Origin of the sequence: Allobosea sp. CCNWLY174 (assembly GCF_037120455.1) — a bacterium.
GTDB lineage: Bacteria > Pseudomonadota > Alphaproteobacteria > Rhizobiales > Beijerinckiaceae > Allobosea > Allobosea lupini.
Window position 1 is genome coordinate 390,205 of sequence record NZ_JBBBBQ010000001.1, and the last position, 112,865, is coordinate 503,069.

Annotated in this window: 109 protein-coding genes (2 of these 109 only partly in view); 47 read left to right on the forward strand and 62 right to left on the reverse strand. The window is 66.7% G+C overall.

The features are described 5' to 3' along the window. Both V7S63_RS01870 and V7S63_RS01875 read left to right on the forward strand, forming a co-directional pair. A protein-coding gene (locus tag V7S63_RS01870) for an MATE family efflux transporter (RefSeq protein WP_336529021.1) crosses the window boundary here: on the forward strand, positions 1-939 show its 3' portion. It extends 444 nt beyond the left edge of the window; 939 of the gene's 1,383 nt are visible here — the last part of the coding sequence; its start codon lies beyond the left edge, outside the window; its stop codon occupies positions 937-939. 105 nt (positions 940-1,044) lie between these two features. Continuing rightward, complete coding sequence (locus tag V7S63_RS01875; protein ID WP_336529022.1) at positions 1,045-2,178, forward strand: glycosyltransferase; 1,134 nt, start codon at positions 1,045-1,047, stop codon at positions 2,176-2,178. Between the two features lie 7 nt (positions 2,179-2,185). On the opposite strand, the gene V7S63_RS01880 is transcribed toward V7S63_RS01875, so the two are convergent. Then, positions 2,186-2,386 (reverse strand): hypothetical protein, encoded by a 201-nt coding sequence (locus tag V7S63_RS01880; RefSeq protein ID WP_091829211.1) that lies wholly within the window; start codon positions 2,384-2,386, stop codon positions 2,186-2,188. 302 nt (positions 2,387-2,688) lie between these two features. Between V7S63_RS01880 and parE the strand changes: the two genes are divergently transcribed. Together parE and V7S63_RS01890 are read left to right on the forward strand one after the other, a co-directional pair. Continuing rightward, complete coding sequence (gene parE, locus V7S63_RS01885) at positions 2,689-4,752, forward strand: DNA topoisomerase IV subunit B (RefSeq protein WP_100960270.1); 2,064 nt, start codon at positions 2,689-2,691, stop codon at positions 4,750-4,752. A gap of 165 nt (positions 4,753-4,917) precedes the next feature. Continuing rightward, positions 4,918-5,832, forward strand: a complete 915-nt coding sequence (locus tag V7S63_RS01890) for a LysR family transcriptional regulator (protein WP_336529023.1) — start codon at positions 4,918-4,920, stop codon at positions 5,830-5,832. A 19-nt stretch (positions 5,833-5,851) separates the two neighbouring features. On the opposite strand, the gene V7S63_RS01895 is transcribed toward V7S63_RS01890, so the two are convergent. Beyond that, positions 5,852-6,997 carry a peptidoglycan-binding domain-containing protein gene (locus V7S63_RS01895; RefSeq protein ID WP_336529024.1) on the reverse strand — a complete coding sequence of 382 codons (1,146 nt, stop codon included), beginning with the start codon at positions 6,995-6,997 and terminating at the stop codon, positions 5,852-5,854. 170 nt (positions 6,998-7,167) lie between these two features. On the opposite strand from V7S63_RS01895, the gene V7S63_RS01900 reads away from it, so the two are divergent. Then, positions 7,168-7,428, forward strand: a complete 261-nt coding sequence (locus tag V7S63_RS01900) for a hypothetical protein (protein WP_100960264.1) — start codon at positions 7,168-7,170, stop codon at positions 7,426-7,428. Between the two features lie 3 nt (positions 7,429-7,431). Here the strand turns inward: V7S63_RS01900 and V7S63_RS01905 are convergent, their stop codons facing one another. After that, complete coding sequence (locus V7S63_RS01905) at positions 7,432-8,148, reverse strand: alpha/beta fold hydrolase (RefSeq protein ID WP_336529025.1); 717 nt, start codon at positions 8,146-8,148, stop codon at positions 7,432-7,434. A gap of 153 nt (positions 8,149-8,301) precedes the next feature. Between V7S63_RS01905 and V7S63_RS01910 the strand changes: the two genes are divergently transcribed. Continuing rightward, complete coding sequence (locus V7S63_RS01910; protein WP_336529026.1) at positions 8,302-9,774, forward strand: DEAD/DEAH box helicase; 1,473 nt, start codon at positions 8,302-8,304, stop codon at positions 9,772-9,774. A gap of 99 nt (positions 9,775-9,873) precedes the next feature. Continuing rightward, entirely contained in the window at positions 9,874-10,932 is a 1,059-nt protein-coding gene (locus V7S63_RS01915) for a GGDEF domain-containing protein (protein WP_091829222.1), read from the forward strand. Here V7S63_RS01915 and V7S63_RS01920 read toward each other — a convergent pair. Both V7S63_RS01920 and V7S63_RS01925 read right to left on the reverse strand, forming a co-directional pair. Further along, positions 10,892-11,266: a TfoX/Sxy family protein gene (locus V7S63_RS01920; protein WP_336529027.1), complete on the reverse strand. Its 375-nt coding sequence runs from the start codon at positions 11,264-11,266 to the stop codon at positions 10,892-10,894. The genes V7S63_RS01915 and V7S63_RS01920 overlap by 41 nt on opposite strands. 6 nt (positions 11,267-11,272) lie before the next feature. Then, positions 11,273-11,668: a HesB/IscA family protein gene (locus tag V7S63_RS01925; RefSeq protein ID WP_336529028.1), complete on the reverse strand. Its 396-nt coding sequence runs from the start codon at positions 11,666-11,668 to the stop codon at positions 11,273-11,275. A gap of 184 nt (positions 11,669-11,852) precedes the next feature. On the opposite strand from V7S63_RS01925, the gene V7S63_RS01930 reads away from it, so the two are divergent. Then, the gene (locus V7S63_RS01930) at positions 11,853-12,923 is read left to right on the forward strand and encodes a malate/lactate/ureidoglycolate dehydrogenase (protein ID WP_336529029.1); all 1,071 of its coding nucleotides are present in this window, start codon (positions 11,853-11,855) and stop codon (positions 12,921-12,923) included. Positions 12,924-12,929: 6 nt separating this feature from the next. Here V7S63_RS01930 and V7S63_RS01935 read toward each other — a convergent pair whose 3' ends face one another. Continuing rightward, a complete protein-coding gene (locus V7S63_RS01935; protein ID WP_336529030.1) occupies positions 12,930-13,331 on the reverse strand; it encodes a GFA family protein in 402 nt (133 codons plus the stop codon). A 70-nt stretch (positions 13,332-13,401) separates the two neighbouring features. After that, positions 13,402-14,910, reverse strand: coding sequence for a winged helix-turn-helix domain-containing tetratricopeptide repeat protein (locus tag V7S63_RS01940; protein ID WP_336529031.1), 1,509 nt, complete (start codon positions 14,908-14,910; stop codon positions 13,402-13,404). Positions 14,911-15,045: 135 nt separating this feature from the next. Between V7S63_RS01940 and V7S63_RS01945 the strand changes: the two genes are divergently transcribed. Beyond that, on the forward strand, positions 15,046-15,243 hold the full coding sequence (locus V7S63_RS01945; protein ID WP_336529032.1) for a DUF1127 domain-containing protein: 198 nt from the start codon (positions 15,046-15,048) through the stop codon (positions 15,241-15,243). Positions 15,244-15,330: 87 nt separating this feature from the next. Next, on the forward strand, positions 15,331-15,690 hold the full coding sequence (locus tag V7S63_RS01950) for an MmcQ/YjbR family DNA-binding protein (RefSeq protein WP_336529033.1): 360 nt from the start codon (positions 15,331-15,333) through the stop codon (positions 15,688-15,690). Positions 15,691-15,811: 121 nt separating this feature from the next. On the opposite strand, the gene V7S63_RS01955 is transcribed toward V7S63_RS01950, so the two are convergent. From V7S63_RS01955 to V7S63_RS01970, 4 genes are all read right to left on the reverse strand, one after another. Beyond that, entirely contained in the window at positions 15,812-16,699 is an 888-nt protein-coding gene (locus V7S63_RS01955; protein ID WP_336529034.1) for a PhzF family phenazine biosynthesis protein, read from the reverse strand. Between the two features lie 156 nt (positions 16,700-16,855). Then, complete coding sequence (gatA, locus tag V7S63_RS01960) at positions 16,856-18,370, reverse strand: Asp-tRNA(Asn)/Glu-tRNA(Gln) amidotransferase subunit GatA (protein WP_336529035.1); 1,515 nt, start codon at positions 18,368-18,370, stop codon at positions 16,856-16,858. Between the two features lie 61 nt (positions 18,371-18,431). Further along, entirely contained in the window at positions 18,432-18,719 is a 288-nt protein-coding gene (gene gatC / locus V7S63_RS01965; RefSeq protein ID WP_091829244.1) for an Asp-tRNA(Asn)/Glu-tRNA(Gln) amidotransferase subunit GatC, read from the reverse strand. 130 nt (positions 18,720-18,849) lie between these two features. Further along, a complete protein-coding gene (locus V7S63_RS01970) occupies positions 18,850-19,548 on the reverse strand; it encodes a metal-dependent hydrolase (protein ID WP_336529036.1) in 699 nt (232 codons plus the stop codon). Between the two features lie 90 nt (positions 19,549-19,638). Here V7S63_RS01970 and ade point away from each other — a divergent pair, with 90 nt between their 5' ends. Then, complete coding sequence (ade, locus tag V7S63_RS01975; RefSeq protein WP_336529037.1) at positions 19,639-21,339, forward strand: adenine deaminase; 1,701 nt, start codon at positions 19,639-19,641, stop codon at positions 21,337-21,339. Between the two features lie 169 nt (positions 21,340-21,508). On the opposite strand, the gene V7S63_RS01980 is transcribed toward ade, so the two are convergent. The 6 genes from V7S63_RS01980 to V7S63_RS02005 form a co-directional block, all read right to left on the reverse strand. Beyond that, positions 21,509-22,474: an Ldh family oxidoreductase gene (locus tag V7S63_RS01980; protein WP_336529038.1), complete on the reverse strand. Its 966-nt coding sequence runs from the start codon at positions 22,472-22,474 to the stop codon at positions 21,509-21,511. After that, positions 22,471-23,400 carry a hydroxyacid dehydrogenase gene (locus V7S63_RS01985; protein WP_336529039.1) on the reverse strand — a complete coding sequence of 310 codons (930 nt, stop codon included), beginning with the start codon at positions 23,398-23,400 and terminating at the stop codon, positions 22,471-22,473. The genes V7S63_RS01980 and V7S63_RS01985 overlap by 4 nt, the downstream gene beginning before the upstream one ends. Before the next feature lie 24 nt (positions 23,401-23,424). Continuing rightward, entirely contained in the window at positions 23,425-24,477 is a 1,053-nt protein-coding gene (locus V7S63_RS01990; RefSeq protein WP_336529040.1) for a YeiH family protein, read from the reverse strand. After that, positions 24,474-25,073: a GNAT family N-acetyltransferase gene (locus V7S63_RS01995; RefSeq protein ID WP_336529041.1), complete on the reverse strand. Its 600-nt coding sequence runs from the start codon at positions 25,071-25,073 to the stop codon at positions 24,474-24,476. The genes V7S63_RS01990 and V7S63_RS01995 overlap by 4 nt, the downstream gene beginning before the upstream one ends. 32 nt (positions 25,074-25,105) lie before the next feature. Next, the gene (locus V7S63_RS02000) at positions 25,106-26,257 is read right to left on the reverse strand and encodes a UxaA family hydrolase (protein ID WP_336529649.1); all 1,152 of its coding nucleotides are present in this window, start codon (positions 26,255-26,257) and stop codon (positions 25,106-25,108) included. A 203-nt stretch (positions 26,258-26,460) separates the two neighbouring features. After that, positions 26,461-26,748: a UxaA family hydrolase gene (locus tag V7S63_RS02005; protein ID WP_091829257.1), complete on the reverse strand. Its 288-nt coding sequence runs from the start codon at positions 26,746-26,748 to the stop codon at positions 26,461-26,463. Between the two features lie 142 nt (positions 26,749-26,890). On the opposite strand from V7S63_RS02005, the gene V7S63_RS02010 reads away from it, so the two are divergent. From V7S63_RS02010 to ruvX, 3 genes are all read left to right on the forward strand, one after another. Further along, entirely contained in the window at positions 26,891-27,607 is a 717-nt protein-coding gene (locus V7S63_RS02010; RefSeq protein ID WP_100960232.1) for a GntR family transcriptional regulator, read from the forward strand. 200 nt (positions 27,608-27,807) lie between these two features. Beyond that, a complete protein-coding gene (locus V7S63_RS02015) occupies positions 27,808-28,785 on the forward strand; it encodes a tripartite tricarboxylate transporter substrate-binding protein (RefSeq protein ID WP_336529042.1) in 978 nt (325 codons plus the stop codon). A 51-nt stretch (positions 28,786-28,836) separates the two neighbouring features. Then, a complete protein-coding gene (ruvX, locus tag V7S63_RS02020; RefSeq protein ID WP_336529043.1) occupies positions 28,837-29,346 on the forward strand; it encodes a Holliday junction resolvase RuvX in 510 nt (169 codons plus the stop codon). Here ruvX and V7S63_RS02025 read toward each other — a convergent pair. Both V7S63_RS02025 and V7S63_RS02030 read right to left on the reverse strand, forming a co-directional pair. Next, positions 29,331-29,693 (reverse strand): hypothetical protein, encoded by a 363-nt coding sequence (locus tag V7S63_RS02025; protein ID WP_336529044.1) that lies wholly within the window; start codon positions 29,691-29,693, stop codon positions 29,331-29,333. The two genes, ruvX and V7S63_RS02025, sit on opposite strands and share 16 nt — an antisense overlap. 160 nt (positions 29,694-29,853) lie before the next feature. Next, a complete protein-coding gene (locus V7S63_RS02030) occupies positions 29,854-30,249 on the reverse strand; it encodes a hypothetical protein (protein WP_336529045.1) in 396 nt (131 codons plus the stop codon). Between the two features lie 240 nt (positions 30,250-30,489). Between V7S63_RS02030 and V7S63_RS02035 the strand changes: the two genes are divergently transcribed. Further along, positions 30,490-30,807, forward strand: a complete 318-nt coding sequence (locus tag V7S63_RS02035) for a hypothetical protein (protein WP_336529046.1) — start codon at positions 30,490-30,492, stop codon at positions 30,805-30,807. A gap of 63 nt (positions 30,808-30,870) precedes the next feature. Next, positions 30,871-31,161, forward strand: coding sequence for a hypothetical protein (locus V7S63_RS02040; protein WP_336529047.1), 291 nt, complete (start codon positions 30,871-30,873; stop codon positions 31,159-31,161). A gap of 17 nt (positions 31,162-31,178) precedes the next feature. On the opposite strand, the gene dprA is transcribed toward V7S63_RS02040, so the two are convergent. The 6 genes from dprA to panB all read right to left on the reverse strand — a co-directional run bounded on the left by dprA (position 31,179) and on the right by panB (position 36,418). Next, on the reverse strand, positions 31,179-32,387 hold the full coding sequence (gene dprA / locus V7S63_RS02045; protein WP_336529048.1) for a DNA-processing protein DprA: 1,209 nt from the start codon (positions 32,385-32,387) through the stop codon (positions 31,179-31,181). Beyond that, complete coding sequence (gene plsY, locus V7S63_RS02050; RefSeq protein ID WP_336529049.1) at positions 32,388-33,011, reverse strand: glycerol-3-phosphate 1-O-acyltransferase PlsY; 624 nt, start codon at positions 33,009-33,011, stop codon at positions 32,388-32,390. 30 nt (positions 33,012-33,041) lie between these two features. After that, on the reverse strand, positions 33,042-34,346 hold the full coding sequence (pyrC, locus tag V7S63_RS02055; RefSeq protein ID WP_336529050.1) for a dihydroorotase: 1,305 nt from the start codon (positions 34,344-34,346) through the stop codon (positions 33,042-33,044). Then, positions 34,339-34,581, reverse strand: coding sequence for a hypothetical protein (locus V7S63_RS02060; protein ID WP_091829279.1), 243 nt, complete (start codon positions 34,579-34,581; stop codon positions 34,339-34,341). Before V7S63_RS02060 ends, pyrC begins: the two co-directional genes overlap by 8 nt. Positions 34,582-34,586: 5 nt before the next feature. Beyond that, positions 34,587-35,531 (reverse strand): aspartate carbamoyltransferase catalytic subunit, encoded by a 945-nt coding sequence (locus tag V7S63_RS02065; protein ID WP_091829281.1) that lies wholly within the window; start codon positions 35,529-35,531, stop codon positions 34,587-34,589. Positions 35,532-35,596: 65 nt separating this feature from the next. Next, positions 35,597-36,418 (reverse strand): 3-methyl-2-oxobutanoate hydroxymethyltransferase, encoded by an 822-nt coding sequence (panB, locus tag V7S63_RS02070; RefSeq protein ID WP_336529051.1) that lies wholly within the window; start codon positions 36,416-36,418, stop codon positions 35,597-35,599. Between the two features lie 212 nt (positions 36,419-36,630). On the opposite strand from panB, the gene topA reads away from it, so the two are divergent. Both topA and V7S63_RS02080 read left to right on the forward strand, forming a co-directional pair. Further along, positions 36,631-39,291: a type I DNA topoisomerase gene (gene topA, locus V7S63_RS02075; RefSeq protein WP_336529052.1), complete on the forward strand. Its 2,661-nt coding sequence runs from the start codon at positions 36,631-36,633 to the stop codon at positions 39,289-39,291. 133 nt (positions 39,292-39,424) lie between these two features. Further along, positions 39,425-41,512, forward strand: coding sequence for a methyl-accepting chemotaxis protein (locus V7S63_RS02080; protein ID WP_336529053.1), 2,088 nt, complete (start codon positions 39,425-39,427; stop codon positions 41,510-41,512). 95 nt (positions 41,513-41,607) lie between these two features. On the opposite strand, the gene V7S63_RS02085 is transcribed toward V7S63_RS02080, so the two are convergent. The 5 genes from V7S63_RS02085 to V7S63_RS02105 all read right to left on the reverse strand — a co-directional run bounded on the left by V7S63_RS02085 (position 41,608) and on the right by V7S63_RS02105 (position 47,127). Next, a complete protein-coding gene (locus V7S63_RS02085) occupies positions 41,608-41,883 on the reverse strand; it encodes a hypothetical protein (RefSeq protein ID WP_442896402.1) in 276 nt (91 codons plus the stop codon). 52 nt (positions 41,884-41,935) lie between these two features. Then, a complete protein-coding gene (locus V7S63_RS02090) occupies positions 41,936-43,072 on the reverse strand; it encodes a DUF2778 domain-containing protein (RefSeq protein ID WP_336529054.1) in 1,137 nt (378 codons plus the stop codon). A gap of 245 nt (positions 43,073-43,317) precedes the next feature. Next, entirely contained in the window at positions 43,318-44,268 is a 951-nt protein-coding gene (locus V7S63_RS02095) for a ring-cleaving dioxygenase (RefSeq protein ID WP_336529055.1), read from the reverse strand. Positions 44,269-44,388: 120 nt separating this feature from the next. Next, positions 44,389-44,700 carry a hypothetical protein gene (locus V7S63_RS02100; RefSeq protein ID WP_336529056.1) on the reverse strand — a complete coding sequence of 104 codons (312 nt, stop codon included), beginning with the start codon at positions 44,698-44,700 and terminating at the stop codon, positions 44,389-44,391. Positions 44,701-44,763: 63 nt separating this feature from the next. Further along, entirely contained in the window at positions 44,764-47,127 is a 2,364-nt protein-coding gene (locus V7S63_RS02105) for a bifunctional salicylyl-CoA 5-hydroxylase/oxidoreductase (RefSeq protein WP_336529057.1), read from the reverse strand. A gap of 229 nt (positions 47,128-47,356) precedes the next feature. Between V7S63_RS02105 and V7S63_RS02110 the strand changes: the two genes are divergently transcribed. From V7S63_RS02110 to V7S63_RS02140, 7 genes are all read left to right on the forward strand, one after another. Then, positions 47,357-48,118 (forward strand): SDR family NAD(P)-dependent oxidoreductase, encoded by a 762-nt coding sequence (locus V7S63_RS02110; protein WP_336529058.1) that lies wholly within the window; start codon positions 47,357-47,359, stop codon positions 48,116-48,118. A gap of 2 nt (positions 48,119-48,120) precedes the next feature. Continuing rightward, a complete protein-coding gene (locus tag V7S63_RS02115) occupies positions 48,121-48,666 on the forward strand; it encodes a MarR family winged helix-turn-helix transcriptional regulator (RefSeq protein ID WP_336529059.1) in 546 nt (181 codons plus the stop codon). Continuing rightward, positions 48,663-49,496: an enoyl-CoA hydratase family protein gene (locus V7S63_RS02120; RefSeq protein ID WP_336529060.1), complete on the forward strand. Its 834-nt coding sequence runs from the start codon at positions 48,663-48,665 to the stop codon at positions 49,494-49,496. The genes V7S63_RS02115 and V7S63_RS02120 overlap by 4 nt, the downstream gene beginning before the upstream one ends. Before the next feature lies 1 nt (position 49,497). Continuing rightward, positions 49,498-50,673: an acyl-CoA dehydrogenase family protein gene (locus tag V7S63_RS02125; protein ID WP_336529061.1), complete on the forward strand. Its 1,176-nt coding sequence runs from the start codon at positions 49,498-49,500 to the stop codon at positions 50,671-50,673. Between the two features lie 76 nt (positions 50,674-50,749). Then, complete coding sequence (locus V7S63_RS02130) at positions 50,750-52,393, forward strand: AMP-binding protein (protein ID WP_336529062.1); 1,644 nt, start codon at positions 50,750-50,752, stop codon at positions 52,391-52,393. Between the two features lie 25 nt (positions 52,394-52,418). Further along, the gene (locus V7S63_RS02135) at positions 52,419-52,850 is read left to right on the forward strand and encodes a RidA family protein (protein WP_091829305.1); all 432 of its coding nucleotides are present in this window, start codon (positions 52,419-52,421) and stop codon (positions 52,848-52,850) included. A 106-nt stretch (positions 52,851-52,956) separates the two neighbouring features. After that, positions 52,957-53,610: an EF-hand domain-containing protein gene (locus V7S63_RS02140; RefSeq protein ID WP_336529063.1), complete on the forward strand. Its 654-nt coding sequence runs from the start codon at positions 52,957-52,959 to the stop codon at positions 53,608-53,610. A 60-nt stretch (positions 53,611-53,670) separates the two neighbouring features. On the opposite strand, the gene cysN is transcribed toward V7S63_RS02140, so the two are convergent. Genes cysN through V7S63_RS02155 form a run of 3 tightly spaced genes read right to left on the reverse strand, consistent with a single transcriptional unit; the run spans position 53,671 to position 56,986 of the window. Next, positions 53,671-55,299 (reverse strand): sulfate adenylyltransferase subunit CysN, encoded by a 1,629-nt coding sequence (cysN, locus tag V7S63_RS02145; protein ID WP_336529064.1) that lies wholly within the window; start codon positions 55,297-55,299, stop codon positions 53,671-53,673. Continuing rightward, positions 55,299-56,201: a sulfate adenylyltransferase subunit CysD gene (gene cysD, locus V7S63_RS02150; RefSeq protein ID WP_091829311.1), complete on the reverse strand. Its 903-nt coding sequence runs from the start codon at positions 56,199-56,201 to the stop codon at positions 55,299-55,301. Before cysD ends, cysN begins: the two co-directional genes overlap by 1 nt. Then, positions 56,198-56,986 (reverse strand): phosphoadenylyl-sulfate reductase, encoded by a 789-nt coding sequence (locus V7S63_RS02155; protein WP_442896403.1) that lies wholly within the window; start codon positions 56,984-56,986, stop codon positions 56,198-56,200. Before V7S63_RS02155 ends, cysD begins: the two co-directional genes overlap by 4 nt. 285 nt (positions 56,987-57,271) lie before the next feature. On the opposite strand from V7S63_RS02155, the gene V7S63_RS02160 reads away from it, so the two are divergent. From V7S63_RS02160 to V7S63_RS02170, 3 genes are all read left to right on the forward strand, one after another. After that, on the forward strand, positions 57,272-57,463 hold the full coding sequence (locus tag V7S63_RS02160; protein ID WP_091829315.1) for a hypothetical protein: 192 nt from the start codon (positions 57,272-57,274) through the stop codon (positions 57,461-57,463). A 55-nt stretch (positions 57,464-57,518) separates the two neighbouring features. Continuing rightward, positions 57,519-57,917, forward strand: a complete 399-nt coding sequence (locus V7S63_RS02165; RefSeq protein WP_336529065.1) for a nuclear transport factor 2 family protein — start codon at positions 57,519-57,521, stop codon at positions 57,915-57,917. A gap of 89 nt (positions 57,918-58,006) precedes the next feature. After that, positions 58,007-58,894: an alpha/beta fold hydrolase gene (locus V7S63_RS02170; RefSeq protein ID WP_336529066.1), complete on the forward strand. Its 888-nt coding sequence runs from the start codon at positions 58,007-58,009 to the stop codon at positions 58,892-58,894. Between the two features lie 128 nt (positions 58,895-59,022). Here the strand turns inward: V7S63_RS02170 and V7S63_RS02175 are convergent, their stop codons facing one another. The 10 genes from V7S63_RS02175 to V7S63_RS02220 all read right to left on the reverse strand — a co-directional run bounded on the left by V7S63_RS02175 (position 59,023) and on the right by V7S63_RS02220 (position 72,104). Then, entirely contained in the window at positions 59,023-60,342 is a 1,320-nt protein-coding gene (locus V7S63_RS02175) for a M23 family metallopeptidase (protein WP_336529067.1), read from the reverse strand. A gap of 188 nt (positions 60,343-60,530) precedes the next feature. Further along, positions 60,531-63,230 carry a type VI secretion system ATPase TssH gene (gene tssH, locus V7S63_RS02180; RefSeq protein WP_336529068.1) on the reverse strand — a complete coding sequence of 900 codons (2,700 nt, stop codon included), beginning with the start codon at positions 63,228-63,230 and terminating at the stop codon, positions 60,531-60,533. 29 nt (positions 63,231-63,259) lie between these two features. Next, the gene (gene tssG, locus V7S63_RS02185) at positions 63,260-64,387 is read right to left on the reverse strand and encodes a type VI secretion system baseplate subunit TssG (RefSeq protein ID WP_336529069.1); all 1,128 of its coding nucleotides are present in this window, start codon (positions 64,385-64,387) and stop codon (positions 63,260-63,262) included. Next, the gene (gene tssF, locus V7S63_RS02190; protein ID WP_336529070.1) at positions 64,384-66,345 is read right to left on the reverse strand and encodes a type VI secretion system baseplate subunit TssF; all 1,962 of its coding nucleotides are present in this window, start codon (positions 66,343-66,345) and stop codon (positions 64,384-64,386) included. Before tssF ends, tssG begins: the two co-directional genes overlap by 4 nt. Before the next feature lie 6 nt (positions 66,346-66,351). After that, entirely contained in the window at positions 66,352-66,909 is a 558-nt protein-coding gene (locus V7S63_RS02195; RefSeq protein ID WP_336529071.1) for a type VI secretion system baseplate subunit TssE, read from the reverse strand. A gap of 162 nt (positions 66,910-67,071) precedes the next feature. Continuing rightward, positions 67,072-67,554, reverse strand: a complete 483-nt coding sequence (locus V7S63_RS02200; RefSeq protein ID WP_091829329.1) for an Hcp family type VI secretion system effector — start codon at positions 67,552-67,554, stop codon at positions 67,072-67,074. Positions 67,555-67,707: 153 nt separating this feature from the next. Next, positions 67,708-69,210 carry a type VI secretion system contractile sheath large subunit gene (gene tssC / locus V7S63_RS02205; RefSeq protein WP_091829331.1) on the reverse strand — a complete coding sequence of 501 codons (1,503 nt, stop codon included), beginning with the start codon at positions 69,208-69,210 and terminating at the stop codon, positions 67,708-67,710. 11 nt (positions 69,211-69,221) lie between these two features. Continuing rightward, entirely contained in the window at positions 69,222-69,755 is a 534-nt protein-coding gene (tssB, locus tag V7S63_RS02210) for a type VI secretion system contractile sheath small subunit (protein WP_091829333.1), read from the reverse strand. A gap of 222 nt (positions 69,756-69,977) precedes the next feature. Further along, on the reverse strand, positions 69,978-71,513 hold the full coding sequence (locus V7S63_RS02215; RefSeq protein ID WP_336529072.1) for a type VI secretion system protein TssA: 1,536 nt from the start codon (positions 71,511-71,513) through the stop codon (positions 69,978-69,980). Positions 71,514-71,558: 45 nt separating this feature from the next. After that, the gene (locus tag V7S63_RS02220; RefSeq protein ID WP_244543657.1) at positions 71,559-72,104 is read right to left on the reverse strand and encodes an OmpA family protein; all 546 of its coding nucleotides are present in this window, start codon (positions 72,102-72,104) and stop codon (positions 71,559-71,561) included. A 116-nt stretch (positions 72,105-72,220) separates the two neighbouring features. Here V7S63_RS02220 and V7S63_RS02225 point away from each other — a divergent pair, with 116 nt between their 5' ends. From V7S63_RS02225 to tagH, 3 genes are read left to right on the forward strand one after another with little or no spacing between them, the layout of a single operon-like run. After that, positions 72,221-74,083 carry a type VI secretion system Vgr family protein gene (locus V7S63_RS02225; protein WP_100960169.1) on the forward strand — a complete coding sequence of 621 codons (1,863 nt, stop codon included), beginning with the start codon at positions 72,221-72,223 and terminating at the stop codon, positions 74,081-74,083. A gap of 17 nt (positions 74,084-74,100) precedes the next feature. Then, the gene (locus tag V7S63_RS02230) at positions 74,101-74,658 is read left to right on the forward strand and encodes a DUF6931 family protein (RefSeq protein ID WP_100960167.1); all 558 of its coding nucleotides are present in this window, start codon (positions 74,101-74,103) and stop codon (positions 74,656-74,658) included. Between the two features lie 60 nt (positions 74,659-74,718). After that, the gene (tagH, locus tag V7S63_RS02235) at positions 74,719-76,104 is read left to right on the forward strand and encodes a type VI secretion system-associated FHA domain protein TagH (RefSeq protein WP_336529073.1); all 1,386 of its coding nucleotides are present in this window, start codon (positions 74,719-74,721) and stop codon (positions 76,102-76,104) included. Between the two features lie 9 nt (positions 76,105-76,113). Here the strand turns inward: tagH and V7S63_RS02240 are convergent, their stop codons facing one another. From V7S63_RS02240 to V7S63_RS02265, 6 genes are all read right to left on the reverse strand, one after another. After that, complete coding sequence (locus tag V7S63_RS02240; protein WP_100960164.1) at positions 76,114-76,803, reverse strand: ABC transporter ATP-binding protein; 690 nt, start codon at positions 76,801-76,803, stop codon at positions 76,114-76,116. Positions 76,804-76,813: 10 nt separating this feature from the next. After that, positions 76,814-78,106: a lipoprotein-releasing ABC transporter permease subunit gene (locus tag V7S63_RS02245; RefSeq protein WP_336529074.1), complete on the reverse strand. Its 1,293-nt coding sequence runs from the start codon at positions 78,104-78,106 to the stop codon at positions 76,814-76,816. 16 nt (positions 78,107-78,122) lie between these two features. After that, a complete protein-coding gene (proS, locus tag V7S63_RS02250; RefSeq protein ID WP_336529075.1) occupies positions 78,123-79,460 on the reverse strand; it encodes a proline--tRNA ligase in 1,338 nt (445 codons plus the stop codon). A 139-nt stretch (positions 79,461-79,599) separates the two neighbouring features. Next, positions 79,600-80,100, reverse strand: a complete 501-nt coding sequence (coaD, locus tag V7S63_RS02255; RefSeq protein WP_091829349.1) for a pantetheine-phosphate adenylyltransferase — start codon at positions 80,098-80,100, stop codon at positions 79,600-79,602. Between the two features lie 124 nt (positions 80,101-80,224). Next, positions 80,225-82,363 carry a methyl-accepting chemotaxis protein gene (locus V7S63_RS02260; protein WP_336529076.1) on the reverse strand — a complete coding sequence of 713 codons (2,139 nt, stop codon included), beginning with the start codon at positions 82,361-82,363 and terminating at the stop codon, positions 80,225-80,227. Positions 82,364-82,455: 92 nt separating this feature from the next. Further along, the gene (locus V7S63_RS02265; protein ID WP_280141462.1) at positions 82,456-82,587 is read right to left on the reverse strand and encodes a hypothetical protein; all 132 of its coding nucleotides are present in this window, start codon (positions 82,585-82,587) and stop codon (positions 82,456-82,458) included. A gap of 189 nt (positions 82,588-82,776) precedes the next feature. On the opposite strand from V7S63_RS02265, the gene abc-f reads away from it, so the two are divergent. Further along, on the forward strand, positions 82,777-84,642 hold the full coding sequence (gene abc-f, locus V7S63_RS02270; protein WP_091829354.1) for a ribosomal protection-like ABC-F family protein: 1,866 nt from the start codon (positions 82,777-82,779) through the stop codon (positions 84,640-84,642). Positions 84,643-84,649: 7 nt separating this feature from the next. Here the strand turns inward: abc-f and V7S63_RS02275 are convergent, their stop codons facing one another. The 4 genes from V7S63_RS02275 to V7S63_RS02290 form a co-directional block, all read right to left on the reverse strand. Next, positions 84,650-85,069, reverse strand: coding sequence for a DUF2314 domain-containing protein (locus tag V7S63_RS02275; protein WP_336529077.1), 420 nt, complete (start codon positions 85,067-85,069; stop codon positions 84,650-84,652). Between the two features lie 177 nt (positions 85,070-85,246). Continuing rightward, positions 85,247-85,657, reverse strand: a complete 411-nt coding sequence (locus tag V7S63_RS02280; RefSeq protein ID WP_248307394.1) for a hypothetical protein — start codon at positions 85,655-85,657, stop codon at positions 85,247-85,249. After that, entirely contained in the window at positions 85,654-86,106 is a 453-nt protein-coding gene (locus tag V7S63_RS02285) for a DNA polymerase III subunit chi (protein ID WP_100960152.1), read from the reverse strand. The genes V7S63_RS02280 and V7S63_RS02285 overlap by 4 nt, the downstream gene beginning before the upstream one ends. Before the next feature lie 48 nt (positions 86,107-86,154). Further along, positions 86,155-87,648 carry a leucyl aminopeptidase gene (locus tag V7S63_RS02290; RefSeq protein WP_336529078.1) on the reverse strand — a complete coding sequence of 498 codons (1,494 nt, stop codon included), beginning with the start codon at positions 87,646-87,648 and terminating at the stop codon, positions 86,155-86,157. Positions 87,649-87,827: 179 nt separating this feature from the next. Here V7S63_RS02290 and lptF point away from each other — a divergent pair, with 179 nt between their 5' ends. From lptF to rsmA, 5 genes are read left to right on the forward strand one after another with little or no spacing between them, the layout of a single operon-like run. Further along, entirely contained in the window at positions 87,828-89,018 is a 1,191-nt protein-coding gene (gene lptF / locus V7S63_RS02295; protein ID WP_091829363.1) for an LPS export ABC transporter permease LptF, read from the forward strand. Continuing rightward, on the forward strand, positions 89,018-90,103 hold the full coding sequence (lptG, locus tag V7S63_RS02300) for an LPS export ABC transporter permease LptG (protein ID WP_091829365.1): 1,086 nt from the start codon (positions 89,018-89,020) through the stop codon (positions 90,101-90,103). Before lptF ends, lptG begins: the two co-directional genes overlap by 1 nt. A 36-nt stretch (positions 90,104-90,139) precedes the next feature. Then, positions 90,140-92,704: an LPS-assembly protein LptD gene (locus V7S63_RS02305; RefSeq protein ID WP_336529079.1), complete on the forward strand. Its 2,565-nt coding sequence runs from the start codon at positions 90,140-90,142 to the stop codon at positions 92,702-92,704. 6 nt (positions 92,705-92,710) lie between these two features. Further along, positions 92,711-93,727: a 4-hydroxythreonine-4-phosphate dehydrogenase PdxA gene (gene pdxA / locus V7S63_RS02310; protein WP_336529080.1), complete on the forward strand. Its 1,017-nt coding sequence runs from the start codon at positions 92,711-92,713 to the stop codon at positions 93,725-93,727. Then, on the forward strand, positions 93,724-94,584 hold the full coding sequence (gene rsmA / locus V7S63_RS02315) for a 16S rRNA (adenine(1518)-N(6)/adenine(1519)-N(6))-dimethyltransferase RsmA (RefSeq protein ID WP_336529081.1): 861 nt from the start codon (positions 93,724-93,726) through the stop codon (positions 94,582-94,584). The genes pdxA and rsmA overlap by 4 nt, the downstream gene beginning before the upstream one ends. Here rsmA and gmk read toward each other — a convergent pair whose 3' ends face one another. The 7 genes from gmk to fabD form a co-directional block, all read right to left on the reverse strand. After that, the gene (gmk, locus tag V7S63_RS02320) at positions 94,585-95,232 is read right to left on the reverse strand and encodes a guanylate kinase (protein WP_336529082.1); all 648 of its coding nucleotides are present in this window, start codon (positions 95,230-95,232) and stop codon (positions 94,585-94,587) included. It abuts the gene before it with no gap. 5 nt (positions 95,233-95,237) lie between these two features. Next, positions 95,238-96,119 carry a YicC/YloC family endoribonuclease gene (locus V7S63_RS02325; RefSeq protein WP_336529083.1) on the reverse strand — a complete coding sequence of 294 codons (882 nt, stop codon included), beginning with the start codon at positions 96,117-96,119 and terminating at the stop codon, positions 95,238-95,240. 141 nt (positions 96,120-96,260) lie between these two features. Next, entirely contained in the window at positions 96,261-97,655 is a 1,395-nt protein-coding gene (gene mltG, locus V7S63_RS02330; RefSeq protein WP_091829377.1) for an endolytic transglycosylase MltG, read from the reverse strand. Positions 97,656-97,788: 133 nt separating this feature from the next. Beyond that, positions 97,789-99,054: a beta-ketoacyl-ACP synthase II gene (gene fabF / locus V7S63_RS02335; RefSeq protein ID WP_091829379.1), complete on the reverse strand. Its 1,266-nt coding sequence runs from the start codon at positions 99,052-99,054 to the stop codon at positions 97,789-97,791. 179 nt (positions 99,055-99,233) lie between these two features. Then, a complete protein-coding gene (locus tag V7S63_RS02340) occupies positions 99,234-99,467 on the reverse strand; it encodes an acyl carrier protein (protein WP_043236751.1) in 234 nt (77 codons plus the stop codon). 370 nt (positions 99,468-99,837) lie between these two features. Next, positions 99,838-100,575, reverse strand: a complete 738-nt coding sequence (fabG, locus tag V7S63_RS02345) for a 3-oxoacyl-[acyl-carrier-protein] reductase (protein WP_091829381.1) — start codon at positions 100,573-100,575, stop codon at positions 99,838-99,840. A 30-nt stretch (positions 100,576-100,605) separates the two neighbouring features. Further along, positions 100,606-101,550, reverse strand: coding sequence for an ACP S-malonyltransferase (gene fabD, locus V7S63_RS02350; RefSeq protein ID WP_336529084.1), 945 nt, complete (start codon positions 101,548-101,550; stop codon positions 100,606-100,608). A gap of 464 nt (positions 101,551-102,014) precedes the next feature. Here fabD and rpsF point away from each other — a divergent pair, with 464 nt between their 5' ends. The 10 genes from rpsF to V7S63_RS02400 all read left to right on the forward strand — a co-directional run bounded on the left by rpsF (position 102,015) and on the right by V7S63_RS02400 (position 112,062). Further along, a complete protein-coding gene (gene rpsF / locus V7S63_RS02355) occupies positions 102,015-102,467 on the forward strand; it encodes a 30S ribosomal protein S6 (RefSeq protein ID WP_091829385.1) in 453 nt (150 codons plus the stop codon). A gap of 2 nt (positions 102,468-102,469) precedes the next feature. After that, positions 102,470-102,715 carry a 30S ribosomal protein S18 gene (gene rpsR, locus V7S63_RS02360; RefSeq protein ID WP_038367644.1) on the forward strand — a complete coding sequence of 82 codons (246 nt, stop codon included), beginning with the start codon at positions 102,470-102,472 and terminating at the stop codon, positions 102,713-102,715. Between the two features lie 151 nt (positions 102,716-102,866). Next, positions 102,867-103,811 (forward strand): DUF2232 domain-containing protein, encoded by a 945-nt coding sequence (locus V7S63_RS02365; protein ID WP_167561494.1) that lies wholly within the window; start codon positions 102,867-102,869, stop codon positions 103,809-103,811. A gap of 37 nt (positions 103,812-103,848) precedes the next feature. Then, the gene (gene rplI, locus V7S63_RS02370) at positions 103,849-104,409 is read left to right on the forward strand and encodes a 50S ribosomal protein L9 (protein WP_091829389.1); all 561 of its coding nucleotides are present in this window, start codon (positions 103,849-103,851) and stop codon (positions 104,407-104,409) included. A gap of 164 nt (positions 104,410-104,573) precedes the next feature. Then, positions 104,574-106,067 (forward strand): replicative DNA helicase, encoded by a 1,494-nt coding sequence (locus V7S63_RS02375; protein WP_091829391.1) that lies wholly within the window; start codon positions 104,574-104,576, stop codon positions 106,065-106,067. Next, positions 106,064-107,194, forward strand: a complete 1,131-nt coding sequence (gene alr, locus V7S63_RS02380) for an alanine racemase (RefSeq protein ID WP_336529085.1) — start codon at positions 106,064-106,066, stop codon at positions 107,192-107,194. The genes V7S63_RS02375 and alr overlap by 4 nt, the downstream gene beginning before the upstream one ends. Positions 107,195-107,356: 162 nt before the next feature. Beyond that, positions 107,357-108,781 (forward strand): DNA repair protein RadA, encoded by a 1,425-nt coding sequence (radA, locus tag V7S63_RS02385; protein WP_336529086.1) that lies wholly within the window; start codon positions 107,357-107,359, stop codon positions 108,779-108,781. 193 nt (positions 108,782-108,974) lie between these two features. Further along, entirely contained in the window at positions 108,975-109,691 is a 717-nt protein-coding gene (locus tag V7S63_RS02390) for a CvpA family protein (protein ID WP_091829397.1), read from the forward strand. 141 nt (positions 109,692-109,832) lie between these two features. After that, a complete protein-coding gene (gene purF / locus V7S63_RS02395; RefSeq protein WP_091829399.1) occupies positions 109,833-111,302 on the forward strand; it encodes an amidophosphoribosyltransferase in 1,470 nt (489 codons plus the stop codon). A gap of 19 nt (positions 111,303-111,321) precedes the next feature. Beyond that, complete coding sequence (locus V7S63_RS02400) at positions 111,322-112,062, forward strand: SDR family NAD(P)-dependent oxidoreductase (RefSeq protein ID WP_336529087.1); 741 nt, start codon at positions 111,322-111,324, stop codon at positions 112,060-112,062. A gap of 111 nt (positions 112,063-112,173) precedes the next feature. Here the strand turns inward: V7S63_RS02400 and V7S63_RS02405 are convergent, their stop codons facing one another. Then, on the reverse strand, positions 112,174-112,581 hold the full coding sequence (locus V7S63_RS02405; RefSeq protein WP_091829403.1) for an NUDIX hydrolase: 408 nt from the start codon (positions 112,579-112,581) through the stop codon (positions 112,174-112,176). Beyond that, on the reverse strand, positions 112,581-112,865 hold the final stretch of the coding sequence (der, locus tag V7S63_RS02410) for a ribosome biogenesis GTPase Der (RefSeq protein WP_100960129.1). Its footprint extends 1,104 nt past the window's final position; only the last 285 of its 1,389 coding nucleotides appear in the window; its start codon lies off the right edge, out of view; its stop codon occupies positions 112,581-112,583. Before der ends, V7S63_RS02405 begins: the two co-directional genes overlap by 1 nt.

Below are 112,865 nucleotides of genomic sequence, written 5' to 3' on the forward strand. Positions count from 1 at the left end.
TATTCTGATGTCGTCTTCGCGGGAAACCTGCTGCTCTGGCTGATGAACGGCCTGGCGAGCGTCATCCGCGGTACCGGGAACATGCTTGTCCCGGCGCTGGTCACCATCGTCGGCGTCGCCCTGCTGATCCCGCTTTCACCACTGCTGATCTTCGGCTGGGGGCCGGTGCCTGCATTGGGCATCGCGGGAGCGGGCACCGCGCTCGTTCTGTTCTATGCGGGCGGAGCGGCCGCACTGGCCTGGTACGTGCTCTCTGGCAGGAACCTCGCGCATTTCCGCTGGGTGCCGCTGCGCTGGCCGCTGTTCTGGTCGATCCTGCGCGTCGGCGCCGTAGGCTCGGTGACGTCGCTGATGACCAATCTGACGATCGCGACCGCCACAGCTCTGGTCGCGGGTGCGGCCGGTGTCGGCGCCGTCGCCGGTTTCGGGACAGGCGCACGGCTCGAATACCTGCTGATCCCGCTCGTCTTCGGGCTCGGCGCCCCGCTCGTCGCGCTGGTCGGCACCAATATCGGCGCGGGCCGCCAGGACCGCGCGCTGCGGATCGCACTGACGGGCGGAGCCATCGCCTTTGCGCTGACGGAAGCGATCGGGCTGGCCGCCGCGGCATGGCCGGCGGCCTGGATCGGGCTTTTCACGACCGATCCTGCCGCGATCGCGACCGGAAGCCTCTATCTGCGGATCGTCGGGCCCGCCTATGGTTTCTTCGGCCTCGGCCTGTCGCTCTATTTCGCCTCGCAGGGTGCCGGCCAGTTGCGTTGGCCGTTGATCGCGGGCGGTGTCCGCATGACCATCGCATTGGGGATCGGCTCGCTGGCACTCGCGTCCGGCGGAGGGCTCACCGGGCTCTTTGCGGCGCTGGCGGCGGCTCTTCTCTGCTTCGGGTGCATCATGCTCGCCGCGGTCGCGAACGGGACCTGGTTCAGGCCGGTGTCCTGATCCAGGCGGCGCCGCGCAATCCCTTGTGCTGGGGGCGGCGCTCAACCGAAGCTTAGCAAAGCGGTGCGAAGGTGGGCCACCCGCCCATGCTGTAGATTGCCGCCGATGCCCGCTGCCCCCGCCCCCTCCGTCGTCATCTTCGGCTCGGCCAAGCCCGTCACCTGCGCGGTGATGGACTACGCCTATCGGCTCGCCGGCGCCGTCAATGCGCTGCGCCCGGGCCTCGTCGCGATCCGGACGATCGAGCCGGAACGTCCGGCCGCCTTCATCGGCGCCATCGCCGAGGAACTGCGCCGCGACCGCGTCGTGCATTTCCAGATGCCGATTGAGGGCTGGGGCAACAGCGTCGTGCCGGGCTCGGCGCTGATGGCGGCGCGGTTGATGACCCGCAAGGGCCGCATCGCCATCACCCTGCACGAATGGGCCTCGCTCAATCGCCTGCGCTATCTCTCGATGGTACCGGACATCCTCGCCTGCGACGGCTTCGTCCTCGTCTCGCCGCAGCAGCGCGAGGGCTTCGTGACGACGCCATTGGTCGGCTCGGCGAAGAAGCAGGCGGCGCCGGTCATCCCGATCGGCCCCAACATCATGCCGGCCCGGATCGATCCCGAGCGGGTCGCGGCTGAACGAGTGAAGCTGCGCGGCAGCGGCGCAAGCGAAGCCGATGTCGTGATCGGCTATTTCGGCGTGCTCTATGCCAGCAAGCGGCCCGATGTCCTCCTGCGCACGACGCAGGCGCTGCACCAGCGCGGCGTCAAGGCGCGCCTGCTGATCTGCGGCGATTTCCTCTGGGACAAACCTGGAGATCGCGAAGCCTTCCTTGCGCTCGCGAGCGAACTCGGCGTCTCCGACTGGCTCGATTTCCGCGGCCGGATCGACGACGAAAGCGAGCTGATGGCGACGCTCTCGGCCGCCGATGTCTTCCTGCTGCCTTTCACCGACGGGATCAGCACGCGGCGCGGCAGCTTCCAGGCGGTCAGCCAGCTCGCGATCCCGCTGGTCTCGACCGAACCGGAGCGGCAGGACGAGTTCGCGCTTGCGCCCGCGCTGAAGGCGAAGATCGACAATCCGGCGACGGTGCTTTGCTCGACAGACGCCACGCCCGAGCGCTTCGCCGAGGCGATCCTCGCCGCCCAGGTCCGCAAGGCGGAGGCGATCGGCGTCGATCTCGCCAAGTTATGGAGTGAGGCCGCCCTCGCCCATATCAGCTTCTATGACGGCTTGAAGGCTCCTGCCTGAAATACGCTCAGCGCAGCGCGACGATCGCCAGACCGATCAGCGCGACGATGGCGGCGCCCCACCAGAGCCGCCGCAGCTGCGCGCTCTCGGCATCGTGCCGAGTCTCTACGCTGGAGAGTTCCTCGTAAGCGAAGGCCTCGCCGGCAAAACGCGCGGCCCGCTCGAGGCCGGCAATACGGATCTTGGGTACAGCGGAACGCGACGCCACGAGACCTTCCCCCCCTCTGGCCAGCTTAGCCGAATGTGCTGTCGGAGCCAGTCCCGATTTGCATCGCGATGATGAAACCGGGGCCCTTAATGGCTGCTGAACCGACAAGTGCCGGCCAAGGTTCCATGGCCGACCGTGTCATCCTTGAATGACGGTTCGGCGACGGTCTCGCTGATCCTGACTTTCGGCGGCGATCCGATCGGTTTATTGCGGGAGAGCGGCGGGTTATAGGGGCTCCGGCAGGCGGTCGGCAGGCCGATGCGCTATCCTGCGATCTGAGCGAATCAGCGAGTGCGGTGACGATGACGGACGATCTCTTCGGCGAAGATGGCGGCAAGGAGATGCGCGAGGAATCGCGTGCGCCCGCCCCTGCGCCGAAGCCGGCCGCGCGCCCTGCTCCGCCCCCGCGCAGCGGCACGCCCTCCGAGGCCGGCTACGACGCGTCCGCGATCGAGGTGCTCGAGGGTCTGGAGCCGGTGCGGCGCCGGCCGGGCATGTATATCGGCGGCACCGATGAGCGGGCGCTGCATCACCTCTTCGCCGAGGTGATCGACAATGCCATGGACGAGGCGGTCGCCGGCCATGCCAGCTTCATCGATGTCGAGCTCTTCGCCGACGGCTCGCTCGCGGTCACCGACAATGGCCGCGGCATGCCGATCGACCCGCATCCGAAATTTCCGGACAAGTCGGCGCTCGAAGTCATCATGACGATCCTGCACGCCGGCGGAAAGTTCGACTCCAAGGTCTACGAGACCTCGGGCGGTCTCCACGGCGTCGGCGTATCCGTCGTCAATGCGCTCTCCGATCTGGTCGAGGTGGAGGTGGCGCGCGGCCAGATGCTCTATCGCCAGAGCTTCTCGCGCGGCATCCCGCTGGGGCCGCTGGAGACCGTCGGCCGGGCGCCGAACCGCCGCGGCACCCGCGTTCGCTTCCATCCGGACGCGCAGATCTTCGGCGAAGGCGCGCATTTCGTCCCGGCGCGGCTGTTCCGCATGGCCCGCTCCAAGGCCTATCTCTTCGGCGGCGTCGAGATCCGCTGGCGCTGCGCGCCGTCGCGCTTGCAGCCGGAAGGCGATGTCGCGGCCGAGGCGGTGTTCAAGTTCCCAGGCGGCTTGCGCGACTATCTCGCCCGCGAGATCGAGGGCAAGGACCTCGTCGCCGAGCCGATCTTCTCGGGCAAGATCACCAAGGAAGGCGGCCACGGCTCGCTCGAATGGGCGGTGGCATGGCTCGCGACCGGTGAGGACGGCTTCTCCTCTTCCTACTGCAACACCATCCCGACGCCGGAGGGCGGCACGCATGAATCCGGCCTGCGCATCGCGCTGCTGCGCGGCCTGCGCGACCATGCCGAGCGCATCGGCCAGTCAAAGCGCATGGCACAGGTCACCGCCGACGACGTGATGGCGACCTGCGCCGCCATGCTCTCGGTCTTCATTCGCGAGCCGGAATTCCAGGGCCAGACCAAGGACAAGCTGGCGACGCTTGAAGCGGCCCGCATCGTCGAGAACGCGATCCGCGATGCTTTCGACCATTGGCTCGCCGCCTCGCCGCAACAGGCGCTGAGGCTGCTCGACTGGTCGGTCGACCGGGCCGAGGAGCGCCAGCGCCGCCGCCTCGAGAAGGAGGTCTCGCGCAAGACCGCGACACGCAAGCTGAGATTGCCCGGCAAACTCGCCGATTGCAGCAATGCCGGCGCCGCAGGCTCCGAGCTGTTCATCGTCGAGGGCGATTCCGCCGGAGGCTCGGCCAAACAGGCGCGCAATCGCGCCAATCAGGCGATCCTGCCCCTGCGCGGCAAGATCCTCAACGTCGCCAATGCGACCCGCGAGAAGCTCAACGCCAACCAGCAGCTTGCCGACCTGATCCTGGCGCTGGGCTGCGGCATCGGCAGCCAGTTCCGCGAGGACGATCTGCGTTACGAGAAGGTCATCGTGATGACCGACGCCGATGTCGACGGCGCCCATATCGCCTCGCTGCTGGTCACGTTCTTCTGGCGCCAGATGCCGCGCCTGATCGAGAAGGGGCATCTCTACTTGTCCGTGCCGCCGCTCTATCGGCTGCGTCACGGCACCAAGTCCGTCTATGCCCGGGACGAGGCCCATAAGGACGAGTTGATCGAGACTGTCTTCAAGGGCAAGAAGCCGGAGATCGGCCGCTTCAAGGGCCTGGGCGAGATGATGCCGGCCGAGCTCAAGGAGACCACGATGGACCCAAGCAAGCGCTCCTTGCTCAAGGTCATGGTCGACCATGAGGCTAAGGAAGAGACCTCGGACACGGTCGAGCGGCTGATGGGCAACAAGCCCGAGGCGCGTTTCCTCTTCATCCAGGAGCGGGCCGCCTTCGCCGGCGAGTTGATCGACCTGTGAGGCGAAGCCTGGCCGGCTCGCGCGCCGGGCTCCCCGGCAAGCCCGCCGGGCTGTCTTGCAACCGACATGCGCGCACTTTGCGCGCATGCCGACCGACCTGCACGATGCCGATCATGATCCCGCCCAGCGCCACGAGTCCGCGCCCTCTTTCCGGCCCTTGAGCGAATGGGCGAGCCTCCTGCCTCTCCATCTCGACGCGATGCCCTGGCTTCGGCCCAGACCTCGCTCTGGGCCGATCTTGAAATCTTCCACGCCATCGCGGCCACGGGCGGCCTCGCTCTGGCAGCGTCTGCGCTCGGACTGAGCGAGACGACGGTTGCGCGGCGCCTCAAAGCGTTCGAGGCGCGTCTCGGCCTGCCCCTGTTCAAGCGCGGCGCCAACCGTCTGATCCCGACGCAGATCGGCCTCTCGCTCGCCGACGATGCGGCAGCGGCGGCCGAGGCCGTCGCGCGCTTCGCGACACGAGCGAACGCCGCCCGCGCCCGCGATGACGCTCCCGTCCGCATCACGGCGACGACCTCGATCAGCCTGTTCCTGACCCAGCACGCCGCCCGGCTCTCGGCAGCCGCGGGCGGCATCGAGATCGTCATCATCAGTACCCGCGAGCGGCTCGATCTGGCACGCGGCGAGGCCGAGATCGCGATCCGCATGCGCAAACCGCCAGGTGACGCCGGCTATTTCGGCCAGAAGGTCGGCAGGCTGGCGCAGGCCTTCTACGTCCACCGCGATGTCGATCCTTCGACCGCACCGGTGATCTCGGTCAGTCGGGACGTCTCCTCACGCATCGAGCAGCACATCCTCGCCTGGGCCGCCGGACGGCCGATCGCCGCGCGCGTCGGCGATTCGGCCGCGCGCTATGAGAGCATCCGCTCATCCGGTGCGGTCTCGATGGCGCCATGCTTCCTGGCGGATGGCGATGCGGGGCTGATCCGGCTGGAGGAACCGCCCGAGGCGACCGCCGACGAGATCTTCCTGGTCTCGCACGAGAGCAGCAGGCAGCGGCCGGCTGTGCTGGCCGCGCTCGACGCCTTGCGTGCACTGTTCCGCGAGCATCGTGGCAGGCTGGAAGGCAAGCGCTGACGGCGCACCGCGTTTTTCGTCACGATGTCTGGATGCCCAGATAGAGGCAGTAGAACGGCATCGTCCAGTTGTGCATGTAGTCGTATTCGCCGTCGGTCTTCAGGCGAAAATTCGCCCATTCATTGCGCCAGCGGCCGACCGGCAGGAAATCCGAGCCGGGCAGCGGCGGCCCCTGCGAGGTCACTCCGCTGCGAAACAGCCGCTTCTTGCCCTTGGAATTCGCCGGCCGAGTCTGCGGTACGGGATCGATGGCGTAGCTGGCGGCAATGTCGAACTGCTTCTCGGCATGTGAGACGAACAGGTTGTGATCGCTGATGCCGCTCGAAAAGGTCATTGTCTCCAGAGTGTCGAACGAGAAGGCGCCGTTAGTCAGGTCGCTCATCTCGGTCAGCACCTGCCGCAGGAAGGCAGCGTCCCTGGCGAAGGGCCCGAGCTCGCCGCCAGCCGCGCCGGAGCGGACGATCTGCATATAGCCGAGATTGCGCTTCTGGGCCGCAAGCGTCTGGGCGCCCCAGCGATTGACGACATGATTCAGCAGCACATAGTCGATCAGCGGCTTCGACAGCGGATTGGTCCAGTTCAGCGCCGCGAGCCTGGCCCGCGTCTTCGGCCCCTGCCCGCCGAAGCCGTGGCTGATGCAGATCAGCAGGCGATCAGGCTTGACCTGCGCCGGCAGCAGCAGGATCACCGCGCGCTCGATCCCGTCCTTGTTGCGGGCGGCGAAGATCGCGAGCCGCCCGGTCGTCAGCGGCATGATCTGGAAGTCGAGCGGCGGGCCGCCCGCTCCCTGCTTGTAGGTCGCGGTCTGGATCACGGCGATCGGCGGGATGACCTGAGTGATGAGGCCGTTCGCCGATGGAAAGGAGCCGAGGATCTCGTCGGTGACTAGCCTCACCGCCGACGGCTTCTTGGGAACCGGCATGGGCGGCGGAACCGGCAAAATATTGTTGAGGTTCTTGAGCAGGTTCTCGAGCAATTGCACCGTCAGCGGGCCGACGACGCCATCCTTCTCGAGCTGATTGTTGCCCTGGAATTCCAGTACCCGGCCGTGGGTCCGCGTGCCGAAGATGCCGTCGACGACGAGCTTGACCAGCCGCGTCGGCAGCATGTTGAGCTGGTTCTGCAGCAAGCGGACCGGCTCACCCCGTGCCCCCAGTTTCAGCATCCGACGCCCCTCTAACGGTGACGACCACTGACTGTCCTAGCGTAAGCCGTTTATTCGCGCCTAGCGATGGCGAACTGAGCCAGAGACGCTTCGCTAACCAAGTTTTTACAGCCGCTGCCGCATGCTCTGTCTATCGGCGATCCCAGCCATTTGCTTTCCGGAGTTCTGCGATGCAGCTCGTCATCGCCTTCCTGCGCAACACGCGCGGCACCATGGTCGCCGATGTCGCCAAGGCCGGCGCGGCGATCGCCTTCCTTTCCGTCATCGCCGCCAATTTCGTCTCGAACCACACCGCACAGCTCGATCGTGACGCGATGCGCGAGGTCGCCCAGGCCGCGGCGAAGGGGCAGGCGATCGACCCGCTTGTCACCGGCTCGCTCGCCAAGCGCGCCAATGAGACGAAACTCGACCCCTGCGTGGTCCCGCGCTGAGCCCTAAGCGAGCCAGTCGCGCAAAGCCGCCGTGACGATCTCCGGCGCCTCCAGCGTCGAGAGATGGCCGCAGCCCGGTATTTCCAGATAACGCGCCTTCGTCCCGATTCCGCCGGCGATTTCGCGCGCCTCGTCGGGCGGCGTGATCGCGTCCTCCGCGCCGACCACGACCAGCGTCGGGACGGATATCGTACGCAGCACCGGCCGGGCGTCCGACCTGCCCATGATGGCGCGCTGCTGGCGGATGAAACCTGATGGCCCGACGGCCTCGGCCATCGCCCGCACCTCCAGCCGCAATGTCTCGTCGGCCAGCCGGTCGGGCGCGACCAGCTTCTGCCAGAGCAAGGTCACGACATTGTCGAAGGCGCCCTTCTCCGCCAGCGCGATCATCTGTTCGCGTGGCGCATTGGTTTCGGGTGTCGGCGGCTTGGCGGTGGTGTCGAGCAAAGCGAGCCGCGTCACCCGCTCCGGCGCACGACGCACCACCTCGAAGGCGACATAGCCGCCCATAGACAATCCGCACAGCGCAAAGCGCTCCGGCGCCGTAGCCAGCAAACGCTCGACCATGGCGGCGATCGTATCGTCGGTTGTGTTGTCAGCGACAAGGATCTGCCGCCCCGGCGCCAGGGCTGGCCATTGCGGAGCATAGAGTGCAGGCGTGCAATTCAGTCCCGGAATCAGGACGAGTGGTTCTGGAATCGTTGTCTGCATCGCAGCCATTCTTCATCAAGCTCGCTAGAATGTTGACTTTGCCCTGTTTTTTCTGCATTGCACGGGCGTCCGAAGGCGCGCAACCCAGCAAAGTCGCGCCACCGTTGCGGTCGATCGGTCATCCCGCCACGTGTCACCGACCCTTGAGAAGCGCAGCCATCGATGTCTTTTGCCGAACTCGGCCTGAGCGATAAGGTTCTAACCGCGGTCACCACCGCCGGCTACACGACGCCTACCCCCATCCAGGCCCAGGCCATTCCCCACGTGCTCGCCCGCAAGGACGTGCTCGGCATCGCCCAGACAGGCACCGGCAAGACCGCGGCCTTCACCCTGCCGATGCTGACCATCCTGGAAAACGGCCGCGCCCGTGCCCGCATGCCGCGCACGCTCATCCTGGAGCCGACGCGCGAGCTCGCAGCGCAGGTCGAGGAGAATTTCACTCGCTACGGCGTCAACCAGAAGCTTTCGGTGGCACTGCTGATCGGCGGCGTCTCCTTCGGCGACCAGGATGCCAAGATCACGCGCGGCGTCGACGTGCTGATCGCGACGCCGGGCCGCCTGCTCGACCATGTCGAGCGCGGCAAGCTGCTCCTGACCGGCGTCGAGCTGCTTGTCATCGACGAAGCCGACCGCATGCTCGACATGGGCTTCATTCCGGACATCGAGCGGGTCTGCAAGCTTGTTCCCTTCACGCGGCAGACCCTGTTCTTCACCGCGACGATGCCGCCGGAGATCACCCGGATCAGCGAGCAGTTCCTGCACAATCCAGTGCGGATCGAGGTGTCCCGGCCTGCGACCGCCGCGACCACGATCACGCAGCGCCTGATCGCCTCCAACAGCCAGGATTTCGAGAAGCGCGAGACCCTGCGCAAGCTGATCAAGGACGCCAAGGACCTGCAGAACGCGATCGTGTTCTGCAACCGCAAGCGCGATGTAGCAACGCTGCACAAGTCCCTCCAGAAGCATGGTTTCCCGGCTGTGGCGCTGCATGGCGACATGGACCAGTACGCCCGCATGGCGGCGCTCGAGTCCTTCCGCACGGGCGAGAACCCCATCCTGGTCGCGAGCGATGTCGCGGCGCGCGGCCTCGATATTCCCGCCGTCAGCCACGTCTTCAATTTCGATGTGCCGACCCATGCCGAGGACTATGTCCACCGCATCGGCCGCACCGGCCGCGCCGGCCGCGAGGGCGCCTCCTTCACCATCGTCACCCGCCATGACGACAAGCTCCTCGCCGCGATCGAGAAGCTGACCGGCCAGAGCATCGAATGGGCCGGGCCGGGCCTCGATAGCCTGCCGGCAGCCGAGCCGCGCGAAGAGCGCCGCGGCCGCCGTGGTGACGACCGAAAAGGCGGCCGCCCTGCACGCGGCGGACGCGATGGCAAGCCGTCGCGCAGCGAGCCAAGGAGCGAGCACGCTCGATCCGAAAGCCGCCCCGAGCGGGCCGAGGTGGAGGCTGTGCGCGGCAACGAGGCACCACGCGCGCCACGCCGCGAGGAAGCCTCCGGCAACGGTGCGCCGCACGGCAATCGCGGCCGTTCACCGCGTCGCGACGACCTCGACGACGGCCCCAAGGTCAAAGGCCTCGGCGACCACGTCCCTGCCTTCCTGCTGCGCCCTGTCCGCGTCGGCTAAAATACGTATCCTGGCAACCTTGCTTTAACTTCGCCTGTCCTAGGGTCAGGCGCGTGGCGGGCGCGGAAGAATTTCGCGCTCGGCAGGGGACAGGATGTCATGACCAACAGCAGCTCAGGCTCGCCGCAGGCTCACGACCTCGCCGAGCAGGTCGTCGCAGCGATGCGACAGCATTACTCCCCTGGGTATCCGCGCGCTTTCGAGGTCTGGTACGCTCATCTCAGCGGCGAGATGCCGGCGCTCAGCATGGCGATGCAGGCTGTGATCGCCGCCAGCAATGGCGAAGTCGGCGCTGCCGACATCGACACGCTCTACGAGAAGTTCGTCAGCACCGACCGCCTGTCGCGACAGGCGGAGCGTACCAGCCTGCAGGTGCTCGCCGAGATCGAGAGCATGATGGCGCTGGTCGATAGGGCGCTCAGCTCCAGCGAGCAGTATCATGGCCGGCTCTGCGCCATGTCGGAGGAAGTGCCTCCATCAGCTGACCGGCAGAAGCTGCGCGAATGGGTCGAGGCGCTCGTCCTGTCGACCCGCGAGGAGGTCGCCCGCAAGACCCAGCTCGAAGGCCAGCTGCGCGAGAGCGCTCATGAGATCCGCAATCTGCGCGAGGCGCTGGAATCGACACGGGCGGAGGCGCTGACCGACCCCCTCACCGGTCTCGCCAATCGCCGCCATTTCGAGGAGATGCTGCAGAAGGCGATCGATCAGGCGACGCTGCGACGCGAGCCCTTCGCGCTGGTCATGGCCGATATCGACTTCTTCAAGCACTTCAACGACATGCACGGCCATCTGACGGGCGACCAAGTGCTGCGTCTGGTCGCCAGGACGATGAAGGACAAGTTCAAGGACAAGGCGATCATCACCCGCTTCGGCGGCGAGGAGTTCGCCATCATCCTGCCCGAAGCCGATGTCGTTGCCGGCAAGTTCGGCGCCGAGACGGTGCGCCAAGCGCTGCTGACCCGCGAACTGGTCAAGCGCTCGACCAATGAGAGCCTCGGGCGGATCACCATCTCGCTCGGCGTATCGATGTACCGACGCGGTGATACGGCGAGCTCAATCGTCGAGCGGGCTGACAATGCACTGCTGCAGGCCAAGCGCGACGGCCGCAACCGCACCGTCACTGAGGACGCGGTCCAGGACGCCGCGAAGGTCGCCTGAGCGGCCTGATACCCTTATTGAGGGCTGCCTCGCGCGCTGCGGCAAGCGCGAGCTCAGTGAAATGGCGCAGCGCATCTTCGTCGTCGAAAGCCGCAGCCGGCAGGCGCCAATAGCCGGTTTCGCGCTCATGGCTTCGTGCGGCATAGCGGAACGACTCGCTGCCGGCCGCCCTGAATTCCGGCCGCGTCGCTTCCGTCGTCTTAAGGAAAATCTCGCCATCGAAGGCGAGCGCGAACATCACCTCGCCGGTATAGACGCCGAGCCCGCCGAACATGCGGCGCGTACGAACCGCGACCACCGGCGCGAACAGTTCCGCAACGGCGGCGGCATCCATCGCTGGCTACTGGGCCGCCAGCACCGTCTCCGAACGCGGCTTGATCTCGACCGATTCGCCACAGCCGCAGGCCGAAACCTGGTTCGGGTTGTTGAAGACGAAGGTCGAGGAAAAACGGTCGGTCTTGAAGTCGAGCTCGGTGCCGAGCAGGAACAGCACCGCCTTGGCGTCGACGACCACGGTCGCGTCCTTCTCGGTCACGACCTCGTCGCCCTTCCCGGCCGCGTGCGCGACCTCGAAGGTGTATTCCATGCCGGCGCAGCCGCCCTTCTTGACGCCGACGCGTAGGCCGAGCGCCGGCGCATCCGGATTGTCGCGCGCCGACTGCGCCATGATCTCGCGAATGCGCCGAGCAGCAGCATCGGTCAGCGAGACCACCTTAAGGCCGGGTATCGAAAACATATCCTCGTCCCTCCTCGACCGGATTCAAGGTCCGGTGAAAGCAGGATTGCTGACAGCAACATAAGGATTGGTGAGCGCAACGTCGAGATGCACCGGCCGGGACGGCGCCATTTGCTTGCGTCCATTGCATGGAGCGCACGCCCGTGCACTCTGGCCCCACCATCGCAGCATCCGACAGACAGCCATGACATCCTATCGCCTGCACCGGCCCGAGGCGCTCCGTGCCCTCACCCGCGCCATGATCACCGCCGCCGGCTGGAGCGAGGACGAGGCGAAGGAGACGGCCGAGCATCTGGTGCTGGCCAATCTCAGCGGCCATGACAGCCACGGCGTCGGCATGCTGCCGCTCTATTTCAACTCGCTTGCCGACGGCAATCTGAAGCCGGAGGCCAAGCCGGCCGTCCGCAGCGAGCTCGGCTCCTTCCTGATCGTCGACGGCAATATCGCGCTCGGCCAGCCGACCGCGCGCAACGCCGTCGACCGCGCCATCACGATCGCCCGGACTGGCGGCGTCGCCGTGCTCAATCTGCTCGATTCCCACCATATCGGCCGCATCGGCCACTATTCCGAGGTCGCGGCGGCTGCCGGGCTGATCTCGGTGTTCTGGGTCAATGTCGCCGGGCGTCCGCCGATCGTCGCGCCTTTCGCTGCCAAGCAGGCGCGCTTCGGCACCAATCCGATCTCCATCGGCCTGCCGGTGCCGGCCGGCGAGCCGTTGATCCTCGATTTCGCCACCAGTCGCATGGCGCATGGCAAGGCCCGCGTCGCCTTCAACAAGGGCGTCAACGTGCCCGAGGGCTATATCATCGATGGCGAGGGCCGGCCGACCGTCGAGCCTCGCCACGTCTTCGCGCAGCCGGACCTGCCATTGGGGGCGCTGCTGCCCTTCGGCGACCACAAGGGCGCCGGCCTGTCCCTGATCGCCGAATTGCTCTCGGCCGGGCTGATGGGAGCGGCGCGCATCGACCAGAAGCCGCATAAAACCTGGATCATCAATTCGCTGTTCGGCGTCCTGATCGATCCGGCGCGGCTCGAGCCGGATGCGGACCTGCGTCGGCAGCGGATCGAGAGCTATCTGAAATTCGTCCGCGCTGCCGCGCCGCAGGATTCCTCGCAGCCCGTGCTGGCGCCGGGCGACAAGGAACGCGCGATGCGGATCGAGCGCGAGCGCGACGGCATTCCGCTCGACGACGAGACCTGGTCGCAGATCGTCGCCGCCGCCAAGGCTCATGGCGTCGACGCCGAAAGGTTCTGATCGCGCTCAGCCGTCAGGCTTCTCGCGATCACGCGTGTGCTGCTCGGCGCCCTTCTGGTGTGCCAGCCAGGGCTCGCGGCGGATCGTCCAGAGCTCATAGGCCGGGACGAGCGCGCTCGGTGGGCTGTCCAATGTACCGAGCTTGACCTCGATCTCGTCGGTCCCCTCCGCCCAGCAGAACAGCGGCGAGCCGCAGGCGGGACAGAAGCGCTCGCCGCCGGCGCGGGCCTGCCAGCAGCCGAGTTCGCCGGACAGGGTCGCGCTCGCCCGCGGCCAGATGCCGAAATAGGAGAACGCCGAGCCGGAGCTTTTCCGGCAGGTCTCGCAATGGCAGATGCCGACGCGAATGGGCTCGCCGTCGAGCTCGTAGCGTACCTGTCCGCAATTGCAGCCGCCGGAGAGTTTCATCCTCGCCTCGCATTCGGGTCTTCGCCATCGGCCGCGACAGGGCAACGACATATGAGCCGGTCGGGTTCCATCATTCCGGCAGGCCGGCCTTGCGGAAGCCGTCGACGAAGCGCTCGCGCAGGGCAGCGTCGCGGAAGGGTTCCATCGTCACCCAGTGGCCGATCCTGAAATCCGGATTGGCGACCAGGAACAGTTCGGCCTCCGCCCTCGCCTCTTCGAGATGGCCGAGCTGGGCAAGGCTCGCGGCCAGGAAGCGGCGCGAGCTCGTCCGGTGGGTCTCGTCCCGGCGCAGTGCTTCTACAGCCGCTTGATACTCGCCGGCGGCGTAGAGCGCCTGGCCGAGCGGCAGATAGTACCAGCTCGCCGGAAACGGGTTCAGCCGGAAGGCCTTGCGGATCTGTTCGAGGCCTTCCTCGACCCGCCCGGCCAGCACCGAGATATCGGAGAGCGCTGCCCATGCATCGGCTTCGTTCGGATCGAGCTCGATCGCCCGGGCGAATTCCGCATCCGCCGCGGCGAAGTCGCGCTCATAGGCGAGCAGATAGGCGAGCGTCCAACGGCAGCCGGCATCGTCCTGATCGAGCGCTACGGCCTTGCGCGCCAGGTCAAGGGCGGTGCCGCGAGAGGCTTCGCTCGGCCCGCCGGAGTGCACCCAGCCCATCCAGTGGTTCAAGGCAAGCCAGCGATAGGCCTCGGCATAGTCCGGATCGAGCGAGATCGCGCGTGTCAGCAGGAGGTGCGCTTCCTGCGCGGCCTGCGGCGTGTCGTCCATCAATCGGCGCGCCCGCACGCAGAGTTCATAGGCCTCGAGGCTCTTCGGCCGCTGGCGCGGCAGCGGGGTTCGCAGACGCCCGAGTAGGGCCTCGACGATCCTGGCCGTGACCTCGTCCTGGACGGCGAAGATGTCGCCCAGCTCGCGGTCGAAGCGCTCGGCCCAGAGATGATCGCCGGTCAGCGAATCGACGAGCTGGGCGTTGATGCGAACCCTCCCGGCAGCGTGCCTGACGCTTCCTTCCAGCAGGTAGCGCACGCCGAGTTCCTCGGCGATCTCGCGCACCTCCCTCGCCTTGCCCTTGTAGGCGAAGGCCGAATTGCGGGCGATGACGAAGAGCTCCGGGATCCTCGACAGGTCGGTGATCAGGTCCTCGGTCAGTCCGTCCGCAAAGCTTTCCTGCCCGGGATCGTTGCTGACATTGACGAAGGGCAGCACGACGATCGACGGCTTGCTCGGCAGCGGCAAGGGCTCTCGCCTCGCACTTCCCAGTTGTTCGACCACTCCGGCGAAGCGGTAGCCGACACGCGGTACCGTGACGATCCAATCACCACCATTTGCGGGCTCGCCGAGCAGCTTACGCAGTTGTGCGATCTGGACGGTGAGATTGCCCTCCTCGACGGCCATGCCCGGCCAGGCGGCCTCCAGTAGCTCGGCCTTGCTCAGGACACCGCCGGGCCGTCCGACGAGGGCCGCGAGCAGCTTCAGGCCACGATAGCTGGCGCTGACGGGAATATCGTTCTCGAGAAGCGTTCCCGTGCCCGAATCGAGCACGAAAGGGCCGAAGGCGAAGCGCGATCCCTGCATGGGCTGAATCCATAGCCCGTTTGGAAGTTTTTGGAACTCTTCGGGCGGGCTTAAGGACCAGGCTGACCGCATCAAGCAGAACGAAACCTCCCTTCACTCCGGGTGCCGTGCGCCCCCGAACCATGGGAGGTTTCCATGCACGATGGTCCCGTTCTCGCACCCAGTTCACCTCCGGCTGCCCCACAAGGCCTGCTGGCAATCTGGCGCGAACGCATTCGCGCGCGCTGGACGCTGGCGCAGATGGCGCAGGAGAATCCGCACCTGCTCAAAGATATCGGCCTGACGAAACAGCAGGTCGAGACCGAGTTCGCCAAGCGCTTCTGGCAACGCTAGCGGATCGTGTCGCCGGCTCCGGACACCCGCCGGCTGCGATTAGGATATCAAGCGATCCGACCCAGCGACTCGCGATAGCAGGACGACATGACACTCGCCGAATACAACGCCTTCTGCGCCGCCCTGCCCGCGACCAGCCATGTCGTGCAATGGGGCGGGGCCGATGTCTGGAAGGTTGGCGGCAAGGTGTTCGCGCTCGGCCGCGACGATGCCGAGGGCACACTGCTCGTTTCGTTCAAATGCTCGCCGATGGCCTATGAGATGCTGCGCGACGCGCCGGGCTGCCGCCCGGCGCCCTATCTCGCCCCGCGCGGAATGAAGTGGATCCAGCGCTTCTCCGACGAAGGCCTGCCGGACGACGCGTTTCGCGACTATCTGCGCGAGAGCCACCGGCTGGTCGCGGCTGGGCTGACAAGGAAGGTTCGCGCGGAGTTGGGGCTCGGCTAACAACCGCGTCATTCTCGGGCGGAGCGAAGCGCAGACCCGAGAATCTCGTGACGAGAAGGCGTAAACAGGACCTCCGCCGGCCTGAGATGCTCGGGTCGAGCCCGAGCATGACGAGCAATCTTTAGACCGTCGCTTCACCCCGCAGCACCGGCACGCAGCCGCCGCCCACCGTCGCGCGGATCTCGCTGCCGACCCGCCGCGCCGTGACCTGCAGCAGACTCGGCCGCCCCATCTCGACGCCCTGTGCGATCTCGAAGGCGATGTTGCCCTTGTCGGACAGCGAGAGGGTCAGGGCGGCGAGTGTCGCGCTGGCGCTACCGGTCGCCGGATCTTCCCAGGTGCCCGATAGCGGCGCGAACATGCGGGCGCGCGCCCTCTCGCCATCCCAGGCGTAGAAGAAGATGGACAGGCGCCCCTCCAGGGCCGGATTGGCGGCCGACAGCCGGCGATAGGCCGCGATGTCCGGTGTCGCCCGCGTCAGCGCCTCCGGCGTGAGCTCGGCAAAGAAGAACTTGACGCCGACCGAGGCCTGCTGCGGCGGATGACGGCCAGTGAGGACATCCTGCGGGCTGAGCCCGGCGCAGGCGGCGATCGCATCAGCCGGCAGCTGTATACCAAGCGAAAGCGCCTGCGGCGCGGCGATAGTCGCGCCCGTCACCAGCCCGCCGGCATCGCGCGCCACCCGGACCTCGACGAGGCCGGCTATCTCCTCGAACAGCAGGATGCCGTCGCGGTCGCGGCCATGGCCTGCAAGCACGCAGGCCGTGCCGACATTGGGATGGCCGGCGAAAGGCATCTCGGCGGTACGGTGGAAGATGCGGACGCGCGCCGTGTTGGCCGGATCGCTCGGCGGCAGCACGAAGGTCGTCTCGCTGTAGTTCATCTCTGCCGCCAGCGCCTGCATCTCGGCATCGGACAGGCCGCGCGCATCGGTGAAGACGGCGAGCTGGTTTCCGCCGAAGCGGGTGTTGGTGAAGACGTCTACAGTCTCGAACGGATAGGACGGCATGGCGGTCTCCGGCAGCCTGGTCAGGCGCGGAGAGTGCCACCCGGTGTCGCGTCCGAGAAATCAGGATTCGGAATGCGATCGATCACGCGCTGACGGGCTTTGATCCAGCCGCACCGGATTCGCCCGAAAAGTGTATTCCACTTTCCGGTCCGGTGCTTAGGCCCACCAGCGCTCGCCGACCGGGAAGCGGCCGGCCGCTTCCTCGATGACCTGGCCGAGCGAGAACAGCGTCTCCTCGTCAAAGGGGCGGCCGATCAGCTGCAGCCCGAGCGGCAGGCCCTGGCTGTCGAGCCCGGCAGGCACGGCGATGCCCGGCAGGCCGGCCATGTTCACCGTCACCGTGAAGACGTCGTTGAGATACATCTCGACCGGGTCGGACGAGCCCTTCTCGCCGATGCCGAAGGCGGAGGACGGCGTCGCCGGCGTCAGCACCGCGTCGATGCCCTGCTCGTAGACAGCTTCGAAATCGCGCTTGATCAGCGTGCGCACCTTCTGGGCGCGCAGGTAATAGGCGTCGTAATAGCCCGAGGACAGCACATAGGTGCCGATCATGATGCGACGCCTGACCTCGGCGCCGAAACCGGCGGCACGGGTCTTCTCGTACATCTCGACGATGTCGCGGCCCTGCTCGCGCAGGCCGTAGCGGACACCGTCATAGCGGGCGAGGTTGGACGAGGCTTCCGCCGGCGCGACGATGTAATAGGCCGGCAGTGCGTATTTGGAGTGCGGCAGCGAAACCTCGACGATCTCGGCCCCGGCAGCCCTCAGCCAGTCGATGCCCTGCTGCCAGAGCGCGTCGATCTCGGGGTTGAGACCTTCCAGGCGATACTCCCGAGGGATGCCGATCTTCATGCCCTTGATCGAGCGGCCGACAGCCGCCTCGTAATCTGGCACCGCCCTGTCGACCGAGGTCGTATCCTTCGGGTCGTGCCCGGCCATGGAACGCAGCATCACCGCGGTGTCGCGCACGGTCTTGCCGATCGGCCCGGCCTGATCGAGCGAGGAGGCGAAGGCGACGATGCCCCAGCGCGAGCAGCGGCCATAGGTCGGCTTGATGCCGACCGTGCCGGTGAAGGCGGCCGGCTGGCGGATAGAACCGCCGGTGTCGGTCGCGGTCGCGGCGAGGCAGAGATGCGCGGCAACAGCCGCGGCCGAGCCGCCAGAAGACCCGCCGGGCACCAAGTGGTTGCCCTCGATCGCGCCGGCAGCCCCTGCCCCGACATTGGAACCCTGCCGACGCCAGGGGTTGACCACCGGCCCGAAAGCCGAGGTCTCGTTCGACGAGCCCATGGCGAACTCGTCATTGTTGAGCTTGCCGAGCATGACGGCACCGTCGCGCCAGAGCTGCGACGAGACGGTCGATTCATAAGGCGGCACGAAGTTGCCGAGGATGCGCGAGCAGGCGGTGGTACGCACGCCCTTGGTCGCGAACAGGTCCTTGATGCCGAGCGGCAGGCCTTCGAGCGGGCCGGCCTCGCCTCTGGCGAGCTTCTCGTCGGAGGCGGCGGCCTGCTTCAGCGCATGCTCGGGCGTCTCCAGCACATAGGCGTTGAGCGCGCGCGCCTGCTCGACGGCGGCGATATGCGCCTTGGCGAGTTCGGTGGCGGAGAACTGCTTGGCCTTAAGCCCGTCTCGAGCGTCGGTCAGGGTCAGGCGGGTGAGATCGGTCACGGGAAATATCCGTAAAACGTATAGGAACGGGCGATGAGGGTGAACGGTGCGCGTCAGGCGCTCACTCGATCACCTTCGGCACCATGAAGTAGTCGTCCTCGGAAGCCGGCGCGTTGGCGACGATATCGGCGGCGATCTCGCCATCGGTCACGACGTCCTGGCGCTTCTTCATCACCATTGGCGTGACCGAGGTCATCGGCTCGACACCTGTGACGTCGAGCTCGTTGAGCTGATCGACGAAGCCGAGGATGGCGTTGAGCTCGCCTTGCAGCTTCGGCACATCCGCATCATCGACGGCGATGCGCGAGAGATGCGCGACGCGTTTGACGGTGGCGGCGTCGACCGACATGGGCTGGCTCCTGCTGGGATCGGCGCAACGGCGCCGGACATGGTTCGCCAGCGCTATAGCGCGCGGACCGCCAGTAAGTCAGCACTTACTTGCGGTCCACCGGCTGCGGCTGCTCACAATGGCTGCGGCGTCAGACCGTGACCGCCTTGCCCTTCTCCGGCACCAGCGCCTCGATGCCGCTGCCCTTCAGCCCCTCGACGAAGACTGCTGCATCCTGGGCGATGATCGGGAAGGAGCCGTAGTGGCAGGGGATGGCGAGCTTGGGCTTGACGAAGCGGGTCATCGCCAGCGCCGCGGTCCTGGCGCCCATGGTGAAGCGATCTCCGATCGGACAGATGCAGGCCTCGACGCCGTGGATCTCGGCGAGGAGGGCCATGTCCGAGAAGATGTCGGTGTCGCCCATGTGCCAGAGCGTCTTCTCGCCAGGCGTCTTGATGATCGCGCCATTGGCGTTGCCAACCGGGACGGCCACCCCCGCTTCGCCCATGCCTGCCGAATGATCGGCGCGGACCAGGGTCACCGAGAAAGCGCCGAGATCGACAGTGCCGCCTGTGTTCATCGGCTGGAACGTCTTCAGCCCCTTCGAGGCGAGGTGCATGCAGAGGTCGTAATTGGTGATCACCGTGGCGTCGTTCGCGGCAGCGATGGCGAGCGTGTCGCCGACATGGTCGCCATGGCCGTGGGTGATGACGATATGGCTGACGCCCTTGCCGGCCGCTGCGACATCGCCCTCGAAAGCCGGATTGCCGGTGAAGAACGGATCGATCAGGACCGAGGCGCCGGGCAGGTCGAGCCGAAACGCCGAATGGCCGAACCAGGTGAGCTGCATGATGGTCTCCGCGAAAAGGCGACTGGACAGCGCCTGTCTAGGCCGGCGAGATGGCATAGCCAAGCCGGCCCAAACCCGGAGCTCACGCCTATGACCGACGCAGCCACCCTCGCCCGCCGGATCGCGCAAGGACGGGGCGACGAGCCGGCCGATCTCGTCATTCGCGGCGCGCGGCTGTTCGACCTCGTGACGGGCGACCTCTCCCCGACCGACATCGCGCTCTGCGGCGACACGATCGTCGGCACCCATGGCCGCTACGAGGGCAAGGCGAGCTTCGATGCCTCCGGCCTGATCGCCGTGCCCGGCTTCATCGACACGCATCTCCATGTCGAATCCTCGCTGGTGACGCCGCTCGAATTCGAGCGCTGCGTCCTGCCGCACGGCGTCACCACCGCGATCTGCGACCCGCACGAGATCTCCAATGTGCTCGGCGCCGAGGGCATCCGCTATTTCCTCGCATGCGCGCAGGCGATGCGGATGGATCTACGTGTCCAGCTCTCGAGCTGCGTGCCGGCGACGCATCTGGAGACGGCGGGCGCTGCGCTGGAAGCGGCCGATCTTACCCCGTTCATCGATCATCCCAAGGTGATCGGCCTCGCCGAGTTCATGAACTTCCCCGGCGTCCTCCATCGCGATCCCGTCTGCCTCGCCAAGCTGGAAGCCTTCTCACACCGGCATATCGACGGCCATGCGCCGCTGGTGCGCGGGCTCGACCTCAACGGCTATCTCTCCGCCGGCATCCGCACCGACCACGAGACCACGACCGCCGAGGAAGCGCGCGAAAAGCTCGGCAAGGGCATGGCCATCCTGATCCGCGAGGGCTCGGTCTCGAAGGACCTGCATGCGCTGATCCCGCTGATCACGCGCGACGCTTCGCCCTTCCTCGCCTTCTGCACCGACGACCGCAATCCGCTGGACATCGCCGAGGAAGGCCATCTCGACTACATGATCCGCACCGCGATCGCGCATGGCGCCGACATCCTCGCGACCTATCGCACCGCGAGCCTGTCGGCGGCACGGAACTTCGGCCTGTTCGATCGTGGCTTCATCGGCCCCGGCAAGCGCGCCGACATCGTGCTGGTCGACGATCTCGCGGCCTGTCGCGTCAGGCGGGTCTTCGCCGGCGGCAGGCTGGTCGAGGACGCCCTGTTCTCCGACAGGGCAACGGTTCCACCCGTCGGCCTCGCCAGCGTCCGCAGCCGCAGGCTCGCGCCGGAGGATTTCGCGGTGAAGGCGCGCGATGGCGAGACGCCTGTGATCGGCGTCGTTCCCGGCCGCATCATCACCGAGCGCCTTTCGATGCGCCTGCCGATGCAGGACGGCCTCGCCTTGCCCGATCTCGACCAGGATGCCGTCAAGGTCACGGTGATCGAGCGCCATGGCCGCAATGGCGGCATCGCCTCAGGCTTCGTCCATGGCTTCGGCATGAAGCACGGCGCCATCGCCTCGTCGGTGGGCCATGACAGCCACAATCTCTGCGTCGTCGGCGTCGACGCGGCCTCGATGGCGGCGGCGGCCAACCGGCTTATCGAGACCGGCGGCGGCTTCGCGGTGGCCGATGGCGGCAAGGTCGTTGCCGAGCTGGCGTTGCCCGTCGCCGGGTTGATGAGCGACCAGCCTTTCGAGAGGGTGCGGCATGGGCTGGAAGGCCTGCGCGCGGCTGCGAAGGCGCTCGGCGTCGTGCTGGCCGAACCCTTCCTGCAGGTCGCCTTCCTGACCCTGCCGGTGATCCCGCATCTCAAGATCACCGACAAAGGCCTTGTCGATGTTGATCGATTCGATTTCGTGTGAGCGAGAGACTGGGGTCTTGCCGGGGCTTTGCGCAGGAAAGAGTCCGGAATCCATGAACACCGGAGGCTTCTGAAGAGGCGCGTCGAGTGCCGCTGCCTTCTGGAAGCGACCTGTGTTCATGAGTTCCGGGCTCAGCCCTTCGGCCTGCCCCCGGAAGGACGCGGCATCGTTAGAATGCGACGTCGATGCCCTCCGCCCGTGCCTTGGCCCGCAAAGCATAGCGCCGCATACCGGGCAGCCGCGTCCCCGGCTGCTCCTCGATCGCATGCGTCAGCGTCCGCATGCGCTCAGCGAACCAGTTGCCGCCCATGCTCGCCGGGTCGATGGCGAGGATGAGCTGGCCGGTGTCGGGCGGGCCGCCCTGGTCGTCGAGGAAGGACGAGGCCTGGAAGGCGAAATGGGTGCCGACCAGCGCCGCGGCGAGAATCTCGACCATCATGGCAAGCGTCGCGCCCTTCGCGTCGCCGAGCGGCACCATGGTACCGGCGATGGCCGCCGCCGGATCGGTCGTCGGCTTGCCCTGGGCGTCAAGGGCCCAGCCTTCGGGGATCGGCTCGCCCTTCTGCTTAGCCGCGACGATCGGACCGCGCGCCACCTTGGACAGCGCCATGTCGATCACCAGCGGCTCGCGGCCGGCCAGCGGCGCGGCAAACGCGATCGGATTGGTGCCGAAGACCGGCTTGGCGCCGCCCCAGGGCGCCATCGCGCCGGGCGTGTTAGCGAAGAGAAGGGCCACGAGCCCCTGCTCGGCCAGCCGCTCGACATGGAGGCCGGCAGCGCCGCAATGGTTGGAACGGCGGATCGGCGCGGCGGCGATGCCTTGCTTGCGCGCGATTTCGGGCAGTTCAATCACGGCGAGGTCGATCGCAGGATAGGCGAAGCCGTGGGCGGCGTCGATCGCCAGCACGCCGGGCTTGGGCTGGCGCGCGATCGGCACGGCCTGACCGTCGATCTTGCCGGAGCGCAGCATCGAGATGTAGGTCGGCACGCGCGACAGGCCGTGCCCCTTCAGCCCGTCCGCTTCGGCCATGACCAGCGCCAGCGCGACTGAGGCGGCGTTGGCGGCAGAGGCGCCGGCCTCGATGAAGAGATCCGCGACCTTCTGCTCGGCCGCTTCCAGCGAGAGCTTCGTCACGCCCTGCCCTCCAAAGCCGCCATCACCCGCTCTGCCACGAGACCGGAGACGCGCCCGTTCGATTCCACCGTATTGCCGGCGATGTGCGGCGTCAGGATCAGATTGGGCGTGCCCGCGAAGACCTTGGCGCCATCGGCCTTGAGCGGCTCCTGCTCGAAGACGTCGAGCGCCGCGCCGCCGAGGCGCCCGCCCTTCAGCGCCGCAACCAGCGCCGCCTCGTCCATGATGCCGCCGCGCGCCGCGTTGATCAGGATCGCGTCGGGCTTCATCCTGGCAAAGGCGGCCTTGCCGATCAGTCCGCGCGTCTCAGGCGTCAGCGGCAGATGGATCGAGATCACGTCGGACGTCGACAGCAAAGCGTCGAGCTCGAGCTGCTCTATGCCCTGCCAGGCATCGCCAGCGGGAACATAAGGGTCATAGGCCGCAACGGTCATGCCGAGCGCTCTTGCGTGCCGCGCCGCATCGCGGGCGATCGCGCCGAAGCCGACCAGGCCCATGCGCTTGCCGGCGATCTCGCGGCCGATCAGCCTGGTCTTGGGAAATTCGCCGGCGAGCATGGCGTCATTGGCGAAATAGGCGCCGCGCAGCAGCGTCATCGCGGTGCCGATCACGTACTCGACCACCGACAGGCTGTTGGCACCGGTCGCCGGGAAAACCTTGATGCCACGCGCCGAGCAGGCTTCCATGTCGATATTGTCGAGCCCGACGCCGAGCCGCCCGACGACTTTCAGGTTCTTGGCGGCTGCCAGCACCTCGCCACGGACCTGCGTCTGGTTGCGCACGATCAGCGCGGGGATGTCGGCGACCAGCCGCGCGAGCTCGTCCGGTTTGCCGAAGAGATCCGGGTCATGGTGCACGCTGTAGCGCGCCTTGAGCGCCGCGACCGCCGCCTCGTCCATGAATTCGGTGATGACGATCTCGGTCATGGCTGTTTCCGCTGTGAAGTCCAGTCAGCCGAGCAGGATGATCCCGCCCGTGGCGACGACGAGGATGACGAGGCTGGTGCCGGTGACCACGGCGAGATGCCGCCAGCCGAGCCGGGCCATCGCCGCGATAGAGGTGCCGAGGCCGAGCGCCGCGATCGCGATCAGCAGGCCCCAGCGGGAGATTTCGAGCAGGATGTCGCGCATCGGCATGTAGATGCCGGCGAGCCCCGCCTGCGTGCTCAGCACGCTGTTGATCAGGCACATGATCAGGAAGACGAAAGCGAAGACCGGCACCGGCACCTTGGCGTCGCCATGGGTCTCGCCATCTCGGGTCAGCCACCAGCCGACGATCAGCACAGCCGGCAGCAGCAGGAAGACCCGGAACAGCTTGACGATGACAGCCGCATTCGCCGCCTCGTCCGAGACCGCCTGGCCGGCACCGACGACCTGCGCGACGTCATGGATGGTCGCTCCAAGCATCACGCCGGTCTGCTGCTGCGAGAGGCCGAGCCAGGCGCAGAGCAGCGGATAGGCCAGCATCGCGATCGTCGAGAGCACGTTCATCGCGATCACGGTGAAGGCGGTGTCGGCGGCCTTGTTGCGGTAGTCGGGCACGACGGTCGAGGTCGCGAGCGCGGCCGAGGCACCGCAGACCGCCGTTGCGACGCCGCCGAGCGCGCCGACGCCTGGCTCACGGCCGAGCAGGCGCGCCAGCACGAAGCCGGCGACGATCGTCGCGGTCATGGCGACGATGACGAGCAGGGCCGTGCCGAGGCCAAGCGCGACGATGTCCCCGAGCGCTACGCGCAGGCCGAGCAGCGCGATCGCCCAGCGCAGCAGCTTCTTGACGCAGAAGGTCATGCCAGGCTCGAAGCGCTTCGTATTGGCGATCGGATGCAGGGTCATGCCGATTACCAGGGCGATGACGACGGCCGGGAGGCCGACGCGCCCGCCGGCGAGCTGCTTCACGACAGGCTCGGCCAGCACGGAGGCGATCGCCACCGCCGCCGACAGGGCGATGCCCGGTGCGAGCCGGCCGAGCCCGTTCGTCAGGCGCAAGGTCGCCGTTTCGCTCATGATTGCAAGTCGATCCGATACATCAGCCGCTCTTCCGGCCCGTATAATGGCGCAACGAAGCTTTCGACGAAACGTCCGCCGGCCTTCTCAATGATCCGGCGCGAAGCCGCATTCGCGACGTCACAGGTGATCTTCAGGAATGGCAGGCCAATACTACGCGCCTCGACGAGCACCGCAGTCAGGGCGGCGCTGGCATAACCCCGCCCCGCGTGCTGCGGCAGGATGGTATAGCCGACATGGCCGAGCACATGCGGCGGCAATTCCGTGACCGGCTTGCCGGATTCATCTTCCTGCCAGCGCAGATTGATGCTGCCGACGAAGGGCCGCTCCGGCCGGTCGGTCGCGATGATCCAGCGGATCATGTCAGGCAGGCGCGCGACCTCGCTGCCGTCATGCAGGCGGATGGTGCCGCCGCGCTGGTTGAGCCCGGCGACGAAGGCGTCCGGATCGGCCGCGATCGCCGCGAGCTGCTCCGGCGCGACGTTGCGCATCGTGTTCGGCGACCAGCCTGCTTCGAGAGCACGGACATAGGCGGGCAAGACATCCTGCCCCGGCTCATGTAGTGCAACGATGCTGGAAGCGATGCTGACCGACACGTTTGCCTCGTCGCGCCCGGAGACGCAGTTCCTCAGGCGCTGCGGTATAGCTTGGTCATCGAGAACTCGCGATGGCCGAGCGCTTCGGCTGCCGTGAGGCGGCCATTCGCGGTGCGCACGATGGTCTCGATCAACGCATCACCGGCCTGCGGGATGGTGAGGTCGCGACGCAGGATGCCGGAGACGTCGACGTCGATGTGCTCGGGCATGGTCCGCATGGTCTTCGGGTTGCCGGTGATCTTGATGACCGGGACGATCGGATTGCCGATGACGTTGCCCTGCCCGGTCGGAAAGGTGTGCACGACATAGCCGCCCGCCGCCATCAGGGTCACGCACTCCGCCGCGGCCGAGGAGGTGTCCATGTAGTAGAGGCCCGGCCCCTTCTCAGGCGCCTGCGCCGGCTCCAGGATGTCGATGAACTTGCACTCGCGGCCGATCTTCTCGAGGTTGCCGAGGGCCTTCTCCTCGATCGTGGTCAGGCCGCCCGCGATGTTGCCCTTGGTCGGCTGCGAATCGGAGAGGTCGTCGGTTTTGTGAGCCTCGATGACGTCGTCCTGATAGGCCTTCCACATCTTGTACCAGCGCTCGCCGACCTCCGGCGTCGCGGCGCGCGCCTTGCAGAGATGCTCTGCGCCGGTGATTTCGGATGTCTCGCCGAAGACGCCATAGACGCCGCGCGGGATCCATTTGTCGTACATGTTGCCGACCGTCGGGCAGGAGGACAGGCCGGTGGTGGTGTCCGATTCACCGCACTTGGTCGAGACCCAGAGCTCCTCGATGCCGCATTTCACGCGCGGGAGCTCGGTCGCCCACTGCACGAACTCCTTGGCGACATAGGACGCCTTCGCAATGGTGGCGATGTCGCCATGGCCCTCGATGCCGAAGCCGACCACCGGCTTGCCGGTCCTGGCGATGCCGTCGACGACGCGCTTGGTCCAGCCATCCTCGATGCCGATGACGACCACCGCCGCGACGTTCGGGTTCGAACCGGTGCCGATCAGGGTGCGGAAATGGACCTCGAGGTCCTCGCCGAACTGCAGGCGGCCATAAGCATGCGGGATCGCCAGCGTGCCCTTGATGTTGTTGGCAACGGCCTCGCAGGCGGCGTTGGAGAGATCGTCGAGCGGCAGCAGCAGCACATGGTTGCGCACGCCGACGCGGTCGTTCTCGCGGCGCCAGCCCATGAAGGAATCGAGACTGCGGCCAGTCGGGCGCTTGACGAAGGGCGTCTTGAACTCGGGCGCCTCGATCTTGCGGCCCTTCACCTTGGCGAGCTTGCTTTTGACGAGGTCGAAATTGGCGACGATGGAGGACATGGGCGTTTCCTGAAAGGTTGCGGGCTCGACCTGACGGGAGCCTCGTTGCGTGATCGGCGAAGACCTTGCGCTCACCAGCGCTTGGTCTTGACGTTGTGGACGTGGAGATGCTCGCCCTTGGCGATATCGGCGATCGCCTTGCCGATGTCCTGACCGTATTTCCAGATCGTATCGCCCTTCTTGATGTCCTTGAGCGCGACCTTATGGCCGATCGGGATGTCCATCTTGGCGGCGAGGCGGAAGTCGGAATTGTCGTGCGTGACGACACAGAGCATGTCGGTTCCCGCCTTCAGGCCCTCGACGACGACGACGCCGACCGTGTCCTTCTTCTCATGCACCAGCAGATGCGGCTTGCTCATGGCTGATATCCCTGACCGTTCCCGTAATCCACGCTTCGCGATCCCTTTTCGAATGGGGCTCGACGCGGCTGCGCCCAAGTCTTATATAAGACATATGAGTGTGCACAAGCTCGAAATCACAGCGCAGCCTCGTGAGCCCGACATGCCGGAGACGCTCGGCTTCCGGCCGCTTTACCGGCAGGTCAAAGCGATCTTCGTACGCCGGCTCATGGATGGCGTCTGGGCTCCCGGCGCGGTTCTGCCGAGCGAAGGGCAACTCGCCGCCGAGATCGGCGTCAGCCAGGGCACGGTGCGCAAGGCACTCGACGAGCTTGCTGCCGAGAACCTCGTCGTGCGGCGCCAGGGCCGCGGCACCTTCGTCGCCGAGCATGACGAGCGCCGCATCCTGTTCCAGTTCTTCAAGCTGGCGCCGGACCAGGGTGCGCCGCGCTTTCCCGACAGCGTCGTGCTCTCGGTGACGACGGGACCGGCTGACGACGCGGAGCGTACGGCGCTGGACCTGCAGGAGGCGGCCCCCATCATCCGAATCCGCCGGCAGCGCTCCTTCGACGGTGCGCCGCTGATCGTCGAGACGGTCAGCCTGCCGCAAGCCCTCTTCCCGGGGCTGGAGAGCGGGCCGATCCCGAACAATCTCTACAGCCTGTATGCGGGGCACTACGGCATCACCATCGCCAATGCGCGCGAACGGCTGAAGGCGGTGGCGCTCTCGGCGAAGGACGCCGCAGTGCTGGGAGCTGCGGCTGGCGAACCGGCCCTGCAGATCGACCGTATCGCCCTGTCGCTCGATGGCACGCCTGTCGAGCACCGGCTCAGCCTGTGTCTGACCCAGGAGGTTCACTACCTGTCGGACCTGCGCTGAACCGTCCCTGCCCGATTTCGTGCGAGCACCGATCATCTACCGGTGCAAGATCAGTTTGTTGCCCTGCATTTCTAAAGTTCCGCTCGAAATCGAGCGAACCAAACTCGAGGACCGAAAAGCCACGAGATTTCGACCAAGCCGACGCAGAGCGGCCGCCCTATTGGAGGAAACGAATGATCGCGCATATCCGCAGAATCCTCATGACGCGCCGCAGCGCCCTCGCTGGGCTGGCCCTGCTGGGCCTGGGCGCACCTGCCCTGGCTCAAGGCTTCCCGACCAAGCCCATCACCCTGATCGTTCCCTTTGCCGCCGGCGGGCCCAGCGATGTGATCGCCCGCCTGCTCGGCGAGCATATGGGCCGCACGCTTGGCCAGCAGGTCATCGTCGAGAACATCGCCGGCGCCGGTGGCACGGCCGGCGCGAAGCGCCTCGTCTCGGCCGAGGCGGACGGGCACACGTTGCTGATCCACCATCTCGCGCTCGCGGCAGCGCCGGCGCTCTACAGCAATCTTGGCTACGACACGCAGACCGCCTTTGCACCAGTCGGGCTCATCAACACCGGGCCGATGGTGATTGCCGGCAAGCTCGCGCTACCCCCGGTCGATGGCAAGGCCTTCTTCCCCTACGCCAAGCAGCAGGCCGAGAAACTCACCGTCGCCCATGCCGGTGTCGGGTCGAATGCGCATCTGTGCGCGGTGCTGATCTCGCAGGCCCTGAGCGTCAAGCTTGCCCAAGTCGCCTATCGCGGCACCGGGCCGGCGATGAACGACCTGGTCGGCGGCCAGGTCGACGTGCTCTGCGACCAATCGACGACGGCGGTGCCGCAGATCCAGTCCGACAAGATCCGCGCCTATGCGGTGACCTCGCCGGAACGGCTCGGCGTGCTGCCGAACGTCCCGACCTCGCGCGAGGCCGGCACCGAGATCGACATGACGATCTGGCACGGGCTCTACGCCCCGACGGGCACGCCGACCGCTGCGCTCGACAAGCTCAACGGCGCGCTGCAGGCCGCCTTGAACGACCCGGTCGTGCTCGAGCGCTTCAAGGCCGTCGGCACCAGCGCCTTCCCGGCCAGCGAATGGACGCGCGAGGCCCATGCCAAGCGCTTCGCCGCCGAGGTCGCTAAATGGGGAACGGCGCTGAAGGCCGCCGGGCTGACGCCGCAGAACGCCAACTAGCGTCAGGCTGGGCCGCTCGCCTCTGCGGGCGGCCCATGCTACCGGCGGCAGATGAGCAATCTCGTCGCCCTGGATCATTTCCTCGCTCTGCCCGAGCACGCCCGCCTGCTGGGGCTGGATCTCGGTACCAAGACGATCGGGCTCGCCTTGTCCGATGTCGAGCGCCGGATCGCAACGCCGCTGGAGACGATCCAGCGCATCAAGTTTCGCCAGGACGCTGCGGCGCTGTTGAAGGTGGCGGACAAGCACGCGATCGCCGGGCTGGTGATCGGCCTGCCGCTCAACATGGATGGAACGGAAGGTCCACGGGTCCAGTCGACCCGCGCCTTCGTGCGCAATCTCGCGCCGCTGACGGCGCTGCCGATCGTCTTCTGGGACGAGCGGATGTCGACGCTCGCCGTCACCCGCACCCTGCTCGACGCTGATGCCTCGCGCGCCCGGCGCGCGGCCGTCGTCGACAAGATGGCCGCCGCCTATATCCTGCAAGGCGCGCTCGATCGGCTCGGCCGCATCACCGCCGATGCGAGCGAGCAGCAGGAGGACGACTACGGAATGACGTAGCCGCGCTTGATCGCCTTCTTCTGCGCGTCGCGATGGTTCTTGATCGCCCGCTTCTGGTCTTCGATGCTCATGCCGGCGAGCGGATTATTGGGATTGGGGCCGCGCCGATAGCCGCCACCGTCCTGGCCGCCATAACGGCGGTCGTCGCGCCCATAACCGCGATCGTCGCGACCATAGCCCCTGTCGCGGCGGCCCTGATCGTACCCGCCGTCATAACCCCGGTCATAGCCGCGGCGACGGCCGTAGCCGTCATCGGAATAGTATTGGGCCGTTGCCGCGCCGGAGCAGAGCACCGCCAGGGCGACCGCGCCGGAGCCGGACAGCAGTGTCTTGAGCGAGGGTTTCATCGTTTTTTCTCCAAGGTCGGCAAGGCAACGCCCCGGGATCGGAGCCGCAAGCTCCCGTAGGCCATGAAAAGGGCCGCCCCCGTCATGATACGGAAGCGGCCCTTCAAGCCTAGGCGCCAGGCGTTCAGAATTGATTAAGGCTGTTTATCCTGGTCGGCGTTCAGCGATAGCTGCCGCCGGCCGGGTCGCGGATGTTGTCGGGGGCGTAGTAGCGCGGCGCGTAGTAGCGGCGCGGCGCCACATAAACCGGCTGCTCGTCGTAATAGCCGTCGTCATAGCCATAGACCGGTTCGGCATAGGCCGGACGGCTGGCAGCGATCGCCGCAGCCCCAAGAAGGCCGAGGCCAACACCAGCTGCGACCGCAGCGCCGCGATTGCCGCCCCGCCAGCCGCGACGATAGTACTGCGAGTAGTCGGCCTGCGCCGCATCGAGACGGCTCTTGTCGAAGCCGACCGGGCGGGTCTCGCCCGCCATGACGGGCGTCAGGCCTGCCGCCAGAACGCTGCCGGTGACGGCGAGCGTCACGAGGAAACGGCTCTTTCCGAAAGCTGACATGGCATTCTCCTTCTCGGCGGGTTCCCGCCTTGACGCCTGATCTAGCTCGCTCCGGTTGAACCGGGCCTGAACCAATCGCGGCGGAATTGCGACTGGCAATCAACCCGGCAATCCGGAAGGTGTTCCTTTCGAGAGAATAATTACACGCAGTGATTGCATTTCTGGAGAGCGAGTAGCAAAAATAGCTGCGTCGAACGCCGGTTCGTTTCCCGAACGAGTGCGGCCACAGGGTTGGGCGAGATGAGGAAAGCAGCATCGCGGCGAATCAAGGAGGATAAAATCTATCGGGATGACAATCACTTGCCTCGAGCTTCCGGCATCGGCCGCAGCGCCTCGGCCTCGCCCGGTCCGTACAGCATGGACGCGCTGGCGCACATGCAATTGGAGATTGCATCTTATATCGAGGAGATCACCGTCGAGCTCGGTGCGATGGCCCGGGCGGCACAGCTCAGCAGCCTGGCCCATTTCGTCGAGATGACGCGGCTTGAGGCAGCGATCAATCGACGGACCTGCCAATTGCAGCTCGGCGACGTGGCCGATCCCGACAGTGCGCCTTGAGGCCAGGCTTTGCAGATTATCAAACTATAGGTTGCATGAATTGGATTCAGCAACCTGACAGGAGTGTCCGATGCCGGCTTCTCCGACTATCGCTACCCAAGCGGCGCCCCTCTCTCCTCGCAAGGCCTGTACCGTCACGGCGAACCGGAGGCATTGGCCCTGCAGCTTCTGGTCGAGAAGCGAGCCCGTCAACGCGACCTGCAGCGCGACGTTGCCGTAAAGGCGGCGACTATGCTCGCCGAACTTAGCAACCAGGCTCGCGCCGCCGAGCTTGACCTGCTGGTGACCTTCCTCGAGCTTGCGGCGGCGGAGGCCGAGCGCGAGCGCAGCCGCTGGGGCGAGGCGGCCGGCTGACCGTCTCGCCTCCAGGGTCAGGTCGACCGTGAAAGCGCGCCGCCGGCGTGGCGCTGCACCATGCCCTCCAGTTCCAGTTCCAGCACGATGCGGCTGACCTCGCGCACCGGCTGGCCGCTGGCGCGAACGAGATCGTCCAGCGCCGTCGGCGTGGCCCCGATCAGGTCGAGCAGGCGCCGGCGGGGAGCATCTTCGACGTGCCCCTCCTGCGAGATGGGCTCGCGTTCGAGCTCGAGCTTCGGGGCCGGCAGGATCTCCGGCAGATCGAGCTCGTCCCAGAGCGCTTCCTTCCGGGGTTCCGTGCCAGCCTCTTCGCGCGCCAGAATCGGCGCTGACCCGAACAGATCGCCCTGCCGTAGCATCGGCGCCAGGACATCGACGACATGAGCCGTTTCTGCGCAGAGGATCGCGCCTTCGCGAATCAGGTGGTTGCCACCCTCGGCCCGTGGATCGAGCGGCGAACCCGGCACGGCGAAGACCTGACGGCCCTGCTCATTGGCGAAGCGGGCGGTGATCAGCGAACCGGATTTGCGCGCGGCCTCGACGACCACCGTCCCTAAAGCCAGCCCCGAGACGAGGCGATTGCGCCTCGGGAAATCGCGCCCGCGCGGCACCCAGCCGAGCGGCATCTCGCTCAGCGCTGCGCCGCGCCCGCGGATACGATCCAGCAACGGGATGTTCTGCGGTGGATAGACCTCGTCTAGCCCGCCTGCGAGCACCGCGATCGTGCCGCTCTCCAGGCTCGCCTGATGCGCCGACGTGTCGATCCCTCGGGCAAGACCCGAAACGACGACGAAGCCGGCCTCGCCCAGCTCCCGCGACAGCGTCGCGGTGAATTTCAGCCCGGCGGCGGAGGCGTTGCGCGAGCCGACCAGGGCGACGCAGGGGCGACCCAGCACCGCCGGGTCGCCTTCGATCGCGATCAGCGGCGGAGCCGAATTGATCGCCTGCAGCGGCACGGGATAGGCGGCCTCGCCGAGCGCGATCAGATGGGCACCACGCCGGTGCAGCGCCTCGAATTCCCGCTCGGCCTCCGCTGGCGTGCACAGCCGAAGCGTCCGCCCGGCCTGCCGGCCGAGCTGCGGCAAGGCTTCGAGAGCCCCGGCGGCACCGCCGAAGCGATTGACCAGGGTGCGGAAGGTGCGTGGGCCGATGCTCTCGCTGCGGATCAGGCGGAGCCAGTCGAGGCGTTGCCGATCGTCGAGAGCGAAACCGGCCATCGCCATTCAGCCCTTCTGTCCGATCTTGCCCTCGCGGCCGGCGAGCAGCCTCGCGATGTTCTCGCGATGCATGAACCAGAGCAATAGCGCGAGGATCGCCATCAGCCCGGCCGCCTGGGCATCGCGAATCCAGAACCAGAGCAGCAGCACCGTGAGCAGGCTGGCGATCAGGGCCGAAAGCGAGGAATACTTGGAGAGATAGGCGATGCTCAGCCAGACCGCCGCGAAGATCAGCGCGATCGACCAATTCAAGCCGATCAGGATGCCGAGGAAGGTCGCGACGCCTTTCCCGCCCTTGAAGCGCAGCCAGACCGGGAAGAGATGGCCGAGGAAGGCGCCGAGGCCAGCGGCGAGCGCAGCCGCCTTGCCGCCGAGCAGCCAGCCGGCGAGCAGGACCGCCGCCGTGCCCTTCAGCATGTCCCCGAGCAGCGTCAGCGCCGCCAGCTTCTTGTTGCCAGTGCGCAGGACATTGGTCGCGCCGATATTGCCGGAGCCGATCGTGCGCAGATCCGGGCCGCCGCTCAGCCGGGTCAGGATAATGCCGAACGGAATCGAGCCGAGGAGGTAGCCGAGGACAAGCGCGGCGAGCCCTATCTGGCTCGGATACGCCCAAGCGAACGCCTCAGCCATGCAACCTCTCCCGCCCGTACGGCCGCAACCCTAAGCTGCTTCGCCGCGATACACCACCCGGCCACCGACCCAGGTCGCCTGCACCAGGCCTTGCAGCCGCGCCTCGTCGAAGGGCGAATTCTTGGCGCGCGATTTCAGCTTGCGCTTGTCGACGACGAAGGGCGCGTCGATGTCGATCAAGGCAAGATCGGCCGGTGCGCCGATCGCAAGCCGGCCGCAGCCAAGCCCGAGCAATTCAGCCGGCCGGCTCGACAGGGCGGCGAACAGCGCGGCAAGGCCGACCTGCTCGCCGTGATAGAGCCTGAGCGCCGCCGGCAGCAGCGTCTCGATGCCGAGCGCGCCATTGGCGGCTTCGGCGAAGGGCTGGCGCTTGGTCTCGACGTCCTGCGGGTCGTGGTCGGAGACGATGACATCGACCAGGCCCTCAGCCACGGCCTCGATCATCGCCAGCCGCTCGTCCTCGTGCCGCAGCGGCGGCGAGACCTTGCAGAAGGTGCGGTACTCACCGACATCGTTCTCGTTCAGGCAGAGATTGTTGATCGAGACGCCGCAGGTGACAGAAAGCCCGTCCTCCTTGGCCCGGCGGATCAGCGCGAGCGAATCCGAGCAGGAGATCATGGCGGCGTGGTAGCGGGCGCCGGAGGCGCGAGCGAGGCGCAGGTCGCGCTCGAGCATCACCGTCTCGGCCTCGTGCGGAATGCCCGGGAGGCCCTTGCGGCTGGCGAATTCGCCCTCGTTCATCACGCCGACGCCGCGCAGATCGGGATCCTCGACATGGTTGATCAACAGCGCGTCGAAGTCGCGGGCATAGATCATGGCGCGGCGCATCACCTGCGGGTTGCGCACGCCATTGGCGCCGTCGCTGAAGGCGACCGCGCCGGCCTCGAGCAGCAGGCCGAACTCGGTGATCTCCCTGCCGTGCAATCCCTTGGTCAAGGCCGCAGCGGGCAGGACATTGACGATCGCCTTGTCGCGGGCACGGCGCTTGATGAAGTCGATCACCGAGGGATCGTCGATCGGCGGATCGGTGTCGGGGCGGCAGATCACAGTGGTGACGCCGCCGGCGGCTGCCGCCTGCGAGCCGGTGCCGAGCGTCTCGCGGAATTCGGCGCCGGGCTCGCCGAGGAAGGCGCGCAGGTCGACGAGGCCGGGCGCGAGCACGAGGCCGCGGCCCTCCTCCACTTCGATGCCGGCCGGAAGCTCCGGACGATCGCCACCCCAATGGACATCGGCGATCACACCGTCGCGGATCAGGACGCTGCCGACGCCCTCGCGGCCGGAGGCCGGGTCGACCAGTTGCGCGCCGATGATCGCAAGATCGCTGCTCTCAGCCATCGCTACGCTCGATCCCATTCTCGCGCTCGCGGCGCTGCGTGAAGACATAATGCCAGAACCCGACCAGCCCCCAGATGCCGATGCAGAGGAGCGCGCCGAGCAGCACGATCAGCCAGGTCCAGGCGGAGCGCGGCTCGGCATAGACGAAGCCGGCCACGACCACGAGATAGAGTCCGACGAAGACGATCCTTGCCCGGCGCATCTGTCGCAGCAGCCAGGCGAGGAAGAGCTCCATCCGGCTCAGCCATTCGGGAGATGCTGCGCAAGCGCATCGAGCACCGCCATGCGCACGGCCACGCCCATCTCGACCTGTTCGCGGATCAGCGACTGGGCGCCGTCCGCCACCTCGGACGAGATCTCGACGCCGCGGTTCATCGGGCCGGGATGCATGACGAGCGCATCCGGCGCGGCCAGCGAGAGCTTGTCGCGGTCGAGCCCGAAATAGCGGAAGTACTCCTTCGAGGACGGAACAAAGGCGCCGTTCATGCGCTCGAGTTGCAGGCGCAGCATCATGACGATGTCGACGCCCTCCAGCCCCTTCTTCATGTCACGGAAGACCTCGACGCCCATGCGCTCGACACCGGTCGGCAGCAGGGTCGAAGGCGCGATCAGGCGGACCTTGGCACCAAGGGCGCTCAGCAGGATGATGTTGGAGCGGGCGACGCGCGAATGCACGATGTCGCCGCAGATCGCGACGGTCAGCCCGGCGATCCGGCCCTTGTTACGGCGGATGGTCAGGGCGTCGAGCAGGGCCTGCGTCGGATGCTCATGGGCGCCGTCGCCGGCATTGACGACCGAGCAATCGACCTTGCGGGCGAGCAGATTGACCGCGCCGGCGGCATGGTGGCGCACGACCAGAATGTCCGGCCGCATCGCGTTCAGCGTCGCGGCAGTGTCGATCAGCGTCTCGCCCTTCTTCACCGAGGAGGAGCCGACCGACATGTTCATCACATCGGCGCCCAGACGCTTGCCCGCGAGTTCGAACGAGGCCTGCGTCCGTGTCGACGGCTCGAAGAACAGGTTGATCTGGGTGCGGCCGCGCAGCGTCGCCGTCTTCTTCTCGATCTGGCGCGAGAGCGCGACATAGGTCTCGGCGCGCTCGAGCAGCGCCTCGATATCCAGATGTGACAGCCCCTCGATCCCGAGGAGATGGCGGTGCGGATAGAGCGATACGGTCGATGTCATTTGAAGACCGCTGTTTAGGGGCGAGTCGTGGCCGGCGCAAGGCGGCGCGCACGTTCTTCAGTGCGTCACTCTGCTTTCAACGCGTAGACATGTGCTTCACCAGGGAACTGGCGGCTGCGCACCTCGGCGGCGTAGGCACGCACCGCCTCCCGGGCCTGTGCTGCGAGATTGCCATAGGCCTTCACGAATTTCGGCACGCGGTCGGTGAGGCCGAGCATGTCGTCGAGGACGAGGACCTGCCCGTCGCAGGCTGCCGAGGCGCCGATCCCGATGGTCGGGATCGCGACCTTGTTGGTGATCTCGACCGCCAGCGGCTCAGCAACCGCCTCGATCACCAGGGAGAATGCCCCGGCATCGGCGATCGCCGTGGCGTCGGCGATGAGGGCCGGCCACTCAGCCTTGCTGCGACCCTGCGCCTTGTAGCCACCGAGCGTGTTGACCGCCTGCGGCGTCAACCCGACATGGCCCATCACCGGCACGCCGCGCTCGACCAAGAAGCGCACGGTCTCGGCCATCCTCGCGCCGCCTTCGAGCTTCACGGCGCCGGCGCCAGTCTCCTTGAGCAGCCGGGCGGCATTACGGAAGGCCTGTTCACGGCCCTCTTCATAACTGCCGAACGGCATGTCGATCACGACGAGGGAACGCGTCGTCGCGCGCGCCACGGCCTGGCCGTGCAGGCTCATCATCTCCAGCGTCACCGGGACGGTGCTGTCGAGGCCGTAGACGACCATGCCGAGCGAGTCGCCGACGAGCGCGACATCCGCGACCTCGTCGACGATCCTGGCCATCGGCGCGGTATAGGCCGTCAGGGCGACGAGCGGCTCGCCGCCCTTGCGTCCGCGGATATTGAGCGAGGTCAGCCGACTTGTCCGGTTCTGCGACGACATGCCAAGCTCTCCATATCAGACGCCGAAACGGCGGCGGCTGCTGACGTAGCCTGACCGCCCTGCCCCGGAAAGCAGAATCGGGTTTGACAGGACCGGCCGCGTGAACCACTTTCGCGCGCAATCCCGAACCGCTATCAACGCGCCCCGCGCCAAGTTCGGCGAGGCTGGCTGCTAGTGCCCGCCTTACCCTTGTCTATGAGATCGAAAGCGTCATGAAGCTCCTCGTCGTCGAGTCGCCGGCCAAGGCCAAGACGATCAACAAATATCTGGGCCCGGACTACGAGGTCATCGCCTCGTTCGGGCACATTCGCGATCTCCCCGCGAAGGACGGCTCGGTCGATCCCGAGAACGACTTCGCAATGCTCTGGGAGACCGAGGGGCGCGGCGCCAAGCAGGTCGCCGAGATCGCCAAGGCGGCGAAGAACGCCGAGAAGGTCATTCTCGCCACCGACCCGGATCGCGAGGGCGAGGCGATCTCCTGGCACGTGCTGGAGGCGCTGAACCAGAAGCGGGCCATCAAGGGCATCCCGGTCGAGCGCGTCACCTTCAACGCCGTGACCAAGGATGCCGTGCAGAAGGCGCTGGCCAATCCGCGCCCGATCGACCAGGCGCTGGTCGACGCCTATCTCGCCCGCCGCGCCCTCGACTATCTCGTCGGCTTCACCCTGTCGCCTGTGCTGTGGCGCAAGCTCCCCGGTGCCCGCTCGGCAGGGCGCGTGCAATCGGTCGCGCTGCGCCTGGTCAGCGACCGCGAACGCGAGATCGAGGCCTTCCGGGCCCGCGAATACTGGTCGCTGATCGCGACGCTCGCAACCGCCAGCGGCGCAACCTTCGACGCACGTCTCAGTGGCGCCGACGGCAAGAAGATCACCCGGCTCGACATCGGCACGGGCGATGAGGCCGCGGCCTTCAAGGCTGCGCTGGAGACCGCAAGGTTCTCGGTCGCCGAGGTCGAGGCCAAGCCGGTCAAGCGCCATCCGCAGCCGCCCTTCCAGACTTCGACCCTGCAGCAGGAGGCCTCGCGCAAGCTGGGCATGGCGCCGGCTCGCACGATGCAGGTCGCGCAGCGCCTCTATGAGGGCGTCGACATCGGCGGCGAGACCGTCGGCCTGATCACCTATATGCGGACCGACGGCGTCGACATGGACGGCTCGGCGATCACGGCGGCGCGGCGGGTCATCGGCAAGGAGTTCGGCGACAACTACGTGCCCGACGCCCCGCGCAAATACACGGTCAAGGCCAAGAATGCGCAGGAAGCGCACGAAGCCATCCGCCCGACCGATCTCGGCCGCCTGCCGGCGATGGTCGCGCGTCATCTCGAGCCCGAGCAGGCCAAGCTCTATGAGCTGATCTGGAAGCGAACCATCGCCAGCCAGATGGAATCGGCCTCGATGGAGCGCACCACAGTCGATATCGCCGCCCAGGTCGGGGCCCGCGCGCTCGAACTGCGCGCGACCGGCCAGGTCGTGCTCTTCGACGGCTTCCTGACGCTCTATCAGGAGAGCCGCGACGACGAGGAGGACGAGGACTCCAGGAAGCTGCCCCCGATGAAGGCCGGCGATCCGCTGGAGAAGCGCGCCATCGCCGCCGACCAGCATTTCACCGAGCCGCCGCCGCGCTTTTCGGAAGCGAGCCTGGTCAAGCGCATGGAAGAGCTCGGGATCGGCCGGCCTTCGACCTATGCCGCGACGCTGGCAACGCTGCGCGACCGCGAATATGTCCGCGTCGAGAAGAAGCGCCTGGTGCCCGAGGACAAGGGCATGCTGGTCACGGCATTCCTGGAGTCCTTCTTCAAGCGCTATGTCGAGTTCGACTTCACGGCGAGCCTGGAGGAGAAGCTCGATCTGGTTTCCAGCGGCGATGTCGACTGGAAGGTCCTGCTGCGCGAGTTCTGGGACGAATTCACCAAGGCGATCGGCGAAACCAAGGAGCTGCGCGTTGGCGACGTTCTGGAAGCGCTGAACGGCATCCTGGGTCAGCACGTCTTCCCGCCGCGCCCCGATGGCAGCGATCCGCGCAGCTGCCAGGTCTGCGGCACCGGCACGCTCTCGCTCAAGCTCGGCAAGTTCGGCGCCTTCGTCGGCTGCTCGAACTATCCCGAATGCCGCTTCACTCGCCCGCTCACGGCGTCCGCTGCCGATGGCGAGGCGTCGGCCGAAGGCGGGCAGGCCGTCAATGGCGTCCGCATCCTCGGCAAGGATCCGGTCACCGATCTCGAGGTCACCGCGCGCGACGGCCGCTTCGGCCCCTATATCCAGCTTGGCGACGGCGAGAAGCCGAAGCGCTCCAGCCTGCCCAAGGGCGAGACCGTCGGCTCGCTGACGCTGGAGAAGGCACTCGCCCTGCTCTCGCTGCCGCGGGAGGTCGCGAAGCATCCGACCAGCGGCGAGCCGATCCTCGCCGGCATCGGCCGCTACGGCCCTTACGTCCAGCACGGCAAGACCTACGCCAATATCGACAAGGGCGACGACATCCTGGAGATCGGCGCCAACCGCGCAATCGACCTGATCGTGGCCAAGGAGAGCGGTGCGGGCGGCCGCCGTTTCGGCAATGCCGCGGCGACGCCAGGGCGCGATCTCGGCGAGCACCCGCAGGGCGGCAAGATGGAGGTCAGGGCCGGCCGCTACGGTCCTTATGTCGCATGGGGCAAGGTCTACGCCACGCTGCCGAAGACTATGGCGCAGGAGAGCATCACCACCGAACAGGCGATCGAGCTGGTCAACGCCAAGGCGGCGACCGGCGGTGGCACCAAGAGCAAGGCGAAGGCACCCGCCAAGAAGCCGGCAGCTGCCAAGAAGCCGGCAGCAGCCAAGAAGGCGCCAGCAAAAGCAAAGAGCGCAAAGGCCAAGAAGGCCAGCGCCGCGGAAGAATAGCCGCCATTCGCCCGCAGCGATCTTTCAAACGATTGAAAAAGCGCTCTAAAAACGATCACGGTTAACTCCGGATTCAAAGCCTCTCGCTAGGTTTCAGCGCCGCAGTCGAACTAGCGGCCTGCGAGGGGACATCATGAAATCCATCAGGACCCAGATTCTGGGGCTGATCGCGATCGTCGCGGCCGGCGCCTTGGTTGCACTCGGCTGCGCCTTGCTGGCGATGACCCGCATCGACACGATGAACGATCGTTCGTCGCAGCAGAACCACATCGCCCTCGCCGCCGAACGGCTCAATGCCGCGGTCAATCTCGTCGTCGCCGATTCCTACCTCGTCTACACCGCCCGCAACCCGCATTTCGCCGGCATCGCAGCGACGACGGTCGAGGGCGGCCTCGCCAGGGTCGAGGAGCGCCGCAAGGATCTCGCCAGGCTCGTCCCGCCGGCCGAACGCGAGCGGATGGAGAAGATCAGTGGCCTGATCACCGAATTCGTCGCCATCCGGCTGGAGACGACGCGCATGGTCCGCGAGATCTCGGCCCGTGCGGCGGAAGCCTGGGGCAACAGCGACGCCAGCAAGAAGAACCGCGCGACGCTGCAGGAAGAGCTGACGTCGCTGAGCAGCTTCAACGAGACGCTCGCCAACGAGGTCGATGCAGCCTCCAGCGCCTTTTCGGAGCAGGTGCGGACCTGGCTGCCGGTCGCCCTGATCGCGGTGCTCGGCGGCGCGATCTTCGGCGCGCTGGTCTTTTCGCGGCGCTCGATCATCCGTCCTCTCGTCGACCTCGGCGGGACGATGAGCCGCCTCACCGCCGGGGAGACCCAGATCGAGGTGCCACATACCAAGCGCCGCGACGAGATCGGCGAGATGGCCCGGGCAGTCTCGGTCCTGCGCCAGAGCACCGAGCAGGTCGCGCTGCTGCAGGAGCAGGAGCGTGCCGCCTCCGCAGCGCGCATTCGCTCGGCGGATGCGATGGCCTCGGTGGTGTCCGATGTCGGCGAAGTCGTCGCCGCGGCCGCCGCCGGCGATTTCTCAGCCCGGCTCCAGATCGATCATGGCGACGAGCAGATGCAGAAGCTGGTTGCCGGGATCAACGAGATCAATGCTGTCGTCGACAACGCCACCACGGAGTTCGTCGCGGTGCTGCAGGCGCTCGCCGCCGGCGACCTGACCCGTCAGGTCCCGACGGCCTATCGCGGCCGCTTCGCCGAATTGAAGGATGCGATCAACGAAACGTTGTCGCGGCTGTCGGCGACCGTCAGCACGATCCAGACGATGTCGGCGGATGTCGGCCTGTCGGCGCGCGAGATCAACATGGGCGCCGACGATCTCTCCAAGCGCACCGAGGAGCAGGCCTCCTCGCTGGAGGAGAGTGCTGCGACCACCGAGGAGCTCGCCGCCTCCGTCAAGGCCGCCGCCCAGGCCGCCCAGCAGGCGGTGCGCCAGGCCGGCGAGGCGATGCAGGTCGCGCAGGCCGGCGGCAACATCGTCACCGACGCCGTCTCGGCGATGGAACGGATCGAGGCGGCCTCGAAGAAGATCTCCGACATCACCCGCGTGATCGACGACATCGCCTTCCAGACCAATCTGCTGGCGCTCAATGCAGCGGTGGAAGCGGCGCGGGCCGGCGACGCCGGCAAGGGCTTTGCGGTCGTCGCGTCGGAAGTCCGCACGCTCGCCCAGCGCTCGGGCGAGGCGGCCAAGGGCATCACCGGCCTGATCTCCTCCTCGAACACCGAGGTCGAAGCGGGCGTCAAACTGGTTCGCCAGGCCGGCGACGCGCTGACCCGCATCGTCTCCGCCTCGCAGAGCGTCCAGGCGACCGTCTCCGAGGTCGCTGCGGCCTCGAGCGAACAGGCCAACGGCATCGAGGAGATGAGCCAGACCGTCGCGCATATGGACGAGATGACCCAGGCGAACGCGGCACTCGCCGAACAGAGCGCCGCCTCTGCCGGCGCGTTGTCGAGCAAGATCGGCGAACTCAACGCCCTGGTCTCCGGCTTCCGGACCAGTGCGAGCGCCGGCGCCGCCTCGCCGCAGTCGGCTGCGTTCGTCTTGGTCAACGCGTCGGAGCCGGTACGGCTGCAGCAGCGTGCGGAGGCCGCCTTTGCCCAGCACAAGCCGGCACCGCGTCGCGAACATGCTGTGCCCGCGCCCATGCCGGCCCCTGCCCGCAAGGTCGCCAATGCCCGCGGCGGCGACGCGGGCTGGGAAGAGTTCTGAAACAGAACGCTCGGCGCGGGCCCGCGGCACGCCCCACGCACTGGTTGAACGGAGACATGGTCGGGGCCAGCTGCAAGCTGGCCCCTTTTCGTTGGTCAGCGCCGCCTGATGCGCTGCAGATGGCAGATCTTGACCCGCCCACCCCTGCCATCCGCATGCCAGGAGCAACCGGGACTGCGCGGCCGCCCTTCGTAGACGCGGTAGGCGCCGCGATTGCGGCGATCGAAGCGCTGGTTCGAGGCATCGTGGCCGCCGATGCGGACATTGCTGCCGAAACGCACTTCGGCGGCGGCCGGAGCGGCCACCGCCAGAGAGAGTGCCAGCACAGCAAGCGCCAGCAGAGAGGTCGGAAGAGTGGGCGGTCTCGTCATCCGCCGATCAGAGCAGCCGGGCTCCCATGGGGGCAAGGCTGGCGGCGGCGCCTCAACTCCGCCCGCCCACGACGACGAGCTGCTTGATCTCGCCGCGCAGGAAGGCCTGCAGGAAGCGGTCGTAGTCCTTGACCGATACACAGCCATTCGAGTCGCCGCGCGGCCCGAGCAGGTAGCTGTGCACCAGCAGGCCGGCGCGGCCGAAGATCTTGCCGCTGCCGCCGACCGGATGCATGCGGATGGCGCGCACACCGTGGAAGAGCGCCTCGCGCTCGGTCAGATTGTAGACGTGCGGCGGCGTCGGGCCATGCATGCGGACATGGACGTAGCGCAGGTCGTTCATCTTGTCGCCAAGGCCGGAATTGGCTTCCAGCCGCTCGCCATTGGGCAAGTAAACGGTGCGAGCGCTGATGTCGTAGACTGCGGTCTTGCCGCTGGCAGCCGGCGCCGTCGATGCGATCGGCGCCGGCATGGGCGCCGGAGCGACCGTGAGGCCGCTGCCTCGGCCGCTGCGCTGGGTGATGTCGTCCTGCGGCGCGGCATAGGCGAGACGTTCGCCGGAGCTCTGCGGGGCATTTGCATTCACGCCGAAAAGCTTCTCGAAGAAGGAGCGGTTGTCGGGGGCAGGCTCTGCCTTGGCGACGATGTCCTTGCCCTGGCGCGAGATTGCGCGCGTCGCGAGGCGCGGCTCAGGCGGTGTCGGCAGCTTGAGATCGGACGGGCGCGGAACTGGACGCGGCGCGATCAGCGCGATTCGCGGGGTTTCGGCCGTAGCGTGCTGGACGGCAATAGTGGTCGTCGCCAGGCTTGGGCCGGCCGCCGGCTCGGACGGCGCGATCGAGCCGGTCGTCTCAGGATCGAATACCACGGCCTGCGGGGCGGCGACTGTCGACTGGAAGCGACTGGAGAGCGGTGCGCTCTCGGCGAGAGATTGCGCGACATAGCCAACGACATAGCCGGGGCGGAGCAGCGGTGTTGCGCTGTGGGGCGATGTCGAATGGGCCAGCGCGTGCTTCTGGGGCGGCAGTGTTGCGGTCGCCGCCTGCTCGGTCTGCCTGCCAGACCAGACCGACGCCCCCGCCATCGCGCCGGCGGCAACGGCCACGACGACGCCAAGGCGGATGAAGGGGCTGCCGCGCCGACGCTTCAGGCTATAGGAATAACCGGCGAACTTGTTCGAGCTACGCATACGCAACGCCTCGGAACACCTTGCAGGCCTCCCGCTGAGGCGCAGCGCCTTGCTCGTCTCGCCGCCGCGCTCGATACGCACCGGGAGACCGTAGCGGCCTGCTAATCAGTCTCGGGAGGCCCCAACCTCACGAGGTTCATTCAGCGCGACCTTGGTTAATTCGCGATGAATCAAAAGCATTTTAGGGAATGCTTCTCGCGCTGCGGCCGTCCTGACCGCAGCGCGTTTCTGTGGCCCGGGCGCCGTCAGGCCAGAGGCTTCAGCCCGGCCTCGATCGCCGCCCGCTTCGGCTCCAGGAAAGGCGGCAGCGAGAGCCCCTCGCCCATGGTCTCGAAGGGCTCGTCGGTGGCGAAGCCGGGCCCGTCGCTGGCGATCTCGATCAGCACGCCATTCGGCTCGCGCAGATAGAGCGAGCGGAAATAGAAGCGATCGACCGGCCCGCTGTTCGGATAGCCAGAGGCGCGCAGCCTCTCGGCCCAGGCGTCGTACTCCCCGAAGCTCGGCGTCCGCAGAGCCAGGTGATGGACGCCGCCGGCGCCTTCGCGGGCCGGGGCAAGACCGGGCTCGACTGCGACATTGAGCTCGGCCGCAGGGCCGCCCTCGCCGATCCGGAAGACATGGATGTCACCATTCGCGTGGCCCGCGTCGCGATAATCCGCGATGCGCTCCAGCCCGAGCAGCTTGGTCAGAACCAGCTCCGTGCGCTCGATCTGCGGCACCGAGATCGTCACCGGCCCGAGGCCGCGGATCTGATGCTCAGCCGGAACCGGGCTCTTCTCCCAGGCGACGAAGGGAATCGCACCGCCATCGACGATGAGCGTCAGGCGCTGGCCCTCCGGGTCCTCGAAATCAAGCGCGGCGCGGCCATTGAGGAGGCGCGTATCGGAAACCGCGATACCGGCCGCCGTCAGCCGCTCGCGCCAGAAGTCGAGCGAGGCCTCGCTCGCGACCCTGAGCGAGGTGCGGGTGATCGAATGCGTGCCGCGCTTGGCCGGAGCGGCCGGCCAGTCGAAGAAGGTCAGGTCGGTGCCGGGCGAGCCGGCGCCGTCGGCGTAGAACAGGTGGTAGGCAGAGGTGTCGTCCTGGTTCACCGTCTTCTTGACCAGGCGCAGGCCGAGCGTCTCGACATAGAAGCGCCGGTTCTCTGCGGCCTGGGCGGTTATTGCGGTGACATGGTGGATGCCGGTGAGCTGCATAATGCGGACCCCTTGGTTGCGGGCTTCATCTGACGAAGCGCTTGCGCTGCTCACCAAGATAATCTTTGCGCCTACGCCATAAAGACGGCGCGCATCCAATCATAAATTGCATGAATGCAATCATGGAACCTGTTTCGGCGGCGAGGACGATTGCTTGGGCAAGCTGCTCTTGTCACCCGGCGATGGCGGCGTGGTGCAATCCTGCGGCTTGTTCTTGCAGTCATAGACCATGGTCGGCGCGGCCGACTGCCCGGCCTGTCCCGCCGAAGGCAGGATCATGTTCTGGCCCTTGTCTACCTGGCTCGGATGCGTCGTAGCCGGACCGACGCCCGAGTTGTCGGGCTGTTTCGTGGTTTGAGGTGTCTGCGCCACGGCGGCGGCAGTCAGCGCGACCGTCGTCAGCAGGGCAAGCAGCGTCGTCCTGGCAGTCATGGCGGATCTCCGGTTGATCGAGGAAGTCCTTGATCAACCGGCCACCGCCCGATCAGGTTCCGCCTACTCCGCCGCTCGCGCAGCCGGAATGCTCGTCGGATCAGCCGGTGCGCCACCGTGCCGGCTCGGCTTGGCCTTGAGCTTGAGTGTCTCCAGCTCCTCGCGCTCGCGCGGCGTGTTGCGCATGAGCTGGTCCTTGCCAGGCTGGTACTGGACCGGCTGCGCGACGTCCGCCCCATACCAGGCGGCGGCCCTGAGCACGAAGGAGGGGTCGGCAAGGTGCGGGCGTCCCAGCGCGACGAGATCGGCGCGGCCGGCGGCGACGATCGTATTGGCCTGGTCAGCCGTGGTGATCGCGCCGACGCACATGGTCGCGACGCCGGCCTCGTTGCGGATGCGGTCGGCGAACGGCGTCTGGAACATGCGGCCATAATGCGGGCGGGCGCGCGGCGTCGTCTGCCCGGTCGAGACGTCGACGAGGTCGCAGCCGGCCCCGGCGAAGGCCTCGGAGATCCCGACGGAGTCTTCCGCGCTGATGCCGCCCTCCTGCCAGTCGGTCGCCGAGATCCGTACCGACATCGGCTTGTCCGCCGGCCACATCTGGCGAAGCGCGTCGAAGACTTCGAGCGGGAAGCGCAGGCGGTTCTCGAGCGAACCGCCGTACTCGTCGCTGCGCTTGTTGGTCAGCGGCGAAAGGAAGCTCGCCAGCAGATAGCCGTGGGCGCAGTGCAGTTCGAGCATGTCGAAGCCGGCGCGCAGGCCGCGCTCGGCCGACGCGACGAAATCGGCCTTGACCCGCTCCATGTCGGCTCGGGTCATTTCGCGTGGCACCTGGCTTTCGGGATAATACGGCAGCGGCGATGCCGAGATGATCGGCCAAGCGCCCGCGGCGAGCGGCCGGTCCATGCCGTCCCACATCAGCTTGCTCGCCCCTTTTCGCCCGGCATGGCCGAGCTGCAGGCAGACCTTCGCAGCCGAGTTGCCATGGACGAAATCGACGATGCGCTTCCAGGCGGCTTCCTGCGCATCATTGTAGAGCCCGGCGCAGCCGGGGGTGATGCGGGCATCGGCCGAGACGCAGGTCATTTCGGTGAAGATGAGCCCTGCCCCGCCGATGGCGCGCGCGCCGTAATGCATCAGGTGCCAGTCGCCCGGAAGGCCATCCTGTGCGGAATACTGGCACATCGGCGAGACGACGAAGCGGTTCGCCACCTTCATCTCGCGCAGGAAGAAGGGCTGAAAGGCGGGTGGCACCGGCGTGCCGTCGCGGCGCGTCGCTTGATCTGCGCCGAGATCGTCGGCGACCAGCCTGTCGATCGCCGCGACGAACTCGGGGGCACGCAGCGCGAGGTTGTCGTAGGTGATCGCCTTGGAACGGGTCATCAGGCCGAAGGCGAAGCGCAGCGGCTCGAAATCCCAGAAGCGCTTCAACTGCTCGAACCAGACCAGCGAGACGTCGGCGGCGTGCTGGGTCTTCTCGACCTCCTCGCGCCGCCCGGTCTCGAAGCCGGCGAGCGCCGCCTTGACGTCGAGCCCGGCGCGATGGAAGGCGCGATGCAGCGCGATCGAATCCTCCATGGCGAGCTTGGTGCCGGAGCCGATCGAGAAATGCGCCGTCGCCTTCGCGTCGCCGACCAGCACGACATTGTCGACGACCCAGTTGCTGCAGCGGATCATAGGGAACTGCCGCCAGAGCGAGCGATTGGTGATCAGCCTGTGACCCTGCAGTTCCTCTGTGAAGACCTGTTCAAGGAAGGCAGCTGTGCCGGCCTCATCCAGGCCCTCCAGCCCGGCGCGAGCGAAGGTCTCGGGGTCGGTCTCCAGCACCCAGGTCGATTGCCCCGGCTCGTACTGGTAGCAATGGGCGATAAAGACGCCGTGCTGCGTCTGCTTGAAGAAGAAGGTGAAGGCGTCGAAGGGCCGGGTCGACCCCATCCAGACGAAGCGGTTCGGCCGCAGATCGACCTGCGGCGCGAAGCGTTCGCGGTCGTCCTCGCGGATGCGGCTGTTGATGCCGTCTGCGGCGACGACGAGGTCGTAATCGCGCTTGAGCGCGGCGACGTCCCCGATCTCCTGCGAGAAGACGAGCTTGGCGCCGACCTGGCGCGCCCGCTCTTGCAGCAGCATCAGCAGCGTGCGGCGCGAGCAGCCGCAGAAGCCGTTGCCGGGCACGCGACGCACCGTGCCTTTGAAATGGATCTCGATATCGTCCCAATAGGCGAAGCTGCGAACGATCGCCTCATAGCTCGGCAGGTCGGCCGCCTTGAACAGGTCGAGCGTCTGGTCGGAAAAGACGACGCCGAAGCCGAAGGTGTCGTCGGGGCGGTTGCGCTCGAAGACGGTGACGTCGAGCTGCGGCCAATCCCGCTTCATCAGCAGCGCGTAATAGAGGCCTGCCGGCCCGCCGCCCACCACCGCAATCCGCATGACGCTCTCCCTCGCTCGTGAAATCATTTTAAACCTAAAATAATTTTGGCTCAAGCCCCGATGGATCGGCCATGTTCCCGACCGCAGCACAGGCTGGTCGAGTCAAAGCTAAATCCGCATAATACATTGTCATATCGACGATATTTATCCTCATCCCTGTTTCTCTCCATCCCTCTTGCAAAATGTTTCAGACCTAAAATATATTGACTGCCAAGAGGGAGTGAACGGCATGGCATCGGCTCTGGCGGGACAACATGCCCTGGTGAGCGGCGGCGGACGCGGCATCGGCCGCGCCATTGCCTCCATCCTGCGCCAGGCCGGCGCCCGCGTCTCGATCATCGGCCGCAATGACGACATCCTGCAACAGGCGGTGATCGCTGGCGCAGCCGATGCCGCCCATGCCGTCGACGTGACCGATGAGAGCGCCGTGAGCGAGGCGATGGCCGGACTCTCGGCGGGACAACCCTTCGACATCGTCGTCGCCAATGCCGGCGCGGCCGAAAGCGCCAGCTTCCAGCGCAGCGACGCCGAGCTGTTCCGGCGCATGGTCGAGATCAACCTGATCGGCACGGTGAACTGCTTCCGTCCCGCTTTGCCTGGCATGACCGAGCGCCGCTCGGGCCGGCTGATCGCGATCGCCTCGACCGCCGGGCACCGTGGCTATGCCTATGTTTCAGCCTATGTCGCCGCCAAGCACGCGGTCGTGGGTCTCGTGCGCTCGCTGGCGCTGGAGACGGCGCGCAGCGGCATCACGGTCAACGCCGTCTGCCCCGGCTATACCGATACCGACATGGTCGCCGGCAGCCTGACGACGATCGCCGCCAAAACCGGCAAGAGCCGCGAGGAAGCGCTGGCGGAGCTGACCAAGGACAATCCACAGCACCGGCTGATCACGCCGGAAGAGGTCGCCGCGGCCGTTCTCAATCTCTGCGGCCCGCAGAGCCGCGGCATCACCGGCCAGTCCGTCCTTATCAACGGCGGGGAGTTCTGAGCATGGAAATCCCGTCCACCGCCCCCCTGCTCGACCGCGAAACCAAGGCGAGCGAGCGCCCCGGCGACCACAAGGATGAGCTGCGCCTCTGGCTGCGGATGCTGACCTGCTCGACCCTGATCGAGAGCGAAATCCGCACCCGCCTGCGCGAGGAGTTCAAGACGACGCTGCCGCGCTTCGACCTGATGGCGCAGCTCGAGAAGTCGACCACCGGCATGACCGTCGGCGAGGTCTCGCAGCGGCTGATGGTCTCGAACGGCAACGTCACGGCCGTCGTCGCCGGCCTGCTCACCGACGGGCTGGTCGACAAGCGCCCAGCCGCGCAGGACCGGCGCGTCCAGGTGCTGACGCTGACCGCCCAAGGCAGGCGCGCTTTCAAGGCGATGGCCGAGCGTCATGAAGGCTGGATCGCGGAGCTCTTCGCCCACCTCGGCCCGGCCGAGATCGGCCAGCTCTTCCGCCTGCTCGGCGGCGTCAAGGCCTCGCTCCACCAGGCCATCAGCAACCGCCAGAACGGCACGCCGACCGCGGCGGGGGAGACCGAATGACCAGCGCAAACCCCGTCACCCTGCCGCTTTCCGGCTTCAAGCCGCAGCATTTCCAGCTCTCGGTCGCCGGCAAGGTCGCGACCGTGACGCTGAACCGGCCGGAGAAGAAGAACCCGTTGACCTTCGAGAGCTATCGCGAGCTGACCGATTTCTTCCTCGCAGCGCAGAAGGAGGAAGCGGTCAAGGCGATCGTGGTGACCGGCGCCGGCGGCAACTTTTCCTCGGGCGGCGACGTCTTCGAGATCATCGGGCCACTGGTCGCGATGGATACCAAGGACCTGCTCAAATTCACCCGGATGACCGGCGAGTTGGTCAAGACGATGCGTGCCTGTCCGCAGCCCATCGTCGCCGCGATCGACGGCATCTGCGCCGGCGCCGGCGCGATCATCGCCATGGCCTCCGATCTGCGCCTCGGCACGGCCGAGACCAAGATCGCCTTCCTGTTCAACCGCGTCGGCCTCGCCGGCTGCGATATGGGCGCCTGCGCGATGCTGCCGCGCATCATCGGACAGGGTCGCGCCGCCGAGCTTCTGTATACCGGCCGCGTGCTCAAGGGCGAGGAAGCCGAGCGCTGGGGCTTCCTCAACCGGCTCATCGCCCGCGACACCGTGCTCGCCGAGGCACAGGCGCTCGCGGCCGAGCTCGCCGACGGGCCGACCTTCGCCAACGCCATGACCAAGCGCATGCTGGAGATGGAATGGGCGATGTCGGTCGAATCCGCGATCGAGGCGGAGGCGGTGGCGCAGGCGCTGTGCATGCAGACCGAGGACTTTTCCCGCGCCTACCACGCCTTCGCCGCGAAGCGGAAGCCGGTGTTCGAGGGCAACTGAGATGGCTGCGTTCGGCACAGGAATCCTCGGCGACACGCTCGACTGGCCCTTCTTCGAGGCGCATCACCGCGACTTCGCTGGGCGGCTCTCCGCCTGGGCCGACGCCACCCTGCCCGGCCTGCCGCATGACGATGTCGACGAAGCCTGCCGGGCCCGGGTGAAAGCGCTGGGCGAGGCTGGTTTCCTGAGGGCCGCCGTACCGGCCGAATACGGCGGACTGCATGCCGCGCTCGACGTACGCACGCTTTGCCTCGCCCGCGAAATCCTCGCCGCCCGCGACGGGCTCGCCGATTTCGCCTTCGCCATGCAGGGGCTGGGGACCGGCTCGATCAGCGTCGCCGGTTCGCCCGAGATGAAGGCGCGCATCCTGCCGGCGGTGGCGCGCGGCGAGAGGATCGCCGCCTTCGCCCTCTCCGAGAAGGAGGCCGGCTCCGACGTCGCCGCCCTGGCGACAACGGCGACGCCGGACGGCAATACCCATGTACGGATCGACGGCGAGAAGACCTGGATCTCGAATGGCGGCATCGCCGACCATTACGTCGTCTTCGCCCGCTCCGGCGAGGCGCCCGGCGCGCGCGGCCTCTCGGCCTATCTGGTCGAGGCCGATACGCCTGGTCTCTCTATCGCCGAGCGCATCGACGTGATCGCGCCGCATCCGCTCGCGACCCTGCGCTTCGATGGCTGCCGCATCCCCGCCGCGAACCGCATCGGCGGTCCTGGCGACGGCTTCAAGGTCGCCATGGCGACGCTCGATATCTTCCGATCGACGGTCGGCGCCGCGGCGCTCGGCTTCGCGCGGCGGGCGCTGCACGAAACGGTTTCCCATGCCAAGAACCGCAAGCTCTTCGGCGGGACGCTCGGCGACCTCCAGCTCTCGCAGGCCGCGATCGCCGACAGCGCGACCGAGGTCGATGCCGCCGCCCTCCTCGTCTACCGCGCCGCCTGGACCAAGGACCGGGGCGCGCCTCGCGTCACCCGCGAGGCGGCGCTCGCCAAGCTGGTCGCGACCGAGAACGCTCAGAAGGTGATCGACCGCGCCGTGCAGATCCATGGCGGTCTCGGGGTCACCCGCGGCGTCAAGGTCGAGGAACTCTATCGCGAGATCAGGGCGCTCAGAATCTACGAGGGCGCCAGCGAGGTGCAGAAGGTCGTGATCGCACGCGACCTGCTGAAGTAGGCGCGAGCATGGTCCGCAAAAGTGGGAACCGGTTTTGCGACAAGACTACGCTCAAAAAATAGACCAGGGGAACGAGATGGGTACCGCAGATCTCATGCGGTCGGGACATGTGGATTCTTTCGCGCGGGACAACCTGCCGCCGCGTGAAAGCTGGCCGCGCCTCGACCTCGCAGCCGCCGGGCTGAGCTATCCGGAACGGCTCAACGTCGTCACCGAGTTCGTCGATCGCCATGTCGCCGAGGGGCGCGGCGAACGCGACGCGGTGATCGGCCCGAGCGAGACCTGGAGCTATCGGGCGCTCGCCGAAATCGTGAACCGCATCGCCAATGTGCTGACCCGCGATCTCGGCATGGTGCCGGGCAACCGGGTACTGCTGCGCGCCGCCAACACGCCGATGATGGTCGCGACCTATTTCGCGGTGCTCAAGGCCGGCGGCGTGGTGGTCGCGACCATGCCGATGCTGCGTGCCGGCGAGCTCGCCTATCCGATCCGCAAGGCGAAGATCGAGCTGGCGCTGTGCGATGCGACGCTGGTCGATGAACTCAAGGCTGCCCAACGGCTTGCAGCAGAACTCTCGACCATCGTCACATGGGGCGATGGCGAGCTAGAAGCCCTGATGGGCAAAGCCGGCTACGAGAGTTTCGAGCCGGCTGACACCGCGCAGGACGATGTCTGCCTGATCGCCTTCACCTCGGGCACCACCGGCGAACCCAAGGGCACGATGCATTTCCAGCGCGACCTGTTGGCGATCTGCGACGCCTATGGCGCCCGCGTACTCAAGGCCGCGCCGGACGACCGCTTCATCGGCTCGCCGCCGCTCGCCTTCACCTTCGGGCTCGGCGGCATCGTGCTCTTCCCCTTGCGCATCGGCGCCGCCTGCGTGCTGCCGACCAAGGTCGCGCCGGCCGATCTCGCCGAAGCGATCGAGCGCCATCGTGCGACGGTCTGCTTCACCGCTCCCACTGCCTATCGCGCCATGCTCGGCAAACTCGCCGAGCGCGACCTCTCGTCGCTGCGCATCTGCGTCTCGGCCGGCGAGACCCTGCCGAAGGCGACCTTCGACGCCTGGCAGGAGGCAACCGGGCTGCCATTGATGGACGGGATCGGTGCCACCGAGATGCTGCACATCTTCATCGGCGCGCCGCGCGACAAGATACGGCCGGGCTCGACCGGCCTGCCGGTGCCCGGCTACGAGGCGAAGATCGTTGACGAGGACGGCAAGGAGCTACCGGACGGCACGCCCGGGCGCCTCGCCGTGCGCGGCCCGACCGGCTGCCGCTACCTCGCCGATCCGCGCCAGGCCAAATACATCCTCGATGGCTGGAACGTCACCGGCGACACCTATCTGCGCGATGGCGACGGCTATTTCTGGTATCAGGCGCGCTCCGACGACATGATCATCTCGGCCGGCTACAACATCGCCGGGCCGGAGGTCGAGGCGTCCCTGCTGACGCATGTGGCGGTGGCCGAATGCGGCGTCGTCGGAGCGCCCTGCCCCGAGCGCGGCCAGATTGTGAAGGCCTATGTGCTGCTGCGCGAGGGCTTCACTGGCGATGCCGCGCTGGCCAAGGCGCTGCAGGAGCATGTCAAGGCGACTATCGCGCCCTACAAATACCCACGCGCCATCGCCTTCGTGACAACCCTGCCGAAGACCTCTACCGGGAAGCTGCAGCGCTTCGCCCTGCGCGAGATCGCGCGCCTGGAAGCTTCGGCTTCCTGACTATTGCTTGAGAAAGACCACGCCCATGACCAGCGGCACCTCGCCATCCGATTCCGCTTCGCGCCGCGCCCGCGCGGTCCTGCCCGAAGGCTGGCCGCAGCCGCGCGGCTATGCCAACGGCATGGTCGCCGAAGGCAAGGTGCTGGTGACCGGCGGTCTCGTCGGCTGGGACGTCCAGGGCGTCTTCGCCAAGGGCTTCGTCGCCCAGGTCGGCCAGACGCTCGCCAACATCAAGGCCGTGGTCGAAGCCGGCGGCGGCAAGGTCGAGGATATCGTGCGCCTGACCTGGTACGTCACCGACATCGAGGCCTATCGCAACAGCCTGGCCGAGCTCGGCCCGGCCTATCGCGCCAATCTCGGCCGGCATTTCCCCGCCATGGCGGTGGTCTCCGTTCCCGCTCTGGTCGAGCCGGAGGCGATGGTCGAGATCGAGGCGACAGCGGTGCTGCCGGGCTGAGCCGTCGCTCCGGCGCAGTGTAAGACGCGCTAGGAATTTACCAAGAATTAGCCACGATACTCGACAGCGCCGCCTGATCCGGGCGGTGAATCGTCAGGAGTATCGCATGACGAGTATCAGCGGCGCTGGGGGCTTTCGCCCGCCACCGCCAGGAAAGCCGCCGAGTTTCGACAAGCTCGACAGCAATAGCGACGGGGTGCTCAACCTCGCCGAATTCTCCGCCGGCGCGCCGAAAGGCGCCGACAACGCCAAGACAGAGAAACTGTTCAAGGCGATGGACACCGACCAGGACGGTTCGGTCAGCAAGGCGGAATCGGACGCCTTCAAGGCGAAGGCGGAGAAGGCCGACCAGCAGACGCAGGCCCTCCTGCTGATGCTCCAGTCGGATACGGCCAACGCCAAGACGTCGACCAAGACCGACGCCAAGGATGGCGAGGACAAGAACTACTTCGCCAAGCTTGATGCCGATTCAGACGGCAGCGTCGCCAAGGACGAATTCCTGAAGGTGGTCGCTCCCGACGGAGACAGCTCGAACGGCCTGCTAAGCCGCCTCTTCGCCGCGATGGATGCGGACAAGGACGGCCAAGTCTCCAAGGAGGAGATGTCCGACTTCAAGAAGCAGATGGAAGAACGCGCCTCGCAGCGGCCGCCTCCGCCACCATTGCCGGCGGAGATCAGCGGCGCGTCGGAAGCTTATGGCCAGACCTACCAGCTCGGAGCGAAGGCTTCCGCTGGCACGACCTATTCCCAGGCGGCCTGATCACCGCTTGCGCAACGCCGGGCCGGCAGAAGGCCGTCCGGCGCTCTCGGGATATGCGGTTCAGATGCCCGCCCCGTCATAGAGCGAAGGCGGCGCCTTCTTTGCCCACAGCCTCGCATGCAGGCCCTTCAGCAGCGGCCGCAGCGCGATATCGCCGAGTGCAAGCACGGCCGCGAGACCCCACTGCCCCGTTGACAGCGCCACGACGGCGAAGACGAACAATCCGCTTGCCAGGCGCCAGCTCGCGGCCTCGAACCAAGCGCGTCGTTCCTGCGCACCGCGCCAGCCGACGAGACGCAGGACAGCGCGGCTGACCGCACCAGCCTCAGTGATCGAACGAGCCTTGTCCTGAGCCTTATGGGTCTCGACGAAGCCGAAGGCGACCGTCTGGTTGCTGAGCCTGTCGATCAGAATGAAGCCACCGAGCTCGCGGCTATGCGTGTAGTCGAGCACTGCGAGCTGCCGGTCGAGCGTCAGCGTCGCCAGGCCGATGCCGTTCATCGCCAGGCTGTCGGCCGGTGCCTCGGCATAGCTTTCGATGTCGACGCTGTGGTGCAGGCGCACGATCTGCGCGTTGGCGCTCGCGGTGGCGAGCTTCACGATGAACTCGCCGCCTTCCCGCAGCGCCGCCTCGCCGGTCCAGAGCAGGCGCGCCTGTAATTCCTGCTTCACCACCGGAGCGTGAGCGACCGAGGCGATGACGTCGCCGCGCGAGACGTCGATCTCGTCCGCAAGCGTGACCGTCACCGACTGGCCGGCGCTCGCCTGCGAGACGTCGCCTGACGGCGCGAGGATGCGGGCGATCGTGCTGCGACGGCCCGACGGCAGCGCCGCGACCGCATCGCCGACGCGCAGGCGCCCGCGCGCAACCGTGCCGGCGAAGCCGCGGAAGTCGAGATCGGGCCGGTTGACCCATTGCACCGGCAAAGCGAAGCCGGCTTCGACTTCGGCCTCAGCGACGACCACGACGGATTCGAGCAGGGGCAGCAGCGCCGGGCCGCGATACCAGGGCGTCAGCTTGGAAAGACTCGTGACGTTCTCGCCGTCTCGAGCCGAGACCGGGACGAAGTCGATGCTGGCGAAGCCTAAGCCCGCGACCGCCTTGCGATAGTCCTGCTCGATCTGGCGGAAGACCGCCTCGTCATAGCCGACCAGGTCCATCTTGTTGACGGCGACGACGACATGGCGGACGCCGACCAGCGAAACGATGAAGGAGTGCCGGCGCGTCTGCGGCAGCAGGCCCTTGCGGGCGTCGATCAGGATGATGGCGAGGTCCGCGGTCGAGGCGCCGGTCGCCATATTGCGGGTGTACTGCTCGTGACCGGGGGTGTCGGCGACGATGAAGCTGCGCCGGTCGGTTGAGAAATAGCGATAGGCGACATCGATGGTGATGCCCTGCTCGCGCTCGGCCGAGAGCCCATCGACCAGCAGAGCGAAGTCCGGCGCCGCGCCCTGCGTGCCGAACTTGCGGGAATCTGAGTCGAGCGCAGTGAGCTGGTCGTCGAAGACCGCGCCGGCCTCATAGAGAATCCGGCCGATCAGAGTCGACTTGCCGTCGTCGACCGAGCCGCAGGTGATGAAGCGCAGCAAGGCGCGGGCGCTGCCCTCGGTTCTCTGGCTCTGGTCGTTGGCGGGGTGCGGCTGGCCAGCCGGAGCGGGCTGGCCCTTCAACTTCGCGAGCGCCGCCATCAGAAATAGCCTTCCTGCTTCTTCTGCTCCATCGAGCCGGAGCCGTCATGGTCGATGACGCGCCCTTCCCGCTCGGAGGAGCGTGACGCCCGCATCTCGGCGATGATGTCGGTGAGATTCGCCGCTTCGCTCTCGACCGCGCCGGTCAGTGGGTAGCAGCCGAGCGTGCGGAAGCGGACCATGCGGGTCTCGAGCTTTTCGCCGGGCAGCAGCTCCATGCGCTCGTCGTCGCGCATGATCCAGGCGCCGTTGCGCCGCACGACCGGGCGCGGCGCGGCGAAATAGAGCGGCACGACCGGGATGTTCTCGAGCGCGATGTAGTCCCAGACGTCCTTCTCGGTCCAATTGGAGAGCGGGAAGACGCGGAAGCTCTCGCCCTGGGCCTTGCGGGTGTTGAACAGCCGCCAGGGCTCGGGCCGCTGGTTCTTCGGATCCCACCGGTGCTGGGCCGAGCGCAGCGAGAACACCCGCTCCTTGGCCCGGCTCTTCTCCTCGTCGCGACGGGCGCCACCGAAGGCCGCGTCGAAGCCGTATTTGTCGAGCGCCTGCTTCAGCCCTTGCGTCTTCATCACATCGGTGTGCAGGCGCGAGCCCGAGGCAAACGGGTTCACGCCGGCCCTCCGGCCCTCCTCGTTGATGTGCACGATCAGGTCGAGCCCGAGCCGGCTCGCGGTCTGGTCACGGAAGGCGATCATGTCCCGGAACTTCCAGGTCGTGTCGACATGGAGCAGCGGGAATGGCGGCTTGCCGGGATAGAAGGCCTTCATTGCAAGATGCAGCAGGACCGCCGAGTCCTTGCCGATCGAATAGAGCAGCACCGGCTTTTCGCAGGTCGCGGCGACCTCGCGGATGATGAAGATCGCCTCGGCTTCGAGCTTCTGCAGATGACTGAGCTGGATCACGCCAAAACCTCCGCGGCCGGCTTGGACCGCACCAACCGGCCGTCCGGGCCGACATGCAGGCCGCACTCCTTGGCGGCTTCCTCTTCCCACCACCAGCGCCCCGCCCGCTCCGGCTCGCCCGGCTGGATGGCGCGGGTGCAGGGCTGGCAGCCAATCGAGAGGAAACCCTTCTCATGCAGCGGGTTGAGCGGAACATCGTGCTTGCGGGCGAAGGCCAGCGCCTGGTCGCGCGACCAGTCGAGCAGGGGATTGAACTTGATGAGGCTGCGCTCCCGGTCGGCCTCGGCGAGCGCGACGCCACCGCGTGCGGCCGACTGGTCGGCGCGCAGGCCGGTGATCCAGGCGGCGGCTCCGGCGAGCGCCCGGCCGAGCGGCTCGACCTTGCGGACAGTGCAGCAGGCCTTGCGGGCCTCGATCGAATTGTAGAAGCCGTTGATGCCGTGGCCGAGCACGAAGGCCTCGACCGCGTCGTGACGCGGATAGAACGGCGTGATCGTGATGCCGTAGCGCGCCTCGGTCTGCGCCCAGAGCGCATGGACCTCACCGAAGAGCCGGCCGGTATCGAGCGTGACGATCTCGATCGGCAGGTTCTGGGTTGCGATCAGATGGGTGACGACCTGATCCTCGAGGCCGAAGCTGGTGGTGAAGACAAGGCGCCCACCAGTGTTCCGCACCAATCCTGCGAGGCGCCCGGCTGCATCCGACGTTCCGAACGCAGCATTGAGGTTTTCGGCCTGTTCCTGCAACTCGACCATGTGCTTGCTCTGCGCGGACCAGGCCGACACGGACGGCACGATGCCGCCCTCGCCCGCCACGACCTGCCATGTCGTCAGTCAGTGGGATGTTCTGTAAATCGAACAATCCACATATAACTTGAAAGCCTATCAATCAATTTACATCAGATAGCGTGAATTTTCTTATTTCGAGGAAGAAGGAGAAGATCCTTCCCGAACCACCGACTCCGAGCCTGCTCGCGAGCGCGCCTGAGCCGTTGCCGCAGGAACTTTCGCTCAAGCACCTGCGTTGACGGGACATGCAGGCTGGTCCTGCGACACTACAGGGGGACTATCATGGCGAATTCGGCAAACCACGCGGTCGAGAGCTTGCGCAAGGAGCAGCGCGAACAGCGCAATGACGCGAAGAAGGCGGGTGGCTCGGCCGAGAAGGAACTCGACAAGGCGCTGAAGGACACCTTTCCCGCCAGCGATCCGGTCGCGCCGCAAGTTCCGACCAAGCCCGGAGCGCCCAAGCACCGGAGCTGATGCTGACACGCTCCATCGCGGACGGAGTTATTCTCCACCATCTCGGCCTGACGAGATGGAGATGGCCATGCCTGAGCGTGCGAGAGTCGATGCCTTTGTCGCCGCCGTCGTGGGCGGCGATCATGTCGGCGCCATTCGCGATTTCTACACTGACGACGCGACCATGCAGGAGAACGCCAACGAGCCGCGCCGCGGCCGCGAGGCGCTGATGGCGCACGAGGCGCGCGCGCTGGAGCGGCTCGAGAAGATGCATACGCATCCCCCCGCCGCAGTGCTGGTCGACGGCGACCATGTCGTCGTCCGCTGGATTTTCGACGCGACCGACAAGACAGGCGTGACGCGCCGGCTCGAAGAGCTGGCTTTCCAGCGCTGGCGGGGCGACCGCATCGCCGAAGAGCGCTTCTTCTACGACACCGGAAGCGCGTGGCGGGAGGTCGGTTCAAGCGCAACCTGACAGCAAGGTGAGATCGGGACACCTGAGCTCTCACTTGCAGCTGGTCTCGCCGGAGCGCTATCGACGTCGAAGCGGAAGCGAGAGCGTCGATGATTGATGGTGATCGCAACGAGGTCCGTCCTGCTGCGGCGTTCTTGCCCAGCGGGGTCCGGCTTCATCTGACGGAATTCGGATCTCGGGATGCCGAGCCGGTCCTGCTCCTGCATGGCTGGCCCCAGACGTCTTATGCCTGGCGACACGTTGCGCCCCTGCTGGCAAAGGCCGGATACCGGGCGATCGCGGTGGATCTGCGTGGCTTCGGCTACAGCTCGAAGCCGCCCGACGGCTATGACAAGAAGAGCGTCGCACGCGACCTGCTCGAACTGCTCGACAGCCTCGCCATTCCGTCGTGCTGGGTGGTCGGTCACGACATGGGCGGACAGGTGGCCTATCCGTTCGTGGCGCAATGGCCGGAGCGGGCGAAGGGCCTGGTGTTCATCGAGTCGGGCCTGCCCGGCTTCGGCCAGGAGAACGCCATGAACATCGCGCAGGGCGGGAGCTGGCATTTCGGCTTCAACGCCGCCGGCGACATCGCCGAGGCCCTGGTCGCCGGCCGCGAGCACATGTTCATCCGCCATATGCTGCATCGCGACAAGGTCGGTCTATGGGACCGCACGGCCATCGCCGAGGCGGACATCGCGGTCTATGCCGCGGCAGCGGCAGCCCCCGGCTGCCTGCGGAGCATGTTCGCCTACTACAGAACCCTGTTGTCGCATGACCTTCAGGACAACCTGGATTTCGGCTCGCGCAAACTGATGCTCCCGGTCCTGGCGATCGGCGCCGAGCACGGCTATCGCGGCGCAGCCTTCGCGACGATGCAGCGGGTCGCAGCAGATCCACAGGGCTGGATCGCCAGCCATAGCGGGCACTATGTTCCCGAAGAGCGACCGGTCGAACTGAGCGAGCGACTTGTCTCCTTCTTCGCCGGCGCCGGCTAGAGCAATTCCAGCAACAGCGCGCAGCTGTTTTGCGTCAGGAGTCGCGTGAAAATAGAGAGATGGAGCATTGAAGGCGAACCCGTGTTCGCCGGAAATGCTCTAGGCGCCGGACGGCACCTCGCGCCCACTCAGCGCAGGCCGCTCGGCCCGACCGTCAGCTTGTCGCCAATCTGGATGAATTTGAGGGGATTGCGCGCCTCGTCCGAGAGCCGCGTCTCATAGTGAAGATGCGGGCCGGTCGAGCGGCCGGTCGAGCCGACGCGGCCGATGACCTGGCCGGCGGCGACGATCTGGCCGGCCTTGACGTCGAAGGCCGAAAGATGGCCGTAGCGCGTCGTCACGCCATTGCCGTGATCGAGTTCGACGAGGTTGCCGTAGCCGCCGGCAACCTCGGCACGCAGCACCTTGCCTGCCCCGGCAGCATGCACCGGCGTGCCGGTCTCGCCTCGAAAGTCCATGCCGGCATGCATCGCGGTGCCGCCGGTGAACGGGTCGGAGCGCGGGCCGAAATTGCTGGTGGTGGTGTCGTCGGTCGGGACCGGGCGCTGGAATGGGACGATGGTCGCAAGGTCACGCCAGCGCCCGAAAACTGCGCGCGCTTCGCCGAGCTGCATCAGCGCATGCTCGAAGGTACCGGGCTTCACCGTCATCGGTATGAGCGGGCCGCCCATGCCCGGCTGGCCCGGCGGCAGCTTGACCTTGGCAGGATCGAGCCCGATCTCGGTCAGCGCTGCCTTCACTTCCTGCACACGGCCGACAAGCATGCGCCCGAGCGCCGGAAGCTGCTGGTTCTGGCCGTTCTGCACCCGGTCGAGCGATTGGCCGAGTATGGCGATGCGCTGGTCGAGCGACATCGTCTCAGCTGCCTTGACCGCTGCCGCGACCTGCCTGCGCTGTTGCGCCAGTATGGCGGGATTGACGCGATCCAGGACATTCTGGCCGTCGGCGAACTGATTGCCGCCCTGCGCCTTGGCGCCGCCCTGCGGCAGGATCGGCCCGACTGCCTGGCCGGTCAGCGCGCCGAGCAGGGCCTGGCGGGCCTCGAGCTCGATCTGACGCGTGATCAGGTCGGCGAGCTGGTCGCCCGCCTTGCCGGACGCAGCGGGCTGGCCCGGCTGCGACGGCAGGCCGGGCGAATTGCCGGAGGCGACGATGGCGCTGACGAGGCGACGCTGCAGCGCCTTGAGCTTCTCGTCATAGCTGCTCTGCAGGATGGCCTGCTCCTGCTGGAGTGCCGCGACGCGGCTCTTCTCCTCATAGAGCAGATAGCCGGTGACGCCGGCAGCGACGATCGCCAGGACAGCCAGAATCCAGGGCAGCACGCTGCCGCGTCCCGACCCTGACCGTCCGCCACCGCCACGCGGACGCCGCGCTGTCTCGCTCTCCGGCTGGAGAGAGGTGGTGCTGGCGGCCTCGTCGGGCCGTCGCTTCAGGCGAACCGGTTGCACGTCTCTGTTTCCGCGTCGAACCCGCCGCGCAAGTATATCTCAAACAGAGATCGGCGGCGATGCTTGTCTCGCTGCTGGCCCCGTTCCGTCATTCCGAGGAGCGTAGCGACGAAGCAATCCAGGGCACGTAGAGCCCGCCGCTCGTGAATTGCTTCGCCTTCCGTCGCAATGACGCTGGGACCACGACTTCAATTGCACGCGTAGTGGAAAGCGCCATCCTCCACCGTGACCTTCGCCTCGGTCAGCGGCTTCTTCTCCAATTGCAGGTTGAGGATGCTGCGCGAGAGCGCCGGCAGCATCGAGTTGGTGATGATGTTGTCGATCATGCGCCCGCCCGAATCCGGGTCGTTGCACTGGGCGACGATGTGCTCGACCACCGCGTCGTCATAGGTGAAGGCGGCGTTGTGATTGTCGCGCAGGCGCTTGCCGATGCGCCCGAGCTGGAGGCGCACGATCCCGCCGAGCATCTCGCCGGAGAGCGGGTAGTAGGGGATCGTCACCAGACGGCCGATCAGCGCGGGCGGGAAGACCTTGAGCAGTGCCGGCCGCAGCGCGACCGCGAGCTCCTCGGAATCCGGACGGCTCGCCTCGTCGCCGGCCATGCGCATGATCTCGTCGGTGCCGACATTCGAGGTCAGGATGATCAGTGTGTTCTTGAAGTCGATGCGCCTTCCGGTCCCGTCCTCCATCGTGCCCTTGTCGAAGACCTGAAAGAACAGCTCGTGCACGTCCGGATGGGCCTTCTCGACCTCGTCGAGCAGCACGACCGAGTAGGGCTTGCGGCGCACGGCCTCGGTGAGGCGTCCGCCCTCGCCATAGCCGACATAGCCGGGAGGCGCCCCCTTCAGCGTGGAGACGGTGTGAGCCTCCTGGAACTCGCTCATGTTGATGGTGATGACGTTCTGCTCGCCGCCATAGAGCGATTCAGCCAGCGCCAGCGCCGTCTCGGTCTTGCCGACGCCGGAGGGGCCGCAGAGCATGAACACGCCGATCGGCTTGTTCGGATTGTCGAGCTTGGCGCGATTGGTCTCGATGCGCTTGGCGATCATGGCGATGCCATGCCCCTGCCCGACCACGCGCTTGTTCAGCGTCGCGGCGAGGTTGAGCACGGTCTCGATCTCGTCCTTGACCATGCGGCCGACGGGGATGCCGGTCCAGTCGGAGACGACGGAGGCGACCGACTGCTCGTCGACATGGGCATAGATCATCCGGCCCGCCGGATCGATCGCGCCGAGCGCATCGAACTTCTCGCGCAGGCTGGCGCGCGTCGCCTCGGGATCGGCCGGCGCTTCGGCGGGCGCGGCCTCGGCCGATGCCTCGCCATCAGCAGGAACAGCCTCGGCGGCCGGTTTCTCGCCGAGCTTGCCGCGCAGCAGCGTGATCTCCTCGACGAGGGCGAGCTCGGAAGCCCAGTCGGCTTCGAGCGCCTCCAGCTTCGCCGTCAGCGCAGCGCTCTCTTCCTCGATCTTGCCGAGGCGCTCATCGGTGGCGTCGCCGAGATCCTTGTCGGCGATAAGCGCGATCTTCTCCTTCTCCAGCGCGGTAATGGCGACGCGGGCATCCTCGATCGCCGCCGGGGTTGCAGTCTGGCTGATCGCGACGCGAGCGCAGGCCGTATCGAGCAGGCTCACCGCCTTGTCGGGGAGCTGCCGTGCCGGGATGTAACGCGAGGAGAGCTGCACGGCTGCGACGATGGCGGCGTCGGAGATGCGGACCTTGTGGTGCTTTTCCATCGGCCCGATCAGGCCACGCAGCATCGTGCAGCAGCGCACAACGTCCGGCTCGTCGACCTGGACCGGCTGGAAGCGCCGGGTCAGTGCCGGATCCTTCTCGAAATACTGGCGATACTCGGACCAGGTCGTCGCGGCGATGGTGCGCAGCGTGCCACGGGCCAGCGCGGGCTTCAGCAGATTGGCGGCGTCGCCGGTGCCGGCAGCTCCGCCTGCGCCGATCAGCGTATGCGCCTCGTCGATGAACAGGATCACCGGCGTCGGCGAAGACTGGACCTCGTCGATGACCGATCGCAGGCGCTGCTCGAACTCGCCCTTCATCGAGGCGCCGGCCTGCATCAGGCCGATGTCAAGGGCGCAGACCTTGACCCCGCGCAAGGGCGGCGGCACGTCGCCGGCGACGATGCGCTGGGCGAAGCCTTCGGCGATCGCGGTCTTGCCGACGCCGGCCTCGCCGGTGAGGATCGGGTTGTTCTGGCGCCGGCGCATCAGCACGTCGATGACCTGGCGGATTTCGTCGTCGCGCCCGAGGATCGGGTCCATCGTGCCTGAGCGCGCCTTCTCGGTCAGGTCCTGCGAGAAGCGGTCGAGCGCGGTGGTGCCCTTGGCGCCATCCGCCTGCTCTGCGCCCGGCGTGCCGGCGGCGCGCAGCCCCGAGCCGTCCATCGGCCGCAGGTTCTCCTCTTCGGAGTCCTTCCAGATCTTGGCGTACCCGGCGGCGAGCTCCTCGACCGGGATCTTGCCGAACTCCTTGGAGATGCCGGTCAGCGCCCGCTTGAGCTCGAGCGATTTCAGCGCCGCGACCAGGACATGGCCGCTCCGGATCTGGGTCTCGCCGAAGAACAGCGTGGCGTAATGCCAGCCGCGGTCGAGCACGTCGACGACGTTGTTCGCGACGCCGGGCATCTCCGTTTCGTTCTTGCGGAAACCCTCGATGACGCCGCCGATATCGGTGGCCAGCCGAGCCATGTCGAGGCCGTAATGCTGCGCGGTCAGCCCGATATCGGTGGAGCGCCGCTGCAGGATCTGGGCGAGCCAGTGCGCCAGCTCGACATTGCGGTTGCCGGCTCCCTTGGCCTGGCGCAAGGCCTGGATGAAGGCTTCATAGCCGACGCGGTTGAGTTTGCCGGTGACGGCTTCGAGACTGATGTCGGCCATGGCGGTCCCCTATCGTCTGTCTTTTTGAATCAGGTTTGTTTCAATGAAGCTGGCTTGGTGGAAGCTTGCTTGGTCAAGTTCTGGCTTTGCCGGCTGCGCTTCTGGCGCATGCGTTCGGCCGGGTGGAAACGGGCATCGCGGCGCAGGCTGCCGTCCGGGACGTTCCAGTTCGGCGAGATCCAGCTCGACCAGCCGAGCGCGCCGGAGCGGCCGAGCTGCATTGGCTGGACCTTGCCGACCGGCAAAGCGAGCTCGACATCCCATTCGAACTGCTCGCCGAGATAGAAGAACACCGCGTCGGCCAGAGGCTCGCAGCGATCGCCATTCGGCAGGAAGCGATTGAACTGCTCGAGGTCGCGGGCGACGAGCTTGACCCGGAACTTGTCCTCGACACTGTAGACACTGGCGCCGAGCAGGACATTGCTGCCCAAGGCGCATTGGCCGCGGCCGAGCTTGGTCCTGTCCTCCGGGTCGAAGACCAGCCGCATGCCGACGAATTGCTCGACCTCGACCTCGATGTCGAAGAGCCCGGCGAGCAGGCTGCGCAGGCGCGAAGCCGACTTGGCCTGCGCGCCGGTGAGACCGGCATGGGCGAGCTTTTCGGGATCGGGGACGCTGTCACGGTTCTGATAGGGCTGCGAGCCCAGGCCCGTCATGCTGCCGACATAGGCGATGAAGCGGTCCCTGTCGGGCCGGTCATGCTGCGCGACAGGCCGCGAATCCGCCCAGGCCCGGTAGAAGAGCTGCAGGAAGCGGTTGTTGAAGATGTCGAGGAAGCGCGGGAAGGCGTCGTCGCGAACGAGCTGCCAGTGATAGCTCTCCTCGGTCGTCGCCAGCGGCAGCGCACCTTGCGGGCCGAGCAGGCCGAGGAACTTGACGAAGAGTCGCAGCCGGCCCTGCAGGTCGCGATCGGCCTCGGCGATGGTCGAGGCCGGGAAGTCCATATAGGGCTGTTCGCCGAGCGCGACGTATTCGTCCCGCCTGGCGGCGACGTCACCGATGCGCTCGCGCTCCGGGAAGCTACGTTCGATCCGGCGCAGCGCCGCATAGAAATCATGCCGCCAGGGCTCGGCCCGCAGCCCCTCGACGAAGGGCGGCTCGACACGCAGATCGTCGAGTGCAGCTGGTGGCGGCAGGGCTGGAGCGCGCTCGTTCACAGGATACGCCTCGTGCCGGCGCGCGGCGGGAAGCGCATCACCTCGCCGCGCTCGACGGTGCGGATCACGGTCTGCGTGAAATGGTTCATCGCCGCGTATTCGGCGAAGAAGCGGTCGAGGATCGCCCCCAGCAGGAAGACGCCGCTGCCCTCGAACGCCTTTTCGTCGAAGAGGACTGTGATCTCGAGCCCGCGCGCAGCGCCTGTTCCGGCCCGCTGCGGGAAGCGCCGGATCACCGGGCGGCTGTCGACACTCTTGATGCCGCGGATGCGGCGCTCCGTGGCGCTATCGGCGAGGTCGGCGAAGAGCGAGAGCATCTCGCGCAGCGCCTCGGCGTTCTCGCCGGCGCCACGCTGAACCAGGCCGAGATGGTTGAGGCTGAGCAGATTGATCAGCCGCCAGGTGACGACGCCGGTGCTCGCCGTCTCCGAGCGCAGCCGAAGCTGCGAGACGATCGGCTCGCGCGGCGGGGTCGGACCGGCGAGGGAGGTCACGTCGAGCACGACATTGTCGATCAGGCGGAAATCGGCGCCGCCGACGCCGGTCGGCAGATGCTCGGTCAAATGGCGGTTGGAGCAGAGAGCCCGGATGCTGAGCTCGGCCACGGCTGCGGCATCGGAAACCGTCGCCGGCTCGTAGAGGGAGATGAACATCTCGGTGCCGGTATAGTCGGACGCCCGCCCCTCGCGGCGCTCCGCCGAGGAACGCCGGCGCGGCAGCCGCCGCTGCGTGTAGAGCAGGCCGTGGGTCGGCGAAGCGCCTTCGGGTGAGGAATAGAGCGGGTGGACCGGCTGCTTGTCGCGGCCGCCGCTATAATGCGCGTAGACGTCGAGGATCGAGTGCGGCTCGTAGTCGAGCATGCGGCTGCGATCGGGCACGACGTGATATTCGTGCTCGTTCCGGCGCACCGGGATGCGGTCGGTCGTCTTCTCGAACAGGTTCACCGCGGGGGCGGCATAGAGCGCGAACATCTCGCGCTGGACCGCTGCCGGCAGGCGCGTGTTGACCTCGTCGAAGACGAAGATGATGTCGACCGTCTTGGCCTTGAGCCGGGACATCACCTTGTCGAGACCGCTCAGCTTGAAGCCGAGGAATTTGCGCGGGAACCAGAACTGCTCGCGCAGCAGGTCGAAGCCGCGGAAGACCCGCGTATCGGCCGGCAGCAGCGCCTCGTCCTCATCGAAGCCGATCTGCTCCAGCGCGCACTCCGCCCCCAACAGCACCACGGGATCGCCGAACTCGTCGAGATAGCGGAAATAGAGGCCGAGGCGGTCGGCGAAGATCTGCTCATAGAGGGCGATCGCATCGGCTTCCGTGCCGAGCAGGTGCACTGTGAGCTCGCGCGTCTTGCAGCCGGCAAACCAGCTGTTCGGCAGCTTGCTCGCCTGCTCCGGCGACGGTTCCTCGGCCGGGTCGCTGGCGATGCGATGGGTCAGCGACAGGCGCAGTCCCGAGAGCACCCGGCCGTCGGCCGGGAGCCCAAGCGCCTGCAGCCGCCCCGGCGCGGCGATGTATTCGGCCGAGGCGACCTCGAACGGCCAGATCGTGACGGGCGAGCTCAGCCGGTAGCGGCAGGCGACGCGTCGGTCGCGCTCGACATAGGTTGCGTCGAGATAGGAGCCACGCGGCACCTCGACCCCCTCGCGCAGGGCCGGGTCGCCGTAGGTGGGCGCGATCCCGGCCAGTAGAGCCGACGGCGTCGGCGCCAGATAGTTCGGGATCAGCTGCTCGAGCAGATTGTTGGTGAACTCGGGGAATTCGTGCTTGAGCTTGAGCTGGACCCGCGCGGCAAGGAAGGCCGCCCCCTCCAGCAGGCCGCCGACCATCGGGTCCATGCGCTCGCCGACGAGACCGCCGAGCCGCTCGGCGATGCCGGGGTATTCCTCGGCGAACTCCTTCGTATGCTCGGTGAAGAGCCTGAGCTCGCGATTGTAGAAGTCGAGGAATTCCTGGTTCATTCCACGCTACCGGTTCTTGATCGCGATCTTGCCGGTGTCGAGTTCGACATCGGCGACGAATTGCACCGGAATATTCAGCGGCTCGCAATTGAGATCTGCCCGCACGATGAAGCGGATCTTGAGCTCGGCTTTGTCGAGCCCTTCGTCGCGCTCGACCACGATCGACTGCTTCATTAGCCGCGGCTCGTAAGCGAGCAGCACCTGCGCGAGCTCGTCCTTGATCGCGCCGACCCGGTGCTCGTCGATCGACTTGTTCTGGACGTCCGGGAAGCCGCAGTTGAGCACGGAGCGGCGGACATGCTCGAAGCGCGACAGATCCGTCGAGGAAGCGAAATTGATCGTGTTGACCAGGGCTTCGAGGTCGAGCGCGATCTCCTGGCGCAGTTTGCTCTCGGTGATCGCGGTCCGCGGCGCAGCGCGGCGCCCAGCCACCACGCGCTCGCCGCCGGCGTCGCGCAGGTCGAGCTGGACCTTCGCGTCCTTGGCGCGATGCGCCTCGCGGAAGGCGAACATCAACGGCGGTCGCAACCGGTTCTTCGACTTGGGGTCGAGCATCTGGGTCATCCCGAACGAAGCTGCTCAATGCGACGGACTCCCGGTGATTGCTGCCGCAATCGCGGGGAGTCCATGCGGAACGTGACAGGATCGGCGACGCCGGTCGAGGCGAGACACCGGAAGCTGCCCTCCAGCCGGGCCCGCCCGAGCGGACCCGGCTGGAATGGCGTATTACTCTTGGTTCTTCTTGAGGTCGTAGGTACCAGTGATCGCCGAACCGAGCGAGCCGTCCTTGTTCTGCGGCTTGTATTCGAACTTGATCTTGGCAAAGTTCAGCGAGAACTGATCGGTCGGGACCGGGTTGCCGCCGGTCGAGTCGCCCGACTGGTAGCTTGACACGAGCAGGTCCTCGAGCGTGACCGTGTAGAACTCCTGCTGGCCCTTGCCCTGCTTGCGGACGTGCAGCACGGCCTTCTTGATGTGCTCGCCGGTCGAGCACTTCAGCATCAGGGTCGCCGATGCCTTGTTGACGTTGGCCGTGCAGTGCAGGTCCTGATAGCTCGCCTTGCCGGCGCCGCCGCCATGCCCGGCGGCGTGCGTGCCGGAATTGCTGACGCCCCAGGAGAAGGATTCGATCTCGATCGTGTCCTTGTGCTTGGCGTCCTGGCTTTCGCCCTTGATACCGTCGATCTCCAGATGGAAGTCGCTAGCCATGGTGCTCTCCAATTGTTGGCTGATTGAGGTGATTTAGGCATAGAACTCGCGTCGCCTGGAGAGCTCCCCCATGCGTCGCTACTCTCCCTGCGCCGCGAGCGCAGGGTCGACTGTTGTCCTGGGGGCCGGCGCGCCTAAGGGCCCGCCTAGGTCTCAGGTCTTAGGCGCCGGCAGGCGCGAGACGAGGCTCAAACCGATATCCATGCCCTCGAGCTGGAAGTGCGGCCGGAGGTAGAACTTGGCCGAATAATAGCCAGGGTTCTCCTCGTCCTCGAAGACGTCGATGCGCGCATCGGACAGGGGCTTGCGCGCCTTCGTCTCCTCGCTGGAGTTCAGCGGATCGCCGTCCACATATTCGGTGATCCACTCCTGCAGCCAGCGACGCAGGGGTTCGCGCTCCTTGTAGGAGCCGATCTTGTCGCGCACCATGCACTTCAGGTAATGCGCGAAGCGCGACACGGCGAACATATAGGGAAGTCGCGAAGACAGGTTGTCGGAGGCCGTCGCCGCGACGCCGTCGGGCCCGAAGAAGGTCTTGGGCTTGTAGAGCGACTGCGCGCCGATGAACGCCGCCTTGTCCGTGTTCTTGCGATGGATCAGCGGGATCAGGCCGGACTTGGCCAGTTCCGCCTCGCGGCGGTCGCTGATCGCGATTTCGGTCGGGCACTTCAGGTCGACGCCGCCGTCATCGGTCGGGAAGGTATGGGTCGGCAGGTTGAGAACCTCGCCGCCCGACTGGACGCCGCGGATGCGGGTGCACCAGCCATACTCCTTGAAGGCCCGGTTGATGTTCACCGCCATGGCGTAGGCGGCGTTCATCCAGGCGTATTTCTCGCCCTTGTGGCCGTCGGTGTCTTCCTCGAAGGCGAACTCCTCGACCGGCTCCGACTTGGCCCCGTAGGGAACCCGCGCCAGCACCCGCGGCAGGCACAGGCCGACATAACGGGAGTCGGCCGCGTCGCGCAGGCCCTTCCAGGCCGCATAGTCCGGCGTGTCGAAGACCTTGCCAAGGTCGCGCGGGTTCGAGAGCTCCGTCCAGGAGTCCATGCCCATCAGGTTCGGGTCGGCGCCGGTGAAGAATGGCGCATGGGCGGCGGCCGCGATCTTGGAGAGATCGCGCAGCAACTGCACGTCCGTGGGGGCGTGGCTGAAGTGATAGTCGCCGACGAGCGCGCCGAAGGGCTGGCCGCCGAGCTGACCGAACTCCTGCTCGTAGAGCTGCTTGAACAGCGGGCTCTGGTCCCAGCGGGCGCCGGGATAGGTCTTGAGATTGCGGTAGAGCTCGGTCTTGCCGACGTTCATCACCTTGATCTTCAGCTGCGAGTCGGTCTCGGAGTTGAAGACGAGGTAGTTGAGGCCGCGCCAGGCGCTTTCGAGCTTCTGGAATTCCGGTGCGTGCAGCACCTCGTTCATCTGCTCGCTGAGCTTGGCGTCGAGCCGGGCGATCATCTCCTCGATCGTGTCGAGTACGTCGCCCTTGATCAGCGTCGAGTCGGCGAGAGCCTGGTTGACCAGGGTCGCGACCGCGTTCTCGACCTCGCTGGCCGCTCGTTCGGTCTTCGGCTTGAAGCTCTGCTTCAGCAGTGCCGAGAAGTCGTCGGCGCCTTGCGTTTCAGCAGCTGCCGCGCCGGGTTGTTGGATCTGTGCTTCCGCCATAGCCGCCTCGCTTACCCGTTGCTGTCCTGCTTGTCGTCACCAGCCGGCTTTTCGCCGAGCTTGTCCTTCAGCGCCGCCATCAATTGCGGATCAGCCAGAAGGGCCTTGAGCTGGTCGCTGGCCGCGACCTTGCCATCCATGTAGCGCAGGAGGTTGGCGAGCTGCTCGCGTGCCTCCAGCAGCTTGGCCGTCGCCGGAATCTGGCGGGCGATCGCAGCCGGGTTGAAGTCCTCGTATTTCTTGAACTTCAGCGACACGGACAGCTTGTCGCTCCCGTCCCCGAGCTTGTTCGGCACGGTAAAGGCCGCGCCCGGTTCGATCGCGGCCATGCGCTGATCGAAATTGTCCATGTCGATGTCGAGGAACTTGCGGTCGCCAACGTCGGGCTTCTCGACCGCCGAAGCATTGCCCGACAGATCGGCGAGAACCCCCATCACGAAGGGCAGCTCGACCTTCTGGTCGGCATTGTAGGGATCCTCATAGGTAATGTGGACCCGCGGTGGCCTATTGCGGCGAATGAATTTCTGCCCCGAATCTCCGGCCATGACGGCGCCCCTTCCTTTAGAGGCATCACGCAAGGAGAGCGTGATGCCACGCTTACGATCCAGCTCGCTATACCATACACACTTGCCGACCGCTTGACAGTTCTTGTCGAACTGCTCGCATCGGCTGCACAAGATCCAGCCAGCTCAGCTTTGCAGGCGGATGACGTCACCGCATCCACCGAACGAATGAGGCGCGGCGCTCCACGAAGGGACCGTCGCGACCTACTCGCCGCTGCTCTGCCTTATGCCGACTTCAGGCAGGATATCGCCGAGCAGCGACAGAAAATCTTGCTGCGCCAGCGCACAGGCCTTGTCCATCAGCAGCGGCACCGGATTGGACGGCTCGGCGTGACGATAGAAGCCGGCGACGGCCTTCATCCGGGCGATCGCCTCGGCCCGGCTCGCGACGGCGATCGCTGCGACAGGCGCGGCCATTGTCGCGGCGCTCGCCTTGGGCTCAACCTCGGCTTCCTCAGGCTGCTCGCGCTCAGTCTCCTCGTCGGCGCCCTGTTCCCCTTCGTCGTCGGCTTCCTCGTCAGCTCCGTCCCCGGCGTCCGTCTCCTCATCATCGGACGAGTTTTCCTCGTCATCATAGGATGAGCTCTCTTCGTCGCCATCGGAGGCGTAGCCGTCGTCCTCACCGCTGTCGTCGCCATAGCCGCCGCCAGAACCATCGCCACCCAGGCGCTCCAGCGGCAGCTGGTATTTCGTGTCGTCGCCGATCTCGAGCATCGCCTTGTCGACGTGCTCCGGGAACATGATCTGGATGACCTCGATCAGCGACTTGCCGATCAGGCGCTGCGCCTGGCCGATCAGCAGCACGGCCGGGCTCGACGGCTCGACCCGGCGGAAATAGGCGAGACAGCCGGCGAGCGCGGCCTGGGCCTCGTCGACGGAGGCGCAGACGCCGGGCGGAAGCGCCGCAACCACAATCGTCCCGGTCGCAGCGCCGCCGACGGCTGCGGGCACCTCGGCGCCGGCGGCGCCCTGCCCGCCGGGCGCCTTCCGTTCGATCGCGGCCTCGAGAAACGCGATGATCTGCCCGACAAGTCCGGCAAGCCGCGGGAAGGTCACCGCCTGGTCGGTGCCGAGCTTCTCGCTCCAGATCGCGCGCAATCGCAACTGCGCGTCCCGGATCGCGGTGACATGGCCGAGCATCGCCGTCAGGTCGGAGAGTTCCACCTCCTTCAGCGCCGCGTTGATTCCGCCGGCGTCGGGGTGTTTCTCATCCTCGCCGGGCCGCAGCTCGCCCGAGGCGACGAGCTGGCTGCGGAACATCACCGGTCCCAGCCGCTTGCTCAGGAACAATGGCGCATGCTGCAGCGGCAGGGCGACAGTGGCGTTCTCGTCGAGCCCCTGCAGCGCGACCTCGCGCATGATGAAGTCGCCGTCCTCGGCCCGAGGATAGACCTCTTCCCAATAGTCGCCGAGATAGCTCACGATCAGCCCGAGGCTCGCGGCGAAACCGGCGATGTCGCGATTGAGCAGACAAAGCTTGCCCGCCAGGACGAAGCCACGCAGGTCGCGGCTCTGCTTGAGCACCTTGCCGAGATCGCCGAAGGCTACGGGAAAATCGATCGTGCTGCGATCGAACGGGATCTGCCGCCCTTCGTCGTCGCGGCGAAAATAGGAGGTCGGCAGCGCCACTTCGAGGCGCGCCATGACGTTCATGACATCGGGATCGGCATCCGGATCGGGACCGCAGGGATCATCCGCCGAAACCGGCTTCGCCAGATCAGCGAAATTGAGCGCGGCCATGCCCCCTCACGATCAATCGAGCTTATCGGGGCGGCCGCCTGGCCGTCACTCCACCTGCAGCCGCGTCTCGACCCGGCGATTATCGGCCGAGAACTTGTCGGAAACGACGGGCTTGCTCTGGCCGAGGCCGCGCGGGACGAGCTTGGCGGTATCGACGCCCCGATCGCTGAGATAGCGCACGACCGCCTTGGCGCGCCGCTCCGACAGACTCAGATTGTAGTCCGCGGTGCCGCTGGCATCAGTGTGCCCCTCGACCAGGAAACTGCTCGCCGAAAGCTGCGGATCCTTCAGCGCCTTGGCGAACTCGTCGAGATTCACCCGCGCCTCGGGCTCGAGCACGTCGGAATTGTATTTGAACTTGACGACGAGATCGAAGGCGGTCGGCGGCTTCACGACGTGGCCGGCCTTGTTGCACTCGGCCTCGGTGCCGACGCACAGGCCGCGCGAGACGCCGAGATTCGGCTTCGCGGCTCCGAAGTGCTTGACGATATCGTCCGCCTTGTAGGCCTGTGCCTGCGCGGAAAACGGCGACAGGACGCAGAAGCCTGCGGCAAGAGCGGCACTAACCATGACAAGGGCCTGCTTGCGCACGGTCTTCCTCCCGTTTAGGTTCGCTGAGGCGGTTGAAGACTGACGGCGCGAACTATGCCTCGCAGCGTTTGCTGCGTCAATAGTCGTCTCTTGTCGCAAGCCACGAGGTTTTGTTGATGCCCGCCGCTCCAGGACAATCGAAAAGACTTGCCTCCTTTACGACACCGGCGGGTCAAGATGTCTTCTCACTTCTCAAGTTTGAGGCGCGCGAAGCTCTCAGCGAATTATTTGTTTATCAAATCGAGGCTGTGAGTACTTCTCGGGGCGACGATCTTCAAAATTTAATTGGCGAGAAATGCCATATTAAAATGACGCTGAAGAACGGTGAAGACCGGATCTTCAACGGCGTGCTCGTCGAGGCGCAGTGGCTCGGCCGGGAGAAGGATCTCGACCACTACCGTTTCGTGCTGCGGCCCTGGCTCTGGCTGCTCTCGCAGCGCTCCGATTGCCGCATCTTCAAGAACAAGACGGCGCTCGACATCATCAAGACGATCTTCGGGAAAGAGGACAAGGCGAGCTTCGAGGACCGCGTCAGCGAGCCGCCGCCGGAGATCGACTATTGCGTGCAGTACCGCGAGTCCGATCTCGACTTCGTCCTGCGCCTGATGGAGAAATACGGCATCTACTACTATTTCAAGCACACCGAGGGGGACCACAAGCTGGTCCTTTCGGATGCGCGCAACTCGCATGATGCGGTGACTGCCGCAGCCGAGCCGAGCTTCGCGGGAGCCGGCGCCGCCTACCCGTTCATGCCGACGGACGGGGCCCAGAGGCGCCGGATCGAGCATCTGACGCAATGGTCGGCGCAGCGGCGGCTGCGGACCGGCAAGATCGAGATCAAGGACTATGATTTCGAGAAATCCACCTCGGACCTGACGGCGCGCGCCGAGGACGGCTTCCCGCGCACCAAGTCCTACGAGGCGTTCGACTATCCCGGCGCCTATCTCGACCGCGGCAAGGGCGAGAAGCTCGCCCGTATCCAGGTCCAGGCCGAGCAGGCGCAGGACGAGCGGCGCCTCGCCGTCGGCGATGCGCCCAGCCTCAATCCTGGGACCCTGATGACGTTGGCCGATCATCCCGTCGGCTCGGAGAACGCCGAGTTCCTGGTGGTGCGGGCGACGCACAGCTACGGCGTGCAGAGCTATCGCTCGTCCAAGCGCACCGACCAGGCGATCTATCACGGCTCCTACGAACTCCAGAAAGCCACCAAGCGCTTCCGCGCCCCGCTGCTGACACCCTCCCCGCTCCATATCGGCCCCGACACAGCCAAGGTGGTCGGCGAGAAGAACAAGGGCGAGGAAGGCGACATCGACGTCGACAAGTACGGCCGGGTCTGGCTGCGCTTCCACTGGGACCGCGAGAAGGAGTCGACCTCCTGCCGCGTGCGCGTGGCGCAGGCCTGGTCGGGCAAGAACTGGGGCGGCCAGATCATCCCGCGCATCGGCCAGGAGGTCGTGGTCTCCTATATCGGCGGCGATCCCGACCGGCCGATCATCACCGGCGCCGTGGTCAACGACCAGCACATGCCACCCTACGACCTGCCGGCCAACAAGACCCAATCGGGCCTGAAGTCGGAATCGACCGATGGCGGCGGCAAGTCGGGGAAGTTCAACGAGATCAAGTTCGAGGACCTGGCCGGCAAGGAGGTCTTCTCCATGCAGGCCGAACGCGACCACAAGACCGAGGTCTTCAACCTCGAGACTCGCGACGTCGGCAAGAAATTCGAGGGCGGCCCGACCGACTTCGCCCGCACGACGCAGATCCTGAGCGGCAGCGACAAGCTGCACGTCAAGCAGGGCAAGCGCTATGTCGAGGCTGCTCTGGAGATCAAGCTGGTCTGCGGCCAGAGCGAGATCACGATGACGCCGACCAACATCACCATCACCTCGCCGATGATCAAGGTCGAGAGCACCGCAAAGACCGAGATCAACGGCGGCGGCATGACCATCATCACGGGCGGCGTCGTCAAGATCAACTGACAGCCTCTGGTACAGCGATGTCGAAACTTCGGTTCAGCACAGCGCAGGAGGTCTTCGAGACCTTCCCCGCCGCGCGCGAGATCATCCAGACCGCGCCGACCACCGAGCCGCCGCTAAGCTTCCTGCGCAAGCTCCTTGCCTCGGGCGATCACAAGGACGCGATCGGCTTCTGCGCCTTCCTGATGCCACGCCGCGAAGCCGTCTGGTGGGCCCTGCAGAGCGTCCAGCGCATGCAGCCTGCCGGAACCGCAGCAGATCCCGGCCTGAAGGCAGCCGAAGCCTGGGTTCGCGACCCGACCGACGAGACGCGCCGTGCTGCCCTGGCGCTCGGCGAAAGCGGCCATCACGCCAGCCTCGGCACTTGGGTCGCGCTGGCGGCCGGATATTCCGGCGGCAGCATGGTGGCGAGCCATGCCGTGCCCGCACCGCCGGACTTGACCGCCAAGACGGCGCGGATCGCGGTATTAACCGCACTCGGAAGGGTATCCGAGCCAGAACGCGATGCCGCATTGCGAAATTGCGTCGAAGCATGCATTCGTCTGATCGATGACGAAAGCGGCAGGACGAGAGCATAGCTTGGCCCCGGCGCCGATGCGGCAGCCGGTGTCGGACTATGACGAGGCGGGCGGCCCGACATGGCGCTGACGCTGACGATCGAGAACCAGGCTTCACTGCCGGATGGCGGCCCGCTCAGCGTCACGCTGAGCGGCGGGCGCGGGCTGGATATCGGCCGCGACCAGCATCTCGACTGGTGCCTGCCGGATCCGAGCCGGGCCATCTCCGGGCGGCATTGCGAAATCCGCTTCAACGACAACGCCTACTGGCTGCGCGACATTTCGACCAATGGCACCTTCGTCAATGGCGGTGCCTATCGGGTGCAGTCGCCCTACCGGTTGCAGCATGGCGACCGGCTCGAGATCGGCCAATACATCATCGCGGTCGCGATCGACGAGGCGGAGCGCGGAGCCCCCGGCCCGGCCGAGCGAGCGGCGATGCCGCCGCCGCCCGGCGAATCGTTGTGGGACTCGAACGGTGACGAAGCGCCGCCGATCGCCCGCCGCGATCTGATTCCGCCGCAAAAATACCAGCCCGTGCACGCGCCCTTCATCGACTGGGCCGCCGATATCCCGACTCCGTCGGAATCGGCGCAGGTCTATGCTGCGCCGCCGGCTCCGCCTCCCCAACCGTCACGGCCGGACGACCTTGCCTGGGCGCCCTACCAGCCACCGCCGGTGCCCGAGCCGGAGCCGATCGCCCCGATCCCGACGCCGCGCCGGCCCCCCTCGGCCGCGCCGGTCGGCAATCCGTGGGACGAGGCGCCGGCCGTGCCGCCACCACGTCCGAGTTTCGACGCTCCTTACGACCCGCCGCCCCGGCCCATGGCGCCGCCGCCGCCACCTCCCCCGCCGTCAATGGGCGCACCGGCGGGCGGCCCGTCGATCTCGGCGGCCGAGTTCATCGCCCGCTTCGCGCGTGGGGCGGGCCTGCCGGTCGAGGAGCTGACCTGGCAGGATCCCGGCGCCTTCGCCGAGCAGACCGGCGCGCTGATGCGCCTGATCGCCATCGAGCTGAAGGCGCTGCTGGCGGCGCGGGCCGAGAGCAAGCGCATCGCGCGCAGCTCCAACCAGACGATGATCCAGGCGCAGGACAACAACCCGCTGAAGTTCTCGCCGACGATCGAGGATGCGCTGAAGCTGATCTTCGGCCGGCCGACGAGCGGCTACCTCAATGCGCAGAAGGCGTTCGAGGAAAGCTTCAGGGACCTCAAGGTCCACCAGATCAAGACCTATTCGGCGATGCAGCACGCGCTGCGCATGCTGGTCGAGGACCTCGATCCGCAGGCGGTCGCCGAAGGGCTCGACGTCGGGCGCGGGCTCGACGGCCTGCTCTCCTCGCGCAAGGGCAAGCTCTGGGACGCCTATGTCGCGCGCTGGGAGGCGAAGACCGCCCCTTACGAGGACGGGCTGGTCGACGCCTTCATGCTCTATTTCGCCGAGTGCTACGACCGCGGCGGGGGCTGAGCCAAGATCTCAGCCGAGCGGCACGACCATCCCGTCGCGGATCGTGACCTGGCGGTCCATGCGGGAGGCGAGGTCGAGATTATGCGTCGCGATCAGCGCCGCGAGGCCCGAAGCACGCGCCAGCGCCACCAGCGTGTTGAAGACGTGCAGCGAAGTGTGCGGGTCGAGATTGCCGGTCGGCTCGTCGGCCAGCAGCACGCGCGGCGCATTGGCGACGGCGCGGCCGATCGCGACGCGCTGCTGTTCGCCGCCCGACAATTCGCCCGGCAGGTGATCGAGCCGGTCGCCCAGACCAAGGAAGCTCAGCAGCTCGGTCGCGCGCGATGCGGCCTCGGCCTTGCCCAGGCCGCGAATGCGCTGCGGCAGAACGACATTCTCCAGCGCGGTGAACTCCGGCAGGAGATGGTGAAACTGATAGACGAAGCCGATCTCGGTGCGCCGGAGCCGGGTCAGGCCCTTGTCGTCGAGCTGCGAGGTCGGCACGCCGCCGATGAAGACCTCGCCGCCATCGGGGCTCTCCAGCAGGCCGGCGACGTGCAGCAGGGTCGACTTGCCGGTACCGCTCGGGGCGACCAGCGCGACGAGCTCGCCCGGCCAGATCGCGAAATCGGCCTTGCGGAGGATCTCGAGCGGACCGTCGGATTGGGGATAGTAGCGCTCGATCTGGGAGAGGAAGAGCGCCGGCGTCTCGGTTGCCATTGTCGCGTCCTCAACCCATCCGCAGGGCTTTGACGGGGTCGAGCCGCGCCGCCTTCCACGCCGGATAGAGCGTCGCCAGCAGAGACAGGACGAGCGTCATCACCACGACGGTGGCAACCTCGCGCCAGTCGATCACCGAGGGAATATCGCTCAGGAAGCGCACGGTCGGATCCCAGGGATTGATACCCAACAGCTTGCTCAAGCCCTTGTTGATGGTCTGGATGTTCCTGGCGAACAGGATGCCTAGGACGAAGCCGGCGAACGTGCCGACCACGCCGATCGCCGCGCCCGTGATCAGGAAGACCCGCAGCACCGTGCCACGCGAGGCGCCCATGGTGCGCATGATCGCGATGTCCTCCGTCTTGTCCTTCACCAGCATGATCAGGCCGGAGACGATGTTCAGCGTCGCGACGAGCACGATCAGGGTCAGGATGATGAACATGACATTGCGCTCGACCTCGAGCGCGTTGAAAAAGGTGCGATTGCGCTGGCGCCAGTCGGACAGAACGAGCGGCCGCGGCGGGTCGGCCTCGATCCTGTCGCGCACTGCCTGCGTCTGGTCGGGATTGTCGATGAAGATCTCGATGACGTTCACGTCGCCATCGCGGTTGAAATAGGCCTGGCTCTCGGCGAGCGGCATGAAGACGAAGGAGGCGTCGAACTCCGACATGCCGATCTCGAAGATCGCCGTGACCGGATAGGCCTTGATCCGCGGCGCCGTGCCGAACGGCGTCGAAGCGCCACGCGGCGTGACGATGGTGATGGTGTCGCCGACCTGCAGGCCGAGCGAGCCCGCGAGCCGCCGGCCGATCGCGACGCCGTTGGCCGTGGCGAAGCCGTCGAGCGTGCCCTGGCGGACATTGCCGGCGATGAAGGGGATCGACTTGATGTCGCTCTCCGAGATGCCGCGCACCAGGACGCCGCCATTGCCGACCTGCGACGAGGCCAGCGCCTGCCCCTCGACGAGCGGGATGGCGAGCTTGATGCCCTGCACCTGGCGCAGCTTGGCTGCGACCTGCTCGTAATCGTCGAGCGGGCGGTCGATCGGCGTCGCGAAGATATGGCCGTTGACGCCGACGATCTTCTCCAGCAACTCCTTGCGGAAGCCGTTCATCACCGACATCACGATGATCAGCGTCGCGACGCCGAGCAGGATGCCGAGGAAGGAGAAGCCGGCGATGACCGAGACGAAGCCCTCGCGCCGGCGTGTGCGCAGATAGCGGCCGGCAAGCAGCCATTCGAAGCCGGCGAAGGCTTTCGTGCCGGTCGGCACGCTCTCCCGAGCCTCGGAGCCGGCGCTCATGACCGCTCTCCTCCGCTCACGCGTTCGTGGCCTTGCCCGGGAAGCGCGCCAGCGCCGCCTCGAGCGAGACCAATTCGCGCTCGCCGCCGGCGCGGCGCTTGAGCTCGACCTTGCCCTCGGCCAGCCCCTTCGGGCCGACGATGATCTGCCAGGGTATGCCGATCAGGTCGGCGGTGGCGAACTTGCCGCCCGGGCGCTCGTCGCGGTCGTCATAGACCATGTCGTACCCCTTCGCGGCGAGCCCCTTGTAGAGCTGCTCGCTGGCGGCGTCGGTGGCGGCGTCGCCGACCTTGAGGTTGAGCACGGCGATGTCGAAGGGCGCGATCTCATCGGGCCAGACGATACCGCCCTCGTCATGACCGGCCTCGATCAGCGCGGCGACGAGACGGCTGGGGCCAATGCCGTAGGAGCCGCCATGCAGCAGCACCTGCTGGCCGTCCGGGCCGGTCACGCTCGCGCCCATCGGCTCGGAGTACTTGGTGCCGAAATAGAAGATATGGCCGACCTCGATGCCACGGGCGGAGACGCGTTTGTCCTCGGGAATCGCCTCGAAGGCGGCCTTGTCGTGCATCTCCTCGGTGGCGGCGTAGAGGCTCGTCCACTTGTCGAAGATGCCCTGCAGGCCAGGCACGCTGTCGAAATCGGTGTCTGCGGCCGGCGTGTCGAAGGTCAGGTAGTCGCTGTGGCAGAAGACCTCGCTCTCGCCGGTCGATGCGAGCACGATGAATTCGTGGCTGAGGTCGCCGCCGATCGGGCCGGTGTCGGCTTTCATCGGGATCGCCTTCAGGCCGAGCCGGGTGAAGGTGCGCAGATAGGCGGTGAACATGCGGTTGTAGGCGTGCCGCGCCGCTTCCTTGTCGAGATCGAAGGAATAGGCGTCCTTCATCAGGAACTCGCGGCCGCGCATCACGCCGAAGCGCGGGCGGACCTCATCCCGGAACTTCCACTGGATGTGATAGAGGTTGAGCGGCAGATCCTTGTAGGACTTGACGTAGGAGCGGACGATCTCGGTGACCATCTCCTCATTCGTCGGGCCGTAGAGCATGTCGCGGTCATGCCGGTCCTTGATCCGCAGCATCTCCTTGCCATAGGCGTCGTAGCGCCCGCTTTCGCGCCAGAGATCGGCCGACTGGATGGTCGGCATCAGGATCTCGATGGCGCCAGCGCGATTCTGCTCCTCGCGCACCACCGCACTGATCTTGTCGAGTACGCGCAGGCCGAGCGGCAGCCACGAGTAGATCCCGGCGGACTGCTGGCGGATCATGCCGGCGCGCAGCATCAGCCGGTGCGAGACGATCTCCGCCTCCTTGGGCGTATCGCGCAGGATCGGCAGGAAGTAGCGGGACAGGCGCATGGAACACTCGTCGAAGGGGCGATGCACCGAGCGCGCACCGATTCAGATCAGTCCAGAGACACCATCGGCGTTTGCAAATTGCAAACGCTAATGCACGTCGCCGCGAGGCAAATGCACATCGATGGCGTTCGCGAAGGCGTTAGCGCCTGGCGAACTTCGTCTTCAACCTGTCGCTGACAACAGGCGGAACGAAGGCGGAGACGTCGCCGCCCATCGCGGCGATCTGGCGCACCAGAGTCGCGGTGATGTGGCGCGCCTGCGGCGTCGAGGGCAGCAGCACGGTCTGCAGTTCGGGCGCCATGGTGTGGTTCATGCCGGCCAGCTGCATTTCCATGTCGAGATCGGTGCCGTCACGCAGGCCACGCACCAGGATGGTGGCGCCGGCGCGCTTGGCCGCATCGATGGTCAGGTCGGCGAAAGTCGTGACCTCGAGCTCAGTCTTGAACTCGGCGGCGACCGGGCCGGCGATGGCGCGCAGCAGCTCGGCGCGTTCCTCGGCGGTGAAGATCGGAGTCTTGCCCGGGTGGACGCCGATGGCGAGGACCAGCTTGTCGACCAGCCGGCAGGCGGCCTCGATCATGTCGAGATGGCCGTTGGTGACGGGGTCGAACGACCCGGCGTAGAAGGCGGTGTGGCTCATGCCCTGAGCGTTAGCCAACGCAGGCTTCCGCGACAAGCCATAGAGCCGGATCGGATCAGGCTGTTTCACCCTGGTCCGTGAATTCGTCTCTGACGTTGAAGTTAGAGCCCGATAGAATCCGACTCTATGCGACGCGCAGCTCGCCGATGACATGGTCGACACGCGCATTCAGCGCCTGGGCCAGCCCGGTCAATTCGCTCGCCGCCTTCAGCACCGCATCCGACGCGCCCGTGGTGTTGCGCGAGGCGAGTGCGACCTGACTTGTGGCCTGGCCGATCAGCACGATCTCCTGGGTCGCGGCGAGGACGTCGGCGGCGATGGCGTGGGCCGCCTCATGCTGGCGCTGCATGGTCTGGCTGGTGCGGCGCGTCGCCTCGTTCAGTTCCAGCACCAGCGCGCGGATACCGACGATGCCCTCGACCGTCGCGGCGGTCGCCTGGTTCATCGCCTCGATCTGGCGGGCGATATCCTGCGTCGCATTGGCGGTCTGCGTCGCCAGCGACTTCACCTCATTGGCGACGACGGCGAAGCCCTTGCCGGCTTCGCCAGCGCGGGCCGCCTCTATCGTCGCGTTGAGCGCGAGCAGGTTGGTCTGGCCGGCGATGGCCGAGATCAGCCCGACCACCTCGGAGACCCGCGCCGCGCCATTGGAGAGACCATCGACGATCCGGCTGACCGAATCCGCGTGCTCGCGCGCCTGGCCGGCGGTCGCATCCGAGGTGCGCACTTCGGCGGCGAGCGCATCGACCGCGCCGAGCAGGTCCTGCGCCGCATGCTCGATCGACTTGACGCTGCGGATGGCATTGCCGGTCGCTGCGTCGGTATCGGCGGCGCCGGCCTGGGTCTCGCGCGCGCCTTCCGCGAGCTGATGCGCCGTCGCGTCCAGGGTCTGCGCCGAGACGGAAACGGAGGCCGAGACGGTCCTGACAGATTCTTCGAGTTCGCCTGCCAGCTCCTTCAGCAAGGCGCGGCGGTGCTGTTCGGCATCGGCAAGGCGGATCTCCTGCTCGGCCTCCCGCCGCTGCGCCTCGCCGCGCAAGGTCTCGCGGATCATGTCTATCGACTTGGCGATGCCGCCGATCTCGTCGCGGCGTCCGGCTCCGGGAATGCCTTCCTCGGTCCGGCCCGCGGCAACGCCCGCCAGCCTGTCGGACAGCCGCGTGATCGGGCGTGCCACCGACCAGCCGAGCAGGATCGCAATGCCGAACAGGGGCAGCAGCACCAGCAAACCGGCGGAGACGACGGCGCTACGGATCGTGCCGACCACGGCGAAGGCGTTCGCCTCCGGCTCGGTCAGCCAGAGCAGCCAGCGCTGATCGCCGATGACCACCTCCTGCCCGCTGGCGACAAGCGAGCGGCCATCATGGCTGGTCATGCGGATGAGCGCATGCTCCGGCTGCCCGGCCAATCGACTGCGATCGAGCGTTTCGCGCGGTGAGGCGCCATTGCGCCGGGCAGCCGGATTGGAGCGCATGAAGCCGTCGGAGCCGATGACGAAGATCCGCTCGGCCCCGGAACCGGCCGGGTTGAAGGCGAGGACGTCGTCGATCAGGCGTGTGTCGACGGCGATGACGATCGTCCCGACCTGTTCGCCCGTCCCGGCTTCGGCATCGTAGAACGGCGCCGCCAGGAAGGCGCGCGGATCGCCGCCGACCGGGTCATAGGGTGCAAAGTCAAGCACAACCTGTTCGCCCGCCGCCTTGCCGCGGGCCAGCTCTACCGATTTTGCCAGGCCGGTGCCGGCGAGATCCTCGTCGCTCAGGAGGCGGCCGAACTCTGGCCCCTTGGTGACGCTGTAAACCACCCTGCCCTTGCGCGAGACCAGGTAGATATCGGCGTAATTGAATTGCTTGAGTGCCGCCGAATAGGTCTCGTGGACCGGCACATGCCGCCAGGAATAGCCGTGCTGGTGCTCGCGACCGGTGCGGGCGACGCGCTCGGCCAGCGAGAGCGAACCGTCACCCTGATAGTAGCCGAGTATGCTGCGGTAATCGTGCGGGCCGAGCTCCAGCCATTTGCCGATCTCGTCGAGCGCCGAGACGGTGAAGGCGCTGCGGGCGTGGACGGCTAGTTCGGCGCGCAATTGCAACCAGCGGCGCTCGATGGCGCGGACATGGCTTTCGGCCAGCGCGTGCATGCGCTCGCGCACGGCGCCCTGCGCCCAGTTCGAGACGGCGAGATAGGCGGACGAGCCTACTGCTAATGCGGCGAGCAGGGCCAAGGCGAGCATGGCGACCGGAAGCCTGATCCTGAGACTGAACACGAATCAGGTCTCCGCCCGACATCGACTGCGCAAGAACAGCCAACACGAGCGCGGTTAACGTTGCTTGAAGCGCTTGACGCGCCGCAACGGCCCTACAACACGCCTGGCAGCGGCGCGAAGGCGGCGAGCGCGGTGGCGCCGCCAAGAACGACGGTGAACAGCGCAATGGCGATGGCTGCCAGCGACACCCGGCGCGGCCGCCGGACGAGAGAGTCGAACTGCATGGATCCTCGATGCGAATCAGTGCGTTACCCAGTCCATGGGTGTCGCGAACGCCTGGCCATGCCGTGGCGGAAAGGTGGAGAAACCATGGCATGCCTCTGCGGCAGCCAGGCCCCTGCACATCGCACTGACAAATTCCTGCCCTCACGCTGGTTCCAGCGGGGGCGAAAGCGCGCTACACCCCGCCCGCCATGCTGACCCTCAACGACATTACCTATCGCCTCGGCGAGCGCCTGCTGCTCGACCATGCCAGCGCGTTCCTTCCGACCGGCTCGCGCGTCGGCCTCGTCGGCCGTAACGGCACCGGCAAGACGACGCTGTTCCGCATCATCACCGGCGACCTTTCGCCAGAAGGCGGCAACGTCGCCCTGCCCAAGGGCATGCGCATCGGCGGGGTGGCGCAGGAGGCCCCGGGCGGGCCCGAAACGCTGATCGAGGTCGTGCTAGCCGCCGATACCGAGCGTGCGGCGCTGATGACGGAGGCGCAGAGCGCGACAGACCCGATGCGGATCGCCGAGATCGAGACGCGGCTCGCCGATATCGGCGCCCATTCCGCTCCGGCGCGGGCCGCGACCGTATTGTACGGGCTCGGTTTCGACGAGGAGGCGCAGCAGCGCCCCTGCTCCGACTTCTCGGGCGGCTGGCGCATGCGCGTCGCGCTCGCAGCCGTGCTGTTCTCCGAACCCGACCTGCTGCTGCTCGACGAGCCGACCAACTATCTCGATCTCGAAGGCACGCTCTGGCTCTACGACTATCTCGAGCGCTATCCGCATACGGTGTTGGTCGTCAGCCACGATCGCGAATTGCTCGACACCTGCGTCAATCACATCCTGCATCTCGACCAGGGCAAGCTCACCATCTACCGTGGCGGCTATAGCGACTTCGAGAAGCTCAGGGCCGAGAAGCAGGCGCATCTCGCCAAGGCACGCGAGAAGCAGGAGGCCGAGCGCAAGCACCTGCAGTCCTTCGTGGACCGCTTCAAGGCCAAAGCATCGAAGGCCAGCCAGGCCCAGTCGCGCGTCAAGCGCCTGGAGAAGATGCAGGAGATCGCGGTCATCCAGGATCGCGACGTCCAGCCGTTCAATTTCCCCGCCCCCGAGCGGCCGCTCTCGCCGCCGATGATCGTGCTCGAGAGCGCCAGCGCCGGCTATGGCGAGCGCAAGGTGCTGCAGCGGCTCAACCTGAGCTTGGCGCCGGACGACCGCATCGCGCTGCTCGGCTCCAACGGCAACGGCAAGTCGACCTTCTGCAAGCTGATCGGCGGGCGGCTCGCGCCGCTTTCGGGCGAGATGCGGCGCTCCTCGAAGCTGCAGACGGCCTATTTCGCCCAGCACCAGCTCGACGAGTTGCGGATGGAGGACACGCCGGTCGGCCATATCCGCGAGCTGATGCCGGATGCGCCGGAGGCACGCGTGCGGGCGCGCACCGCGCAGATCGGCTTTCCCGCCAACAAGGCCGACACGCCGGTGAAGAACCTCTCCGGCGGCGAGAAGGCCCGATTGATGCTCGGCATCGCCACCTTCGGCGGCCCTCACCTGCTGATCCTCGACGAGCCAACCAACCATCTCGACATCGACAGCCGCACCGCGCTGGTCAACGCGATCAACGACTATCCCGGCGCCGTCATCCTGGTCAGCCACGATCGCTTCCTGATCGAGGCCTGCGCCGACCGGCTCTGGCTGGTCGGGGACGGCACCGTGAAGAGCTTCGATGGCGACATGGACGATTATCGCGACTTCGTGCTCGGTCGCGACAAGCCGGCCCAGCGCGGCAAGCCCGATGCCGAAGCCGCAGGCAAGGCCGAGGAGCGCAAGGGCGCGGCGGCAAAGCGCCAGGCACAAGGACCGCTCAGGCAGAAGCTCAACCTCGCCGAGGCACGCATCGCCAAGCTGACCGGGCTGATCGAGAAGGTCGACGGCGCGCTCGCTAACGGCGCCTTTGCGCGTGAGCCGGACAAGGCGCTGCAGCTCTCGCGCCAGCGCGGCGAACTGACCGAGGCACTGGCCGCGGCCGAAGAGGAATGGCTGACGCTGAGCGAGGAGCTGGAGAGCGCCTGACGCCTTCTCAAGGCAGCGGCGCGAGCTTGAGACCGAGCTCTCGGACCTGCGTCGGCGTGAGCTTCTTGATCGCGACGCGGGTGGTGTAGCTGCCGTACATCTGGCCGCCCGACATATAGTTCCAGTCGCTGACCATCGCGCTGCCGGTCCGGTAGCTGTCCCCCTTGTTCAACTTGTCGAGATGGACGGGATCGTTCGCGATCCTGCCGACGAAGACATCGCCTTCGATCGCCGTCAGGTTCATCCAGATGTGCTCGCGCCCGCGGTCGTAGGGAATCGCGACCTTTACGGCATGGCGCTCGCCCTTGCCGCTGCGATAGAGCGCGACGAACTCCGGCAGCGTCTTGCGGGCTTCATCGATAGCCCGGTTCATCTCGCGGTCGGAGGAGCGAAAGTCGATCACCTGCGACGCTGCGGGCAAGGCCATGAGCGCGGCACCCAGAAGCCCAAGGCCACTGAGCACCGCCCGCCTCTGCCGTTGAACCTGCATCTCGACACTCCCGCCTCTGCGCCTTCGGCCGCTCCCGATCGACTGCAAACGCGCCGATCGGCCGAACGGTTGCCTTGGTGGCATCAGAGGCGGATTTCCTGGGCGATACGCGCGTCAGCCCTGCTGCTCGGGCTGGCCCGGCTTGACGATCCGGCTCAGGCGGTTGTCGGTGAACATGTAGATCTCACGATTGCCCGGTTCCGAATAGAGAACCTGAACCTCGCGCTGGCCGCGGCCATTGTCGCCGATCAGGACATCCGTGGGCCGCTTCGCCTTGAGCCTGACGAGCTCGCATTCGGTGATGCCGACCGCGATCTCCTTGGGCAGCGGGCGCGTCGAAGGATCGAGCGAGACGTCGGCGCTGCATTCGCCCTCCGGCGTGAGCAGCGCTTCCTGCGTCGAGACGCGGGCCGAAGCACTGCTGGTACGGGTGCCGCGCTCGTCGGAGACGAAGGAAAACCCACCCATATCGACGGAACAGCCGGCGAGCGCAGCCGCCAGAGCGAGGGCAACAGGAACTTTCACGCTTTCTTCTCCCAGCGGCCGGTCTCGTCCTGCTGCCAATAAGTGGCGGCGATGCCGAGCGTCCGCAGCTTTTTCCAGTCTTCACGCGCCGAGGCGAGCGCATCGGGATCGTCGCCATCGAACATCAGGATGACGCGCTCGTAAGCATCCAATGCGTCGGGAATGCGGACACCGTCAACGCAGAAGCGCACCTGCGCGCCGTTCGGATTGTCGGAGTTCGTGGTGAGTACGATTGGATTGGCGGCGGCGTCCGGCTCGGCGGCCGTCGCATGCGGCAGGAAGGATTCGTCCGCATAGGTCCAGAGCCGGTCGTCGAGTCCGGCCAGACGCTCGCGGCTCGACAATTCGACCACCGCCTTCCAGCCGCGGGAAAGCGAGCGCTCGAGCAGGGTCGGAAGGACCTGTTCGAGCGGGCGCCCCTGCAGATGGTAGAACAGAACCTCGGCCATAATCCTAAGTCGGTTCAATCCTTTGTGCGAATCGGCTGATGAGCCGAATCAGCTTTCGTAGTGGTCCGCGATCAGACGGTCGAGCAGGCGCACGCCCCAGCCCGAGCCCCAGGAACGGTTGGTCTCGCTGTTCGGCGAGCCCATGCCGGTGCCGGCAATGTCGAGATGCGCCCAGGGCGTGTCGTTGACATGGCGCTGCAGGAACTGCGCCGCCGTGATCGAGCCGCCATGGCGTCCAGACGAGTTCTTCATGTCGGCAAACCTGGAATCGATCATCTTGTCGTAAGCCGCCGAGAGCGGCATGCGCCAGACGGTCTCGCCGGTCGCCTTGCCGGCAGCAAAGAGCCGCTCCGACAATTCGTCATTATTGGAGAACAGGCCCGCGTTTTCCTGCGCCAGCGCGACCAGGATCGCACCTGTCAGCGTCGCCAGGTTGACCATGAAGACCGGCTTGAAGCGCTCCTGCGTGTACCAGAGTACGTCGGCGAGGACGAGCCGACCCTCGGCGTCGGTGTTGATGATCTCGATGGTCTGGCCGGAGAGCGAGGTGACGATGTCTCCAGGTCGCTGGGCCTTGCCGTCCGGCATATTCTCGACCAGCCCGATTACGCCGACGGCGTTGACCTTGGCCTTGCGGGCGGCCAGCGCCTGCATCAGCCCGGTAACGCAAGCGGCGCCGGCCATGTCGCCCTTCATGTCCTCCATCCCGCCGGCCGGCTTGATCGAGATGCCGCCGGTGTCGAAGGTCACGCCCTTGCCGACGAAGGCGACCGGCTTGTCGCCCTTGGCGCCGCCGTTCCAGCGCATCACCACGACGCGACTCTCGCGATGCGAGCCCTGGCCGACGCCGAGCAGCGCGCGCATGCCGATCTTCTTCAATTCCTTCTGGTCGAGAATCTCGACCTCGACGCCAAGCTTGTCGAGCTTGGCTGCGCGTTCGGCGAACTCCTCGGGGAAAAGCACGTTCGGCGGCTCGTTCACGAGGTCGCGAGCGAGCTCGACGCCGCCGGCGATCGCCTCGCGCGCCTTCAGCGCCTTTTTGACAGCGGCGGGATCCGGCGCGCGGAGCGTCACAGTCTTCGGCTCGGCCTGGTCCTTGTCGCGGCTCTTGGTCTTGTAGCGGTCGAAGGCGTAGCTTCTGAGCCGAAGGCCGAGCCCGATCTCCGCGATCTCGCCGGCGGACAATTCGCCCTCGGGCAGCGCGGCGATGATGTCGGCGCTGCGGCCATGGCCGAGGCGGCCGGCGATCGCGCCTCCAAGCGCGGCGAAATCGAGCTTGTCGCGCTCCGATTCCGGCCCGGTACCGACCAGGATCAGACGCTCATAACCTGCATCTTCCGGCGCAAGCAGCGTCAGCCCGGCGAGTGCCTTGCCCTTGAAGCGTTCCGCGGCAGCGGCACGCGCGATCAGGGCATGGGCACCCGAGCCGATCCATTCCTCGGCCACCTTCGGCGGCGCCAGCCTGTCCGAGACGAGGATGACCAGATCCCCCCCAGCAATGGCGTTCAGGGCTTTGACCTCAAGCTTCAGGCGCTGCGACATCGACGGCTCACGGGTTGCGGGAGAAAGACTTGCGAGGGGCGCCAGCCTGGTAAGGCCAGCAAAGGCCACAAACGATTCCCGTTTGCGCCATCATCGAAGCTATACCATAGGGAGTTCGAGGCGAGCCGTCCAAGGGGAGCGCCTTCTTCAAGGATGCAGGCCCCGGGATCTTCACCCTCGTGCGTTTTGGACTTCTCGATCGCTATATCCTGAAAATCGCCGCCGGCGCGGCGGTGATTCTGCTCGTCGGCCTGACCAGCGTCATCTGGGTGACGCAGGCGTTGCGCGAGGTCGACCTGATCACCGGCAAGGGTCAGACGATCCTGATCTTCTTCACGGTCACGCTGCTGTCGCTGCCGGCGCTGATCGCCGGCATCGCCCCGGTCGCGCTGTTCATGGCGACGCTCTACACGCTCAACAAGCTCAACAGCGATTCCGAGCTGATCGTGATGAACGCGGCCGGCGTCGCGCCGCATCGGCTGACGCGCCCCTTCTTCGCGCTGACATTGATCACCGCCGCGCTGGTGGGCTGGATGTCGCTGGTGGTGATGCCCGCCGGCTTCCGGGCGCTGCGCGACCTGATTACGCTGATCCGCGCCGACTTCGTCGCCAACGTGATCAAGGAAGGCCAGTTCGTCTCGCTCGATTCCGGCGTCACCTTCCATTATCGCGAAAAGCAGGGACAGGCCCTGCTGGGAATCTTCATGCAGGACCGGCGCGATCCCAACCAGCCGGCCGTCTACATCGCCGAGCGCGGCCAGTCGGCCGAGGCTGACGGCAACAGCTTCCTGATGCTGGAGAAGGGCACGATCCAGCGCGAGAGCCGCAACCAGAATTCGAGCTCGATCATCTCGTTCGAGCGCTATGCGCTGAATCTGTCGGCGCTGACGGGCGATGCCGACGGAGCCGGTGGCGAGGACGGCGCCAGGGTGATCTACAAGCCGCGCGAACGGACGACCTGGGCGCTGCTCACACAGGACAAGAACGAGCCCTACTACAAGATCCAGGAAGGGCGGTTCCGGGCCGAACTGCACAATCGCCTGTCGGCGCCACTCTACCCGATCGCCTTCATGCTTGTCGCTTTCGCCATCCTCGGCGAGGCCCGCACGACCCGGCAAGGGCGTGCCGCCGCGATCCAGATCGCCATCTTCCTGGTCGGCGCCATCAGGATCGGCGCCTATGCCGCATGGACCGCCAGCGTGCGCTCGCCCATCGCCGCCGCCCTGCTCTACATCCTGCCGCTGGGCACGATCCTGCTGGCGGCCCTGGCGATCGGCTTCGGTTCGCGGACGCGCGTTTTCATCGACAAGCTGACCGAGCCCCTGATCGCGCCCTTCCTCGCCCTTGCAGCCCGTTTCCGGCGCGCCTGATGCTACTGTTCAAGACCTTCGGCCGCTATCTGACGCAGCGCTTCCTGCGCGCGATCCTGAGCGTGTTCGGCACCTTCTTCTTCCTGATCGCGACGCTCGACTTCGTCGAGCTGATGCGCCGCGCAGGCGATTCCCCGACCGCGACGACGCCCAGCATCATCCAGCTCGCGCTCTACCGCGCGCCCTCCGTCGCCGAGCAGATCTTCCCGTTCGCGGTGCTGTTCGGTGGAATGTTCGCCCTGCTCAACCTCAGCCGGAAGCTCGAGCTGGTGGTCGCCCGCTCGGTCGGCATCTCAGCCTGGCAGTTCCTGCAACCGGCGGCGCTGGTCGCCGGCTTGGTCGGACTGGTCTCCGTCGGCATCTACAACCCGATCGCCGCCGAGCTGAAACAGCGCGCCACGGCGCTCGAAGTCTCGCTCTTCGCCAAAACCGGACAGGTCGTCGGCAAGGAGATCTGGATTCGCCAGCGCAGCGTCGACGGCCAGGCGATCATCCGGGCGGCGGCAGCGCTAGATGGAGGCGTCGGGCTCGCCCAGGTCGCCTTCTTTGCCTTCTCGCCCGATGGCGGCTTCAGAGAGCGCATCGAGGCGAAGCAGGCGGTGCTCTATCGCGGCTATTGGGAATTGTCGGAGGCACGCGTCACCTCGGCCACGGAAGAGCCACAGACGTACTCGACATACCTCGTCGCGACGACGCTGGAGCCCGACCAGGTGCGACAAAGTTTCACTCCGCCTGACTCGGTCGGGTTCTGGTCGATGCCGGCCGTGCTCGATCGAACCCAGAAGGCTGGGCTGGATACGACACGCTACGAGTTGCGCTACGAATCGCTCAAGGCGCGGCCGCTTCTGCTGATCGCCATGATCCTGGTCGCGGCATCCGTTTCCTTAAGATTTTTCCGGTTTGGTGGTGTGACCAGATTGGTGGTAGGTGGCGTCGCTGCGGGGTTCGTGCTCTATGTTGCGACACAGTTGTCTGAGGAGCTGGGCTCATCGGGGATCGTCAACGCCTCGGTGGCCGCCTGGCTGCCCGCGACCGTGGGCACGCTGCTTGGCGTGCTTGCGCTCCTCCATCAGGAAGATGGCTGAGAATACGGTGGCTATGGTTAATTTTGGATTGAGTTCATGGCTTCCGGCGTAAGACGCATCAGGCGCCTTGCGGCTGCGACCGCGCTGGTGACGACGCTCGCTCCGGTCCTCGGCTGGACGAGCCTTGCCTATGCCCAAGCTCCGGCCGGCAAGCCCGGAGAGCGGATGGTCGTCGACGCGCGCGAGCTCGTCTATGACAAGGACAACAACACCGTCTCCGCAGTCGGCGACGTGCAGATTCTTTACCAGGGCCGTACGATCGAGGCCGATCGCGTCGTCTACGACCGCCAGAGCAAGCGCGTGGTGGCGACCGGCAATGCCCGCATCACCGAATCCAACGGCACGGTGATCACCGGTGACCGCTTCAACCTGACCGACGACTTCCGCGACGGCTTCATCGATTCGCTGCGTGTCGTGAACACCGACAAGACCCGCTTCTCGGCGCCGCGCGCCGAACGCACCGACGGTGAGGTCTTCGTCTTCGACAAGGGCATCTACACGGCCTGCGAGCCTTGCGTGGACCAGCCCGAGCGCCCGCCGTTCTGGCAGGTGCGCGCGGCGCGGATCATCCACAAGAAGTCCGAGCAGATGATCTATTACGAGGACGCCCGGATCGAGTTCGCCGGCGTCCCGATCGCCTATATCCCCTATATGTCGGGACCGGATGCGACGGTCAAACGCAAGACCGGCTTCCTGGCGCCGAAATTCATCAGCACAGGGGCGCTCGGCTATGGCGTCGGCCTGCCCTATTTCATCAATCTCGCGCCGAACTACGATCTGACGCTGACGCCGAGCTATCTCACGCGCCAAGGCTTCCTCGGCCAGGCCGAGTGGCGGCATCGCTTCGTCAACGGCTCTTACAACATCCGCGCCGCCGGCATCTTCCAGCAGGACAAGGATGCCTTCCTGAAAAGCCCACTCGGGGCCGGTGACGATACGTTCCGCGGTTCGATCGAAACCTCCGGCAAGGTCTTCCTCAACCCGCGCTGGACCTTCAACTGGGACATCGCCGGCGCGACCGATCGCTTCTTCTTCAAGAACTACCGGATCCGCAGCGAGAGCCTCACCACCACGAGCTATCTGCAGGAATCGACCTCAACCGTCGCGCTCAACGGCCAGAGCGCCGATGCCTGGTTCGACATGCGCGGCTACTATTTCCAGCCGCTGACCTATACCGATTGGCAGAAGCAGCAGCCGGTCGTCGCGCCTGTGGTCGACTACAACAAGCGTGTGCACAAGCCGTCGATGATTGGCGGCGAGCTGTCTTTCACCGTCAATATCACCAACCTCACCCGAGAGGCGGCGTCGTTCAAATCGCTCACGCCAGGCAATCAGGACTATCTGATCAAAAGCAGCGGCAACGCCGCCACCGGCCAGCCCGCTTACAGCCTGTTCGACGGCTGTGTGGTTTATGAGAAGGGCAAATGTCTGGTGACGGGCATGGCCGGGACGATTGCGCGTGCCACAGCCGAAGTCGATTGGCGGCGCAACATCGTGGATCCGATCGGCCAGGTCTGGACGCCCTATGCCTCGCTCAGGGCCGACCTGTTCTCGATCAATCCGAACACGACGAAATACGCCAATGCCAACGTCGCCACGATCGCGGATGCCTCAGACGAGGTGTTCGGCCGCGCGATGCCGGCCATCGGCCTGATGTATCGCTTCCCCTTCATCGCCTCGACCTCCTGGGGCACGCATATTGTCGAGCCGGTCGCCCAGGTCGTCGCTCGGCCGAACGAGACCAACAGCCTGCGCGTCGCCAACGAAGATTCGCAGAGCCTAGTCTTTGACGACACCAACCTGTTCGAATGGAACAAGTTCTCCGGCTTCGACCGGGTCGAGGGTGGCAGCCGCGCCAATGTCGGCCTGCGCTACAGCGGCACATTCGGCACCGAGTCCTACGCCAACCTGCTGGTCGGGCAGTCCTATCACCTGGGCGGCCGCAACTCCTACGCCAGCGGCGACCTCGTCAATGCCGGCCTCAATTCGGGACTGGACACCCGCCGTTCCGACTATGTCGCCAAGGCGCAGTACCAGCCGTTCAAGGGCCTGTTGCTCCAGGCTGGCGGGCGCTTCAACGAGACGACTTTCGAGGCGCAGCGCATCGATGCCTCGGCTGCGTTCAACTACAGCTTCCTGTCGACATCGGTCGCCTATGGCCGTTACGAGCCACAACCGGACCTGGGCATCACCCGCCGCCGCGAAGGTTTGAGCATCACCCAGGCTGTTTCGTTCGCCCAGTACTGGACCTTGCGCGGCAGCGTGCTGTTCGACCTCGACAAGTACAAATACGACCGCGAACGCTATCGCGATGCGCTTGCGAGCTATCAGGTCAACGGCGGCACGAGCCCGATCTACCCGAACACCGGCCCATTCCAGACGGCATCCACTTCGGTGGGACTGCGGTATCAGGACGAGTGCACGATCTTCGACGTCTCGTACATCCAGTCCTATGCCGATCGCGCGGTCAACGGCGCGCGGACGAACGATACGCGGACCGTTATGTTCCGCCTGGAACTGCGCACGCTCGGCGAGATCAGCTATTCGCAGAACCTCGGCTCGAGCAGCGCGGGCGACGGCGTCTCCTCCAGCAGCCGCTAAGCGCAGTTGCGCCGGTTGCTTGCCCTGACGCAAGGCGATCCGGCGGGGATCGGACCCGAGCTCGCGCTTGCCGCCTGGCGGCAGCGTGAGCAGCGAGGCATTCCGCCCTTCGCCTATCTCGGCGACAGTGCGACGCTTTCAATATTGGCGGAACGGCTGGGATTGCCGGTTCCATTGCGCAGCGTCGGCTGGGACGAGGCCGAGACCTGTTTCGACACCGCATTGCCCGTGATCGAGCTCGAGCATCGCGCGCAGGCACAATCCGGCCGGCCTGATCCTGCCAACGCGGCGGGCGTCATCGAAGCGATCGAGCGCGGGGTCGAAGCCGTCGAGACCGGCAAGGCCGCCGCGCTCGTCACCAGCCCGATCGCCAAGAGCGTGCTCTACGCTGCCGGCTTCCGGCATCCGGGCCATACCGAATTCCTGGCCGAGCTTGCCGGGCGCGGACGCGAAGCGACACCGCGGCCCGTGATGATGATCTGGTCGGAAGAACTCGCGGTCATCCCGGTCACCATCCACATCCCGCTGGCGGCGGTGCCGGAGCAACTGACGACCGAGCTGATCGTCGAGACCGGCCGGATCGCCGCCGCCGATCTCAAGCGCCGCTTCGGTGTCGCACGCCCGCGGCTGGCGCTCTGCGGCCTCAACCCGCATGCCGGCGAAGGCGGCGCGCTCGGCAAGGAGGATGCGGCCGTGGTCTCACCGGCAATCGAGCGGTTGCGGGCGCTCGGCATCGAAGCGAGCGGCCCCTATCCGGCCGACACCCTGTTCCACGCGCGCGCGCGCGCCGGCTACGACGTGGCGCTCGGCATGTATCACGACCAGGCGCTGATCCCGATCAAGACCATCGCCTTCGACGATGGCGTCAACGTCACGCTCGGCCTGCCCTTCATCCGAACCTCGCCGGACCATGGCACGGCCTTCGACATCGCCGGCAAGGGCATTGCGCGGCCGGACAGCCTGTGCGCGGCCTTGCGGCTGGCCGCCCGCATGGCTGCCGCCGAGCACGGAGCGCCGGCATGAGCAACGCCGCCGCCCAGGACGGATTGCCGCCGCTGCGCGAGGTGGTCGAGCGCCACGGGCTGATGGCGCAGAAGGCGCTCGGCCAGAACTTCCTGTTCGATCTCAATCTCACCGGCCGGATCGCCCGTGCCGCCGGGCCGCTCGAAGGCCAAACCGTCGTCGAAATCGGGCCCGGTCCCGGCGGGCTGACCCGCGCCTTGTTGGCGAACGGAGCGGGCCGGGTCATCGCAATCGAGCGAGACCGGCGCTGCATGCCGGCGCTGGCCGAGATCGCCGCCCATTATCCGGGCCAGCTGGACGTCGTCGATGGCGACGCGCTCGCGGTCGACCTTTCCGGCCTGCTCGGCGGCAGCCCGGCGCGGATCGTCGCCAATCTGCCCTATAACATCGGCACACCGCTGCTGGTCGGCTGGCTCAGCGCCGGTTCCTGGCCGCCCTGGTGGAGTTCGTTGACGCTGATGTTCCAGCGAGAGGTCGCCGAGCGGATCGTCGCGACGCCGGAGCAGCGCGCCGCCTATGGCCGGCTCGCCGTGCTTGCCAACTGGCGCTGCGAGACGAAAATCCTGTTCGACGTGCCGAAGACCGCCTTCGTGCCGCAGCCGAAGATCACCTCCTCGATCGTCCAGCTGGTACCGCGCCAGCAGCCGGAGCCCTGCGACCGGCGCCTGCTCGAGCAGGTGACGCTCGCCGCCTTCGGCCAGCGCCGGAAAATGCTACGCCAGAGCCTGAAAGCCGTGTTCCCCGACCCAGTCGCGATGATCGAGGCCGCTGGGTTGTCGCCGACGATGCGGGCCGAAGAAGTCTCGGTCAGCGGTTTCGTCGCACTAGCCAATGCGCTGGCAACAGAGCGGAGCTGATCAGCCGACCTGCTCGCTTAGCAGGGTCTCGACGAAGGCCGGCATGCCGGTGGCACGGCTGCGCTTCAGCCGCTCGGCCGCCAGGATCGAGCGCACCGACTCGTAGGCGGCACCGAGATCGTCGTTGATGATGACGTAGTCGTAGACGTGCCAGCGCGCGATCTCGTCGCGGGCATTGGCAAGGCGGCGCGCGATCACCTCCGGCGCGTCCTCTGCCCGACGCACCAGCCGCGAGCGCAGCTCCGCCATCGAAGGCGGCAGGATGAAGATCGCGACGACGTCCTCGCGCGCCTTCTCCAGGATCTGCTGCGTGCCCTGGTAGTCGATGTCGAACAGGACGTCGCGGCCGGCCTTCAACGCCGCCTCGACGGGCTTGCGCGGTGTGCCGTAGCCATTGCCATGGACCTCGGCCGATTCCAGCAGATCGTCGCGATCGCGCAGCAGGTCGAAGGCCTCGCGATCGATAAAGCGGTAATGCACGCCGTCGATTTCGGACGGGCGCCGTCCGCGCGTCGTCACCGAGATCGACAGGTCGAGATTGGTTTCCTTCTGCGACAAGGTCCGCGTCAGCGTCGACTTTCCGGCGCCGGACGGCGACGACAGGACCAGCATCAGGCCGCGGCGGGCTGGGCGAATGAGATCGGCCATCGCCGTCACTCCACGTTCTGAACCTGTTCGCGCAACTGGTCGACGACCGTGCGCAGCTCCAATCCGATCCGGGACAATCCGGGATCGCCGGCCTTGGCGCAGAGCGTCGAGGCTTCACGACCGAATTCCTGTGCCAGGAAATCGAGCTTGCGGCCGATCGGCCCGCCCTGGGCGAGCAGCTCACGCAAGGCCGCGACATGGGCATGGAGCCGGTCGATCTCCTCGCGGATATCGGCCTTCACCGCCAGCAGCGCCGCCTCCTGATGCAAACGCTGGGGCTCCAGCGCATTGCTGGCGTCGAGCAGTGAGGCGATCTGTCCCGCGAGGCGGGCGCGGATGGCCTCGACGCTGCGACCTGGATGGGCTTCCGCGGCCAGGGTCAGGCGGGCAATGGTGTCGAGATGGCCCGAGATGATGGCTTCGAGCGCCCGCCCCTCGGCCAGCCGCGCCTGTTTCAGCGCCGCGATCGTCTCCGCCAGCGCCGCAAGCACGGGCTTCTCGAGCTGGGACAGCGCATCCCCGCTCTCCTCGGAGACCTCGACGACACCGCGGATCGCCAGCAGGCCGTCCAGCGTCGCAGGCGCGATGCCTGCAGGCAGCTTCACCTGGCTCGCAGCCTCGATCAGGACGGCGAGCGCCTCCTGGTTGATGCGCGGACGCGGAGCCGAGGCTTCGCTGGTGATGGCGAGGCTGACATGCAGGGTGCCGCGGGTGAAGGCAGTGGAGAACTGCTTGCGGGCCGCCTCAGAGAAGCTGTCGAAACCGGTGGGGACGCGAACGCGGACATCGAGGCCACGACCGTTGACGCTACGGACTTCCCAAGCAAAGGCGTGCGCCCCGGTCGTGCCGGCCGCGCGCGCGAACCCCGTCATGCTCTCGATCGCCATAGGCCGCCGTCTTCCTTCTCGCAACGTAGATACTGACGCGAATTCTGATCGCTCGATCGGAACGCCGAGCGGAATGCGCGATGCGCGCGGACCCTATTCAGGCCCGGCCTGCTCTACAAGCGCGAGATGTGGAAAGGTCGCTCAGGGCTTCAGCTGCGGGACCTGCTTGGGGCTGTTGAGGTCGAAGGTCTTGTTCAGCAGCGGATCACGCGTCGTGCCTTCGGAGGCGTCGAAGGCGCGCGCCCGCGTCCCGGCCGCGCCCGCCTGCACAGGCTGGCCGGCCGCCGCACGACGATTGCCGGGAACCGGGTAGGTCTCGGGCTCGGATTGGTCGGGCGCCGTCGCCGCCTGGCTGTCGGGGCGGCCGGCGGCCGGCGCCTCGGTGCGCTGATCCGGCCCCGGAGGCGGCTCGGCGCGGTCGACGCCGGCGTCGGCGGCTGGCCGTCCGGAGTCGCGTCTCGCCGACTCGACCTGGCGCCAGCGCGCGACGTTGCGATTGTGCTGCTCAAGCGTCTCGGCGAAGGCATGGCCGCCGCTGCCATCGGCGACGAAGTAGAGATCCTTGGTCCGCGAATGGTTGACCACCGCCTCCAGCGCCGCGCGGCCCGGATTGGCGATCGGCCCCGGCGGCAAGCCGTCGATCACATAGGTGTTGTAGGGCGTCGCCTGGGTGATTTCGGGGCGCGTGATGCCACGGCCGAGCGTGCCCTTGCCGCCGACGAGCCCATAGACGATCGTCGGGTCGGATTGCAGCTTCATCTTGCGGTTCAGCCGGTTGATGAAGACGCCGGCGACGCGCGGGCGCTCATCGGCGCGTCCGGTTTCCTTCTCGACGATCGAGGCGAGGATCACGAGTTCCTGCGGCGTCTTGATCGGCAGGTCGGCCGGGCGCTTGGCCCAGACCTCGTTGAGGATGCGGCGCTGGTCGCGCGTCATCCGGTCGACCATGGCCTGGCGTGTCGAACCGCGCTGGAACTTGTAGGTATCCGGGAGTATCTGCCCCTCGCGCGGCACCTGGTTGATGTCGCCGGCGAGCAGGTCGTTCTGCTGCAGGCGAGCGATGATCTGCTCGCTCGTCAGCCCCTCGGGGATGGTGATCGAGTGCTCGACCGCCTTGCCCTCGGCGATGACGTCGAGAATGTCCTTCTGGCTGGCGCGCGCCTTGAAGAGGTATTCACCAGCCTTGAGGCTGGCAGCCTTGCCCGAGGTGTAGGCCGCGACCTTGAAGGCCCAGGGATGCTCGATCAGGCCCTCACGCTGCAACAGATCGGCGATCTCAGTGACCCCGTTCTCCTTCGGGATGATCAGGACGCGATCGGCTGCGAGCGGGCCGGGAGCCTTGCTGCGGCTGTCGAGATAGGCGATGCCGCCGCCAACGGCGCCGGCGAGTACGAGAACAGTGGTGAAGAGCCCGCTGAGCAGGCCGACGAAGGGCGAGCGACGGCGCTTGCGTGCCTTCGGCGGCGGGGCCGGCGGTGCAACGGGCTTCAGCGCTTCGTTGGGGCTCCTCGGCGCAACGCGAGGCGGCTGGCTCATGATGTTTCGCCTGATTCCCTGACATCACGACCGGCAGCGCCGGTGTCGACACCAGCCTGTCGGCCGGGCCGCGGCATTCTTGCACGACGGCGGCGACAGGCTAGCGAAAATTGTGGCGAAAGCGCGCTTGTCCTCAGTCGACGAGGCGGCGCATCACCAGCGAGGCATTGGTGCCGCCGAAACCGAACGAGTTCGACAGGGCAATGTCGACCTTCCGCTTCTTGGCCTTGTGCGGCACGAGATCGAGCTCGGTCTCGACGGACGGGTTGTCGAGATTGATCGTCGGCGGCACGATCTGGTCGCGGATCGCCAGCACCGAGAAGATCGCTTCGATCGCGCCGGCGGCGCCGAGCAGATGACCGGTCGCCGATTTGGTCGAGGACATGGCGGGCCGGTTCGGCGCATTGGCGAGCAGGCGCTCGACGGCACGCAATTCGATCTCGTCGCCGACCTGCGTCGAGGTGCCGTGTGCGTTAATGTAGTCGACCTCCGAGGCGCGCAGACCCGCGCGCTTCAACGCCGCCTGCATGCAGCGATAGGCGCCGTCGCCATCCTCGGACGGCGAGGTGATGTGATAGGCGTCGCCCGACATGCCGTAGCCGACGACCTCGGCATAGATGCGCGCGCCACGGGCCCTGGCGTGCTCGAGTTCCTCGAGCACGACGACGCCGGCGCCCTCGCCCATGACGAAGCCGTCGCGATCCTTGTCATAGGGGCGCGAGGCCTTCTCGGGCGTCTCGTTGAAACCGGTCGAAAGCGCGCGGCAGGCGCAGAATCCGGCGATGCCGATGCGGTTGATCGCCGATTCGGCGCCGCCCGCCAGCATGACCTCGGCATCGCCGAGCGCGACCATGCGGGCAGCGTCGCCGATAGCGTGGGCGCCGGTCGAGCAGGCGGTGACGACGGCGTGGTTCGGGCCCTTCAGCCCGTGCTCGATCGAGACATAGCCTGCGGCGAGATTGCTGAGACGGCCGGGGATGAAGAAAGGAGAGAGACGGCGCGGGCCGCGCTCCTTCAGCAGCAGCGAGGCTTCATAGATGCCGCCAAGCCCGCCGATGCCGGAACCGATGGCGACGCCGGTCGCGATCTGATCCTCATAGCTTTCGGGCTTCCAGCCGGAGTCACGCAGGGCCTGCGTCGCCGCAGCCATGGCGAAAACGATGAAATCATCGACCTTGCGCTGCTCCTTCGGCTCCATCCAATCGTCGGGATTGAAGGTGCCGTTCGAGCCATCGCCGCGCGGTATACTGCAGGCGATCTGGGCCGGCAGGTCGGAGACATCGAAAGTGGTGATCGGGCCGGCACCGCTTTCGCCAGCCAGAATGCGTGACCAGCTCGGCTCGACCCCGCATCCGAGCGGAGTCACCATGCCCAGTCCGGTGACGACGACACGCCGCATCGGTCTTCCTCAATTCAGCTCCGGCGCGCTGGAGCAGGATGCGAAAAAGTGGAAACCGGCTTTTCGCATGAATCCTGCTCCAACTACAGTTGAGAGACGGATTCAGATTTCAGCTGGAAACGCAAGGCGTTTCCAGCTGAAATCATCCGGCTCCGGCGCGCGCCGGGGCCAAGGCCTTGTCAGGCCGACTTCGACAGGAACTTGACCGCGTCGCCGACGGTCACGATCGTCTCGGCCGCGTCGTCCGGGATCTCGACGCCGAACTCTTCCTCGAAAGCCATGACCAACTCGACGGTGTCGAGGCTGTCGGCACCGAGGTCCTCGATGAAATTGGCGCCCTCGACAACCTTCTCCGGCTCAACGCCGAGGTGCTCGATCACGATCTTCTTCACGCGCTCGGCGACATCGCTCATGGGTCTTTCCCTCAAACCTCAAAAACACACCGCTGACAGCGACGCGTGGGTGAAACTGATTTCCCGGCCCGGATCCTTCGCCTGGCGGCGGACCACGCCGGGTGTTCATGGCTGCACAAACGCAACAACCGGGCCGGCGTCAAGTCCCAAGAGCACGTGCCGAACAGATTGCCACGCCATCTGATCGGATCACGCATCCCCCAACAAGAGCCCAGAGCCGAATCTGCCCATCAGGTTGCGTCAACCTGATCGGTTCGAGCTCCGAAACACCGGTCGGCGCTTGGCCGGCAGGGTCCTTAACACACTCGCAATAGGCTGGCGAGAGCGCAGATCAAACCTTTAAGTGCATTGAAAGACCGACATAAACGGTTCAGATCATTGCCATTCCGCCGTTGACGTGAAGGGTCTGCCCGGTGACGTAACCAGCTTCCTCGCTGGCGAGATAGGCCACGGCCGCCGCAACGTCCGCTCCCCGCCCGAGCCGGCCCATCGGCACGTCGGTGAGGATGCTCTCGCGCTGCTTGTCGTTCAGCGCGTCGGTCATCGGCGACTCGATGAAGCCGGGAGCGACGACATTGACAGTGATGTTGCGGCTCGCAACCTCGGCGGCAAGCGACTTCGACATGCCGATCAGGCCGGCCTTGGATGCCGCATAGTTGCCCTGCCCCGGATTGCCGCTGGTGCCGACTACCGAGCCGATCGAAACGATGCGGCCATAGCGCCGGCGCATCATGCTCTTCACCGCCGCGCGCGAGAGCCGGAAGGCGGCGGTCAGGTTGACGGCGAGAACGAGATCCCAGTCCTCGTCCTTGAGACGCATGAAGAGATTGTCGCGGGTGACGCCGGCATTGTTGACGAGGATGTCGAGCCCGCCAAGCTTGGCCTCGGCAGCCGGCACCAGCGCCTCGACCGAATCGCGATCCGACAGATCGCAGGGCGTGACCTCGGCCCGCTCGCCGAGTTCCTTCGCCAGCGCCTCCAGCGCTTCGACACGTGTGCCGGACAAGGCCACGGTCGCGCCCTGGGCATGGAGCTTGCGCGCGATGGCGCCGCCAAGGCCGCCGGTGGCGCCGGTGACAAGCGCCTTCTTACCCGTCAGATCGAGCATTGTGCCTCCCCTATCCCGGCTTGTAGCCGGTCAGCCCTTCTGGGCCTTGTAAGCCGCGATGTCGTCGGGGGTTCCGATCGACGCCGCAGCGGATCCTGCCGCGATACGCTTGACCAGACCGGCGAGCACCTTGCCCGAGCCGACCTCATAGAATTGAGTGACGCCGGCTTCCGCCATCGCCTCGACGCATTCGCGCCAGCGCACGGTGCCGGTGACCTGCGCCACCAGCGAAGCCCGGATCGCGGCCGGATCGCTCAGAGGCGCGGCGCCGACATTGGCCATGACCGGCACGGCCGGAGCCTGCATCGCGACCTCGGCGAGCGCTGCCTGCATCGCTTCGGCCGCCGGCTGCATCAGGGCGCAATGGAAGGGCGCGGAAACCGGCAGCAGCATGGCGCGGCGCACGCCGCGTTCGCCAGCGAGCGCAATCGCCCGCTCGACCGCGGCCTTGGCACCTGAGAGCACGACCTGGCCGCCGCCATTGTCATTGGCCACCTGGCAGACCTGGCTCTGCGCAGCATCGGCCGCAATCGCGCGGGCCTGGTCGAGCTCGACGCCGAGCAGCGCCGCCATGGCGCCCTCGCCGGCCGGCACCGCCTTCTGCATGGCGTCGCCGCGGATGCGCAGCAAGCGGGCGGCATCACTGATCGAGACGGTGCCGGCCGCAGCCAGCGCCGAATACTCGCCGAGCGAATGGCCGGCGACGAAGGCGGCGTCGTTCTTAAGCGACAGCCCCGCTTCGGCCTCGAGCACGCGGATCGCGGCCAGGCTCACCGCCATCAGCGCCGGCTGGGCATTGGCGGTCAGGGTCAATTCCTCGCCCGGCCCTTCCCACATCAAGGCGGAGAGCTTCTGCGAAAGCGCGGCATCGACCTCGTCGAAGACGGCGCGCGCCACCGGAAAGGCTTCGGCGAGCGCCTTGCCCATGCCGACCGCCTGCGAACCCTGCCCTGGAAAGATGAAAGCCGTCGCCATGTCGCAATGGTCCTGAAAACGATGCCGGAGCCGGATGTTTTCGGTCGAAGCGCCACGCGTTTCCACTGAAAACTAGATCCGTCTCTGACTTAAAGGTGAGAGCAGGATGCGAAAAACCAGTTCCCGCTTTTTCGCATCCTGCTCTTGGTTAACAAGTCGGGGCGCAGTCGCACCGTGCAGCTGGCCAAGTCAAGGCGTTTACGCGACGAAAGTCGACTTGCATCAGCTTTTTGCGATGTTTTCCGCTTGCATGATGGACTGCCTCGCGGTAACGACCGCCTCGGTTTGTTCGGCCGGAGGCTGAACGGACGGCGAAGCCATTCCCGCAAGGAAGCGTTTCGTAGGCTCCGCATCAAGGGGCCGCCGTCCCGTGTCTCCGCCTTCGAAGAAATCCTGTCGGGCCTTTATCCAGGGCTCGGAGGGCTCCGCGTCGAACGAAACCGGTGAACGAAGAAAGGCCAATCATGGCATTGTACGAGCACGTTCTGCTCGCGCGGCAAGATGTCAGCGCGCAGCAGGTCGAGGCCCTTGTCGAGCAGTTCAAGGGCATCGTCGAGGCGAATGGCGGTTCCGTCCCCAAGGTCGAGTACTGGGGCGTGAAGTCGCTGGGCTATCGCATCAAGAAGAACCGCAAGGCGCACTACTCGCTGCTGAACATCAACGCTCCCGCGGCGGCCGTCGCCGAGATGGAGCGCCAGATGCGCATCAACGAAGACGTGCTGCGCTTCATGACCATCCGCGTCGAGGAACTCGAGGAAGGTCAGTCGGTCATGCTGCAGAAGCGCGACCGCGACGAGCGTAGCGATCGTTTCGACCGTGGCCCGGGCGGCGGTGACCGTTTCGACCGCGGCCCGCGCCGCGAGCGTCCGCGTCGTGAAGACGAAGCGACGACCGAAGCTACCGCTGGGGAGGCCTGAGCATGTCGACTGCATCCGCCGGCGCCCGCCGCCCCTTCTTCCGCCGCCGCAAGTCCTGCCCGTTCTCGGGCGAGGGCGCGCCGAAGATCGACTACAAGGATGTGCGCCTGCTCTCGCGCTACATCTCCGAGCGCGGCAAGATCGTGCCGTCGCGCATCACGGCCGTCTCGGCCAAGAAGCAGCGCGAGCTCGCCCAGGCGATCAAGCGCGCCCGCTTCCTCGGCCTGCTGCCCTACGTCATCCGCTGAGCGGGTGAAGATTTCCCCGGCGGCGCCCAGCGCCGCCGGGCTTTCGATCCCACGTAGACTTTAGTCGCCAGGCGGTGAAAACCCGTCTGGTATGTTGAGGCGATCAGCCTCTCACCCTGCCCTTTTCGAGCAGCGGGACAGCAGGACGGATATGCTCCCCATCGTCGGCATCGGCGCCGGGCTGGTTTCAGCCCTTCTGTTCACAGTGGTGATCACCGGATCGCCGCTGGCGCTGCTGTTGTCCTATGTCGCCCCGCTCCCCGTCTTCATCGCAGCGCTCGGCTGGAATCACCGCGCCGGACTGGTCGCCGTCGCTTCCGGCACGCTCGCGGTCACCCTCGTGCTCAAGCTCTCGCTCGGGCTCGCCTTCGCCATCGGCGCGGCCCTGCCGGCCTGGTGGATCGCCTATCTCGCCTTGCTGGCCCGCAATGACGACCAGAACAACAGCGAATGGTATCCGCTCGGACGCCTGCTGGTCTGGATCGCCGCCGTCGCGACGCTGGTGACGGTGGGCGGCGCGCTCGCCATCTCCACCGATTTCGAGACCTACCAGCGTGTCATGACGCACGGCCTGCGGCTCGTGCTCAGCGGCGGCGAGGGCATCGGCCCGGTCGTGCGGCTGCCGGCCGGCGTCGACGCCGGCGAAATCGCGGCCCGGCTCGCGGCCCTTGTGCCCGCCGCGGCCGGCGCCTCCTTCGTGCCGATGATCGTCGCCAATCTCTGGCTGGCGGCGAAGGCGGTGCGGGTCTCCGGCCGGCTGCCGCGCCCCTGGCCTCTCATCTCCGCGACCCGCCTGCCGGCGCAGGCCGTGGCCGGGCTCGTCGGCGGGATCCTGCTCAGCTTCGCCGGCGGCTTCATCGGCCTGGCCGGCGCCGCGCTGGCAGGCGCGCTGATCGCCGCCTTCGGCCTCGCCGGGCTCGCCGCCGTCCACGACCTCAGCCGGGGCAAATCCTGGCGGACGCCGACCTTGCTCGCGATCTATCTCGCGCTCGTGGTCATGCTGATCACCGTCTTCCCATTCCTCGCGCTGCTCGGCATCGCCGACGCGCTGATCGACCTTCGCCGGCGCAAGCCGCCGGCGTCGCCTGCTGCCTGAACCCAAACGCCTCTCACGAACTCAAAGGAGAAGACCCATGGAAGTGATCCTGCTCGAACGCGTCGCCAAGCTCGGCCAGATGGGCGAGACCGTCCGCGTGCGCGACGGCTATGCCCGCAATTTCCTGCTCGCCCGCGGCAAGGCCCTGCGCGCCACCGAAGAGAACAAGAAGCGCTTCGAGACCCAGCGCGCCCAGCTCGAGACCCGCAACCTCGAGCTGAAGCGCGAGGCCGACTCGGTCGCTGAGAACCTGGACGGGCAGTCGGTCGTGATCCTGCGCCAGTCGGGCGAGTCCGGCGTGCTCTACGGCTCGGTCTCGACCCGCGACATCGCCGAGGCGCTGGGCGCCGAGGGCTTTACCGTCGACCGCAACCAGGTCACGCTCAACACCCCGATCAAGACGCTCGGCCTGCACACCGTTCCGGTCGTGCTGCACCCGGAAGTCTCGGTCACCGTGACCGTCAACATCGCCCGCTCGGCTGAAGAGGCCCAGCGCCAGGCGGCCGGCGAGAACGTCACCGCCCGCGAGGAGTTCGATCTCGACGATCTCGGCCTCGAAGTCGGCGCGGCGCTGGCCGAGGCCGGCGACGACCGCTGAGCCCTTTCAGAGGCTTGCACGAGTCAATGGGCGCCGTGGCAACACGGCGCCCTTTTCGTATCGCCTGTGAACTGGGGTGGATTGCGTTCCTGACACTCGCCAAGCGCCGGCAAATGCTAGAGTGAACCAGTTCCGACTCATCCCAGCGAGATTGCCTGCAGGCTATGGCCACTGCCACCGCCCTCGTCGCCCGCCTCGAGACCAGTCACGAGGCCAACTTCCGCGTCCAGCCTCACAATATCGAGGCGGAGCAGGCGCTGCTGGGCGCCATCCTGGTCAACAACGACGCCTTCTACCGGGTCTCGGACTTCCTGCAGCCCGAGCACTTCTTCGAGGAGCTGCACCGGCGGATCTTCGAGCTGATGAGCAGCATGATCCGGGCGGGGAAGATCGCGACGCCGATCACGCTCAAGACCTTCGTCGGCGAGATCGATCTCGGCGGCATCACTGCGCCGCAATATCTCGCCCGGCTCGCGGCCGAGGCGACGACCGTCATCAACGCTGCCGACTATGGCCGGACCATCTACGACCTCGCCGTCCGTCGCCAGTTGATCGGCGTCGGCGAAGAACTGGTGAACGTCGCCTATGACGCGCCGGTCGACATGGCGCCGCGCGAGCAGATCGAGGATGCCGAGCGCAAGCTCTACGCGCTCGCCGAGAAGGGCCGCTACGAGGGCGGTTTCCAGAAATTCGACGGGGCGCTGCGGCTCGCCATCGACATGGCGGCGAGCGCCTTCCAGCGCGCCGGCGGCCTCTCCGGCATCTCGTCGGGGCTGCGCGATCTCGACGCGCGGATGGGCGGCCTGCAGCGCTCCGACCTGATCGTGCTCGCCGGCCGCCCGGCCATGGGCAAGACCTCGCTCGCGACCAATATCGCCTTCAACATGGCCAAGGCCTGGCGCGGCGAGCGCCAGGAGGACGGCACGATCAAGTCGGTCGACGGCGCCATCGTCGGCTTCTTCTCGCTCGAAATGTCGGCCGACCAGCTCGCCACACGTATCGTCGCCGAACAGTCGGGCATCTCCTCCTACAAGATCAGGCAGGGCCGCATCACCGAGGGCGATTTCGCCCGGCTGACCGACGTTGCCGCCCAGATCGAGAAACTGCCGCTCTATATCGACCAGACCGGCGGCATCTCGATCGCCCAGCTTGTCGCCCGCGCCCGCCGCCTGCAGCGCCAGAAGGGGCTCGACATCCTGTTCATCGACTATCTGCAGCTGCTCTCCGGCTCTTCGAAGGCCGGCCAGAACCGCGTGCAGGAGCTGACCGAAATCACCACCAGCCTGAAGGCGCTGGCCAAGGAGCTCAACGTCCCGATCGTCGCGCTCTCGCAGCTCTCGCGCCAGGTCGAGAACCGCGACGACAAGCGCCCCCAGCTCTCGGATCTGCGTGAATCCGGCTCGATCGAGCAGGACGCCGACGTGGTGATGTTCGTCTATCGCGAAGAGTATTATCTCAAGGGCAAGGAGCCCCGGCCGGGCACCGACGAGCACAACAAGTGGGTGATGGAGATGGAGGCGGCCCATGGTCTCGCCGAGCTCATCATAGGCAAGCAGCGCCATGGCCCGACCGGAACCGTCGCGCTGCAGTTCGACGCCGACGTGACGCGCTTCTCCGACAGGGCCGATCAGAGCCATCTACCGGAACGCCTCGAATGAACGCCTTCGACACGCCCGAGAATGCCGGCCACGGCGCCATCCTGACGATCGATCTCGGCGCGTTCGTCGCCAATTGGCGTATGCTGAAGCAGCGCGCCGGCACGGAAGCCGCCGCCGTGGTCAAGGCCAACGCCTATGGCATCGGCATCGAGCCGGCCGTCACGGCCCTTGCCCAGGCCGGCTGCAGGACCTTCTTCGTTGCGCATCTGTCCGAGGCGGTGCGCGCCCGTACCGTCGCACCTGAGGCGGCGATCTATGTGCTCAACGGCCTCGCGCCGGAAACCGGCGGGACTTACGCTGAGCACGACCTTTCGCCGGTGCTTGGCTCGCACGAGGAACTGCTAGAATGGGCCGGCTTCCGGCAGAGCGGCGCCAAGGTCAGGCCGGCGGCTCTGCATGTCGACACCGCCATGAACCGGCTCGGGCTGTGGCCCGGCGAAGGGCTCGACCTGGCACGCGAAAAAAGCGGGGTGGTCGCCGCCGCCGGCATCGGGTTGGTGATGAGCCACTTTGCCGCCTCGGAAGTGATCGACGACCCGGCCAACGCCAGGCAGGTATCGGCCTTCGCCGAAGTCGCCGCGGCCTTTCCCGGCGTGCCCGCCTCGCTGCTGAACTCCTCCGGCCATTTCCTGCCGGGTTGCCCCTCCTACCAAATCACCCGGCCGGGCTATGCGCTCTATGGCGGCAATCCGACACCCGGAAAGCCGAATCCGATGCGGCCGGTAGTCGGGCTCGAGGCGCAGATCATCCAGCTGCGCGAGGTCGAGACCGGCACGCAGGTCGGCTATAACGGCACCTGGACGGCGAAGGGTCGGCGCAAGCTCGCCACCATCTGCCTGGGCTATGCCGACGGCTACCCGCGCAATGCCAGCTGGACCGATCGTTCGCAGGGCGGCTCGGCGCTGGTCGGCGGGGTGCGCTGCCCCTTCGTCGGCACGGTCTCGATGGATTTGATCATCGTCGACGTCTCGGACGCGCCGGCCGAGGCGGCCAAACGCGGCTCAGCCGTTACGCTGATCGGGGGCGAGCTCGACCTGGAGGCAGTCGGCGCCGGGGCCAAGACGATCGGCTACGAAATCCTGACCAGCCTCGGCCGCCGCCACGCGCGGCGCTATGTCGGGCTTTGACGCGATGGCTGCCACCTCCATCGTCGTTCCGGGGCTTCGCGCCAGCGAGGAACCCGGAAGCCACGACCGGGTGAACGCTTCCTGCAGCGCCAGGCAAAGGCCGCACCCCGTCATGGGTTCCGGGTTCGCGGCTTTGCCGCGCCCCGGAATGACAATGTAGCGATGGCCAAGCGCGGCCCGACTTACGTCTGCCAGGCCTGCGGCGCGGTCTACCACCGCTGGCAGGGCAAGTGCGATTCCTGCGGCACCTGGTCGTCGCTCGCCGAAGAGGCTCAGGCCGCGCCGGTCCCCGGTGGGGGCCGAGTGCCCTCCGGCGGTCGAGCCCGCGGCCGCATCTTCGCGCTGGAGAGCCTGAAGGGCGAGACGCAGGACGCACCACGCATCGTCTCAGGGATCGGCGAGCTCGACCGCGTCACCGGCGGCGGCTTCGTGCCGGGTTCGGTCCTGCTGATCGGCGGCGATCCCGGCATCGGCAAGTCGACCCTGCTGATGCAGGCCTGCGCCGCCATGGCGATGACCGGCCGGCGCGTGGTCTATGTCTCGGGTGAGGAATCGACCAGCCAGGTTCGCCTGCGGGCCCAGCGCATGGGGCTCGCAGAAGCGCCGGTCGACCTCGCCGCCGAGACGAACATCGAAGACATTATCGCCACCCTCGGGCAAGGCGAGCGCCCTGCCCTCGTGGTGATCGATTCGATCCAGACCATGTGGTCGTCCGAGGTCGAGAGCGCGCCCGGCACGGTGACTCAGGTGCGCGGCTCGGCCCAGGCGCTGATCCGCTACGCCAAGACCTCCGGCGCCTGCCTGATCCTGGTCGGTCACGTCACCAAGGATGGCCAGATCGCCGGCCCGCGTGTCGTCGAACACATGGTCGACGCGGTGCTGTCCTTCGAAGGCGAAGGCACCCATTCCTTCCGCATCCTGCGCGGCCAGAAGAACCGCTTCGGCGCCACCGACGAGATCGGCGTCTTCGAGATGACCGGCGCCGGCCTCTCCGAAGTCGGCAACCCCTCCGCCCTCTTCCTCGCCGGGCGCGACCGGGATGCGCCGGGCGCCGCCGTGCTCGCCAGCATCGAGGGCACGCGGCCGGTGCTGGTCGAGATCCAAGCGCTGGTGGCGCCGAGTGCGCTCGGCACGCCGCGTCGCGCCGTGGTCGGCTGGGAAAACAGCCGCCTGGCCATGGTGCTGGCCGTGCTGGAGACGCATGGGGGCTTAAAGCTCGGGCAGCACGACGTCTATCTCAACGTCGCCGGCGGCCTGCGCGTCGGCGAGCCGGCGGCCGACCTTGCCGTCGCCGCCGCGCTGGTTTCCTCGCTGACCGGAGCGATCCTGCCGTCAGGCGCGGTCCATTTCGGCGAAATCGCCCTGTCGGGCGCGATCCGGCCGGTCTCGGTCGCAGCTGCGAGACTGCGCGAGGCCGCCAAGCTGGGTTTCGAGAGTGCCGTCCTGCCCGCGGCGGGAGCCGATATCGGCGACGGCAACGGCCTGAGATTGCGCCGTCTCAGCCATGTCGGCGAGCTCGTTGCCGAAATCGCAGCAAGCGCTCCCCGGGCTCGTTCCAGTCAGCGCGCTCAGCAAGCAGACCGATGAAGCGGACTCGATGTCAGAGCGGAGAGGCGGATTCTCCGATCAGCTTGGATAACTTGATCGAATCCGGTTCCCGCAGTGCAAAATGAACCGACTGGATGGGTGACGCGCGGCACGCGAGCAGGTATAGCAAAATCCGTCCGGCCCACCCATTTGACGCGTGCCGGCCCCGATTTTGCAGCGAAGCGGCCCTGACATGCCTGTGACAATTCTCGATCTCGTCGTCATCGGCGTGGTGTTGATCTCGGCTTTGCTGGCAGCCGTGCGCGGCCTGACGCGCGAAGTGCTGGCGATCGCCTCCTGGGCCGCCGCCGCCGTCGTCGCCTGGATATTCCATCCACAGCTGCTGCCGCTGGTGCAGCAGCACATCCCGAACAAGACTGTGGCGCTCGTCGCGGTGATCGCGGCCCTGTTCCTGGGGACGCTGATCGTCGTCTCGCTGATCACGGCGCGGATTTCGGACTTCGTGCTCGATTCGCGCATCGGTGCGCTCGACCGCACCCTGGGCTTCGTCTTCGGCGCCGCCCGCGGCCTGCTGCTGGCCGTCGTCGGCTATCTCTTCTTCACCGCGCTGGTGCCGGAAAAGATGCAGCCGGCCTGGGCACGCGATTCGCGCTCCAAGCCGCTTCTGGAAGAAACCGGCCGCAGCCTGCTGACCATGCTGCCTCAGGATATCGATTCGGAATTCGTGAAGAAGCTGCTGCAGCCGAAGACGCCTGAATCGACCGACGCACCGGCCGAGGAGCCGCGCACGCCGGGCACCAATCCGCCGGCCGGCGGCACCGCTCCTGCCGATCCGCAGCGCCGCACCCAGGCGCCCGCCACCGACCGGCAGGCGCTGCAGCGCGTGATCGATACGACTGCCCCGGCCGCCACCGGCACGACGCCCGCCCCGGCGCAACGCCGGCCCTGATTGGAACCAGAGCCTGGCCTCATCACAAAAACGGCACCCGTTCTTGCGATGACGCCCCGCTCTAACAAGTAGTTGGCAGATTCTCTCCGTTCGGCGGCCCGCCGAACGGAAGCCGTATTGAAGCCGCGATGGAGCCTTGCGATGAGCCTGATCCACGATGCCGACGCCGTGTTCGATCCGAACGCCGACCGTTTGCGTGAGGAGTGCGGCGTCTTCGGCATCTTCGGCCATGAGGACGCCGCGGCGCTGACCGCGCTCGGCCTGCACGCACTCCAGCACCGCGGCCAGGAGGCGACCGGCATCGTCTCCTTCGATGGCAAGCGCTTTCACACCGAGCGCCAGCTCGGCCTGGTCGGCGACGCCTTCTCCGATGCGAGCGTGATCGAGAAGCTGAAGGGCAAGCAGGCGATCGGCCATGTCCGCTATTCGACCACCGGTGAGACCATCCTGCGCAACGTCCAGCCGCTGTTCTCCGAATTGCATGGCGGTGGCTTCGCGGTAGCGCATAACGGCAACCTGACCAACGGGCTGACGCTGCGGCGCAATCTCGTCCGTGACGGCGCGATCTATCAGTCGACCTCGGACACCGAGGTGCTGCTCCATCTCGTCGCACGCAGCCGCAAGCCGAAATTCATCGAGCGCTTCATCGACGCGCTGCGGCAGATCGAAGGCGCCTATGCGTTCGTCGGCATCACCAACAAGAAGCTGGTCGGCGCGCGCGACCCGCTCGGCATCCGCCCGCTGGTGCTCGGCGACCTCAATGGCTGCCCGATCCTGACCTCCGAGACCTGCGCGCTCGACATCATCGGCGCCAAGTTCGTCCGCGAGATCGAGAATGGCGAGGTTATCGTCATCTCCGAGCAGGGTATCGAGAGCCACAAGCCCTTCCCGCCGGTGCCGGAACGGCCCTGCATCTTCGAGTACATCTATTTCGCCCGGCCGGATTCGATCGTGAAGGGCCGCAGCATCTATGAGCGCCGCAAGGCGATGGGCGCGCAGCTCGCCGCCGAAGCCCCGGCCGACGCCGACGTGATCGTGCCGGTCCCCGATTCCGGCGTGCCGGCGGCGCTCGGCTATGCCCAGGCGAGCGGCATCCCGTTCGAGCTCGGCATCATCCGCAACCACTATGTCGGCCGCACCTTCATCGAGCCGACGCAGAAGGTGCGCGAGCTCGGCGTGCGCCTGAAGCACTCGGCCAATCGCAGCGTGGTCGAGGGCAAGCGTATCGTGCTGGTCGACGATTCGATCGTGCGCGGCACGACCTCGCTGAAGATCGTCAAGATGATGCGCGAGGCCGGCGCCCGCGAGGTGCATTTCCGCATCTCCTCGCCGCCGATCACCCATCCCGACTATTACGGCATCGATACGCCCGACCAGCAGAAGCTGCTCGCCGCGACCCATACGCTCGAGGAGATGCGCCAGTTCGTCGGCGCCGATTCGCTCGCCTTCATCTCTGTCGACGGCCTCTACAAGGCGATGGGGCATGAACAGCGCGATCCGACCCGGCCGCAGTTCACCGACCATTGCTTCACCGGCGACTATCCGACCTCGCTGACCGATGTCGTCGGCGAGAGCGCCAAGCAGCAGATGTCGCTTCTGGCCGCCGGCTGAGCCTTTCGACGGGATTTCGATGACCAAGCCTCTGGAAGGGCGCATCGCGCTCGTCACCGGCGCGTCGCGCGGGATCGGCCGCGCCGCAGCGTTCGCCTTTGCCGAGGCAGGTGCCCATGTGATCGCGCTGGCGCGAACCACCGGCGGACTGGAAGAGCTCGACGACGAGATCAGGGCAATCGGCGGCAGCGCGACCCTGGTCCCGGCCGACCTCGCCGATGCCGCCGCGATCGAGAAGCTGGGCCCTGCCCTGCTCGAGCGCTGGGGCCGGCTCGACATCCTGCTCGCCAATGCCGGCGTCCTCGGACCGCTGGCGCCGCTGACGCATGTGAGCGCCAAGGAATGGGCCGAGGTCTTCGACATCAATGTCAGCGCCAACTGGCGGTTGCTGAAATCGGTCGAGCCGGCGCTGAAAGCCTCAGAATCCGGCCGGGCGATCTTCCTGTCCTCCGGCGCGGCGCATAAGGGCTTGGCCTATTGGGCGCCCTATGCCGTTTCCAAGGCTGCGCTCGAGGCGATGGCGCGCAGCTATGCCGACGAGACCCGCTCGACCAATCTGCGGGTCATGCTGGTCAATCCCGGTCCGTTGCGGACCCGCATGCGCGCCCAAGCGATGCCGGGCGAAGACCCGATGACGTTGAAGACGCCCGAGGATCTGGCGCCGCACCTCGTCGAGATCGCTTCGCCGGAGTGGAGCGAGACCGGCAAGATTTTCGACTTCCCGCAGGGCAAGGTGCTGACGCCGCAGATGCCGGCTTAACAACCGGCGTCATTCTCGACCGAAGCGAAGCGCAGAGCCGAGAATCTCAGGCCGATGGAGGCGCCGTCCGTCATGAGATGCTCGTGTCGAGCCCGAGCATGACGCGCCTCTTCACGTCGCCGCATACTCCCGTACCACCGCGATCAGGTCGGGCACCGTCAGGTTCGGCAACGCCGCCATCTCGTCGAGCGAGAACCAGCCGATGCGGACATGCTCGTCGGAGAGGTTCTCGGCCTCGTCGCCGTCCCAGCCGGAAACGACATAGATGTGGTGCAGCGCTGCGCCGTTGCGCTCCGGAAAGCGCTCTTCGGCGGAGAGCATCAGCCGGTAGGTCTGCGGGACCAGCCCGACCTCCTCCTTGCATTCTCGGATGAGCGCGGCATCCAGCGCTTCGCCCGCCTCGACCCTGCCGCCGATCGCGTCCCAGTGATCGGCCCAGGCGCGTTTCCACGAGGCGCGCAGCCCAAGCAGCACCCGCCCGTCGGCGCGCAGGAAGAGCGCGCTGACGGTCTCCAGCATCAGCCCTTGCTCTTGTCGTAGGGGTTGGCGCCGCCGCGGGTGTGAAGCCTGATCGGCGTGCCGGGCAGTTCGAAGGCCTCGCGCAGGTTGTTGACCAGGTAGCGCGTATAGGACACGGGCAGATGGTCGAGCTGGTTGCCGAACAGCGCGAATGTCGGCGGGCGCGCCTTGGCCTGCGTCATATAGCGGATCTTGATGCGCCGGCCGGCGACAGCCGGCGGCGGATGGGCCGAGAGCACGCCTTCGAGCCAGCGATTGATCTTCGCGGTCGAGACGCGACGGTT

Coding starts and splice junctions, on each gene's coding strand:
- V7S63_RS01875 (WP_336529022.1), top strand. CDS start 1,045: ATGCCCGCTGCCCCCGCCCCCTCCGTCGTCATCTTCGGCTCGGCCAAG.
- parE (WP_100960270.1), top strand. CDS start 2,689: ATGACGGACGATCTCTTCGGCGAAGATGGCGGCAAGGAGATGCGCGAG.
- V7S63_RS01890 (WP_336529023.1), top strand. CDS start 4,918: ATGGGCGAGCCTCCTGCCTCTCCATCTCGACGCGATGCCCTGGCTTCG.
- V7S63_RS01895 (WP_336529024.1), bottom strand. CDS start 6,997: ATGCTGAAACTGGGGGCACGGGGTGAGCCGGTCCGCTTGCTGCAGAAC.
- V7S63_RS01900 (WP_100960264.1), top strand. CDS start 7,168: ATGCAGCTCGTCATCGCCTTCCTGCGCAACACGCGCGGCACCATGGTC.
- V7S63_RS01905 (WP_336529025.1), bottom strand. CDS start 8,148: ATGGCTGCGATGCAGACAACGATTCCAGAACCACTCGTCCTGATTCCG.
- V7S63_RS01910 (WP_336529026.1), top strand. CDS start 8,302: ATGTCTTTTGCCGAACTCGGCCTGAGCGATAAGGTTCTAACCGCGGTC.
- V7S63_RS01915 (WP_091829222.1), top strand. CDS start 9,874: ATGACCAACAGCAGCTCAGGCTCGCCGCAGGCTCACGACCTCGCCGAG.
- V7S63_RS01920 (WP_336529027.1), bottom strand. CDS start 11,266: ATGGATGCCGCCGCCGTTGCGGAACTGTTCGCGCCGGTGGTCGCGGTT.
- V7S63_RS01925 (WP_336529028.1), bottom strand. CDS start 11,668: ATGTTTTCGATACCCGGCCTTAAGGTGGTCTCGCTGACCGATGCTGCT.
- V7S63_RS01930 (WP_336529029.1), top strand. CDS start 11,853: ATGACATCCTATCGCCTGCACCGGCCCGAGGCGCTCCGTGCCCTCACC.
- V7S63_RS01935 (WP_336529030.1), bottom strand. CDS start 13,331: ATGAAACTCTCCGGCGGCTGCAATTGCGGACAGGTACGCTACGAGCTC.
- V7S63_RS01940 (WP_336529031.1), bottom strand. CDS start 14,910: ATGCAGGGATCGCGCTTCGCCTTCGGCCCTTTCGTGCTCGATTCGGGC.
- V7S63_RS01945 (WP_336529032.1), top strand. CDS start 15,046: ATGCACGATGGTCCCGTTCTCGCACCCAGTTCACCTCCGGCTGCCCCA.
- V7S63_RS01950 (WP_336529033.1), top strand. CDS start 15,331: ATGACACTCGCCGAATACAACGCCTTCTGCGCCGCCCTGCCCGCGACC.
- V7S63_RS01955 (WP_336529034.1), bottom strand. CDS start 16,699: ATGCCGTCCTATCCGTTCGAGACTGTAGACGTCTTCACCAACACCCGC.
- gatC (WP_091829244.1), bottom strand. CDS start 18,719: ATGTCGGTCGACGCCGCCACCGTCAAACGCGTCGCGCATCTCTCGCGC.
- V7S63_RS01970 (WP_336529036.1), bottom strand. CDS start 19,548: ATGCAGCTCACCTGGTTCGGCCATTCGGCGTTTCGGCTCGACCTGCCC.
- ade (WP_336529037.1), top strand. CDS start 19,639: ATGACCGACGCAGCCACCCTCGCCCGCCGGATCGCGCAAGGACGGGGC.
- V7S63_RS01985 (WP_336529039.1), bottom strand. CDS start 23,400: ATGACCGAGATCGTCATCACCGAATTCATGGACGAGGCGGCGGTCGCG.
- V7S63_RS01990 (WP_336529040.1), bottom strand. CDS start 24,477: ATGAGCGAAACGGCGACCTTGCGCCTGACGAACGGGCTCGGCCGGCTC.
- V7S63_RS02000 (WP_336529649.1), bottom strand. CDS start 26,257: ATGGGCTGGCGCCGCGAGAACGACCGCGTCGGCGTGCGCAACCATGTG.
- V7S63_RS02005 (WP_091829257.1), bottom strand. CDS start 26,748: ATGAGCAAGCCGCATCTGCTGGTGCATGAGAAGAAGGACACGGTCGGC.
- V7S63_RS02010 (WP_100960232.1), top strand. CDS start 26,891: ATGCCGGAGACGCTCGGCTTCCGGCCGCTTTACCGGCAGGTCAAAGCG.
- V7S63_RS02015 (WP_336529042.1), top strand. CDS start 27,808: ATGACGCGCCGCAGCGCCCTCGCTGGGCTGGCCCTGCTGGGCCTGGGC.
- ruvX (WP_336529043.1), top strand. CDS start 28,837: ATGAGCAATCTCGTCGCCCTGGATCATTTCCTCGCTCTGCCCGAGCAC.
- V7S63_RS02025 (WP_336529044.1), bottom strand. CDS start 29,693: ATGAAACCCTCGCTCAAGACACTGCTGTCCGGCTCCGGCGCGGTCGCC.
- V7S63_RS02030 (WP_336529045.1), bottom strand. CDS start 30,249: ATGTCAGCTTTCGGAAAGAGCCGTTTCCTCGTGACGCTCGCCGTCACC.
- V7S63_RS02035 (WP_336529046.1), top strand. CDS start 30,490: ATGAGGAAAGCAGCATCGCGGCGAATCAAGGAGGATAAAATCTATCGG.
- dprA (WP_336529048.1), bottom strand. CDS start 32,387: ATGGCGATGGCCGGTTTCGCTCTCGACGATCGGCAACGCCTCGACTGG.
- plsY (WP_336529049.1), bottom strand. CDS start 33,011: ATGGCTGAGGCGTTCGCTTGGGCGTATCCGAGCCAGATAGGGCTCGCC.
- pyrC (WP_336529050.1), bottom strand. CDS start 34,346: ATGGCTGAGAGCAGCGATCTTGCGATCATCGGCGCGCAACTGGTCGAC.
- V7S63_RS02060 (WP_091829279.1), bottom strand. CDS start 34,581: ATGGAGCTCTTCCTCGCCTGGCTGCTGCGACAGATGCGCCGGGCAAGG.
- V7S63_RS02065 (WP_091829281.1), bottom strand. CDS start 35,531: ATGACATCGACCGTATCGCTCTATCCGCACCGCCATCTCCTCGGGATC.
- panB (WP_336529051.1), bottom strand. CDS start 36,418: ATGTCGTCGCAGAACCGGACAAGTCGGCTGACCTCGCTCAATATCCGC.
- topA (WP_336529052.1), top strand. CDS start 36,631: ATGAAGCTCCTCGTCGTCGAGTCGCCGGCCAAGGCCAAGACGATCAAC.
- V7S63_RS02080 (WP_336529053.1), top strand. CDS start 39,425: ATGAAATCCATCAGGACCCAGATTCTGGGGCTGATCGCGATCGTCGCG.
- V7S63_RS02085 (WP_442896402.1), bottom strand. CDS start 41,883: ATGACGAGACCGCCCACTCTTCCGACCTCTCTGCTGGCGCTTGCTGTG.
- V7S63_RS02090 (WP_336529054.1), bottom strand. CDS start 43,072: ATGCGTAGCTCGAACAAGTTCGCCGGTTATTCCTATAGCCTGAAGCGT.
- V7S63_RS02095 (WP_336529055.1), bottom strand. CDS start 44,268: ATGCAGCTCACCGGCATCCACCATGTCACCGCAATAACCGCCCAGGCC.
- V7S63_RS02100 (WP_336529056.1), bottom strand. CDS start 44,700: ATGACTGCCAGGACGACGCTGCTTGCCCTGCTGACGACGGTCGCGCTG.
- V7S63_RS02105 (WP_336529057.1), bottom strand. CDS start 47,127: ATGCGGATTGCGGTGGTGGGCGGCGGGCCGGCAGGCCTCTATTACGCG.
- V7S63_RS02110 (WP_336529058.1), top strand. CDS start 47,357: ATGGCATCGGCTCTGGCGGGACAACATGCCCTGGTGAGCGGCGGCGGA.
- V7S63_RS02115 (WP_336529059.1), top strand. CDS start 48,121: ATGGAAATCCCGTCCACCGCCCCCCTGCTCGACCGCGAAACCAAGGCG.
- V7S63_RS02120 (WP_336529060.1), top strand. CDS start 48,663: ATGACCAGCGCAAACCCCGTCACCCTGCCGCTTTCCGGCTTCAAGCCG.
- V7S63_RS02125 (WP_336529061.1), top strand. CDS start 49,498: ATGGCTGCGTTCGGCACAGGAATCCTCGGCGACACGCTCGACTGGCCC.
- V7S63_RS02130 (WP_336529062.1), top strand. CDS start 50,750: ATGGGTACCGCAGATCTCATGCGGTCGGGACATGTGGATTCTTTCGCG.
- V7S63_RS02135 (WP_091829305.1), top strand. CDS start 52,419: ATGACCAGCGGCACCTCGCCATCCGATTCCGCTTCGCGCCGCGCCCGC.
- V7S63_RS02140 (WP_336529063.1), top strand. CDS start 52,957: ATGACGAGTATCAGCGGCGCTGGGGGCTTTCGCCCGCCACCGCCAGGA.
- cysN (WP_336529064.1), bottom strand. CDS start 55,299: ATGGCGGCGCTCGCGAAGTTGAAGGGCCAGCCCGCTCCGGCTGGCCAG.
- V7S63_RS02160 (WP_091829315.1), top strand. CDS start 57,272: ATGGCGAATTCGGCAAACCACGCGGTCGAGAGCTTGCGCAAGGAGCAG.
- V7S63_RS02165 (WP_336529065.1), top strand. CDS start 57,519: ATGGAGATGGCCATGCCTGAGCGTGCGAGAGTCGATGCCTTTGTCGCC.
- V7S63_RS02170 (WP_336529066.1), top strand. CDS start 58,007: ATGATTGATGGTGATCGCAACGAGGTCCGTCCTGCTGCGGCGTTCTTG.
- tssH (WP_336529068.1), bottom strand. CDS start 63,230: ATGGCCGACATCAGTCTCGAAGCCGTCACCGGCAAACTCAACCGCGTC.
- tssF (WP_336529070.1), bottom strand. CDS start 66,345: ATGAACCAGGAATTCCTCGACTTCTACAATCGCGAGCTCAGGCTCTTC.
- V7S63_RS02195 (WP_336529071.1), bottom strand. CDS start 66,909: ATGACCCAGATGCTCGACCCCAAGTCGAAGAACCGGTTGCGACCGCCG.
- V7S63_RS02200 (WP_091829329.1), bottom strand. CDS start 67,554: ATGGCTAGCGACTTCCATCTGGAGATCGACGGTATCAAGGGCGAAAGC.
- tssC (WP_091829331.1), bottom strand. CDS start 69,210: ATGGCGGAAGCACAGATCCAACAACCCGGCGCGGCAGCTGCTGAAACG.
- tssB (WP_091829333.1), bottom strand. CDS start 69,755: ATGGCCGGAGATTCGGGGCAGAAATTCATTCGCCGCAATAGGCCACCG.
- V7S63_RS02215 (WP_336529072.1), bottom strand. CDS start 71,513: ATGGCCGCGCTCAATTTCGCTGATCTGGCGAAGCCGGTTTCGGCGGAT.
- V7S63_RS02225 (WP_100960169.1), top strand. CDS start 72,221: ATGCCCGCCGCTCCAGGACAATCGAAAAGACTTGCCTCCTTTACGACA.
- V7S63_RS02230 (WP_100960167.1), top strand. CDS start 74,101: ATGTCGAAACTTCGGTTCAGCACAGCGCAGGAGGTCTTCGAGACCTTC.
- tagH (WP_336529073.1), top strand. CDS start 74,719: ATGGCGCTGACGCTGACGATCGAGAACCAGGCTTCACTGCCGGATGGC.
- V7S63_RS02240 (WP_100960164.1), bottom strand. CDS start 76,803: ATGGCAACCGAGACGCCGGCGCTCTTCCTCTCCCAGATCGAGCGCTAC.
- V7S63_RS02245 (WP_336529074.1), bottom strand. CDS start 78,106: ATGAGCGCCGGCTCCGAGGCTCGGGAGAGCGTGCCGACCGGCACGAAA.
- proS (WP_336529075.1), bottom strand. CDS start 79,460: ATGCGCCTGTCCCGCTACTTCCTGCCGATCCTGCGCGATACGCCCAAG.
- coaD (WP_091829349.1), bottom strand. CDS start 80,100: ATGAGCCACACCGCCTTCTACGCCGGGTCGTTCGACCCCGTCACCAAC.
- V7S63_RS02265 (WP_280141462.1), bottom strand. CDS start 82,587: ATGCAGTTCGACTCTCTCGTCCGGCGGCCGCGCCGGGTGTCGCTGGCA.
- abc-f (WP_091829354.1), top strand. CDS start 82,777: ATGCTGACCCTCAACGACATTACCTATCGCCTCGGCGAGCGCCTGCTG.
- V7S63_RS02275 (WP_336529077.1), bottom strand. CDS start 85,069: ATGGCCTTGCCCGCAGCGTCGCAGGTGATCGACTTTCGCTCCTCCGAC.
- V7S63_RS02285 (WP_100960152.1), bottom strand. CDS start 86,106: ATGGCCGAGGTTCTGTTCTACCATCTGCAGGGGCGCCCGCTCGAACAG.
- V7S63_RS02290 (WP_336529078.1), bottom strand. CDS start 87,648: ATGTCGCAGCGCCTGAAGCTTGAGGTCAAAGCCCTGAACGCCATTGCT.
- lptG (WP_091829365.1), top strand. CDS start 89,018: ATGCTACTGTTCAAGACCTTCGGCCGCTATCTGACGCAGCGCTTCCTG.
- V7S63_RS02305 (WP_336529079.1), top strand. CDS start 90,140: ATGGCTTCCGGCGTAAGACGCATCAGGCGCCTTGCGGCTGCGACCGCG.
- rsmA (WP_336529081.1), top strand. CDS start 93,724: ATGAGCAACGCCGCCGCCCAGGACGGATTGCCGCCGCTGCGCGAGGTG.
- gmk (WP_336529082.1), bottom strand. CDS start 95,232: ATGGCCGATCTCATTCGCCCAGCCCGCCGCGGCCTGATGCTGGTCCTG.
- V7S63_RS02325 (WP_336529083.1), bottom strand. CDS start 96,119: ATGGCGATCGAGAGCATGACGGGGTTCGCGCGCGCGGCCGGCACGACC.
- mltG (WP_091829377.1), bottom strand. CDS start 97,655: ATGAGCCAGCCGCCTCGCGTTGCGCCGAGGAGCCCCAACGAAGCGCTG.
- fabF (WP_091829379.1), bottom strand. CDS start 99,054: ATGCGGCGTGTCGTCGTCACCGGACTGGGCATGGTGACTCCGCTCGGA.
- V7S63_RS02340 (WP_043236751.1), bottom strand. CDS start 99,467: ATGAGCGATGTCGCCGAGCGCGTGAAGAAGATCGTGATCGAGCACCTC.
- fabG (WP_091829381.1), bottom strand. CDS start 100,575: ATGCTCGATCTGACGGGTAAGAAGGCGCTTGTCACCGGCGCCACCGGC.
- fabD (WP_336529084.1), bottom strand. CDS start 101,550: ATGGCGACGGCTTTCATCTTTCCAGGGCAGGGTTCGCAGGCGGTCGGC.
- rpsF (WP_091829385.1), top strand. CDS start 102,015: ATGGCATTGTACGAGCACGTTCTGCTCGCGCGGCAAGATGTCAGCGCG.
- rpsR (WP_038367644.1), top strand. CDS start 102,470: ATGTCGACTGCATCCGCCGGCGCCCGCCGCCCCTTCTTCCGCCGCCGC.
- V7S63_RS02365 (WP_167561494.1), top strand. CDS start 102,867: ATGCTCCCCATCGTCGGCATCGGCGCCGGGCTGGTTTCAGCCCTTCTG.
- rplI (WP_091829389.1), top strand. CDS start 103,849: ATGGAAGTGATCCTGCTCGAACGCGTCGCCAAGCTCGGCCAGATGGGC.
- V7S63_RS02375 (WP_091829391.1), top strand. CDS start 104,574: ATGGCCACTGCCACCGCCCTCGTCGCCCGCCTCGAGACCAGTCACGAG.
- alr (WP_336529085.1), top strand. CDS start 106,064: ATGAACGCCTTCGACACGCCCGAGAATGCCGGCCACGGCGCCATCCTG.
- radA (WP_336529086.1), top strand. CDS start 107,357: ATGGCCAAGCGCGGCCCGACTTACGTCTGCCAGGCCTGCGGCGCGGTC.
- V7S63_RS02390 (WP_091829397.1), top strand. CDS start 108,975: ATGCCTGTGACAATTCTCGATCTCGTCGTCATCGGCGTGGTGTTGATC.
- purF (WP_091829399.1), top strand. CDS start 109,833: ATGAGCCTGATCCACGATGCCGACGCCGTGTTCGATCCGAACGCCGAC.
- V7S63_RS02400 (WP_336529087.1), top strand. CDS start 111,322: ATGACCAAGCCTCTGGAAGGGCGCATCGCGCTCGTCACCGGCGCGTCG.
- V7S63_RS02405 (WP_091829403.1), bottom strand. CDS start 112,581: ATGCTGGAGACCGTCAGCGCGCTCTTCCTGCGCGCCGACGGGCGGGTG.